Origin of the sequence: Streptomyces sp. NPDC088261 (assembly GCF_044740805.1) — a bacterium.
Taxonomy (GTDB): domain Bacteria; phylum Actinomycetota; class Actinomycetes; order Streptomycetales; family Streptomycetaceae; genus Streptomyces.
The window spans coordinates 113,130-228,472 of the sequence record NZ_JBIURL010000002.1; the positions used below are offsets into that span (position 1 = coordinate 113,130).

Sequence of the window (115,343 nt, forward strand, 5' to 3'; positions counted from 1 at the left end):
GTGGCCGTGCATCTCCAGCCACTTGGCGCGGGACGCCGCCCGTACAAAGCCCTCCACGTTGCCGCGCAGGTGCAGGCCCTGGCCACCCCAGTTGCCGCAGCTCAGGACCGGGACGTCGATGGCGTCCCAGTCGGCCGACCGCTCCCGGTGGTACGCGTCGTAGAAGGGGTGCGCGGCGATGTCCGCGCCGAGGTCGGTGCGGTTCGCGGCCAGTTCGGCCGGGGTGAGCGCTTCGTCGCCGCAGATGAGCTGGCCGGTGTTCGGGTTGCGGCCGCCGGTCTCGCCGACGCCGTACTGGACGGTCTTCACCTGCATGTCGTACCAGTGCTCCCAGAAGGTGGAGCGGATGCCTCCCTGGTACGAGCCGTCGCGGTAGAAGTCCGACGCGCCTTCCCACGGGCAGATCGCCGCCAGGTGCGGGGGCCGCCGCGACGCGACCTGCCACTGGTTGATCGCGTAGTAGGAGATGCCGTTGAGGCCGACGCGCCCGCTGCTCCAGTCGCGGGTGCCCGCCCACTCGACGCAGTCGTGGAAGTCCTGGGTCTCGCGCGGCGAGAAGGGATCGACGCGGCCGGGGGAGCGGCCGGTGCCGCGCGAGTCGACGCGCACGCAGGCGTAGCCGTGCGGCACCCACTTCTCCGGGTCGACCACTTCCCAGTTCTGATACGTGTTGGAGGTCCCGGCCACGGTGTCGGGGTGGTCCCGCGCCATCGCCTCCCACGCGCTGGGATAGCCGCGCTCGAAGGGCAGCCCCTTCGCGTACGGCCCGTACGTCATGATCACCGGCACCGGTGCGTCGGTCACCGGACGGAAGACGTCGGCGCGCAGCACGACCCCGTCGTCCATCGTGATGGGGACGTCCCACTCGACACGCATGCCTGCGGTGATCTCGGTCCGGAACGGCTGGGTGCCGCCGTCGTCGGGCATGTCTTGCTCCTTGGTTCTGTACGGGGGCGGGGCGGGGCGGGCGGGTGACGGACGGTGGAGCGGTCAGCGGTTGACGTGCAGATGCCAGGGCGCGAGGCGGCGCAGCGCCGCCTCGGTCCCGGTGCGGGCGGCGATCCCGAGCAGCGCGAGCACGAGCACCGCGACGAACGCGGCGTCCTGGTCGAACGAGCGGGCGTGGGTGAGGATGAAGGTCCCGAGCCCCGGGAGGCTGGCCAGGAACTCCACCGCCACCGCGCCGACCAGGGCCCGCCCCACCGCGACCTGGACGCCCGCGACGACAAACGGCAGGGTCGCGGGCAGCAGGACGTCGATCACCACGCGCGGACGGGACAGCCGCAGCATCTGGGCGAGTTCGGACAGCTGGAGCGGTACGTTGCGGGCGCCGTCGCCGGTGCTGACCACACACGGCAGGAACGCCGAGAGGGCGATGACGGCCAGCCGGGTCTCGCCGGAGTAGCCGAGCCAGATCGTCGCCATCGGGACGATCGCGAGCATGGGCATGGCGTACAGGCCGCTGACGTACGGGGAGATCAGATACCGCAGCCACGGCACCCGGCCGACCCCGAGGCCGAGCGCGGTGCCCGCGACGCAGCCGAGGAGCAGGCCGAGGACCACCCCGCCGAGGGTCTCGCCCAGCGCCGTATGGAACTCCGCCGAGCTGAGGGTCGGCCAGGCCGATCCGGCGACGCCGGTGGGGGTGGGCAGGTAGTCGGGCAGCCACAGCCGTACGGAACCCTCCCACACGATCAGGACCAGGGCGGCGACGCCCAGCTTCCCGAGCACGTCGGCGCGTCGGCCGACCGGCCGGCCCGCACGCGGGGGCCGGTGGCCCTTCCCGGTGGAGCCGGACGGCGCGGCCGCGTCCGGGCCCGTCGTGATGCCGGTGGCGGTCATGGGCGTACCTCCCGCCACCGGGCGAAGTAGCCCTCGACGGCCCGGCCGCAGCCCATCAGGGCGACGGCGAGCACCGACACGAGGAGCGTCAGCCCGAGCACGGTGGCCGAGTCGAAGCGGGTGCTCGCGGCGAGCAGCAGCCCGCCCACCCCGCTGGCGTTGAGGAAGAACTCCGCCGCGAGGGTGCCGACGAAGGCCATGGCGATGCCCTGGCGCACACCGGTCATCGCGTACGGCACGGTGTGCGGCAGCAGGACGTCCTTCCAGATCCGCCACTCGCTGCTGCGGAACGTGCGGGCGACTTCGAGCAGTGTGGTGGGCACCCGGTGGGCTCCTTCCGCGGTGTTGACGAGAATGGGGAACACGGCCGTCAGAAAGACGACCAGGGTCTTCGCCGGCAGGCCGAACCCGAAGGCCGAGAGGATCAGCGGGGCCAGCGCGACGATCGGGACGGACTGGAGCGCGAACAGCAGCCAGTCGGTACTGCTGCGCAGCAGCCGGGCCCGGGAGAGCAGGAGCCCGACTCCGACACCGGCGACGATCGCCAGCGCGAGGCCGACGACGAGCAGCCGGCCCGACGAGAGCAGCGCGCTCGGCAGCGAGCCGTCCTCGGTCAGGGTGGCCAGCGCCGAGAGCGAGCGGCCGGGGGTGGCGAACAGGACCGGGTCGCGGACGCCGGCCCACTGCCAGAGCCCGAGGCCGGCGACGAGGCCGGCGGCGGAGACGGCGAGGGGGATCAGACGGCGGGCGGCGCGGGCCCGGGGCCGTACCCCCGAAGTCTTCGTGCCGGTGCCCGTTCCGGTGTCCTCCGGCGGGGGAGTGGCCATCATCCGGTCACTTGCCCGTCGCGTCGGCGAACACCGACGGGTCCGCCAGCTCGTCGTAGGTGGGCGCCTTCTGCTGGGGTACGTTGCCCGCGGCGACCGCGCCCTCGATCGTGTGCTCGATGGCTTTACGGTCCAGGCCGTCGCCCGACTTCGGCCAGACGCCGAGCGAGAGGAACGTCGGCAGCGCCGCTTCCGTGACGCTCTCGGGGGCCTTGGTGACCCCGGAGGCCACCGCGGCGACCTGCTTGATGTGGGCCGGGTCGTTCATGTAGGCGATGGACTCCCGTACGGCGGCGACCACGTTGACCCACTGCTCACGGGCCGGCCCGTCCAGTGCCTTCTTGGAGGTGACGAGCACCGTGTAGTGCTCCAGCGGGTCGACTCCGGCCAGGGTCATGATCTCGTCGACCTTGGTGCCGGGCTTGATCTTCTCCCGTACGGTGGCGAGTTCGTCCGGGTGCAGGACGGCGACCTTGACCTGGCCGGCCACCAGCGCGTCGACCGTGGGCGGCCCGCCCACATTGATCGTGCTGACGTCCTTCGGGCCGAGTCCGCAGCTGTCGAGCATGCTGGCCAGGGCGAGGGCCTTCGGCGCGCCGACCGCGTCCACCGCGACCGTCTTGCCCTTGACCGCCTCGCAGGTCGTGACCCCGGGGTCGGTGCTGGCCAGGAGGTAGGTCGGCTTGGGGAAGCCCATCACGGAGACGATCGAGCCGCCGGAGGCGCGCAGCGCGACCGCGCCGGGCGTCCCGATGATGCCGCCCTGGATCTCACCGCTCTGGACCGCGCGGCCGACGTCCGCACCGGTGGTCAGCGGGCGCAGGGTCACGTCGAGGCCCCGGTCCTTGAAGAAGCCCTGCTTCTCGCCCACGTACATCACGGTGTTGAGGAAGATGGGCGGGATGCCCGGCACACCGATGGTGATCCTGCCGCCGCCGCCTTTGCCGCCCGACGCGGAACCGGCGGCCGTGTCCGAGCCGTTGTCGCCACAACCGGAGAGGACACCGACGAGGGCGAGGACGGTGGCCGCCCCGACCAGGGCGGACCTGCGCCGCGGAATCTTCATGAGAACTGCTCCTTCTGCTTCCGCGCCCAGGTGCACGGCGGGCATGGCATGACTGAGGGTGGGTGTGACCGATGAAGTGGTGTGACCGATGAAGTGGTGTGCATGCTGAAGTGGTGTGACGGGGAGGCCGTGTGCTGTCAGCGGCCCGAGTCGGCGTTCATGATCAGGGACCAGACCCGCTCACGGATCGCCAGGAACTCCGGTGTGGCCAGTACGGACCGGTCCCGGTGCGCCGGGAGCCGTACGTCGATCAGCTCGGCGACGCCGCTGGGCCGGCCGTTGAGCACGGCGATCCGGTTCCCGAAGAGAACGGCCTCGTCGATCGAGTGGGTGACGAACAGCATCGTCACGGGGTGGTCCTGCCAGATGCGCAGGAGTTCGAACTGGAGCACTTCGCGCGTCTGGGCGTCCAGCGCGCCGAAGGGCTCGTCCATGAGGAGCAGCCGGGGCCGTACGGCGAGCGCCCGGGCCAGGCCGGTGCGCTGCTGCATGCCGCCGGACAGCTGATGCGGGTACGACTTCTCGAAGCCGGAGAGCCCGACGAGCGTGATCAGCTCCCTGGCCCGCTCCAGCGCCTCCTTCTTCCCGGTCCCGCGTACGCGCAGCGCGTACGCCACATTGGACTCGACCGTCTTCCAGGGGAAGAGGCCGAAGTGCTGGAAGACCATCGCCACACCGTCGGGGGTGCCGTCCACCGCCCGGCCGTCGATGCGGACCACACCGTCGGCAGGCCGGATCAGCCCGGCCACCGCGCGGAGGAGTGTGGTCTTTCCGCACCCCGACGGCCCGACGATGGACAGCACCTCGCCGGCGCCGATCGTCAGATTGATGTCCTTGGATACCGTGCGCTCACCGAAACGCATGGTCAGCCCGTCCAGCCGCACCGTGGCGCCGGCGTCACCGCCGACCGGTACGGCCTGTCCCGCCGACCCCCGCGCACTGTCCACGGGGCCGCCGCGCTTGTCGCCCTCGCTGTGGCGCACCGATTTGATCGTGGTCATACCGGGGATTCTGGGGCTACGATGCCTGACATGCAATAGCTATACTTAAGATTCCAGAGAATGCATCATCTTGGTATGAGGTGCCTATGACTTCGAGGGTGACCCCTCTCCTTCTCCTCCACACCTGGGGCGGCGACGCCGGCACCTGGGCGCCCGCGGTGCGCCATCTCGGCCCCTACGTGTCCCACTTGGATGCGGTCGACCTGCCCGGACACGGCGCCCGCGCCGCCGAGCCGTTCACCGTGGACGGGGCCGTGGAGACCGGGTCGGCGGCGCTGGACCGGGCGGCCGGACCGGCACACGTCGTCGGCTCGGGACTCGGGGCGCTGATCGCTCTGGCCCTCGCCCAGCGGCGTCCGGATCGCGTTCGGTCGCTGACCCTCGTCGGATTCCCCCCGGCCGACGGCCCGGAGGCCGCCCGCAGGCCCGCCGAGACCGAGGCCCTGCTGGCGCGCGACGGCACCGAACGCTTCGCGAAGGCGTATGTGGACAGCACCGTGCTGAGCGGCGATCCCGCCCACGCCGACCTGCTGTACCGCGCGATGGCGGCGACGCGTCCCACGGTCCTGCTCGACTCGCTGCGCGCGACGCTCGGTTGGGCCGGACACGTCGACCCGGGGCCGCTCGGCCTGCCGTGCCAGGTGGTACGGGGCGCGCGGGACCACCGGGTCGGCGCCGCCCCCGCCGCCGCCCTGGCCCGGCGCCTCGGAGGCTCCACGGCCGTGGTGCCGGGTGCGGGCCACGTCGCGTATCTGGACGCACCGGAGGCCTTCGCCGCCACCCTCACCGCGTTCCACCGCGCCGCCGCCCCGGAGCCCGACCGGTGAGGGCCGCCAACTGTGCGTCCCCGCCGGTCCGTTGATCCGCCGGACCGATGCGACACTCGTAGATCCCGACACCCTCCACCGGTCACCGTCCGGCGCTCACCACGCGCCGCGCGCCGAACGACAAGGACAACGACATGCCGCCGCAGTCCCGCCGCCTCAGGAGCACCGCCACCGACGGCGGCGTGCCGAAGCCCGCGAAGCCGGCCAAGACGGTCAAGGCGCCCACCAAGCGCGACCACATCGCCACCGAGCTGCGCCGGATGATCAGCGAGGGCGAGCTGCCCCGGGGCAGCCGTATCCAACAGGACGTCCTCGCCTCGATGTTCGACACCAGCATCACCCCGGTCCGCGAGGCGCTCCGGCTGCTGGAGGCCGAGGGCGTGCTCGTCGGGGAACCGCACAAGGGCGTCCGGGTCGCGGACGCCGAGTACGAACAGGTCAAGACCGTCTACCTCCTTCGCCGTCTGATCGAGCCGTACGCGATGCAGCGGGCCGCCCGGCGGCTCTCCCCGCTCGACATCGACCTCGCCGAACGGCTGGTGGCGGACATGGAGCAGGCGGCCGAGGAGGGGGACCGGGCGCGGCTGAACGCGGCCAACTACCAGTTCCACTTCCTCTTCTACGCCAAGTGCGGCAACGAAGGGCTGGCGGCGGAGATCGACCAGCTCTGGCAGAAGTTCCCCTGGGACGTGCTCCAGGTGCTGCACGACCGCGCCGACGAGACCTCCAACGAACACCGGTCCATGCTGGCCGCCGCCCGGCTCGGTGACGGCGCCGCGCTCGCGAAGGCGACGGAGTGGCACCTCTCGCGCAGCTTCCAGGCGCTGGGGCGGCACTTGACGGGCCGGGACGTCGCGGACCCGTTCGACGTCGACAACGACTGAACCGGAAGCGGGCCTTCTTCGACAGGGCCTCGCCCCGAAGCCGTCCGGCCGCCCTTCCTCGGTGAGGGGGACGACCGGACGTCCGCTCCGGAGGTCCGGGGATCTATTCGGCGACCGGCGCGGGAGCCGGCGCCTCGGCGAGCCCGAGTTCGCGCAGTACGTCCCCGGTGTGCTCGCCCAGCGCGGGCACCCGCCGCCCGCCCGGCGGCTCCGGCACCCGGTGCAGCGGCGAGGTGACCACCCGTACCGCCCGCCCGTCCGGCAGCGTGGCCTCCGACCAGCGTCCGGTCGCCTCCGCCTGCGGATGCGCCAGGACGTCGGCGATCTGGTTCAGCCGCGCGTACGGTACGTCCGCCGCCTCCAGCCGGGCCGTGACCTCCGCCGTGGACAGGGTGATGAGCCGCGCCTGTACGGCCCGTTCGGTGCGTTCCCGGTGCCGTACCCGCGCGCTGTTCGAGCCGAAGGCCGGGTCGTCGAGCAGCTCCGTGTGGTCGAGCACCGTACGGCAGAGCCGCTGCCACTGGCCCTCGTTCTGCACCGCGATCAGCACGTCCTGACCGTCGGCCGTCGTGTACGGGCCGTACGGCGCGATGCTGGCGTGCCGCATCCCGGCCGGCGGCGGCGCGGATCCCGAGTGCAGTTCGGCGAGCAGGAGCGGACTCATCCACTCCAGCAGTACGTCGAAGAGCGCGACGTCGATCCGCCGGCCCACGCCGGTCCTCTCGCGCGCGTACAGGGCCGCCGTGACGGCGCTCAGCGCGTACGTCCCGCCCGCCAGGTCGGCCAGCGAGACACCGGGTTTCGCCGGGGTCTCGGGGGTTCCGGTGGCGGAGATCGTACCGGCCTCGCCCTGCACCAGCGCGTCGTACGCCTTGCGGTCGGCGTACGGCCCGCTCGGCCCGTAACCCGACAGATAGCAGCGCACCAGGCGCGGGTTGAGCTCCGCGAGCGCCTCGTCGGTGATGATCCGGTTCAGCGCGCCGGGCGCCAGATTGCACACCAGTACGTCGGCCCCGGCGAGCAGGCGGCGCAGCGCGTCGCGCCCCGGCTCGGACTTCAGGTCGAGCACGACGCTGCGCTTGCCGCGGTTGAGCCACACGAAGTGGCTGGACTGGCCGTACACGCTCTCGTCGTAGCCGCGCGCGAAGTCCCCGCCGCCCGGCCGCTCGATCTTGATGACCTCGGCGCCCAGGTCCGCCAGATGGCGGGAGCACAGCGGTGCCGCGACGGCCTGCTCGACCGCGATCACCCGGATGCCCCGCAGGTCGCCGGTCATCAGCGGCCGAAGCGCAGCACGGTACCGACCGCGGGCTGCACGTAGTGGGCGGACCTGTCGGTGGACAGCCGGGTGTGGGTGCGCAGTCCGCTGCAATGCATCGGCATCACGGTGGCGACCTCCAGTTCGGCGAAGGCGGCGGCGGTCAGGTCGACGTTCTCCGCCGGGGTGGTGGGGAAGCCGAGATGGAAGCCGCCCATCACGGCGCGGACGGGCTTGGGGCCGCACACGGCGCGCGCCTGGTGGATCGTGTTGATGACACCCGCGTGCGCGCAGCCGGTGAGGACCACGAGCCCCGCGCCGCGCACGTCGATGACCAGGCCCATCTCGTCCATCACCTCGTCGCGGCGCAGCCTGCCGTCCGGCGCGACCTGGTAGAGGCCGGGGTCACCGGGCTTGAAGGCGGGCGCGGCGCCCGCCTCGAAGGCGACCTTCCGGGGGATCACCCCGGTGGTGTGCACGCCGCACCCGAGGTCGAGCGAGTCCTGGGTCAGGACCGGCACGCCGCCCGACCGCTCGACCTCGCCGAAGCGGAACGCGGCGTTGTAGACGGAGGAGGTGCGGCCGTCGCCCATCACGGCGTAGCGCGGGAGTTCGGCGTCGGCGTGGGTGGCGACGGGGATCCGGCGTCCCGCGAGGTCGAGGAAGCGGTGGATCCCGCCGAAGTGGTCGGGGTGTCCGTGGCTGATGACCACATGGTCGATGGAGGCGGGGTCGACGCCGAGCACGCCCATGTTGTGTTCCAGCACGGTGCCGGTCAGGCCGACGTCGAACAGGACGCGGGTGGTGTGGCGGCCCCGTACCGCCTCGACCAGGAAGCTGATGCCGTTCTCCGCCTGGGGCGGCAGGCGCTTCGGGTCGAAGTGCTCGATCAGTCCGTAGCGGGAGACGCAGTGGTCGTCCACGCCGTCGGTCCCGCTCTCGCCCGTGGGGCTGGCCTGGTCGGGCAGCAGCATGTCCACCTGGTTCTCGACCAGCACGGTAATCGTCACGCTGTCGGCTTCGAACACGCCGCGGTCCTCCCGTAGTTACGAGTCCGGCTCACGAGCCCGGAGGCCACGACCACTTTCGTACGTGGGGTCCAGGCCTGAAGTATGGTGAGTCGTAAGCTACATCATCGACATAGAAAATGCATCATCTGATTCATGATGTGCAAGGAGTGCCCATGCCTGGTCAGCCACCCCGCTCCCACCTGTACGTTCCCGCCGACCGGCCCCGTTTTCTGCGGGCCGCGAAGCGCTCCGGGGCCGACGCGCTCATCCTCGACCTGGAGGACGCGGTCGCGCCGTCGAAGAAGGACGAGGCGCGGGCTGCGGCCGTCGCGTTCGCCGGGGAACGGGGCGGAGACGAGGGCCCCGAGGTGTGGGTACGGATCAACGAAGGCGCCCGCGGGCTGGCCGACGCCCGCGCGCTGCTCGCCACGGGCCGGGTCGACGGGCTGTGGGTCCCGAAGGCGGCGCCGGGTGCGGACCTGGACACACTGGTCGCGCTGGTCGCCGCCGGAGGCGGTGTGCGATCCGGCGCCCCGGCCGTCGCCCTCGGACTGCTCGTCGAGAGTGCCGTCGGACTGCTCTCCCTCGGCGCGATCGCCGGCCGCCCCGGGGTACGTCACCTCCAACTCGGCGAGGTCGATCTGCGCGCGGACCTGCGCATGGCCCCCGACCCCCTCCCCGGGGACCGGCTGCTCGACTGGGCGCGCGGACTCACGGTCGCCCACACGGCGGCGCACGGCCTCGCCTCCGCCGTCGCGCCCGTCTCCGTCCACACGACGGACATCGAGGGGTTCCGCGCGTCGAGCACGCACCTGCGCGGGCTCGGCTTCCAGGGCCGCGCCTGCATCCACCCCGACCAGGTCGCGGTCGCCAACGAGGTCTTCGGCGTCGACCCCGCCGAACTCGCCGACGCCCACGCCCTCCTCGACCTCTTCGAGGACCGGGTGACGGCGGGCAGCGGCGCGTTCCGCGACCCGCACGGCGCGATGGTCGACGCGGCGACGGTCCGCCGCGCCCGCGAACTCACGGGCCGTCCCGACGCGAACTGACCGCCGGTAAACCCGGTGCGCCGGCTCGTACCCCTCTGCGATCATCCACGGATGGCGCACCCTCTCGCATCGCTGGTCATCCGGCACACCCACCGTCTTCCCGTTCCTGAGGGCCCCGCCGGGGAAGGGGCCGCCGCCGCGCGGCAGTTGGACGTGGCGCTGGCTTCCGTGGGGTTCAAGCTCTCGGGGGAGTTGCTGGGGCGGCTGTCGGGGTTGGCGGAGGACGTGGTCGTGGACACCGCCGAGCGGGTGCTGGCGACCGTGGCGGTGATGGTGGGTGACCACGTCCGGCACAACGCGTACTTCATCGACTTTCCGGCCAACGTGCCCGACACCGAGGACTTCTGGATGCGGTGTGTCGCCACGGCCCTCGCCGACGAGGAGTCGCGCGAGAACGTGCTGATACAGCTGGCCCACGGTGTGGTGGACCTGCTCGGGCTGCCCACGTACGGCCGGTACCAGCACACCTACGAGGAGATGCTCGCGGCGCAGGACGAACTGATCGCCTCGGCCGGCGACCGGGTCACCGTACTGCACCCCGGGCGGGACCTGGACGGTGAACTCACCGACCTGTACCTGGCTTTGGCGGGCAGTACGACTCCGCTCGGCGAGGAGCACCTGCGCGACCTCGCGACCCTCGCCGGGTGGGGCGCGCTCGGCCCCCAGCCGGAGTCGATCCCCGTACGGGAGAACCGGGCGGTCGTCAACGCCGCCCGTCTCGCCGTCGGTGCCGACCTCCTGCTGGACACCGTCACCGACGTGCTGCGGCTGGCCTGCGCGCTGTCGGGCGGCGACGTCACCCTGCGGGAGCCGACCCGGTTCCGCGCGCTGTCGCGGCCCGCTCGCCGCGCGCTGCTCGCGGGTCTCGACGCCCTGGTCGCCGCGAACCCCGCCAAGCTCGCCGACGTACACGCGCACCGTGAGCCGTTCAAGCGGCTCGGTGAACGCCTGCACCCACACGAGTACCCCCGCTGGCCGCACGCCGCCGACGTGTTCGCCGTGGCGCGGGGCGAGAAGGAGGCGCGGTCCTTCGACAGCCGCGCCGAGGAGCTGCTCGGCGACTCCGACGTCATGGGCGCCGTGCGGCTGCTGTCCTCCGCCCCCGGCAAGCTCTTCCGTACGCTCGACCTCCTCCTGCGGATCAGCGCCGGCCAGGACGAGCGGGACGCGGTGGTGGCCGCCGCGGTGCGCGTCGCTCCCGAGGTGTCCGGCCGCGTCGTGCTCTCCGTCCGCGAGCACTTCCAGAACCGGGGGCGGGAGACCGGCGCGCCCCGGATCTTCGTCAACAGCCGGGGCCGCGGCTGGGCCGCCCCCGACGTCCGGCCGCCCGTCCCCGCCGCGGACCGCGACCGGCTGATCGCCGCCCTCGACGCCGAGATACGCCGCAGGCTCCCGGCGCCGGGCCGGCTCCTGCTCGGCCCCGACGTCCTGGACGTGGCGCTCCCGCTCAGCGGCCGGGCGACCGCGGCGGGGCTCGGCGTCCTGCCCCGGGGGTCGGTCTCCGCCGTCGACGGCGAGCAGCTCCGCTTCTTCGTGTACTGGAAGGAGGCCGAGGAGAGCACCGACTACGACCTCTCGGCGCTGGTGCTCAACTCGGAGTACGGCACCGAGTCCTGGCTCTCGTACACCTCTCTCACCGCCGTCGGGGGCGAGCACTCCGGCGACCTCACGGAGGCACCCGACGGCGCCACCGAATTCATCAACCTGTCCCTGAACCGGGTGCGCGGCACCTTCGTCGTCCCGCAGGTCCACATCTACGCGGGCGAGGGCTTCGACGACGTGGAGGAGTCGTTCTTCGGGTTCATGCTGCGCGACGGTGAGCAGAAGGGCCGGCCCTTCGAGCCCCGTACGGTACGGATGAAGTCGGAGCTCCGCGGGGCCGGCCGGGTGGCGCTGCCGCTGGTGTTCCGCCGCGACGACGACGGCCGGTGGCACGCCATGTGGCTGCACCTGTACCTGACGGGCCTCTCGTCGGAGAACCGGGTCGAGGAGCACCAGGTGTCGGTGTCCAAGGTGGTGCGCGCCGTCGTGGAGCGCGAGCACCTGACGCTGCGATACCTGGTCGGCCTGATGTCCGACGACGCCACGGCGGTGGAGCTGTGGGACGGCGGGCCGGTCCCGGACGAGCCCGTGACGTACCTCGGCATCGAACGTCCCGAGGGGCTGCACCCGGACTCCCGGGTCATCACCCTCGAAAACCTGCGCGACGTGATCCCGGGCTGAGTGCTAGCGTTGCCGACGGCGAGGCCATGAAAGGGCTTCCTTCTCAATTCCTGCTAAGAAACAAGCTCTTTCGCTTTCCTCGCCCATAGTCTTGCTCCCGCTCGCGACCGGGAGGCGCCTACGCGGCGCCTTCCGGTACGACGCGGATGATCGTCCTCCCGGCGCCGCGCCGGCCGGACGGGCCCGGCGCGAACGCCGCAGGTGCTTCGGCGAGCGGCCGTACCTCCCCGACCGCCGGCGTGAGCCGTCCGTCCCTCACCCGCCGTACGAGGCCGGTGAGCGTGGCCCGGTCCGGTTCCACCACGAAGAAGACGGCCCGGCCGTCCTCCGGCCCGACCGTGGGCGGGGCGGCGATGGTGACGAGGGTGCCGCCGGGGCGTACCAGGGCGGCCGAGCGGTCCAGGATCTCGCCGCCGATGACGTCGAACACGACGTCGACCCCTCCGGTGTCCTCCAGCCGGTCCGCCCGGAGGTCCACAAAGGCGTCGGCGCCCAGGCCGAGAGCGGTGTCCCGGTCGGCGGACCGGCCGGTGGCGATCACCCGCGCGCCCACCTCGCGGGCCAGTTGGACCGCGATCGACCCGACACCGCCGGCGGCGCCGTGCACCAGGACCGTCTGCCCCGCCGTGAGCCGCCCGTGGTCGAACAGACCCTGCCACGCGGTCAGCCCCGAGACGGGCAGCGCGGCGGCCACGACGTGGTCGACGTCGGCGGGCAGCGGTGCCAGGTTACGGGCCTCCACGGCGGCGTACTCGGCCAGCGATCCGTTACGGGTCCAGTCGGCCAGGCCGAAGACCCGCTGGCCGACCGTGAGGCCGGTGGTGCCGTACCCCAGCTCGGCGACCACCCCCGACAGCTCGTGTCCGGGCACACTCGGCGTACGGTCGCGGCCGGCCCGGTCGGTCCACGTCGCCGGCCAGGACAGCTCGCCGCGCGTGAAGCCGGCGGCGTGCACGCGCACGATGACGTCGTTCTCGGCGGCGTGCGGGTAGGGGAGTTCCGTCAGGGCGAGTCCGCCCGTACCGGCGTCTCGGTCGTGGACGGTGACGGCCTGCATGAGAACTCCTCTTGACGGGTGACGGGTGACGGGTGACGGGTGACGTGGGGCCCGTTCGCTCGCGTACGGTCGCGCGTCAGCCGGTGCGCCGTGCGACGACGTGCTCCAACAGCTCGATGTGGTCGGGCAGCGTGGCCAGCCCCGCTTTTTGTTCGCCGAGGCGGACCGCGGTGTCGAATGCGGCGATGGCGTGAGCGCCGTAGGCGTCGACCAGCGCGACGTGCACCATATACGTCTTTCCCGCTGAGGAATTCAGCCCCGCGGGCAGATCGTCGCATTTCCATGATGTGAATGCCGTGACCGTGCACGGATCACCCGGAATGAAATACGTATCGTTCGACGGGTCTTGTACGACGGCCCACAGGGCGTGCGAACCGGGCAGCCCGTTGACCGTACCCGACAGCCTCAGGGCGCCCCCCAGCCGGAAACCGTCCGTCTGGTCGATGTCCACGGTGGGCTGCGGGCCCCCTCCGAAGGGGGGCGGGCCGGGCGGCGGACCCGGCGGCCTTCCGTCGTCGCGGCCCATGTCCCTGGCGCCGCTCCGGCCCGTGCCGTCCGTCATTTCGGAGACAAGAATCGTCCCCATGACCCCGATGATCGCGACAACGACGGCCACCACACCATTGGCGGCGATGGGATTCCGCTCCCACCAGGAAGGCCGCGCGGCCGGCCGCGTACCCCTGCCGCCCGCGCCCGCGCCGCCGCCCTCCTCTTCGCCGTGCATTTCCGTTCCCTCCGCCAAGCGGACCGTTCCTGGAATAAGAGAACGGAATCTGTTCGCGAAGAGACACGAACCGGCGCGAGAATCATCCATTCACGGGAGCGGGGAGGGGTGCGGGGCGATACCGGAGGAGTACGCCCGCGCGTGAAGTCCGGTGTCTCACCCCGGGGGTTCCGATGAAGGCGACGGTGTCACCCGAGGGGGCGGCCGCCACCCGTCGCGCCGCCCCACGCACCACGGTCGGGCCCGCGCCGGGAAACCGAGGCGCGGACCCGACCGCGAGTCGGACCGATGAGCAGACCGGAAACGATCAGCCGGTGATCTTGAACGTGGAGGGCGAGTCGTTCTGCTGGGCGACCTGGCCCGCGAACAGGTTCTTGATCGTGTTACCCGTGAACGTCCCGGTGCCGGTCACCCCCTTCGCCACCCAGATGCCCTGCTTGGCCGGGCGGTCGACGGTGTTGTTCGTCAGCGTCAGGTTGACGCGGGGGCCGGTGACGCTGAGTCCCGCGGTGAGCGACCCTCGGATGATGTTGTCGGTCATGGTGACGTTCGAGTAGGCGTTCGGGAACAGCGAGGTGCTTGACGTGGACCCCACGTTCGCGCCGTACCGAAGGCCGTTCCAGCCGCCGCCACCGTTCAGGACGTTCCCGGTGATCGTGGCGGACTCCAGAGGGCGCCCGGTGTCGCCGAACACGCTGACTTCCAGGGCGTTGTTCGAGGACACACTGTTCACGAGGTTGTTGCGCACCTCGACGTTCTTGCCGCCGGCGACCCGGATGCCGTTGGCCCACCAGGGCGCGATCGCGGTGTTGTTGAGGATCTTCGCGCCGGTCACCTGGCCGTTCGTACCGCTGGCACCCGCGTCGGAGTACGTCGCGAAGGAGTCGTCACCGGTGTTGCGGGCGAAGTTGTTCTTGACCGTGATGTTCTGGCCGAGCTTGTTCGCGTTCGGTGTGTTGCCGTTGTTGATGTTGAAACCGTCGCCGTAGCTGTCCGCGGTCCGGCTGTTCTGCACGACACCGTCGGTGCCCGACAGCCAGTTGGCGTCGATGTGCCGCGTCCAGATCCGGTCGACCAGCCAGCCGGTGCCCTGCGCGTTGACTCCGTAGTCCGAACCGCCGTCACCGCCGATGCCCCGCCAGACCGCGTTGGCGTCGATCTGGAGATCCGTCAGCGTCGTGCCCGTACCGATCGAGATCTGCGAGCGCCACGAGCCGGCCGGCAGCGGCACCTTGCGGTAGAGGGTGGTGTACCACATGCCGGCGCCCTGCACCTTGACGCCGGTGAAGTCCAGCGGCTTGGAGACCAGGCTGTTCGTCAGGTACTTGCCCGCCGGGATCCACACCGACTTCTTCTGCGTCCGGGCGGCGTCGACCGTGGTCTGGATGGCGGCCGTCGAGTCCTTCGAGAAGTTCGGGTCCGCGCCGTTGCTCACGACCGAGATCGAGTTGGCCGGCTGGCCCAGGGCCGCCCCGACATTCTCCAGATCCACGGAATCGACGTCATAGACGGCGGCCGTGTTTCCCGAGTCCTTCTGGAGTTTGATGGTGCTGCCCGCGGCGATGGGAGCACCCGTGACCCAGACCGGGAACTCGTTGTAAAAGCGGTAGGCCACTCCGCCCGCGCGGGGATCGTCCGGATTCGTCGTCGCGCCGCGGTAGTTCCACGCCTGCCGGGAACTCAGGGTGATCGCCTGACGGAACGTGCCGTTCACGTACAGGTTCAGCGACGCGTCGATGCCGCCGCCCGCCGCCGAGTCCGGAATGGAGGCGCGTACCACAAGCGTATTGGCGTTTTTGCCGGTGCTGTTCGGCAGGGTCACCGAATCGCCGTTGGCCTTCAATTCGACCAGCGAATAGCCGGAGGCCTCGCCTTCCAGGGTGGCCTTGGTCGGTGCCGCCGCGCCGGGGGCGATCGAACGGACGCGGGCGCCGCCGCCCAGCGTTCCGGTCTCGGCCTCGACCGTCACGAAGGGGGTGGTGGCGCCGGCCGCCGCGACGATCTGCGGCTCGGACAGGGCCTGAGCCGCGACAGCCTTCGTGGCGGACGCGGTGGCCACGGACTCGGTGCGAACGATGCCGCTTTGTACGGACAACGCGCCCGCGGCGAGCAGCGTGAGGCCGCATATGCCGGGCACTATTCTGCGGTACATGTTTACCCTCTGGTGGGATGGGCGACTGTGGGGGGATCGCCGGACCGCGAGCGGGTACTGCCCGAAGGGTCCTCGGGAGTCGGGACGGTGGGGATGTGCCGCCCGCTGTGCCGCTCTCCGTGCCGGCGGTTCGACCAGACGATTCGACTATACGTCCGTGATTGAACTGCTGATCTTCCGGCCCGTCAACTCTCCTCGCTCCGTGAGAATGTCCCTCACGCTGCGCGCAATACCGCGTACGAGGTGTAGCCCATTACCGGGCGGTATCGAAGCGAATATCGCCCCTGTGCGCACCGCTTCACGGAGGCGGCCGGGCCGTTGCCTTCTACGGGAGGTCCTGGGTCTCCAGGCTCATCAGCTCCGCCTGCGTCGGAGCCCCGAGTTCCGCCACCCGCTGCGCCTGGCGCTCCGTCATCTCCTGGAAGGTCTGGCGCGCGGTACGGCCGTTGCCGAAGCCCTCGTCGCGGGGGAGCCGCTCGAAGAGCCCCGTCAGGGCCTCCCTGGCCGCCGGGGTCAGCTCGTACCGGTGCTCCCTCGCCTGGTGTTCGAAGATCGAGACGAGTTCGGGCGCCGCGTAGTCCTCGAACACCAGCGTCCGGCCGAAGCGGGAGGACAGACCCGGATTGGAGTTGACGAAACGGGTCATCTCCTCGGGATAGCCCGCGGCGATCACCACGATGTCGTCGCGGTGGTCCTCCATCAGTTTGACCAGGGTGGTCACGGCCTCCAGGCCGAAGTCGTTGCCGCCGCCGGGCGGCGCCAGCGCGTACGCCTCGTCGATGAAGAGCACCCCGCCCAGCGCCCGGGTGAACGCGGCGGTCGTCTTGGGACCCGTGTGACCGACGTACTCGCCGACCAGGGCCGTACGGTCCACCTCGACCAGGTGCCCGCGCCGCAGCAGCCCCAGCGCCTTGAGGAGCCTGCCGTACAGCCGCGCGACCGTCGTCTTGCCGGTGCCCGCGTTGCCCGCGAAGACCAGATGGCGGCTGAGCGGCGGGGCCGGCAGGCCCGCCTCCTCGCGGCGGCGGACGGTCCGCATCAGCTGCACCAGCGAACCCACGTCGTGCTTGACCCGGTCCAGACCGACCAGCTCCTCCAACTCGGCCAGCAGGTCGTCGAGATGCTCCTCGTCGGCCTCGGGGTCCTCCGAGGAGGCGGCGGCGGGGGAGGAGGTCCCCGGCGAGGAGGGCGCGGGAAGGGCCGCCGGCGCGGTGTCCGTCCCGGGCCGTACGAGCGGCGCCCCGTCCGCCGTGCAGTCCTCCAGTACGGGCGTGGCCCCCGCGTCCTCGCCCAGCGCCTCGGCGCAGTCACGGATCCGGCACCGCTGGAAGACCGGCTCCGCCGACGCCCCGACGTGCAGGGCCGGGAAACCGGCGCCCGTCACGTCGAGCGAGGTGAAGGTGCCGCCGGCGCCCTCGGCGAGGAAGACGCCGTTCTTGGCGGGGCGGTGGATCCGTACCTCGGTGAACGACGGTTCCGCCCCCGTCCATACGACGATCCCGGACCCCGCGCAGTCCTCCACCGACCCGCCGCTCACCGTGACGTCCGCCCCGGCGTCGACCACCACCCCGGCCGCCCCCGCGCCGGTGATCCGGACGCCGGTGAGCGCGGCGGCGCCGCCCTCGGCGATCTGGACGCCGGTCCTGGCCGTGGCGCTCACCGTGGTGTGCTCCACGCGCGTCCCGGCGGCCGAACCCACCACGAGGCCGGAGGCCGCGCCGTCGATCCGGCAGCCCGTGACCGTCGCGGCGGCCCGGTCGAGGACCGCCACCCCGGTCATGCCGAGGCCGCCCAGGGCGCAGTCCGTCAGCTCCGCGCGGGCCGCGTCCGTGACATGGACGCCGTGTTCCGCCCCCTCGCGCACCAGGCAGTCGGTCAGCCGCCCGGTGGCCGTACCGGACAGGTGTACGGCGCTGAACGCGCTGCGGTCGATCCGGCAGTCGGTCAGCAGCGCCTCCGCCGCGTCGCCGACGAGCAGCCCGTTGGCCCCCGCGCCGGAGACCACGCACCCGTGCGCCGTCAGCGCCGCCCCGCCCGCCACCACCAGTCCGCTGGCCAGCGGCTGCCGGATCCGGACGTCGGTGAGTTCGGCCCGCGCCGCGCCCGTGAGGTGCGCGCCCGCCGAGCCCGGCGCGTCGATCCGTACCTCCTCCGCCGTCGCCTCGGAGCCGTCCTCCAGCAACAGCCCCGACCGCCCGGCCCGGTGCAGGACGGAATCGGTGAGGCGCAGCCGCGCCCGCCCCCGCAGCCGTACCCCGGACCCCGTGGTGCCGTCGAGCCGCAGCCGTACGGCGACCAGGCGCGCCGCGCCGGACAGGACGATGCCCGTCCCCTCGACCGCGCCGATCACGGTGTCGTCCAGCTGCGCCCGTACGGCCCCGGCCAGGCGCAGCCCGGCCAGCCTCGCGCCCTCCAGCCGGCAGCGCCGCAGCAGCAGCGCCGTGGCGCCCGCGTGGTCCTCCGCCGGCCCGGCGCCCTCCGTCAAGTCGCCGTCCGGTGCCGGGAGTTCGTCCTCCGCCCCCTGGGCCTGGACCCGGCCGTCCAGGACCACGCAGTCCTCCAGGACCAGGCCCCCGCCCGGTGTCACGCTCACCGCCGGGTCGCCCGCGTCGGCTCCCCGTACCGTCAGACCCCGTACGGCGCAGTCCCGGCCCGTCACGGTCAGCGCGGGCCCGTCCCCGGCCGGCGCGGCCAGGGTCACGGAGCCGGGCGCGCCGTCCGCCGCCAGAGTGACGGACCGGTCGAGCACCACCGCCTCCGGGTACGAGCCGGGCGCGACCACCACCAGGTCGCCGGGGCGCGCGGCCCGGACGGCGTCACCGATCCGGCGGAAGGCGCCCCGGCCGCCCTGGCCCTTGGGCGCCACCGTGTGACGGGTCATGTGCGGTTCCTCACGGATTCTGCGAAGCGGGCGGCGGCACCTGGTACCACGCCGGGTTGATGCTCGCCCGGTAGGGCGAGGTCAGATACAGCGACGAGATGCTCTTCTCGAAGATCTTGAAGGGCAGTTGGAGCCAGAAGTCCGCGAAGCCCTGCCGGTGGAAGAGGCGCCCGCCGGTGGTGAGGAGAGCGATGTTCTTCGCGAGGCCGGTGGAGACCGACGTGGTCAGGGAGGCGAGGGCGTTGATGCCGCCGTCGCCGACCGCGTCCCAGCCGGTGAGCTTCACGGTGTTGCCCTCGGCGTCGGTGATGCCCCACACCGCCGCGTTCATCGAGCCGTTGACCCAGCCGGCCAGCACGCTGGTGCCCACCCCGAACCCGAAGTCGTAGGTGCCGCCGCGCCAGCGGGTCGCCGTCTCGTTGCCGCCCCACTCGTTGGCCCACGTCTTGTCGTGGTTCATGGGCGCCCGCCCCCAGTGCTTGCCGCCGTCGACGTTGGCGAGGCCCGCGCGGCCCGAGCCGAGGTCGCGGAAGAGCGGCAGGCTGTTCTCGTGGATCATCGTGCCGACCCCGGTCTTGATGCCCGCCGAGACGGCCGCGTTGGCGAACGCCTTGAGCGCGTCCTTCCCGGTGAAGGGCTTGTTCTGGACGGCCGCCACGATCCCGTTCACCGCCAGGTTCGCGCCGAACTCCAGCACGAACTCCTGGCCGAACTCCAACGCCGCCTTGCCCGCGACCGTTTGCCAGTACGGCTGGTAGAGCGACTCGCCGATCTGGAGCGGTGTGCCGCTCCACGGCATGCGCTGTGCCTCACGGACCCGGCGGCCCCAGCCGCGCAGTTCGGTCAGCGGACCCCGGAAGTCGTACTCGTTCCCGGTGAGGTGGAGTTGACCCCCGCGCGACTCGAACACCAGCCCGCTGTCGGTGCGTTGGGCGAGGAGGCCGCCGTGGGCGTCGTAACGGCGCCACTGGCCGCGCCACGCGTCGGTCTCCAGGAACGTCCCGTCGCCGAGCGCCTTGCGCTCACGGACGACCGAGCCGTGGTCGAACTCCTTCCAGACGCCGTCCGCCGCCGCCACCTGGCCGTCCGCGCGGTACTCACGCACCCGCAGCGGGCCGTTGGTGTGCACCGGCACGGACCGCAGGGTGCTGTCCGCCCCGCCCTGCGGGCGCAGCACGTCCTGCCAGTGCCGGGCGCCGCGCGCCCAGTCGTCCTGCCAGGCGCCGCCGTGCCACCACTGGCGGACCTGCGTGCCCCCGCCGAAGTCCACGGCCTGCCCGTCGCGCCGGTACTTGGCGCTCAGCCACCGGTCGCCGTCCGCCCACGCGTCCACGTACCCGCCGCCGTCGAGCATGCGGCGCTCGCGCACCAGGTTCCCGGCCGCGTCGAAGTCGCGGAACGAGTCGTCCCACGCCAGCGCCGGGTCGGTGGAACCCCGGAAGAACTCCCGCCGCCCGGCGACCGGACCACCGGCCCCGGCCACGTCGTCACCCGCCGCGTCCACCAGCTTCCAGGTCCACGCCGACGCGTCCGGATCACCGGTGCCCCGTACGAACAGATCACCCTGGCCCGCCACTCGGGGCGCCCGCGAGGGATGCTGAATGCCGGCCAGGTTGCCGTGCGCGTCCCGCGTCACCCAGGAGCCCGCCTCCCGGGGCTGATGGGCGGCCGGGGGATCCGCGTACTCCCGGACCGTCCCGCCGGGCAGTCCCTCCCGCGCGACCGGCCACTGCCCCTGCGGCACACCGTCCACGGCGATCCGGTCCTCCCAGAGCGTCCGGCCGCCGGCCGGGCTCTCGAAGCGGTACCCGCCGCGCGGTGCCGCTCCGCCCTCGTGCCACGCCAGGGCTCCCGGCGTCGGGTCGTGCGCGGGCCGGGGCGCGTGGTCGCCGACCTTGAGCGTATTGCCGTGGTGCAGCTTGTTCGTGGAGCGTACGAAGTCCCCGCCCGCGCTGAGGTCGACGCTCCCGCCGTCCATCCCGACGTACCGCGCGCCGCCCACCACATCCACGCCCGGCGCCTCCTTGCTCCACAGGAACATCTGGAAGCGGCTGTCGCCGCCGAGATGGGCGTGGGTGCGCGGGGCGTGCCCGACGTCGGCCATGAAGTGGTCGCGGAACCACGCGGGCGGGCGCTGCTCGCCCAGCCGTTCGGTGCGCAGATAGGTGCCGGGTCCCATCCGCTCGTACTTCCCGCTCTCCTTGCCGTGCGGGGACTGGCGCTCCCAGAGGTCGGTGCGGTTCCAGACACCGTCCTGCGCGGCCAGCTGGTTCTCCTGGAAGTGCCGTGCGTCCTGCGGGAGATGACCGCTGCCCCACTGCCGCTGCACTACCGCGCCCGTGGCGTCGCGGTCCGTCCAGCCGCCGCCGAGGTCGTGGGTGCGGGGGCCTTCGGCCAGGTGGCCGCCCCCGCCGTCGTAGCGGTGCCAGGTCCAGGCGCCCGCGTCGTCCCGGACGGCCAGGACGTGGCCGGCGCCGTTGTCGTACGCCTGGAGGCCGTCGCGGTACTCCCGTACGGCGGTCAGACCGGTGCGGCGGTCGCCGAGGCTGGTGTGCGGGAGGTCCCGCCAGCCCGTACCGGCCGTGTCGTAGTGCCGGGTGCCCCAGTCGCGCAGGGCCCCGTCGTCGCCCCAACGCACCCAGACGGTGCGGCGGTTGAAGTGCCCGAAGCCGACGGTGTCCGTACGGCGGAAGGCGTCCAGCACGTCACCGCCGGGCAGGACGCGCCGCTGGAAGACCTCGACGCCCTTGCCGGTGGAGCTGTCCAGGCGCAGCCAACCGCCGTCCGGGCCGTACGACTTCACCGTGCCCTGGTGGAAGGTCCCGCTCACGGCGCGCTCGGCGCCGCCGTCGGCTCCCACGCGGGTACGGTGCCAGGTGGCGCGGCCGCCGCCCGCCGGGAAGTCCACGACGTACTGGAAGTCGGTCCTGCGGCCGTCCTGGACGACGTTCACGCCCTGCCGCAGCGGGCTGCCGTCGGCCCGCACCTCCATGAACTCGCCCTGGCGGACGCTGTGATGGCCCGCCCACTCGGTACGGGTGCCCGCGCCGCCCGGGAGCGGGGTGACCTCCCGGAGCAGCGCCCCGGAAGCCGGGTCGAACACCTGGTGGCCACCGCCGGGCAGCGCGACCTCGATCCGTCCGCCGGGTCCGCGATCGGCGGCGCGGCCCGCCGTGGGGGCGAACGGGTCGTCGATCCAGCGCAGGGTGCCGTCGGTCCGTAGGTCCAGATGGCCGGCGCCGAGGCCGTCCCGGCCGGTGAGGGGCATGCCGCGCCCGGTGTGGGCGCCGTCGGGCCCGTACAGCTGGTGCCCGGGCCCCTGGCCGTCCGCGACGCGGAAGCCGCCGGTGTCGGGGTCGGCGGCGATCCGGCCGGGCAGGCGCCCGCCGTCGAGGTCGGTGAGCCGGTACCCGCCGTCGGCGTTCGCGACCGCGTGGACGGGAGTGCCGTCGGCGCGCGCGAGTGCGATGCCGCGCTCGACCTCGATGCCCTGGGGGGTGAAGCGGGCGGACGCGCCGGTCGCGGGGTCGGTGACGCGCAGGCCGCCTCCGTCGAGGGCGCGCACCTGTCGTCCGGGCAGTGCGGTGCCGTCGAGGTCGGTGACCGTACGTCCCCCGGCGCCCGCCGTGACGATCTCGTCGCCCGGGGCGAAGTGGCCGCCCGGGCCGCGCAGCCGGGTGCCGTCGCCCAGATGGGCGCCGCGCGCGTCGAACGCGGTGGTCGCGCCGGTCGCCGGGTCGCTGACCCGGAACCCGCCGCCGTCCAGGACGTCGAGTTGACGTCCGCCACCCTGGTGCAGGGCGTACGTGCCGCCGGGGCCCACGTCGACGGCCGCGCGGTGGAAGGGGCGTCCGTCCGGCCCGTACAACGGCAGCCGCTCCTGGAGCAGTTGACCGCCGGTCGCGTCGAAGTCCCGGAACCCGCCGTCCGGTCCGGCGACCCGGACGCGGCCGTCCCGCAGATCGACGGGCGCTCCGCCGGGGCCTTCGAGCCGGGGGCCGCCGCCCGCCGGGTCGACGTGGAGGACCTGACCGGTGGGCTGCCCGTCGAACCCTCGGAGGGGGACGGGCAGCGTGGGCGGGTGGTGCGGGCCGGGGCCGGGTCCGGCGAGCAGATTCGTGAGCGCGTTGGGCTGGGGTTGGGGTTGGGGCTGAGGGTGTGGTTGCGGGGTCTGGTCGAGATGGAGCATGCCGCCGTCGAGCCGGGGGCGGTCCGCCAGACTCCGGGTGTGGATCGCGTGCATGCCCCGGTCGATGGCGCCGAGGTCCATCCCGAGGTCGGTGAGCCGTTGCCGGGCGTCGGTGTAGTGCCGCCCGGCGGTGTCCAACCGCTCGCGCAGCGCCAGGTCGTGAACGCTCGGACCGGACGACGTGCTCGCCGGACCTTCGCGCAACAGGGCCTGGTTCCGGCCCAGATCGTGCCGTGCCTGGGCGAAGTCGCGCCAGGCGTCCCGCCGTACCTCCCGCAGCGGATCGTCCGCCACGCCGAACAGCGCGTCGACCCGGTCCGCGTCCCTCGCCCACAGCCGGGCGATCTGGTCTGGCGTGAGGCGCTGCGACGCGCCGGTCAGGGATACGGCTGTTCCGGGCTCGTGGGGGAGGCGCGATCCTACCGGCGCACCGGGCTCCACACCCGCCCCCGGCCCGGCGGCCGGGGCACCGGCGTGCGCCTTGCCCTTGCCCTTGCCGACGCCGGAGAGGCCCGCGGTGCCGGCGGGGTCGCCGAGGCCGGGACCGCCGTCCACGGGCATGTCGGCGGCGGGTCGCGGCCCCTGCAACCCGTGCGGGCCGGGCGCGCCGGCCGACCCGTGGTCGCCGCCCCCGGCAGGGGGCCGGACATCGGGACCCGGACCGCCCGGGTGAAGGCCGGAGCCGTGCGACCCGGCGCCCGACCCGACTCCGGGCGGAACCGCCCCCGCGGCGACGGGCCCCGCGCCCGGGCCGGCGGCGACCGTGTTCGTGGTGACGGGCCCTGCGGTGACCGGTCCGCCCGCGTCGAGGCCGGGCCGGATCGGAACGGCCCCGGCTCCGGAGCCGGGCGGAACCGCCCCTGCGGTGACCGGACCAGCCGTGTCGACGGATGCACGGTGCGGTACGACTCCGGGCACCGAACCGGGCGGGACCGCGCCGGTGGTGGCGGCTGTGGCGGACCCCACGCCCGGGCCGGTGGTGGCCTGGTTCGTGCCGGCTCGGCCGGCGGTGGCCGGACTGGCCGCGTCGAGTGCGGGGCCGTGCGGGACGGCTCCGGGTCCGGAGCCGGGCGGAACTGCCCCGGCCGTGGAGGAGTTCGGGCCCGGGGTCGTGGGGGCCGCCGCCGGGCCCGTCGTCGGGGAGTCGGTGAGCGTGCGGGACGCGTCTGTGGGCGGGAGTTGGACGAAATCGTCCAGGTGCAGCCGTACCTGATTGGCTGTCAGGGCGCTCGTCGTACGTTCCGCCAGGCCGCTCCCCGCCCCGCTCACCCCCGTCACCGTCAGGTCCGGACCGGCGCGGCCGCCCGCCACCAGGTCGAGCGCAGACACACTGCCCGACGCCGCCGGGCGGAAGTGCGGCCCGGTCCCGACGACCGGGTGTGCGCCGCCCGGTGCGCCTGTGTGCGGGGCCGCGCCCGGCGTCAGCAGATCACCGGCGACCACCGCCCCCGGCGGCGGCGCCTGGACGGCGCCCAGCGCGGTGTGGCCGAGGCCGGGCGTCGTACCGGGCACCACCGACGTCAGCGTGTGCGGTGTCACCGCGGCACCGGGCGGGGTGACACCGCCGGAGGCGAGCGCGGTGTGCACCGGCGCCGGAGTCGTCCCCGGCCGCGCCGACGACGTGAGCAGATCCACCGTCGCCGCGCCAGGCGCGGGCGCCTGCACCCCCGCGAGCCCCGTGTGCGCCGCGCCCGGCACCGGCGTGCCCGTGGCGAGCGCGCCGAGGCCCGTCGTACCCGGCACCCCGGCCGAGGCGGGCAGATACAGGCCCGACTGATGGACGACCTGCGGCGCGCCGATCGCGCTGACCCCCGGCCCCACGTCCACCCGCCCCGGCCCGACCGCCCAGTCCCCGGCCCGGATCGCCCCCAGCTGACCCGCCGGCAGATCCACCAGCGCGTCCAGCTGCCGCGACGCGTGGAAGCCGAGCCCGGTCCGCTCGCCCACGCCCGCGCCGAGGCTCCCCACCGGCCCGAGGCTCAGCTCCGGCGGGCGCAGACCGGTGTGGAGCGCCCCGTTCGTCATCTCGAACGGCCGCAGACCCGCCCCGGGCCCCGCCCACTCCCCGAGCGGTACGTTCGCCAGGTCGAAGCGCGGCAGATCGACCAGGCCGTCCACCAGACCGTGCGCCGGCGACGTCGGGATCGGCGCCGCGCTGATGCCCCGGCCGACCGCGCCCACCGCCGCCCCGTACCGCGCCTGCCCGAGCACCCCGCGCTCGAAGAACCCGATCCGCAGCGCCTTCGCCAGCCCGAACTGCCCGATCTCCCGCGCGTCCACGGGCAGCAGCAGCCGCAGCCACTTCCCGCCGCCCAGCTCCGCCCGGGCGAAGGACCAGGTCGCGCCGAGCCCGGCCCGCGCCCCCTGCCACGCGAACGCGCCGCCCCGGCCGAGCGCCGCCGGGATCCCCCGTACGAGCGCGGGCAAACCCTTCACGTTCTGGAAGACGATCAGCCCGCCCCGCTGCACGACGTTCGCGATCCGCGGCAGGTCGGTGATGCCCCGCATCACCCACAGCCCGCCGGTACGGACCCAACTCGTCGACAGCCGCACCAGATCACGCAGACCCGGAAAGATCGTGGCGAAGCGGAACCCGCCCCCGGTGAAGAGGTTGCGCAGCAGGACCAGCGTCGCCTTGCCGAAGTTCGCCAGCCCTTGCGTGAACGCCTTCGTGCCCGCCTTGATGATCTGGAAGATCGGCAGGCCCTTGGTGGTGGGCGCGATGAGCCCGAGCCCGGCCAGGAACAGGTCCAGGAACGTGGCGTCCCCGCGCGCGAAGTCCACCACCGTCTTGATGAACAGCGTCAGATTGACGCCCAGCGCCAGCAGCGCGATCGGGCCGCCGAAGATCAGCGCCGGGATGATCAGGATGATCGCCAGCCACTGGAACGCCTCCCAGAAGACCTTGCACGCGGAGATCGGCAGCGAGATGTGCGAGACGGCGGAGATCCGCCCCGCCACGTTCCTGCCCTGTTCCGCCTGCGCGTCCCCGGCCTCCCGCGCGGTGGTGGCCAGTTGCTCCCGTACGGGATCGTCCTCCGCGAGCCCGCGCCCGGCGGCCAGCGCCGAGTCGGCGGCCTGCTGCTGTTCGGTGACCGTCCCGGCCCACTCGCGCAGCGCGCCGGCCGAGGTCTCGAACGCCCAGGCCACGTCCTCGACATGGCCGCGCAGCCGGCCGTCCACCTTGTCCCGCAGCGCGTCGGCCGCCTCGCCCACGAACACGCTGTCGTTGGCGTTGCTCATGACGGCCTCGACGGCGATCCAGATGCGCCGGGCGGTACCGCCGAGTTCGGTGAACAGGTCGGCCAGCTCGGTGATCCGGTCGGGTTCGCCGGGCGTGGGGTCTCCCGACAGCCCGATCGCGTTCCAGTCCGTCGGACGTGGCATGGCGGCTTTTCCCTCCGTACCCGGAAGCACCCCGGATTCCCAACGGACCACGTGCGGGGGGCGATTCCGGTTCACGGCGACGGCCTGCGGTTCCGCGCCGTCAACCGTTGCCGTGAGCCGACCCCGCGAACCGACCGCGCGACCGGCCCCGTGAACCGCTCCCGCCCCCCGCACGTGGACCTGCCGAACGGGATCAGTCCCGGAGCGGCGACGGCGCCAGGGAGGCACACCTTGCCGGACAGGCTCAGGATCGACTACGACGTCCTCAACGACGCCAAGCGCGACATGGAACGACTGGCCGGGGACATCGGCCCCATCCTCGACAGCAGCCTCTTCACCGAACTCGCCACGGGCGACGACGCGGCGTCGATCCTCGGCAGCGTGGACGTCGCGGACGCGGTCTCCGGGCTGCGCGCCGAGGCCAAGAACACCCTGAGCAGGGCGTACGACGGTCTCAAGGAACTCGCCAACGCCTTCGGCTCGGTGGGCGAGGCGTTCCTCTCCTTCGACTCCGAGCTGGCCCAGGGCATGGGCATCACCGGCAGCAACCTCGGCCTCGGGAACTACTTCCGGCAGAAGGAGCAGTGGGACTACCGCCAGGCCCACCTCGACCAGTGTGTGCCGGGCCCCGACGGCTCGATGCCGGACTTCTGCTCGGCGACCGACCCGGGGCCCAACCCGCCGGTCGACCAGACGATCACCACGGAGCGCGGCAGCGTCCAGACCCATCTGACGCTCGACGCCGACAACCATGTGATCAAGGAGGAGTCGACCGTCACGTACGACGGCAAGACGTACACCTCCACCACGACCTACAGCGACAACGGCAACACCTACGTCACCGACACCGCCTACCCCGACGGCAGTACGGTCCGCTCCGAGACCCACCTGAACTCCGACGGCAGCGGCACGATGACGGTCACCAACAGCGACGGCGAACGCACCGACTACACCCGTGGCCCGCGCCCCGCCGAAGGTCAGAACCCACCGGCCTGGGACCAGGTGGGCGGAGACGACTCCGACTCCGACTGACCGCTGTCCCGCAGAATTCCCGTCGTTTTCCCGCAGATCCGTCCCGCCCCACCACCCAAGCGACCGAAACGAAGGACACCATGGCCTACAACGGGATCAATCTCCAGTACGACAAGATCGAGGACGTCGCCGGTCTGCTGCTGGCGGCCCACGAGCAGATCGTGCCGATGCTCGTCAACCTCCACAACCGGGTCAACCTCCTCGTCGACGACGGCATGGTCTTCCAGCAGTCCAGCGAGGTCATCCGCACGACATACAACAACTTCGACACCAGCCTCACGGCGGCCGTGAAGGGCATCAACGACTTCTCCGAGATGTTCAACGGCATCATGAAGAACGCCATCGACTTCGACGAGGGCATCAAGAACAGCCTCAACCAGGGCTGATCGCACGGGAGTCGGCCGCGAGGCCGACCGCGAGAGGGGCGGGACCGGTGGTACGACACCGGTCCCGCCCCTCTTCCGTACGATCGCCGCCCGCCGCCACGACGGCCCGCGCTACTCTGCCGGACGCAGCACCGTCAGCGGCACCTGCACCGCCATCGGCGTGCCGTCGGGCCCCGCCGTCCACGCGCGCCCCGGCCGGCCCGCCGACCGTACGACGCTGGTCGGCAGCCGCAGCCCCGCCAGATCGCCCTCGGCCATGTTCTTGGGCGCCAGCAACAAGCCCCGCCGCGCCCGCCGCGCCGCCGTCGTCCAGCCGCTCAGGCCCGACTGGAGACCGTCCGCCGACGCCGCGAACACCAGCCCGAGCCCCTGGTCCCGGCCCGACAGGGCGATCTCCCGCAGCACCTTGTCCGCCGCCGGTGTCATCAGCAGGTCGGCGTCGTCGATCACGACCACCCGGGGCCCCGGGAGCGCGTCGAGGGCGGCCCGTACGGTCTCCGCCGACGGGTCGGGCTCGCTGAGCACCCGCGCCCGCGCATGCCGGTCCAGCGCCCTCAGCGGCGATTCGCGCGGAGTCAGTACGACCACCGAGGTGTCACCGGCCAGCAGGGAAACGGCCAGCGAGGCCAGGGCGTTGCTGCGCCCCGAGCCGGCCGGGCCGAGGACCGCGAAGACCGACGAGGAACCCGCGAGGTCGACGCCCACCGTCCCGGCGTCGTCCCCGCCCAGCCCCAGCAGCCCCCACATCGGCCGCCGCGCGGACTCCGGCACCTTGCCGTACGCGTCGGCGAACTCCACCGACCCGGGCAGCGGCTCCACCCCGAACGGCCGCCGCTCCTGCGGGACTTGATTGTCCCGCCGGGACGCCTCGCGGCCGATCGCCCGCAGCGCCTCGACCTGCTCCGTGCCACCGCCGGGCGCGAGCAGCGCGATCTGGGTCTCGGTGCCGGTGAGGACGTGCCAGCCCCGCCCCGGGCCGATGACCGCGGGCACCCGGCCCAGCTTGAGCCCGGCCGCCTGGTAGTCGCTGCGGTCGCCCTGCCGGAGCAGCAGCTTGTGGTCGTTGTGCGCGGCCAGCCGGCCGCCCAGAAGGGCCCGCTCGGAGGTCGCGACCACATGGATGCCCGCCGCCGCGCCCTCCCGGATCAGCCGCGTCACGTCCTGCACCAGCTGACCGTGGTCGTGCTCGTCCAGCACCGCCGACAGGGCGTCCCAGCCGTCGATCAACAGCATGATGTGCGGGGGCCGTTGCGCCTTGGGAAGCACCCGGCGCAGCTCCGTGATGCCCGTCGCGCTGTGCTCCCCGGCGAGATCCTGACGCTGAGTCAGTTCACGGTTGAGGCGGCGCAGCAGGCGGCCGAGGCGTTCCACGTCGTGCCGGGAGACCACCGCGCCGCAGTGCGGCAGGGCGGTCAGCGCGGCCAGGCCGCCGCCGCCCGCGTCGATCCCGTAGAGGTGCACATCCGCGCAGCTCGCGGTTTTGGCGGCGGATCCGGCCAGGGTGCGCAGGAGTTGGGTACGGCCCGACCGGGGCGCGCCGATCACGTACAGATGACCGAAGGACGAGAGGTCCGCGACGGCGAGCCTGCGCTGCTGCAACTCCGGTACGTCTTCGAGGGCGTACGGGATGAGGAGCCGGCGGTTCGGGCCCTGCGCCGACGGCGGTTCCAGGTCGTCGAGCAGCACCCGTTCGCCGAGCGCGGGCAGCCACGGACTCGCCTGCGGTACGAAGTCGTCCAGCCCGGTGGCGGCTTCGCGGATCGTGGCGACCAGCGTCTGGAGGTCGGTGGGGGCGGGCCCGCGCGGCGCTTCGACGGTGACGACCGTCTCGGGGGGGAGCACCGCCCCGCGCCCGAGGGTCTCCCAGGCCAGCGGTACGGCGGCGACCGCGCCTCCCGGAGCGGCTTCCGCCGCCCGCTCCCGTACCTCCGCCAACTGCCTCTCGGACTGCGGGCGTTCGGCTCCCACCCACGCCGTCTGGAAGGGCTCGGCGGAGCGCGGGCCGCGCTTCACCACGGCCCGCCCCGGAGTACGCGGCGAGATGTCCACGGCCTCCTTGGTGTCCACGACGTCATGGCTCTCGGTCTGGTCCGTGACCCGCAGGGCGATCCGCAGATTGGTGTTGGCGCGGATGTCCCCTGTCACCACACCGGCCGGGCGCTGGGTGGCCAGGATCAGATGGATGCCGAGCGAACGCCCGCGCTGCGCCAGGCTGATGAGCCCGGGGACAAAGTCCGGCACCTCCCGTACCAGCGTCGCGAACTCGTCGATCACCAGCACCAGCCGGGGCAGGGGCGCGAGCGCCGGATCGGCCGCCCGCTTCGTGCGGTACTCGACGTGGTCCTTGGCGTCCGCCGCCGCGAGCACCCGCTCGCGGCGCCGCAGTTCGGCGCCGAGCGAGGCGAGGGCCCGCTCCACCTGATGGGCGTCCAGGTCGGTCACCATGCCCAGGGTGTGCGGGAGTTCGGCGCACTCCTTGAAGGCGCTGCCGCCCTTGTAGTCGATCAGCACGAACGTCAGCTCGTCCGGCCGGTTCACCGCCGCCAGCGAGATCACGAACGTCTGGAGCAGCTCGGACTTGCCCGACCCGGTCGTCCCCGCCACCAGCCCGTGCGGACCGTCCTGGACCAGGTCCAGCGACACCGGACCGTCGAATCCCGTACCGAGGACGAACGACGTGGACGCGGGGTGCTCCCGCCAGTTCTCCAACAGGGCCGCCGCGCTGGGCGGTTCCTGCCCGAGCAGGTCCACGAGCCGCACCCGCTGCGGGAGTCCGGCGTCGTGCTCGGGGCTCACGTCCCGTATGGGCGCCAGGGCGCGCGCCACCTGCTCGCACCAGTCCGGCCGCACCTCGTCGGCCCGGACGGCGGGAAGGTCCGGCATCCCGGGGCGCTTCACGGTGAGCAGGGGCCCGTCGGCCAGCACCACTCCCGTGCACTCCTCGGGCAGCAGCCGCTCGCTCTCGTCCAGGCACACACTGAAGATGCGGACCGCAGGACCGTCGGTGAGGATCTGGACCATCCCCGGCACGTCCCGCAGCCGCCGCGCTCCGTCGGCGATCACCAGCAGATCGGGCCCCGCGACCTCGGCCCGGCCGCCGTTGCCCCGCGCCCGGCGGCGCGACTGCACCTGGGACACCAGCTCGGAGATCCGGGCGGTGGTCGACGCCTCGTCGTTGCCGATGAGAACGGCCGCCGGTCCGGTGGGAACGGCCGACGCTTCGTACGACATCGGGCGCAGATGCGGCAGCCAGCGCACCCAGTCCCAGTCCGCCGCCCGGTCCGCCTCCGTCAGGAGGACGATCCGCAGGTCCCGCGGGCTGTGCAGGACGGCGGACTGGATCACCAGCCAGCGCGCGAGGGACCCCACGGCCGCGGCGGCGCCGGCCACCCCGACCACCCCGTGGGCGGGCAGGTCCACACCGACGGGCACGTCGGGGATGTTCCACCGGACCGTACGGTGGTTCTCCTCCCGCGCCGGATCCTCCAGTTCCTTCAGCGACGGCTGGTCGGCCGTGCCCAGGCGCAGGACGAGGTGGTCGGGATCGTGCCGCCGGCGCTCCCACAGCCGGGCCCCGGGACCGGTGGCGGTCAGCGCGGCGGCGGCCGGGTCGGGTCCTGTGACGTCCCTGATCCGGCGCTCCCGCGCGACCGCCGTCCTGATCTCCACCTCCAGGGCCGCGCGCCGCTGCGCGTAGCGCCGCTCGGCCTCCTCGTGCAGCTTGCGGCCGGAGCGGCGGCCCGTGACCCAGTTGGACACCAGCATCAGCGGGCTGAAGAGGATGAAGACCAGGAAGTAGTACGAGTGGAACACCCACACCATGACCAGGCCGAGAGCGATCGGCAGCATCATCATCAGCGCGGGGAACGGCCGTTTGGCGGACGGCGACGGCGGCTGCGGCATCCGTACGCGGTCACCGTCCAGGTGCGGCGCGATGCGCGGCGGACGGTTGTAGTCGAGGCCGAACCCGTCGGCGGACCCGGTGACGGCCGCGTCCGGCTCGACGAGGGAGGTCAGCCGCAGCAGAGCGGGGCCGACGGTCAGATCCTCGCCGAGGGGCCAGGCAGTGGGCCCGCCGGGCCGGGGAGCGGGCTCGCCGCCTGCCGCCGGCGCGCCCCGGCGGGGCCGTGGCGCGCGGGAGACGGCGGCGGTGACGGCGTCCTCGGCGGGGGGCTCCACGGTCCTGCCGCGCACGGTGTCGCGGGGAGCCGCGTCGGTGCGGTGCCAGTAGGCGGAGCCGTCCGCGCGGACGGTCAGCCAGAGGCCGTGCGTGGGGACTCCGGGCGCGTCGGCGGGGACGTCCGGGCCGTCGCCGAGCGGTCCGACCGCGCACAGCACGTCGGTGCCGATCTCGTGACTGCCCTGGCCCAGCCGCCAGGTTCGGCCCGCTCCCGGTCCCGACACCGCGTGCAGTTCGACCAGCGCGGGCCGCGTGTCGTCGGCCGGCAGCCGTACGAGATCGGGCCCGTCGGCCGGGCCGCCGATGCCCAGGAGCGTGCCGTCGCGCAGTCCGGCCCGGGCCGCCGCGAGGGCCGGGTCGAGCCGGTCGGCACCGGAGTAGAGCGGCCGGGGCGGCTCGGACACCGCCGCCGCGACCTCGCCGACAGTGGCGTGCGGGGACAGCCGCAGCAGATGGTCGCGGCGGACACCGTCCGCGCTGTCGACGGTGGTGAGAGTGAGATGCACGTCAGCTCTTTCCACGGGCCGCGGGCGCCGCGCCCGCGGCGGACGCCCCCGCGGCGGAGACGCCGGCGGTGCCGGACTCGGAGGGCTCGGCGAGATCGTCGTCACCGGGCCGGGGGAGGGGTGCGGGGGCGGACGGCTCGGTTCGCGGTACGGAGGGTGGGGTACGCGTGCCGGTGTGTTCCGGCTCCCGGGGCACGGCGCTGGCCCCGACGGTCGCCTCCGGCTCGACGAACTCGTCGGGCGTGACGGCGGCGGGCGCGGGGCGGGCTGCACCGGAACCGGCCTCGGGGTGCGGGGTGCCCGAACCGGCCCTGGAGCGTGCGGAGTTGACCGTTGCCGAACTGTCGCCCGCGCCCGTTCGCTCACCGTCGCGCTCCGGGCCGGGAGCGCCCGCGGCGAGCCCGGCCGCGTCGTCGTAAGGAGGGAGCGCCGGGAGAGCCCGTACCACGGCACGCGCCAGCGGCAGCGCGTCGACCCGCAGCGACGGAGCGGCTCCGTGCACCTCCAGCCCGTCGTGGAAGGCTTCGAGCAGCAGCGCGCGCCCCCGGCCCACCCCCAGACACAGCAGCCTGACCCCGTCGGGCACGGGCGTCCGCGGGGGTTCGGCGCACACCACGTACGTGCCGGCCGGCGCGGCCAGCACCTCAGCGCCCGTACGGCCCGCGTACCGCGGGTGCACCCCCGACGCGACCTCCACGGACCCGGCGGGAAGCCGCGCGTCGAGCTGCGCGGCGAGCGACTGCACCACCGCGCGGGCGGTGCGGGGAACGCCCAGGACCGCGACCGTGGCCGGGGAGGCGTGCAGGTCGAGCAGCACGGCGCGCCGACCGTCGGTCCCGACACAGCAGAGCAGCGGCGGGGAGGCGGGAGAAGCCGATGGCGCCGGATCCAACACGCCGTCCACGCGCACCGGTTCACCCACTGCCCCGGCGTCCGGGTCTTCCGCCGCCGCCACGTCCGACCGGGCGATCCACCACAGCCGGGGCTCCGCGTCGTCCGCGACCCAGGGCTCGGGCAGGGCGGGCACGCCGCCCGACCCCCCCGTACCGACCGCCGAGTTGTCCGTCCGGCCCGTCACCAGCACGCCGACCAGGTCGGGTCCGAGCAGCGCCCCGTACGGCGCGAAGCCCGGGTGGAGCCGGGCCGCCAGCAGGACCGCCCGCTCCGCGTCGGCCCATCCGGCCCGGTCGCGCAGGAGGCGGCCGAGCAGCCGCACCCGCCGCCGGTAGCGCAGCTGGGCGCGTACCGGCTCGCTGAACGCCCGCCCCGTGAGCCGTACTTCACGTGCCGCCCGACGCCACACCGCGCGCGGACCACCCGCACGCCGCACCAGCCACAGGGTGAAGGTGACGACCAGGACCAGGATCCCGGCGAGTCCGAGCCACTGGGCCGTCCCGCCCGACGCGCTCACGCGGCGTTCCCGCTCAGCTCCGCGCGCAGGGCCCGGATCCCATGGTGTGTACGGGACTTGACCGTTCCTCTCGGCACGCCGAGCAGCCGGGCGACGTCCTCGCCCGGCTGACCCAGGAGGTGGACGCGGGCAACCGCCTCCCGGCGCGGCGGGTCCAGCGTGCGCAGCGCCTCCACCAACAGGCAGCGCTCGCTGACCTGTTCGGCGTGGTCGGGGACCGACGCCGGGGCGGCGGCCCCGAAGTCGGCCGTGGAGAGACCGACCGGGACGGCCCGGTCCTTGCGCCTCGCGTCGATGACGAGATTGCGCGCCACCCGGAACAGCCACATCCTGATCGGCCTGTCCTGCCAGTCCAGCCGCCCGGCGAGCTGCCACGCCCGCAGGAGCGTCTCCTGGACGACGTCCTCGGCGCCCTGGCTGTCGCGGCCCATCAGCCCCGCGACGTAGTGGCGCAGGCTGTCGCGCTCGGCGAGCAGCAGGGGGAGTGTGCGGTCGCCCGGGGGCGGGGCGTGGGCCGCCGACGGCTCCTCGCCGGTGTGCTCGATGCCGGTGTGTCCGATGTCGATGCGTGGCATGGCCTCAGCCCCCTGGTTCCCTCGGGAGTGGCGTACGGAATGAGTGGCGGACGAGAGGAGGATAGGCGGTGGGCGGTTCGCCCCGAGTCGGCCTCGCACGCCTCTGAACTGGGCATCTGTGCGCCGATCATGACGAACCGGCGGGTTGGGCGGGCCGTGTTAACCAACCGTTTTCCCAATGTGCGTGGAGCGGTGTCGATGGGGACCGGGATCCTCGGAGTATCGCGTTCCGCTCAACTGTTTCCCTCCGCTTCCCTCCGCTTCCCTCCGCTTCCCTTTCCTTCGCCTCCATCCGATCCGTACGGAGCCCACGTGCCGTCCTTCCGCAACACGCCCTCCTCCGGACGACCCCAGGACCCGGCTTCGGACCGGGCGGGCGGTTTCGCCGAGACGTTCGCCCGCCGCCCGTCCCTGCCCCGCCGGGGTCTGCTGCCGGGATCGCGGGTCTGGGCGACGACGGCCGTCGCCGCCGCGCTCACCGGGGCGGGCATTCTCACCGTGCCGCTGCTCGCGTCGATCGACCTGACCCCCGGCTCGGGGGAATCCAGCACGGCCGTGGCCGAGGCGGCGGCCGAGCGGGAGCCGGGCACGGCCACCCCGTCCGCCTCCCCCTCGCCGTCCGCCACCTCGTCGGAGGAGCACACGGACCGGGCGCCCGCCCCGCGAGGGGGCAGCGGCGGCGGAGGCGCGTACATCCCGCCGAATCCCGGCGTGGGCGCGGGAGTTGTACCGCCCGCCGGTGGCGGGGCGGCGGACGGCGCGGACGGGCCGAAGGAGGAGCCGAAGAGCGGATCGAAGTCGACGCCTTCGGGGAAGGACGGTGACGCGAAGGGTACGGAGCAGGGCGGCGGGTCCGCGGGCGGCTCCGGCGCCGGGAGCGCCGGGAGCGGTACGGGCGGCAGTACGGGCGGTACTGGCTCGGGCGGCAAGACACCGGTGAAGCAGGCCCAGGGCGCGGCTCAGACCGCGCCGCAGGGCGTGCGGCTGGTGGGTGTGGCCTCGGGCCGCTGCATCGACGTCACCGACTCCCTCGACGGCAAGGGCAGATCGGGCACCCGGCTCCAGCTGTGGGACTGCAACCCCACCAAGCAGGCCAACCAGGCGTGGTCGTTCCGCTCGGACGGCACCATCCGCTCCATGGGCCTGTGCATGACCGTGGCGGGGAACTCCAAGAGCAGCGGGGCCGCCATCCAGCTGGCGACCTGCGACGGCGGCCCCGGCCAGCAGTTCTACCTCGCGGGACCGGGCGACCTCGTCAACAGCTCCGCCGACAAGTGCGTCGACGTCCTGGACAAGGGCACGGCGGCGGGCACCAAGTTGCAGCTGTGGACCTGCAAGGGCACGTCCAACCAGAAGTGGTACAAGGGCTGACCCCGCCTCCGCCGACCCCGCCTCCGCCGACCCGAGCGCCGCGGCCCGTACCCGTACCTGGACCGACCGGACATGGGCCCCGGGCGCGGGCAGCTCCGCGAGCTCCAGGACCACGGGCCACTCACCGGCGGGAGGCGAGGCTCAGCGGGTGTGCGCGTCCAGGGCGTCGATGATCTCGGGCCAGAGTTCGCGGGGGCGGTCGTGGCCCATGTCGGGGACCAGCAGGAGTTTCGCTCCGGGCACCAGGGCGGCGGTGCGGCGGCCGCCGCTGGGGTCGATCAGGGTGTCGTCCAGGCCGTGGATCACCAGGGTCGGTACGCGCAGTTCGCGGAGCGCGTCGGCGCGTGAGCCGGCGAGGATCATCGCCGCGAGCTGGCGTCCCGCTCCGGCCGGGTAGTGGGCGCGGTCGTAGCTCCGGGCGGCCAGCTCGCGAAGGGGCGCGGCGCTGCCGTACCGCTTCGAGGCCCACACCAGCTCCGCCTCGGCCGCCGCGACGTAGCCGGCGCGGTCGGCCGGCTTCGGGGCGGAGACCACGGCCTGGGCCTCGGCGCTCGGGCGCCCGTACTCGGGCTCGCCGGTCGAGGACATCATCGACGTCAGGGTCAGTACGCGCTCCGGCCGACTGATGGCCATCGTCTGCGCGATCATGCCGCCCATCGAGGACCCGACCACGTGAGCGCGTTCGATGCCGAGCGCGCTGAGCAGGTGCAGGCCGTCGTCGGCCATGTCGCGCAGCCTGTACGGCGCCATCGCGACGGCGGACGCGAGGTCGCCGGTGCTCACGGCACCGATGAAGCGGCCCAGGTCGACGGGGTGCGCGTCGAACTTGGTGGACAGCCCGCAGTCGCGGTTGTCGTACCGGATCACGTAGCGCCCGCGTGCGGCGAGGGCACGGCAGAAGTCCTCGTGCCAGGCGATCATCTGGGCGCTGAAGCCCATCACCAGCAGGACGGCCGGATCGGACGGATCGCCGAAGGTCTCGTGGGCGAGGGACACTCCTGGCGAGACTTCGATGATCGGCATGCGGGCAGTGTCGCAGGGGCGTAGGTGGGCGCGCACGCGGATATCGCCTTCCCGGTACGGCTCAGGCACGGCCCTCACGTAGGGCCCTCACGTACGCCTCTCACGTACCGAAGGTGGGCCCGGCCGCACCGGGCGTGGCAAGGGGTGCTCACGCCAGTCGCCCGGCATCGTGGCGAGGAACCGGCGGGCGAGCGTACGTATCTCGTCCCAGGCCGGGTCCGTGGCCAGTGCGCCGGCCCAGAGGCGGCACGGCCGGCGGCGTCGATCTGGGAGGGCGGCATTCTGGGTTTGACAACCCATTCCCCGCGCGAACACTATGGGCTCATCAACCCATAGTGGAGGCGCGCGATGGCTGGAACCGGCCGCATGCAGGGACGTAACGCACTGGTCACCGGAGCGACCGGGGGGATCGGGCGGGCCGTGGCCATGGCCCTGGCCCGGGAGGGCGCCACCGTGGTGGTCTCGGGCCGGGACACGGAGCGCGGGGAGGACATCGTGCGCCGTATCGGGGACGAGGGCGGCAAGGCCGTCTTCGTCCGCGCGGACCTCGGTGCCGGCGGGCAGGCGGTACGGGATCTGGCCCGCGACGCGACCGCCGCCGTGGGCGTGATCGACGTACTCGTCAACAACGCAGCCGTCCTCATACCGGCGCAGTCGATGCTGGACGCCACCGAGGAGCAGATCGACCAGGCCCTGGCGGTCAACGTCAAGGCCCCCTTCCTGCTGACCGCCTGTCTGGTGCCCTCGATGGTGGAGCGCGGCGGTGGCGCGGTCGTCAACATGGGGTCGATCAACGGGGAGACCGGCATGTCCGTCGCCGCCCTCTACGGGGCGAGCAAGGCGGGACTGCACTCCCTGACCAAGTCGTGGGCGGCCGAACTCGCGGCCAGGAACGTACGGGTCAACACCGTCGCTCCCGGCCCGACCGTCACGGAACACAACGCGGCGTACAAGGACATGCTGGAAAACCTCACGACCGCCCACCCGCGGCGGCGGCCGGGCACCGCCGAGGAGGTCGCCGCGGCCGTGGTCTTCCTGGCCGGTGACGACGCGACGCACATCCACGGTGTGACCCTGCCCGTCGACGGCGGATTCCTGGCGGTGTGACCCGGATCGATCGGAGCGGTGTGACCGGGATCGACCGGGATCGGGAGAGGTGATCCGGGCCGGGGAATCGGGCCGGTGAGCCGGCCGGCCGACCCGACTTCCCGGGTGTACAAACCCCCGCGCCGGACGGCGGCCCATCAACCCCACCCGGCGTGCCCGTCCCCCCGTACCCCCGTCCCGCCCGTCCCCCCGGCGTGCCCGTCCCCCCGTCCCCGCAGCAGCCCGAAGCCGCCGCCGTCAGCTGACCCGCAGTCTCGCGAAACAGGTGTCCAGGCCCGACCTGAGATAGTCCGACGACCCCGTCGCGAGCAGCATCACCACACCACCCTGGACGCTCGCCAGCAGAGCGCGCGCCGACTCCCGCGGATCCGCCCCCGCGTCCATCTCCCCGGCACGCTGCATCGCCAGGATCCCCCGCTCCAGGGCCGCGCCCCAGCTCTCGAACAACTCCAGCAGCACCTCGCGGACCCCCAGGTCACCGGGGTCCAGCTGGCTGAGCAGCGTGCTCAGACCGCAGTGCTCACGCTGCCGCTCGTGCCGCTCCACCAGACCGTCCGCCCACGCCCGCCACGCCCCCCACGACGTGAGGTGGTCCAGCAGCGGGCGCTGTTCCTGGAGGATCTGCTCCCCTTCATGGCGCGCGACGGCCAGCAGCAGCTCCGTCTTGCCGCCGGGGAAGTAGTGGGTCATCTGACCGCCACTGGTCCCGGTCGCCTCGCGGATGTCCTCCAGCCCCGTGGCCGCCACACCGCGCGTACGGACCACCTCCGCCGCGCCTTCCACGATGCGCTGCCTCGTCGCGAGGCCTTTGGCGGTGATTCCCCGAGGCATGGGACGAGTATATCGACCCGTACCGACACCGCCCGGGGCCGGACGGCCGCGCCGGGCGCTCTCCGTGACCGTGGAGTTAGCGTGGTGAGGGGGGACCGGTGCCCCAGAGGGAGTGTGTGCGATGACCACGCAGAACGAGATACTTTCCGATCTCGTCCTTTCCACCTCCACGGAAACGGCGACCATCAACGCGCCCATGGACGCCGTCGACATCGGCAATTGGCTCCTGAACCTGCCCGACAAGGAGTACCAGCGCTGCGCCCCGCCGGACCACAAGGCGGCCGGCTACACCACCACCGACGACGGCAGGCCGATGTCGATCAACGTCGAGATGATCGGCACCGGTCTGGTGATCCAGCACTACGTCGGGGAGACCCTGGAGAGGGACCACTGCCACATGGTCTCCACCTCGGACGTGCTCACCCCGCACGGCTGGACGACGATCCAGGTGATCTGGGACCTGTCCGTCACGGACAACGGCGACGGGACCCTCACGTACACCAACCAGGTGTCGAGCCACCCGACTTCGGAGTTCATGGCCTTCAACGAGGAGCACGGCATGAGCTTCGAGGAGGCCGCGGCGAGCCGGCAGGCCGCGTCCGGCGACCACAACCGCCGGGAGACGCCCCTGTTCGCCGCCAGCATCGAACGGCGCGCGCTCGCCCGGCGGGCCGACTGAACTGGCGGTCGGGTGGCCGGCTGAACGGGCGGCCAGGTGGCGGGCAGAACAGGCGGCCGGGCGCGCCCGCCGTGAAGGTGCGGCGCACCGCGAAAGGCGCGACCGTGGTAGATGACACCCACTAGTGGAGGCACCATGGGCACCGCGACCACCGTCTCTGTCGGCCACCGCGACCCCACCCTGCTCGGGCAGACCGTTGTGATCATCGGCGGGAGCGCCGGCATCGGGCTCGCCACCGCCAGGCACGCGCGGACCGAGGGCGCCGACGTGATCCTGACCGGCCGGGATCCGGAGCGGCTGCGGAGCGCGGCGGCGGACGTCGAAGCGCTCAGCAGCGTGGCCTTCGACGCGAACGATCCGGCGAAGCTGGCGCGGTTCTTCGAGGAGCTGCCGAAGAAGCGGGTCGACCATGTGCTGGTCACGGCCGGGCGGCCCTCCTACGGGCCTCTCCTCGACATGGACGCCGACCAGGCGCGCCGGGCGATGACCGACCACATGGTGCTGCCGCTGGAGGTCGCCCGCCACGCCGTGGACACGGTACGTCCCGGCGGCACGCTCCTGTTCATGGGAGGCACCGGTGGCCGGCGGGTCCAGCGCGACCTGGGGATCCTGCCGACGATCACCATCGCGATGCCGGTCCTCACGGCCAGTCTCGCGCTCGAACTCGCCCCGGTCCGCGTCAACTTGATCGCGGCCGGCTTCGTCGACACCCCGCTGTCCGCGCAACTCCTCGGCGACGGACTGGACGCCCGGCGCGAGGAGTTGCGCAGCACCCTGCCGATCGGGCGGGTGGTGGGGGCGGACGACGTCGCGGCGCTCGCCGTACACATCATGGCGAACTCGGCGCTGACCGGCGCGACGTACGACATCGACGGCGGCCAGCAACTCGTCGGCTGAGGAGGGCGGGCGGGAGCGCAGGGAAGGCGGGAGCCCAGGGAAGGGGCCGGGAGAGGCCGGGTGAGCGGCTTCGCGCGGCCGGCCCCTGCTCCCGCCCTCAGCGCCGGGGCCCCGCCGGGACGACCTGGATCGTGTCGCCCACCGCGCGCTCGCCGGTCGCGTCCGACGTGATGTTGACGACCTTGCCGCCGACCACCATCGCGCTCGAACCGCCCCCGTCCAGGTTGAGGGCCTGCACCGCCCCGAGGGAGCGCATGAACGCGGCCGCCTCCGCCAGGGTGAAGCCCTCGCTGACGCCCGGCTGGCGTCCGTCGACCGTGACCAGGAGCAGCCGCCCGTGCGCGTCGACACCGGCCAGGGTGCGGGGCTGCCGTACGTTCGACCACGCGAACCCGAAGGAGAGGTCCAGCGGGTCGAGCGTGCCCTCGGTGGCGGCGTCGATGGCGATCCGGCCGTTCTTCACCAGGGTCGGCGCGGCGCTGACAATGCTGTCGTGCGCGCCGAGTTCGACCCGCCGCCCGGACGTGTCGCGGATGTCCTCCTGTACGGAGATCCGCTGGCCCGCACGGCTGTGGGCGGTCAGCCACTCGGCCGCGCCCCCGATCCCCTGGAGTACGGAGCCGCCGGCCGGGACCGTACCGCCGCGCGGACCGGCCGAGACCACCCGGTCCCGGGCGTCGAGGACGACCTGCGTACCGGCGCCCTCGGGCAGGGCCGCGCGGAAGCGCGGGGTGAACTTCACCAGGTCGTCGGGGAGCGCACAGGTGGTGTCGTGCCGGGGGAGCGCGGTGGGAACGGCGCCGGGGCGGCCGCAGTTGCGCACCTTGCCGGGGAGCCGGTTGATGCCCTGCACGGCGTACGCGGACGACCCCGCCCGGGCGGTGACCGTCGTCGACAGGTCGGCGATACGGGGGTGGCGGCCGCCGTCCGCGAGGATCAGCGCGGCGCGGGAACCCACCGCCATCGACTCCAACTCGCCGTCGTAGGCGGCGATCCCGGCGACCGTGCCCTGCACGCCGTCCGCGTCGGCGGTGATGAAGAAGCCGCCGTTGACGGCGAGCAGGGAGCCGTTCCGTACGGCGACGGACGACGTCGTCTCGCGGTCCGCCACATCGCCGCCGTGCGTCCCCGCGACCGTGCCGCGGAACCGGTCCGGGTCGATGACCGCGACGTGGACGCTCTCCCGGTCGGCGCGCTGCCCGCCGTCGTAACCCGTCCACTCCACCGCCGTACGGAGGCCGGCCGCCGCGACCGCCTGGCTCGCGGTCTGGGCCGCGGCCTGGGTGGCGTACGAACCCACCCGTACCCGCCACCCCATGGTGCCGCGCGGGGTGTCGGCGTACCCGTCCCAGACGACCCTCTCCACGCGCGGCTCAAACCCGGCCGCGCTCAGCTGCTCCTGGGTGGCGCCGGCCCAGGCGCGGTCGCCCACCGGGGCCCAAGTGGCCGCGCCCGTCAGCCGGTTGACGGCCGGGGCCTGGAGCGTGACCGTCCAGACCGGCGTGACCCGGGTGTTCCGCAGGACGCCCGTACGCACCTGCACGCCGGGCCCCACGGTCTCGGTGGTCCACCGCGCCTGCGGGGACGCGGAAGCGGGAGCGGCCGTCCCCGTGAGCGTCACCGGGGTGTGGGCCCGCGCCACTCCCGGGACGGCCAGGGTGACGGCGGCCGCGAGCCCGAAGGCGACGGCCACGGTGAGGCGTCCGCGCAGGATGCGCCGGGGCGCGTGTGCTCCACGCGGGTCTTGTGCGCCGTATTCGTCCATGTGGTTCCCTCAGCAGATGGGTGCTCGACACGCCCCGGCACGCGGGCCGGGAGAGGCGCCGTCATTCCAGCCGCGTACGGAGTCCGGGGCGACAACAGCCGGGGGCCCGGTGCCGAAGCCGGGGTGAAGGCGCGCCACGCCGGGGTGTCCCGGAGCTTTGATGTCCCCACCGCCGCGTGGCTACGCTCGCCGAGCGTCACAGCACGGACCACAGCACGGACCACAGCAGGGACCCGATCCGATCCGTCCTGACCATCGCGCCCAGGGGAAGAGCCGCTGATGACCGAATCGCCCATATCCGTCTTCGACCGGCTGGTCAACGTGGGGCCTGCCACGCCCGCCCGTCCGACACTGGACACGGCCTGTGTGCTCGGCGGCAGCGTCGCGGGGCTGCTGGCGGCCCGGGTGCTCGCCGATCACGCGCGCCGGGTGGTCATCGTCGAACGCGACGAGACCGGCACGGAGGGCGGGTCACGTCCGGGTGTGCCCCAGGACCAGCAGGTGCACTCGCTGCTGCCCGCGGGACGGCTGTGGATCGAGCGGTGGCTCCCCGGATTCACCCAGGAGGCACAGGACTTGGGCGCGGTCCTCGCCTCCCCGGAACAGGCCCTCACCTGCTTCGACGGCCATCCGCAGGCGCCCGGCGGGGCGCACGCCCTGCTCGGCGCGAGCCGGCCCTTCCTCGAATCCCGTCTGCGCGCCAGGGTCCTGGCGCTGTCCAACGTCTCGACCGTACGGGGCCGGGCGACCGGCCTGCGGTACCGGGACGGTGCCGTCAGCGGCGTCCGCCACACCACGGGCCGGGGGGAGGAGATCCTGGAGACGGACTTCGTCGTGGACGCGATGGGCCGTTCCAGCAGGTTGTCGGAGTGGGTCCACGGCGACGGCTACGACAGGCCGCGCCTGGAGCGGCTGCGATCCGGCATCAACTACGCCTCCGCGCTTTTCGAGCGCTCCACCCCGGCCGAAGACCTGTTGGAGGCCTGCTCGTTGGTGGTGTACTCACCCCCGTATCCGGGCGGCGGCATCGGCGTGGCCGCGGTGAACGCCATCGAGGACGACAAGTGGCTGGCCCTGCTGGTCGGCTTCGGGGAGGACCGGCCGGGCGGTTCGGTGGAGGACTTCCGCGCGGCGTGCGAGGAACTGCCCCCGATCTACCGGGAGGCCGTGCGCGGAGCCGCGCCGCGTGAGGTGCTGACGTACCATCAGGCCGACAGCCGGCGGCGCGGTTTCACGGGCCTGGACCGCTTCCCGGCCCGGCTGGTGAGCGTGGGTGACGCTGTCGCGTCCTTCAACCCCGTCTACGGACAGGGCATGTCCTCCGCCGCGCTCCACGCCTCCTGCCTGTCCGAGTTCCTCCAGGGCGACCCTCGACTCGACGAGCAGGCAGCGGAGTTCTTCCGGTTGCAGGAAGTGGTCGTGGACGCGGCGTGGGCCGTGTCCGCCGGGGGTGACGCGGCACGGCTTGACGCGGAGAACGGCGTCGAGGTGCCGGAGGAGGTACGGCACCAGCGCTGGGCCCTCCAGCAGGTGATCCGCGCGACCGTGCTCGACGGCGGCATCGCCAAGGCGTTCAACAACGTCTCCTTCATGCTCCGCCACCCCTTCACCCTGGCCGACCCCCACCTGCTGGAACGCGCCGTGGCAGCCAACCGGACGGCACTCACCGGCGGCCGCTAAGGCACCGGGCGCGGCCCGCCGCCACCCGGAACACGCCCCCGGTGCGGGCCCCCCGGAAGGGAAGCGGCCCGCACCGGGAGGGTCGGCGTGACAGGGTCGTATCCCGATCTTGGCATGGACGCAACAAAGTTGCGATACTTCGACGCCGCCCCTTGACCCTCCCAAACCTCCGATGTTCACTCGTGGGGCCACGTACTCGTACCTCCACCGGCGCCCCAGGGCGCACCGAGAGAGGACTGAACTGTGCGCCTCCTGTCCCGCGTCGTGACCGTGTTCCTTCCGCTTGTCCTGCCGCTCGCCGTCCTACCCCAGGCCGCTCAGGCGTCCCAGGCGGCTCAGATGTCCCGTACCACCTCGGTCTCGACCGCCCTCCCCGCGCCGGTCCCGCGCAGCGCCCCCGTCCCTTCCGCCGCGCCCGCCGCCCCGCTGACCAGCGTCCTTGTCTTCTCCAAGACCGCCGGCTTCCGGCACTCGGCCATCGCGGCCGGCATCGCCGCCGTACGGCAACTCGGCGCGGCCAACGGCTTCTCCGTCACCGCCACCGAGGACGCCACCGCCTTCACCACCGCCAACCTGGCCCGCTACCAGGCCGTTGTCTGGCTGTCGACCACCGGGGACGTGCTCAACGCCGCCCAGCAGACGGCCTTTGAGTCGTACATCGCCTCCGGCGGCGGCTATGTCGGCGTGCACGCCGCCGCCGACACCGAGTACGACTGGCCCTGGTACGGCGGCCTGGTGGGCGCCTACTTCGCCTCCCACCCGGCGACCCAGCAGGCGGCGGTCAAGGTCGAGGACCGCGGCTCGCCCTCCACCGCGCACCTGCCGCAGCGCTGGACGCGGACCGACGAGTGGTACAACTACCGCGCCAATCCCCGCTCCGCCGTGAAGGTGCTCGCGAGCCTGGACGAGACCTCGTACACGGGCGGCAGCATGGGAGATCATCCGATCACTTGGTGCCAGAACTACCGGGGCGGCCGGTCCTGGTACACCGGTCTCGGCCACACCGAGGAGTCGTACGCCGACCCCGCCTTCACCACCATGCTGCTCGGCGGCATCCGGACCGCCGCCGGCGCCGTCCCCGCCGACTGCCGCCCGGAGAACGGGTACACGCGGCTCTTCGACGGGACGCAGAGCAGCCTGGACCGGTGGCGGCAGGCGGGCCCCGGCGGCTTCTCGCTCGCCGACGGCACCCTCACCTCCGTCGGCGGCATGGGGCTGCTCTGGTATCCGGTGACCCCCTTCAGCGACTACTCGGTCAAGGTCGACTGGATGATGCCGGGCGACGACAACGGCGGTGTGTTCATCGGCTTCCCCGACCCGCAGGGCGATCCGTGGCGGCCGGTCGACCTCGGCCACGAGATCCAGATCGACGCGACCGACGCCGACCCCTCCCGTACCACCGGCAGTGTCTACAGCCTCAAGGCCCCGGACACGGCGGCCCGTGCCGCCGCGCTCAACCCGCCCGGGACGTGGAACAGTTACGAGATCGCCGTGCACGACCGGCGGGTCGAGATCCACCTCAACGGCGTGAAGATCAACGACTACACCAGCGCCCGCGACATCGCGACCGGGTACATCGGCGTGCAGAACGACGGCGCCGGGATGGACATCAACTACCGCGACATCAGGATCAGGCAGGACGGCGCCCAGAGCACCGACCTGGCGCGTGGCCGGCCGGTCACGGTCACCAGCGTCGAGCCCGGCAGCGCGCACGTGGGGGCCAACGCCGTGGACGGCGACCCCGCCACCCGGTGGGGCAGCGCCTACACGGACCCCCAGTCGATCACGGTGGACCTCGGGTCCGTCCGTACCGTCGACCAGGTCCGGCTCACCTGGGAGACCGCCTACGCCAGGGCGTACACGGTCCAGGTCTCAGCGGACAACGCGACCTGGCGCACCGTTTCCACCACCACGGCGGGCGACGGCGGGCTCGACACCGTCCCGGTGGGCGCCACCGCCCGGTACGTACGGGTCCAGGGCACCGCCCGTGCGACCCAATGGGGCTACTCCCTCTGGGACTTCGCCGTCCTCGGACGGTAGGCCCCGGATCACCCGCGCCGCCCCGGAACCGCGCCGCCCCGGAACCGCACCGTCCCACCCGCGATCGGCCCATGGAGGTGCCGTGTTATCGCGCACTCGTTCCCTGCTCGCCGCGCTCCTGACCGTGTCCGCACTGCTCCTCGCGCCCCAGGCAACCGCCGTACCCCCACTGACCGCCGCACCCAAAGCGACCGCCGCATCCCAGACAACTGCCGCAGCCCAGTCGGCCGTCGACCCCAAGACCGCCGCCGCGCCCCCGCCCGCCAGCGGGTTCGAGAAGGTGAAGCTCGACGGCGGACTCCCGATGGGGGAGCCGATCGAGCTGGCCGTCCTGCCCGACGGCAAGGTCCTCTACATCAACCGCGGCACCACCGACGGCGGCGGCCAGGTCCGCGTCTACAACCCGGCCACCAAGGCGACCACGGTCGCGCTGACCGTCCCGCTCGACGCCCGGTTCGAGGACGGGCTGATCGGCATCACCCTGCACCCGAGATTCGCGACCACCGGCTGGGTCATGCTGTTCTACTCCCCGAAGGTCACCCCGCTGGTCAACCGTATCTCCCGGTTCACCTTCAACAGCGCCACCAACACGATCGCCCCGGCCAGCGAGGACATGATCATCGAGTGGCGGACCGAGCGCGAGCTGTGCTGCCACTCCGCCGGATCCATGTCCTGGGACACCGCGGGCAACCTGTACTTCGCGGTCGGTGACAACACCAACTCCGGCGGCGACGCGGCCGGCATGGCACCCATCGACGAACGCACCTCGCGCAACCCCCAGTACGACGCCCAGCGCACCTCGGGCAACGCCAACGACCTGCGCGGGAAGATCAACCGGATCCACCCCGAGGACAACGGGACGTACACCGTCCCCGACGGCAACCTCTTCGCGAAGGGAGCCGCCGGTACGCGACCCGAGGTCTACGTCATGGGCGTACGCAACCCGTACCGCGTCTGGGTCGACAAGAAGGCCAACAACACCCTGTACTGGGGCGAGGTCGGTCCCGACGCCGGGGCGACGATTCCCAACCGGGGCCCCGCCGCGTACGACGAGTTCAACCGCGCGACCGGCCCGGGCAACTACGGCTGGCCGTACTGCGGCGGCCCCAACGTCAGTTACAACGACTGGGACTTCGCCGCCAACGCCCCGCGTGGCTGGTTCCCCTGCGGCGGTTCCACCGGCCCCGTCAACAACTCCCCCCGCAACACCGGCATTCAGCAGCTCCCGCCGACCAAGCCCTCCCTCGTGTGGGAGCAGCACGGCGGTAGCAAGGAATGGCCCCAGCTGGACACCCCGGGAGGCTGCGGCTCGCCCAACCACACCGAGGTCTACCACTACGACCCGAACCTGAACTCCGACGTCAAGTGGCCCCAGTACTACGACAACAAGCTGCTGATCTCCGAGTACTGCCGGAACTGGATCAAGGAAGTGCAGTTCAACAACGGCAACCCCTCCACCGGCACCCCCACCGCCATCGAACCCGTCCTCGACGGCATGCGGTTCGTCCACCCCATCGACTCCGAGTTCGGCCCCGACGGCTCGCTCTACCTGCTCGAATACGGCAGCGGCTACTTCTCGGGCGCGGAGGACGCGGGACTCTACAAGATCAATTACGTGCAGGGCGGCCGGTCACCCCTGGCCAAGGCGTCCGTGAACCGGGACAACGGCCTCGCCCCGCTGGCCGTGACGTTCTCCAGCGCCGGCAGCAGCGATCCGGACGGCAATCCGCTCACCTACGCCTGGGACTTCACCAACAACGGCAGCACCGACTCGACGGCGGCCAACCCGTCGTTCACGTACACCGCCAACGGCAGTTTCCAGGCCCGGCTGACCGTCAGCGACGGCACCGGGCGCAGCGGCACCACCACGATCCCGGTCGTGGTCGGCAACAACCGTCCCACCCTCACCATCGGCGCCCCACCGGACGGTGCCACGTTCGAGTGGAACGAGAACGTCACCGTGACCGCCTCCGCGACGGACCCGCAGGACGGGACCGTCGACTGCTCGAAGGTGATCGTCCGGGTCGCGCTCGGCCACCAGGAACACGCCCACGAGGTCGCGGAGGGCACGGGCTGCTCGATGACCTTCAACACCGGCCCGATCCACTCCGGGCTCGACGCCACCCAGTTCTACGTGGTGCGCGCGACCTACACCGACCAGGGCGCCCCGGGCACGGTCGCGCTGACCGGGGAACGCCAGCAGACCCTCTGGCCCAAGCGCTGGCAGGCCGAGCACTTCGCCCAGCTGTCGGGACCGCAGATCATCACCGCCGCCGGGGCGGAGGGCGGCAAGCGCCTCGGAGACGTACAGAACAACGAGTGGGTCCGCTACCACCCGGTGAGCCTCAAGGGCATCACCGGAGTCAGGGCGCGCGTCTCCTCGGACAAGGCGGGCAACGTCGCCACCTTCCGGTACGACTCCGTCACCGGCCCGGTGCTCGCCCGCGTGACCGTGCCGAACACGGGCGGCTGGGAGACGTACACCGAGGTCAGCGCGGCGATCACTGGCGCGGTGGACGCCCCGAGGGACCTCTACGTGGTCTTCACCGGTGGCTCGGGAGCCATCCTGGACCTGGACAGCTACACGTTCACGGGCCCGGGGGTGAGCCGCCCGCCGACGGCACGCGCGGACTGACGATTCCGTACGGGCCGGGCCGCCTCCGCGAAGGGGGCGGCCCGGCAACGGGGGTTCACGACCGCCTGTCAGCGCGCCTTGCGCACCTGCGCGGCCCGTCGCGCCTCCGCGGTCTTCCGGGCATCGGCGGCCTTGCGGGATTCCTTCGGAGGACGGCCCGTACGGTTGCCCATGCCCCGGAAGGGGATACTGCCGGTCTTGCCCCTGTCGCCCACCGGAGGCCGCTTGGCCCCGGTGATGCTGGTCAACTGCTCCTCGCCGGACCGGACCTGAGTGATCGTCGGCCGGATCCCGGCCTCCGACATCATCTTGTTCACGTCGCGCCGCTGGCCTGGGGTGACCAGGGTGACCACCCGGCCCGACTCGCCCGCCCGCGCCGTGCGCCCGCCCCGGTGCAGGTAGTCCTTGGACTCGGCGGGCGGGTCGACGTTCACCACGAGGTCGAGGTGGTCGATGTGGATGCCGCGCGCGGCGACGTTGGTGGCCACCAGCACCGTGACCTCCCCGTCCTTGAACTGCGCGAGCGTGTGCGTCCGTTGGGGCTGCGACTTGCCGCTGTGCAGGGCGGCGGCCCGGATGCCGCTGTCCCGCAGGTGGCGGGTGAACTGGTCCACACCGACCTTGGTGTCCAGGAACATCAGCACCCGCCCGTCGCGGGCCGCGATCTCGGTGGCGGTGGCGTACTTGTCGGCCGGATGGACGTTCAGTACGTGGTGTTCCATCGTGGTGACCGAGGCCGCCGCGCGGTCGACCGAGGCGAACACCGGGTCGTGCAGGTACTGCCGTACCAAATGGTCGACATTACGGTCGAGCGTGGCCGAGAACAGCATCCGCTGCCCGTCGGGCCGCACCTGGTCCAGCACCTCCGAGACCTGCGGCAGGAAGCCCAGGTCGCACATCTGGTCCGCCTCGTCCAGAACGGTGATCCGTACCCGGTCCAGGTGGCAGTCCCGCCGTCCGACCAGGTCCGCGAGCCGTCCGGGCGTCGCGACCACGATCTCGGAGCCGGCCTTGACCTCCGCCGCCTGCCGCGAGATCGACAGCCCGCCGACGACGGTCGTCAGGCGGAGCCCGAGCACCTTCGCGTACGGTGCCAGCGCGTCGCTCACCTGCTGGGCCAGTTCCCGCGTCGGTACGAGGACCAGCCCGAGGGGGCGCTTCGCCTCGGCGCGCCGGCCCGCCGTACGGACGAGGAGCGCGAGCCCGAAGGCGAGCGTCTTGCCCGAGCCGGTCCGCGCCCGGCCGAGGACGTCACGGCCGGCCAGGGCGTCCGGCAGGGTGGCCGCCTGGATGGGGAACGGCTCCCGCACCTGGAGCCCGGCCATCGCCGCCAGCAGCTCGGCGGGCAGGTCCAGCTCGGCGAAGGACCGGGCGGGCGGCAGACCGGGAACCACCGTCTCCGGTACGGACAGCTCACCCTGCGGCGCGGCGGCCCGGTCGGTCCGGCCGGCACCGGAGCGCCCGGAGGCTGACGGCTTCGCGTTCATGGGGGAACCTTCCTCGGTCTGACGCCCGGAACGCCCCGGGGCCCGTACCGCGTGAGGTACGGGCCCCGGCGACGTCGAAGCGTGCCCCTATTTTACCAGCGCGCGACACCTCACCGGCCGGGCAGTGGGCGCCCCTCGCTCCCGGCCCCTACTCGCAGGCGACTCCGTCACCGTCGCGGTCCAGGTGGGACCCGTAGCCGGGGTCGCCCCGGCGGATGGGGGCGGCGCCGGCGGCGCGGACGGCGGTGCAGTTCGCGTAGTAGGTCGAGGAACTGTCGTCCCCACCGGAATCGTCGCCACCGGAATCGTCACCGCCGCCGCCTGCGGCCGGCGCCACCGTGACGCGCACCGTCTTCGTCCTGGTGACGGTCGGAGCCGGCTTCGCCTTCGCGGTCACCGTGGTGGTCACGGCGGGCTCGGGCGTGTCGGTGGGCGCCACCGATTCCGTCCGCGTGGCGGTCACGGTCGCGGTGGGCCCCGGTTCCGACACGGCCACGTCCTCGGTTTTCTCCGTACCGCCACCGGCCCCACCGATGCCGATGCCGAGGCAGAAGAGCAGGAACGCGGCCGGAAAGAGCACCCGCTGACGGCGCCGCCGTTCGGCGGGGGATGCCGAGGGGGCGGGGGAGGTGGCGGGCCGTTCGACAAAGGTGCGGCGATAGTATTACGATCGTAAGTAAATGACCGGGGTACGGGGTCCCGGGACCGGAGTGGCGGCCCGCGTGAGGCTCGCGCCCCCGGTGTGTTCCCGATGTGAAGATCAGGAAGAGAACCATGACCGACACCGCACTGCCCCCGGCCGCGCGCATGCATGAACTGCTCACCGGATTCCAGGTCTCCCAGGCCCTGTTCGCGGTCGCCGAACTCGGCGTGGCGACCGCGCTGCTGAACGGTCCGCGCGAGGTCGACGACCTCGCGGCGGAGGTCGGCGCGGACGCCGACGCGCTCGGCAGGATCATTCGCTTCCTGGCGCAGCACGGCGTGTTCCGCACCTTCGACGGCACGGTCGAGATCACCGATCTCGGGCACACCCTCGCCGAGGGCCCGGCCGACTCCCTCCGTGACGTCGCCCGGTACTTCCGCCGGACCCACTACGCTCCGTTCGGCGATCTGCTCGACACGGTACGGACCGGTGAGCCCGCCGCGACCCTGTTCCTCGGCAAACCCTTCTTCGACTGGATCGACGAGAACCCCGAACTGGCGGCACTCCAGAACGAGGCGATGGCCGGATTCACCCAGAATGCCCGCGGCGACCTGCTGACCGCCTACGACTTTCCCCGCGACGGGACCATCGCCGACATCGGTGGAGCAGACGGCACTCTGCTGACCGAGGTCCTGGCCGCCCATCCCGGCGCCCGGGGCATCGTCTTCGACCTGCCGAGCAGTGTGTTCGCCGCGCGGCCCGTGATCGAGGCGGCGGGACTCTCCGAGCGCGTGGACATCGTCGCGGGAGACTTCTTCCAGAGCGTGCCCGCCGCGGATTTCTACATTCTGTCGGCCGTCCTCCAGGACTGGGACAATCCCTCCGCCCTGCGCATTCTGCGCAACGTCTCGGAGGCCGCGCCGGCCGGCGCCCGGCTGGTTGTCATCGACATGGTCGTGCCCGAGGGCGACGCGCCGCACCCGACCAAGATGATCGACATCACGATGCTCGGCATGCTCGGCGGCCGCCAGCGCAGCGAGACCGAATGGCGCCAACTCCTCGCCGACGCGGGCTTCACGCTCCGGAGGACGGTCACCGGTTCCGGCTCCTACTCGGCGCTCGAAGCGGCTCTTGCCTGACTCCGGACTTGGCGCGGGCTCCACGGGACGCGCGCTCCGCACCGGCCTCACTCATCATTCGAACGGATTGGCGGTACAGCTGTGAAGATCGGAATCGGGCTTCCGAATCAGGTGCGCGATGTGGATCCCAGGGTGATCCCGGAATGGTCGGTACGTTCCGAGGAAGCGGGTTTCTCCACGCTGGCGACCGTGGGCCGGACCGCGTATCCAGGAGTCCTGGACACCGTGGCGCTGGCCGGTGCGGCGGCCGCCACCCGCACGATAGGGCTGAGCAGCAACATCATGCTGGCCACAGTCTGGCCCCCCGTTCTCCTGGCGAAGGAACTGGCGGGAATCGACGGCATGTCCGGGGGCCGCCTCACACTCGGGGTGGGGATCGGCGGAAACCGTCCCGACGACTTCGTGGTGGACGGCCTGCCGCCCCAGGGTCTCGGCAAGCGCATGGACCACGACCTGGACGTCTATCACCGCGTCTGGCGCGGCGAACCGGTGGGGGAGGGCGTCAACGCGGCCGTTCCCGCCGGAACGCGGGCCGTTCCCCTGCTGTTCGGCGGCCTGGCTCCGGTGGCGTTCCGGCGGATGGCCGCCTGGGGGCAGGGCTACATCGCGGGAAGCCTGCCCGCTCCCGCGGTGGTTCCGTTCTTCGACGCGGCCAGGCGCGCATGGGCGGAGGAGGGACGGGAAGGGGCGCCGAAACTGGTGGCCATCGCGTATTTCGCCTTCGGGGACATCCGCCGGGGCAAGGACAACATCCGGGACTACTACGCCGCCATCGGGGCCGAATACGCCGAATCGGTCGCGGAATCCATCAGCGTCGGGGGCGACGCGGTGAGGGCCGCCGCGGAAGCGTTCGCCGCGATCGGGGCGGACGAGCTGATCTTCCACCCCGCGCTGGCGGACCCGGACGAGATCGAGAAGCTCGCCGAGGCCGTCCTGTGAGCCGGTGGTGGGGAGGCCCGTGCACCTCCGCGTGACGCTGGTTCAGTTCGGCTGATCGGCGCTCCGTACCGCGAGGACGTTCCGCAGGCCCTGCTCCAGCACGGCGTCGGCGAGTTCCGGGTCGGACAGCGCGCGGGACAGCTGGAGCGTTCCGACCATCATGGCGAAGACACTGAGCGTCTTCACGCGTGCCGCCTCCGGATCGTCCGGCGCCGAGCGCGCGTTGAGGCCGTCGATGATGGCCAGGAGGCCCTCGGTGTACGCCTGCTTGGTCGCGTCGGTGGAGCGTCCGATCTCGTCGAGCAGGGCGGCGGAAGGGCAGCCCTCACCCGGGTTGTCGCGGTGCCGCACCGAGAGGTATTCGCGCACGACCTGCCCCGGCCCGCCGTCGGACGCCTGTGCGGCGAAGCTCTCGCGCTGCGCTCTCAACTGGTCGGCGACCGCGTGGGTGACCAGGTCGTCCTTGGAGGCGAAATGGGCGTAGAACGCGCCGTTCGTCAGTCCCGCGTCCGACATGAGCGCGGCGATTCCGGAGCCGTCGATGCCGTCGCGCTTGAACCGGCGGCCCGCTCTCTCGATGATGCGCTGCCGCGTCGCCTGCTTGTGCTCTTTCCCGTATCGCGCCATGCCTTCCCCCAATCCCGGGGAGGGCGCGCCCGCCCTCCCGTACCCTTGCGTAATATTACAAGTGTACGCTCATGGGAGGGCGGGCCTCGGCCTCGTCGGTGCCGGTGAGGGAGCCGGTGCCGGAGCGGGAGCCGTTTTCGCTCAGTCGGCCAGGAAGTTGGTCACCTCGGTGACGAACGCTTCCGCGTGCTGGAAAAGGAAGCCGTGTCCGGCGTCGCTGTAGAGCACGAGCACGGCCGAGTCGAGATGCTGGACGGCCACATAGGACGCCAGGGCGGGGATCATCACGTCCTGGACCCCGTTGGCGTAGAGAACGGGCTGCTCGATGCTCTCCAGGTGGGAGCGGGCCTCGTCGAACGGGACCGACTGGAGCTTCGCCACGGCGGTGAGCTGCCCCCTGGCCGCCTCGTCGGAAATGGCGGGGCCCCCGGCCCGGAGCCGCGTCGAGACGTTGGCGAGGTGCCGCTGCCCGGCGGCCCGCCCCGCGTCGGTCTCGGGGAAGAAGAGATAAAGCACGTCGTCCGGCGCGCCGCCGCCGGGCTTGTCCATGATGGCGCGGACTCTGTCGCTCATGGCCGGCGCGCCGGGCACGGGGGCGCCGGGGCTGCTGCCCGCCACGATCAGCCTGCGCACCAGCTGGGGGCTGCGCCGCACCACGTACTGGGCGACGATGCCCCCCAGGGACCAGCCGAGCAGATCGACCCGCGGCAGGCCCAGCGCCCGGATGAATTCGACGGCACCGTCGGCGAAGCCCTCGGCGGAGTCGCGCGGGTGGCCGGTGGTGTAGCCGATTCCGACGTTGTCGAACACGATCACGTCATGGTCGGCGGCCAGGCGGTCCAGGAAGTGCGGGTCCCACCAGTCGATGGTCCCCCGGAAGCGGGTCAGCAGGACGAGCGGGGTGCCGCCCCGCGGACCCATGCGCCGGTAGGTGAACCGGGCGGACGGGCCTTCCACGGTGAGGTTCTCGGCTGCGTCTGCCACGTACGTACTCATGCGGGTTCGCCTTCTGGTCGTGGTACGAGGGGCGCGCCCGGACCGGCGGCGTCCGCCGGAGGCCCGGGCGGGGGAGGAGCTGTCCCGTCACTCATTGTCTTACGATCATAATTCTAAAGCAAGACCGCAGCCCGCCCGCCCTCCGGGCCGAAGGCCGGCAGGGTTCTCCTCCCTCCGTACTTCGGTAGGCTCGACCGCCGTGCGTCACCCCCCTTCCGCCTCAGGAGGGGCCGCCCGGACGAAGGAAGAGCCATGGACGACGTCAACGGATTCCAGAGCATCCCGCCGACCACCCTCGCCGACGTGCTGGGGCGTGAGCAGGTCATGGACATCGGCGTCCGCCCGCTGTGGCCCTCGGCCCCGCGGGTGGCCGGTCCGGCGTTCACCGTGCGGTGTCCTCCGGGGGACAACCTCATGCTGCACGCGGCCATCTACCGCGCGGAGCCGGGCTCCGTCGTCGTCGTGCAGGCCGGTGACGTGGACTACGCCGTCGCCGGGGGGAACGTGTGTGCCATCGCCCAACGGCGGGGCATCGCGGGGTTCGTGGTGGACGGGGTCGTCCGAGACCTCGCCGAGGTGCGGGAGATGGGGTTTCCCGTCTTCGCCCGGGGCGTCATCCCCGTCCCCGGGGCCAAAGCGGCCATCGGATCGCTCGATCAGCCGGTGCGCTGCGGCGGGGTGGACGTACGGCCCGGTGACGTGGTCGTGGCCGACGAGGAGGGCATCGTCGTGGTTCCCCACGCCCGCCAGGAGCGCGTACTGCTCGACGCCCGCGCCGCGTTGGCCAAGGAGGCCGGCGAATCCCTCGACATGTGGGAGGCGGCGCACCGCGCCAGGATCGACCGGATCCTGGCGGACAACGGCTTCGAGGGCTGACCGGGAGACAACGGCTTCGAGGGCCGACCGGGGCGGTGTGCCGGTGGTGGTGATCCACTGGCCGGTGAACCAGCCGCCGGCCAGCACCGTCAGGACGAGGAAGACGTCCACCGGGACCTTCCCGACGGTCGGCGCCGGCAGGGCCTCCCCGACCGCGACGGACACGTGACCCTGCGCGCCCGCCGTCACCCAGCAGCCGGTCAGTCCCCGGAGCCGGCGAAGACGACCCCCGTCAGCTCCTCCGAGGCCGTCCACAGCCGCGCCGCCGTCCGTGCGTCCCGGGCCCGGGCGGGGATCGTCGCCCGGGCGGGCGGACCTGAGAGCTCCGCGAAACCCGCCGGCCCGTAGTAGGCGCCGCCCTCCGCCCGCCCGGCCGTCGCGGCGAAGAACGGGAGCAGGGACGCCCGCGCCACGTCGTTCCCCAGTCCCGGCAGCCGGTAGATCCGGGTGCTGAGCCGGGCCAGGAGACCCGCGCGGTGGCCATCGAGAGTCGGTCCCGTCACCTGGAGGCGGGTAACCACACCACCGGGGTGGGCGGCGTTGCTGCTGATGCCCCACCCCCGCAGCCGGCTGCGCCGGTCCAGTTCGAGGGCGAAGACCAGTTGGGCGAGCTTGGACGTGCCGTGGGCGGCGTACGGGTGGTACGTCCCGCCCTGGAGATCGTCGGGAGAGAGACGGGCGGTACGGGCCGTGAGGCTGGCCATGCTCACGACCCGGCCGCCCGTCTGCCGCAGCAGGGGCAGGAGCAGTCCCGTGAGGGCGAAGTGGCCCAGGTGGTTGGTGGCGAGCTGGAGCTCGAAGCCGTCGGGGGAGAGCGTCCGCCGCGGCGGGGCGAGGATCCCGGCGTTGTTGACCAGGTAGTGCAGCGGCCGGCCTTCGGCGTTCAACCGGTCGCACAGATCCCTGACCGAGGCGAGCGAGGCCAGATCGACCTCCTCCACGCGCACCGGGCCGCCGAGGCGCCGCGCGGCCTCCCGGCCCCTCGCCGTGTTCCGTACGGCCAGGACGACCTCGGCGCCCGCCCGGGCGAAGCGGCGGGCGACAGCGAAGCCGATGCCGCTGTTGGCCCCGGTGACCAGGGCCAGGCGGCCCCGCAGCTCGGGGGCGGGGCCGAGGGGGAGGGCCTTGCTCATCTGGGACTCCCGGTGGGGCGGGCGCGGACGGACGAGCCCTCAGAGTGCCCCGGACGGGCGGGTCCGGCGGCCCACCGACACGACGACGGCGTGGCGTCCGGTCCGCGCGTCATGGCTACGCTGCCCCTGCCCAGCCGGATGGTTGGGCGGGCGTGTGGACTCGTACGCGCCCGCGCCGCGTCACACGAGGACGGTCGAACGTGAAGGTCATCATCTTTGGGGCGTCCGGCATGGTCGGGCAGGGTGTCCTGCGCGCCTGTGTGCGGGACGAGCGGGTCGAGAGCGTGGTCCTGGTGGGCCGTACGAGGACCGGCGGGCACCCTCCCCAGGTCCGCGAGATCGTCCACGACGACTTCACCGACTTCACCGCGATCGAGGACGAGCTCTCCGGGCTCGACGCGTGCTTCTACTGCCTCGGCGTCTCCTCGTCCGGCCGGAGCGAGGACGAGTACCGCCGTATCACCCACGACTACACCCTCGCCGCCGCCCGGGCTCTGGCCCGCCGCAGCCCCGGTCTGACCTTCACGTACGTCTCCGGCGAGGGCACCGACAGCACCGAGCGCGGCCGGAGCGCGTGGGCGCGGGTCAAGGGCCGTACCGAGAACGAACTGCTGGCCATGGACTTCCCCGCCTACATGTTCCGGCCCGGGTACATCCGGCCCCTCCACGGGGCGAGGTCCAGGACGGCCGTCTACCGGCTGATGTACGGCCTGACCTCCTGGCTCTACCCGCTGCTGCGCCGCCTGCTGCCCGCGCACGTGACCACGACGGAACACCTGGGCCGGGCGATGCTCGCGGTGGTCGCCCTGCGGGGTGCCGGGCCGCGTGTGCTGTACAGCCCGGAGATCAACCGGCTGGGCGCCTGACTCCCGGGGGGATACGGAGAGGCGCGCTGCCGGGAGTACGGAGAAACGTTCCCGGGGGGTACGGAGACACGTTCCCGGAGGTACGGGGACACGCTGCCGGACGGCCGGGAGCGTCGCGGCCGCCGGCATCGTCTACAGTGCAGTAGACGTACAGACAGGCGGACCCGCGGGCGATCGGCGCCCGTGGTCTCCGCCGACGTACCCCTCGAACCCTCCGGAAAGAGATCCGATGAGCGTGATCAGCGTCGGCCAGGCCGTCATCCTCGGCGCCGTCGAAGGGGTGACCGAGTTCCTCCCGGTCTCCTCCACCGGCCACCTGAAGATCGTCGAGGGCCTGATGGGCATCCCGGTCGACCACCACGCCGTCATCGGCTTCTCCGCCGTCATCCAGGTCGGCGCCATCGCCGCCGTGCTCGTCTACTTCTACAAGGACATCGTCAGGATCCTCACCGCCTGGGTCACCGGCCTGCGGGAGCCCGAGGAGCGCTACCACCACGACTACAAGTTCGCCTGGTGGGTCATCTACGCCACGATCCCGATCGTCCTGGTCGGACTGGCCGCCAAACCACTCATCCAGGGCCCGCTCGCCTCGCTGTGGGTGGTGGCGGCCTCCCTGATCGTCGGCAGCGGTGTGATGTGGGTGGCCGACCAGATGAGCCGCCACAAGCGCGGCGAGGACGACACGTCGTTCAAGGACGCGATGCTGGTGGGCAGTTCACAGATCCTCGCCCTCCTCTTCCCCGGCTTCTCGCGGTCCGGCGCCACGATGTCCACCGCGCTCCTCCTCGACCTCGACCGCGTCGCCGCCACCCGCCTGTCGTTCTTCCTCGGCATCCCCGCCCTCACCGGCGCCGGCCTCTACGAGCTGAAGGACGCGCTGGGCGCGGGGGTCGGCGCCGCCCCCCTGGTCGCCGGGACCCTCGTCTCCTTCGTCGTCGCGTACGCCTCCATCTCCTGGCTGCTCAAGTTCGTCGCCAAGCACTCCTTCAACGCCTTCGTGATCTACCGAATCATCATCGGAGTGCTGCTCCTCGGCCTGCTGGGCACCGGCGTCCTCAGCTGAGGCCGCCGCAGGCCCGGCACCGGCGGCCCCTCCGCCGTGCCTCCCGGGGCCGGCGAAACGGCAACACACGTGACGTGACGGGTACGTCCCGCCTACCGTGGGCAGTCGCGGGACGTTCTACCGTCACGGGGGCGCACGGCGGGCCGCGGAGGGGGGATCCGTCATGGAGTCCGGGAGCGGTCTGGGCCTGCGCGGCCGCAGCGGCATCGTGTCGCTCGTCGACGAATGCCTGAAACAGCCGCCCACCGCCGACCGCCCGGTCACGATGCTGCTCGGCCCGCGCGGCAGCGGCGCCAGCGAGGCCCACAGCGCCCTGATGGAGCACTTCGGCCCCGACCACCCCTTCGCCTACGTCAACTTCGGCGGTACGCAGTCGCTGCTGCCGCGCTACGCCCTCGCCCTGCTCGCCCGCCAGCTGGAGCGCAAGCTGCCCCGGTACGGCCGCTCCCGCTTCCCGCTCCTCAGCCTCGGACTGCTCGCCTCGGACGAGGAGCTGAACATCCGCGGCATGGCCCAGGGCCACAGCATGGCGCAGGGCCGCCGGGCGGTGCAGCGCCAGCTCGACCACTTCCAGCAGGCCAACGAAGCCCGGCACGGCGACTACCTCGCGGCGTTCTTCGAGGTCGGCATGGGCGCCATCGGCGTCCCGGAAGGCGCCTCGTCCGTCGCTCTCGCGGTGTTCCAGGACGCCCTGCGGCGCGGCCGGCGGCTGCCCGTCCGCGGCCTCGTCGGCCGGCTCACCGCCGGCGCGCACTGGTTCGGCGCGCACCCCCTGATCCGCAGCGGCGACCGGTGGGAGGCGCTCGTCGAGCTCAACCTGTGGCGCCACGACGGCGACGAACAGCAGCAGGAGCGGCTGGACCGGGTGCTGTTCTCCGCGTTCCTCGAAGACCTGCGCCGCAACACCGCGCGCAACTTCATGCCCCGCTCGCACCTCCTCCTGCTGGACAACACCCACGCCCCGTACGGCAGGCGCTTCCTCGACCTGCTCGTCCGGGCCCGTCACGACGACACGGTCGTGACGGGCGGCGACTGCGACCCGCTCACGGTCGTCGCCAGCTCCAACCGCTGGCTGCCCCGCTGGGGGCCGGCCACCGGCGACGCCTGGCCGTGGCAGCTGCGCGGCCCCGACCGCGCCTCCCTCGCCGACTGGCACACCTACCGGCCCACCCGGGACGGCGAGGACACCTGGTGGTATCCGCTGCGGCTGCGCGACCTCAACCTCGACGAGGTGCGCATCCGCATCGAACTCCAGCTCGGCGGGCACCCGGAGCTGGCGCCGTACACCCGCCTCACCCCCTTCGTGCACCGGCTCACCGGCGGCCTGCCGCGCGCGGTGCAGCAGATCCTCGACGTGTTACGCCAGTCGGGCGCCCCGTCCGAGTCCGGACCCGACCAGGACCGCTGGCTGCGCAAGCTCCCCGACCGCCAACTCCGTACCGGCGAGGTCAGTTCGACCCTCGCCGAGACCGCGCTCGGCCATCTGCTGCGCGGCCTCGACCCGGTCGAGCGCGCCATGCTCGCCGAGTGCGCCGCCGCTCGCGACCTGTCGGTGGGGACACAAGTCCTCGGCCACGGCGAGGAGTTGTTCGGCGAGATGCGCTCGCGCTGGCTGCTGGCGGGGCCGGGCACCTTCGTCCCCACCCTCCACCCCTGGCTGCGGCGCCTGCTGCTGTGGGAGCTCGCCCGCCGCCCCGACGACTGGGACATGGCGCACGAACTGCTCGCCGAGCACTACCGGTCGGAGGGCCGGCCCGTCCAGGAGATGTACCACCAGCTCGCCCTGCACCGCGTGGACGACGTGGCGGACCAGCTGCTGCGGCGCTTCACCGCGGTGCCCGCGGCGCAGTGGATCAGCGAGTTCGACACGGTCACCTCGGCCCCCAACCGCCTGCCGGACGAGGGCGGTCCGCTGGAGCTGCTCGCCGCGCTGGGCTCCGGGCGCGCGCCCGCCCGGGCCGTGGACGCGGCCTCCCTGATCCAGGGTCTGGTCGTCGCCCGGTGGGTGTGGAGCGATCCGCTCGCCGACCCCGGGATGCGGCTGGCCCATCTGATCGCCGAGGGGTTCACCCAGCTGTCCCAACTCCGGAGGAACGACATCGTGCCCCTCTTCAACGAGGCGGAACGGTACCGGCATTGGCGTCATCCGCAGACGACGGGGGAGGTCTGATCCGATGGTCAGAATCGAATGGCCGCTGCACATCGTGCGCCGGGTCGTGCTCGCGGCCGTCGCCGCCGCGGTCCTCGCGGTGGGCGGCTGGTTCGCGGTGTCCTGGCTGGAGGACAGCAGGGCGCGGTGCGGCGACGGCGTGGTGAAACGGGGGGAGGACAAGGAGTGTGTGGGGGTGACGGACGGCGCGTACGTCTTCCGGGGCCACCTCACCCAGGTCGAGAAGGCCATCGAGAAGGAGAACGACCGGATCGAGAACAGCGGTGAACCGTACGTCAGCGTCGCCTACATGACGTCCCTGACCCTCGACGGTACGGACAGCAACTCGGACGAATCGGTACGGCACGAACTCCAGGGCGCCTACCTCGCGCAGTACCGCCACAACCGGGGCGACCTGGCCGCGTCCCCGAAGATCCGGCTCCTCATCGCCAACACCGGTGGCGGCTCCGACCATTGGCGCTACACCGTCGGCGAGCTGGTCAAGCGCAAGAGCACCGACGACAGGCTGGTCGCGGTCACCGGCCTCGGCCCCAGCACCGACGAGAACCGCGCGGCCGTCGACCTGCTGTCGACGCGGGGCATCGCCATGGTCGCGTCCACGATGACGGCGACGAGCATCAAGGACATACACAACTTCGTCCGGGTGTCGCCCACCAACGCCGACGAGGCGTACGCCGCCGCCGCGTACCTCAAGCGGAAGAAGTTCCGTACGGCCGTCGTCGTGCAGGACGCGGCGAAGGGCAATCTCTACGCGACCACCCTGGGCTCGGAGTTCACCCGCGCCTTCCCGGACCTCGCCACCGGTCACCGGCTGGTCGCGGAGAAGATGACGTACGACTCGTCGGTGGCCAACGCCTGGGAGAGCGAGATGAACTTCATGTCCTCGCAGCTCTGCGACGAGGAGCCCGAGGTCATCTACTTCGCCGGGCGCGGCACCCACCTCATGCGGTTCCTCGGCGCGCTGTCCAACCGCGCCTGCCAGGACGTCGAGTTCACCGTGATCGCCGGGGACGACACCACGAACCTGACCCGGGAGCAGCTCGCCGCCGCCGCGAAGACCCAGGTCGAGGTGCTCTACACCGGCCTGGCCCACCCGGACATGTACCGCACGGACCCGAAGGCGGTCTCGGCGCCGTCCGCGCGGTACTTCGCCGAGGGCGGCTTCCTCGACACCACCTTCCCCAACAACTCACGGGAGGACGGCCAGGCGATCATGGCCCACGACGCCGTCCTGACGGCGGCGAGAGGGATCCAGATGGCCGCGGGACAGGGGAAGGTCACCGTCACCGGAGACGCGGTGGCGCGGATGTTCCACCAGATGAACGGAGGCCAGCAGGTGGCCGGGGCCAGCGGCTTCCTCTCCTTCCAGAACAACGGGAACCCACGCGACAAGGCCGTCCCCATTCTCCGGCTGACCGCCACGGGACGGGCGGAGTTCGTGGAGGTCTCGGCCGCGCGCGGAAGGCCCCGGGAAGGCGGTGAAGGCCGCTGACCCCGGGACCCGACACGGGCGGCCCGGGCGGCCGCCGGGCCGGGCGGAGCCGCTCAGTCCGCCAGGAAGTCGAGCAGCGCCGGATTGACGATCTCCGGGTGCGTCCAGGCCACGTTGTGCGGCCCGCCGTCGACCGTGACGAACGTCAGGTCCTCGATGAGCGGCGGCAGCCGTTTCGCCGTGTTGTCGTACGGCAGGATCCGGTCCGCGGTGCCGTGCACCAGCAGCGTCGGCACGTCGAACTTCGGCAGATCCGCGCGGAAGTCCGTCAGCCACGTGTCCACACACGCGTACGCGGAGTGGGCCGAGGCCGCCACCGCCATGTTGAAGCTGTTGTTCCACGCCTGGTCGCTGATCCGGGTCCCGCCGAACTGGTCGACGTTGTAGAAATTGTCCAGGAACGTCTTGAAGTACGCGGGCCGGTCCGCGACCACCGCCTTCTTGATGTCCTCGAAGACCGACCGGTCCACCCCCTCGGGGTTGTCGTCGGTCTTGAGGAGGAACGGCGGGATGGCGCCCATCAGCACCGCCTTGTCGACCCGGCCGGAGCCGTACGTGCCGAGATACCGGGTCACCTCGCCCGTCCCCATCGAGAAGCCGACCAGGCTCACCTCGGGGAACGCGAGATGGTCGAGGAGGGCGTTGAGGTCGGCGGCGAACGTGTCGTAGTCATGGCCGGTCACGGGCTGGCTGGAGTTGCCGAAACCCCGCCGGTCGTACGTGATCACGCGGTACCCGGCCTCCAACAGGACGCGCTCCTGCTTCTCCCAGGAGTGCCCGTTCAACGGATAGCCGTGGATCAGGACGACCGGCCGGCCGCTGCCGTGGTCCTCGTAGTACAGGTCGATGGGGCCGCTGTTCTCCTGGCCGACGTTCACGAACGGCATAAGGTGCCTGCTCTCTGCTCTCGCCGCCGGACGGCTGCCCCGTGGCACCGTGCAGGCCGCGGAGCACGCATGCCCTGCTGCTGGACGTCATGAGCTTCTGGTACGGCGGAGCCGCTTCCCCATGCCGACGGGCCCGGCCCCGGACTTTCAGTGAACGCCCCTCGGTGGGGCCCCGCCACCGGAGCCCCTACACACCCGGGTGGCGCATCGACGCCCGTACGATCTTCCCGGCGTCGCCCAGGGGCACCACGCTCACCTCGGCCAGCCGGTTGACCAGCGGCCAGCCGTACCCCCCGGGAAGCCACTGCCCCCGGTGCTCCTTGGTGACCGGCGGCACCGGGCTCGCGTCCTGCACCACGATCTCCACCACACCGGGCCGGGCGGCGATCCGGAACGCCGTCACCCCGCCGGCGTGCCGCACGGCGTTCGTCACCAGCTCCGACACGACCAGCAGCACATCGGCGCGTACGGGCTCGGGCGCCGCGTGCCCGTCCAGGAAGGAGCGCGCCAGCGCGCGGGCCTCCGCCGCGTCCGCCGGGCGCGCGTCGAACCACAGCGGTGCTCCCGTGACGGCGTTGTCCGCTCCGTCGTCGACCGTGGTCATCCCCGCACCCCCGTACGCGGCCGTCGTGCGAGCCGATGAGTACCTGTGTCTTCTCTGTGTCTTCCGTGTGCCCCACGAGTCACCACGTGACCCCCCGTCCGCGTCACCGGGTGACCCTCGTCACCGGACCGCCGACACGAGGTCCGCCGAAGAGCATCGCATGTTTCACGTCATTCTCGCCGTCGGATTCCTCACAGTGCCACAGCCCCCACCGGGCGCCGCCACCCCCTCCACCGCGTGTCGCCGCCCCCCTCACCACGTGCGCCCACCCCCTCCCCGATCCCGTACCGTCCCCCGGAAGTGGTGTGCTCCCGACACGCCCGGAATGATGCTCCGGTTGTCGCATATGCTTCCGCCCGGAAACGACGCCGTGAACCCGCGTCGTACGCATGAGGGGGTGGAGTGTGGTCGAGTTGCCCGTTGACCTGTCGTCGCGTCCCGTGCAGGTGCGCCGGACACGGGGAACGGTCCCCGCGCAGGACAACACCGCGCTCGACGGCGATGCGCCGCACGCCGTCGGTACGGAGATCCTGCTCGTCGAGGACGACTCCGGTGACGCGCTGCTGGTCGAGGAGATGCTCGCCGACAGCGACCTGGACTCGTCGCTGACGTGGTGCAAGTCGCTCGCCGAGGCGCAGCGGTTCCTCGACGGCTCCACCACCCCCGTGTGCGTCCTGCTCGACCTCCACCTGCCCGACGTCCACGGCCTCGACGCCGTCACCCGTATCGTCCGCACCGCCCCCGACGCGGCCATCGTGGTGCTCACCGGCACGGCCGAGGGCGAGGCCGGCCTCACGGCCGTGGCGACCGGCGCCCAGGACTACCTCGTCAAGGGCCGCCTCGACCCGGAGACCCTGAGCCGCGCCGTCCGCTACGCCCTCCAGCGCAAGCAGGTCGAACGGACCACCGCGGCCCTCCGCGTCAACGCGCTGATGGCGCAGGAGAACGCCCGGCTGGAGCGCGGGCTGCTGCCCGTACCGCTGCTCCGGGACGACAACTTCCAGGCGATCGCCCGGTACGAGCCGGGCCGCGCCCACGGCCTGCTGAGCGGCGACTTCTACGACGTCGTGCAGACCGCCGACGGCACCGTGCACGCGGTCATAGGCGACGTGTCCGGGCACGGGGCCGCGGAGGCCGCCCTCGGCGTCTGCCTGCGGGTCGCCTGGCGCACGGCCGTGCTGTGCGGCACCGAACAGCTGGAGCAGGTGCGCCTGCTGGAGGAGATCCTCGTCGCGGAGCGCGCCGACCCGCACGTGTTCGCCACGGTCACCTCGCTCGACTTCGATCCCGGCGGCCGGGCCGTACGCGTCGTCCGGGCCGGGCACCCGGGTCTGCTCGTACGCCACCACTCCGCGGTGGACTGGGAGGAACCCGAGGTGGGCATGGCCCTGGGGCTGCTGCCCGGTCTCGGCCGCTGGAGCAGGACGGAGCTGGAGCTGCCGTCCGGCGGGCAGGTCGTGGTCTTCACCGACGGGCTCTTCGAAGGCCGTACGGGACCGTCGTCCCGCCTCGGCGAGGACGGGCTGCTCGCCCTGGCCAGGAAGCACGGCACCCTGCCGGCCCACGCCTTCGTGGACGCGCTGGTGGACGAGGCGGCGGAGGGAGCGGCGCCGTACGGCGGACTCGCGGACGACGTGGCCGTACTTCATCTCGGTTGGGGCACACGGTGAGATGTGCCGGCGTGTGGGACCGCGTCAGAGCGGTCCCATGACCACCGGAACCCGTACGGGGACCGGCGCCGGCACGAGCACGCGGACCGGGACGAGCACGGAGGATGTGACGCATACGCACAAGGAACGGATTCCCGGGCAGGGTGGTACGCCCCCGGGCCCACCCCCGCCCCCGGGCCAGCCCCCGCCCCCCTCGGCCTGGCGCGCCGCGCTCACCCGCCTCTCCGTGCAGGGCTGGGTCCGGCTGATCCTCGCCGCCGTGGTGCTGGTGGTCTGCGCCTGCGCGGTCGTCGGCGGGGTGCTGCTGTCCACGACGAACGCCCGCACCGACGAACTCGTCGACCGCATCCAGCCCGCCCGGGCCGGTGCCTTCCTGCTCCAGAAGTCGCTGCTCGACCAGGAGACCGGCGTACGGGGCTTCGCCCTGACCGCGGAGCCCTCCTTCCTCGCCCCGTACGACCAGGGCCGCCAGGACGAGCGCCGGTACACCCGGTCCCTCGGCGCACAGGTCGCCTCCGACCCCCAGTTCACCGAGGACCTCGACCGGATCACCCGCGCCGCCGAGCAGTGGCGGACCGGGCAGGCCGAGCCGCTGATCGCGTCCGTACGGGCGCGGGGCGCCGAAGCCGCCTCCGCGGAGCGGCTCACCGGGAGCAAGACCGCCTTCGACGAGCTGCGCCGCCTCTTCGCCGTCCAGCAGGACCACCTGGACACCGCCCGCGACCGGGCGCGGGACGAGCTGAACCACGCCCGTACGCTGCGCGACGCCGCGTTCTTCACCCTCCTCGTCGTCTTCCTCGTCTCGGTCGGCGTCTTCGCGCTCGTGCTCCACCGCATGGTGGGCCGGCCGCTCAACGTGCTGCGCGCCGCGTCGGACGATGTGCGCGCCGGCGCGTTCGACCAGCGCATCGAGGTCGGCGGACCCTCCGACCTGCGGGCCGTCGGCGCCGCCGTCGAGGACATGCGCCGCCGCCTCGCCGACGAACTCGCCTCGACCCGCCTCCGCGAGGACCGCCTCGCCGAACAGTCCGAGGAACTGCGGCGCTCCAACTCCGAACTGGAACAGTTCGCGTACGTGGCCTCCCACGACCTCCAGGAGCCGCTGCGCAAGGTCGCCTCGTTCTGCCAGCTGCTGGAGAAGCGGTACGGAGACGAACTGGACGCCCGCGGCAAGCAGTACATCGACTTCGCGGTCGACGGCGCCAAACGCATGCAGATCCTCATCAACGACCTGCTCACCTTCTCCCGGGTGGGCCGGGTCCACGACGCGTGGAAGACCGTCGACCTGGACCGCGCGCTGGACCGCGCGCTCGCCAATCTCGCGCTGGTCGTCCAGGAGTCGGGCACCACCGTCGTACGGCGGGACCCGCTGCCCGAGATGAACGGTGACCCGACCACGCTCGCCATGCTCTGGCAGAACCTCATCGGCAACGCCGTCAAGTTCCGCAGGGCGGGCGAACCGTCCCGGATCGAGATCGGCTGCGTCCGCGAGGGCGACGAGTGGCACCTCACCGTCGCGGACAACGGCATCGGGATCGCGCCCGAGTTCGCCGAGAAGGTCTTCGTCATCTTCCAGCGCCTGCACGCCCGCGACACGTACGAAGGCACCGGTATCGGCCTCGCCCTCTGCCGCAAGATCGTGGAGTTCCACGGAGGCAGGATCTGGCTGGAGCCCGTGGAGACCGGAGGCACCCGGGTCCACTTCACCGTGCCCGCGCTCGACGTATCCTTCCCGGAAGGCGCGCCCGCGGGGGAACCGCCCCACGACGCCCTCCTGACCACCCCGCCTGGAGCCGCCCAGTGAACTCACCCGTCATGCCGGTTCAGCCCATCGCCGTCCTCCTCGTGGAGGACGACCCGGGCGACGAGCTGATGACCCGCGAGGCCTTCGAGGACAACAAGATCCGCAACGACCTCTACGTCGTGCGGGACGGCGAGGAGGCGCTCGACTTCCTCTACCGGCGCGGCCCGTACACGGACGCGCCCCGGCCCGACCTGGTCCTCCTCGACCTCAACCTGCCCAAGTACGACGGCCGCCAGGTGCTGGAGCAGATCAAGACCGACCCCGAGCTGGCCCTCATCCCCGTGGTCGTCCTGACCACGTCGTCGGCGGAGGAGGACATCCTCCGCAGCTACAAACTGCACGCCAACGCCTATGTCACCAAGCCGGTGGACATCGATCAGTTCATCGCCGCCGTACGGCAGATCGACGAGTTCTTCGTCTCCGTGGTCCGGCTGCCCGGACGAAGGTGACACCCCTCACAAAAATCGCCGGGCATACCTCGCGCATCGGGGGGCATAAGCCGTCCCGAGATAGGGGGTGCCCGACGCCCTCGGGCAGCGTGGGCAGGAGCTCGGTGAACGATCAGATGACGAGTGGGATGAGTGATTCGGCTTTCGCGTCCGGCGCGGGAGCGTACGTACAGCCGCTGGTCCAGGCCGGCCAGTTCACCGGCGAACCCGGCTGCATCGCCGAGGCCAGGCTGCTGGCGGACCGGTTCCTCCAGCAGCTGGAGGCCGAGTGGCTGGCCGACGTGGGGGAGCGCCGGCGCGGTGACCTGCTGCTGGTCGTCAGCGAGCTGGTCACCAACGCCGAGCGGCACAGCCACGGGCCGTACCTGCTGGAGCTGGAGGGCACCGACCGGCAGGTGACCGTGACGGTGTACGACAGCAGCGTGACGCTGCCGCGCCGCTTCGAGCGCGACCCCAGCAGGCTCGGCGGGCACGGCCTGGAGATCGTCCACGCCCTGTGCGACCGCCTCACCTCGGAGCTGGTCCCCGTCGGCAAGCGGGTGAGGGCGGTCTTCGACCTCTGAGGCGCCCTGTGCGGTGTGTGGGCCCGTGTCAGCCGATGTCAGGGGGTGTCAGTCGTGTTGCCGCCCGAACCAGTCCAGGCAGAGGACCAGCGCGTCGTCGGTCGACTCGGCGTCGCGGTGCGTGGCCAGCTCCTGGAGTACGGCGCGCGGCACCGTCGCCGCCGGCAGCAGGCTCGTCGCGTTGATCGCCCGGGCCAGCGCCCGCTCCCCGTAGATCTCGCCCTGCGGCGACACCGCCGCGTACACCCCGTCGCTGACGAAGAAGAACCGGTCACCGGGGAGCGCCTGGAACCGCTGCACCCGGTAGTCCGACTCCTCGAACATGCCCAGCGGCAGCTGCGCGTCGAACGGGATCCGCTCCACCGTCCTGTCCCGCCGGCGCCAGAGCTGCGGCGACCCCGCGTCCACCGCCTCGACCGCGCCGGTCGCCAGCTCGAAGCGGAGCAGCAGCGTCGACACGTAGGACGCGCCCCGGTGCTGCTCGTACAGCGCCTGGTCCGCGAGCGCCGCCTGGTCGGCGATCCCGATCCCGGCCCGGCGGGCGTTGCGCAGCGCGTTGACCGCCAGGTTGGTCAGCAGGGACGCCTGGATGCCCTCGCCCATCCCGTTGGTCACCGCGAGGGTGAGCTGGTCGCCGTCCGAGGACCAGTCGAAGTTGTCGCCGTGGATGGCGTACGCGGGCTCCAGCTGGGCGCCGATCGCGTACTCCCGCGCGGTGCAGGCCCGCGCCGGAAGCAGCTCCCACTGCATCTCCGCGGCCAGGGTGAGCCGGTTCACCCGGCGCGCCCGCCGGTACAGGTCGGTGTCGCGCTCCGCCACCAGGATCTCGTGCCCCAGCAGCTCGGCGACCTGCGTCAGCTCCTCGACGGTCCCGGGGGTGGAACGGTCGCCCGGCAGCCGTACGGTCAGGACCCCGAGGCGCTCGCCCCGTACGGTGACCGGCAGGTGGTGGTCCACCGCGTCCTTGTGCCTGACCTCCTCGCCGTGCGCCTCCTGGCTGCCGAACGCCCGGCCCTCCGGCGTGTTGTGCAGCGACAGGGCCTCGTCGGGGTGCGGGGCGCCCGAGACGCCCGTGACGGGCTGGAGCACCGTGAGCCCGTAGTCGGCGAGGTACAGCAGTACGGAGGTCGCGCCGTGCGGGGCCAGCGCGCCCCTGAGCGAGTCCACCAGAGCATGCGGCGCCGCTGTGCGAACCGCTCTTTCGACGTCCGCGAGTAGAGTCACTGTTGTTCAGGCCTTCTTCTGCCAGGGTCGGGTCCGTCTGGGCTGACAAAGGCCCGTGCCGGATGAAAGAGTGAATCGATGTCCCGCTTCACCGGTCAGCCGCACCAGCCCGAGCAGGTTGCCGAGGCCGCGTCCGACGCCTCGGAACTGCTCGAGGTGCTGTGGGGGCGAGGCCAGGAGGCCGCGCCTTCGGGGCCGGTCTCGCCTTCCCAACTACGTGCCCTTCTCGTCATGGAGAAGTACGAGGGCGCGAACCTGCGGACACTCGGTGAGGCCCTCGGCTCCCGCCCGTCCTCCGTGAGCAGGCTCTGCGACCGGATGGAGGCCATGGGTCTGGTGTCCCGCTCGCCGAGCCCGACGAGCCGCCGCGAGGTGGAGCTGCGGCTGAGCCTGCGCGGTCACCAGGTGCTGGACGAGTACCGCGCCTTCCGGACGCGCGAGGTCGCCATGGTGCTGGAGCAGATGGATCCGTCGGACATCCTGATGCTGGCGAAGGGCCTCACCGCGTTCCGTGCCGCGGCCGCCGAGCGCCTCGGCGCCGGGAACGGCGCGGCCCCAGGGCCGGCGCGGGACCACGTGGCGGACAGCGCGTAGCTTCATTCAGCCCTACTTCCTGGGATGGGCACGTTACCCTCCGCGCGACATCTCTTCGCGCACGACATCGCCGCTCCGGAGGCGCGCGGGGCGGCTCCGGAGCAGTGAACAGATTGTTGCTCACCAGAGAATGTTGTCAAATGGCAACTATCACTTCTATCGTGGGTGCCACCGTGTTGTGAACGCCCCTTCCGCCGCCCCGAAGGAACTACCGTGCTACCTCCTCACAACGCAGGCCGGACCGTGGGAGTGACGGCGCGACAGGACGGCGAATCCGCCGTCCTCACAGTTTCCGGTGAGCTCGACCTCGACAGCGTCGCGCCCCTCGCCGCGGCGCTGAGCCGTTCGGCGGAGTCCGTCACGGGTCCCGTCGTCGTGGACCTGTCCGCCGTCGGCTTCGCCGACTCCACGACGGTGAACGTGCTCCTCCAGGCCCGCTCCCTCCTCGGGCCCCGGCTGCGGCTCGCCCGGCCCTCCGCGTTCGTGCGGCGCCTGTTCACCGTGATCGGCCTGGAGACGGCACTGCCTCTGTACGAGACGGTCGAGGCGGCCCTGACCGCGGACGCGGGCGAGCGGGAGGTCCGGTGATTCCGGGGAAATCGTCCCGCCGGCCGGATCGTCGCGCCTGACGGTCTTCGCTCGCGGTTGCGGGGGTAGACGTCGGGACGACCGACGCCGCAAGACGTGACCGATCTTCGGGGTGAGCCGCATGTACCACCCGCACCATCCCTCTCATTCGAACCACCCGACCCACGCGCAGCGCCCACAGCCGCACGGCAGCCCGTTCCCTCCTCCCGCGGAGTGCGATTCCCGGCCACAGGTGGCCGCCGACGCCCGGGACGCCGCGTACGGCTTCCTCGCGGGCCTCAGTCCGGCGCCCTCGCCGCGCAGGACCCAGGACGTCATCCTGGTGGTGTCCGAGCTGGTGGCCAACGCGCTGCGGCACGCCGGGGACGTCACGTCCCTGCGGCTGCGCGCGGACTGCCGGAGCCTCCAGGTGGCCGTGGACGACCCCAGTCCCGCGCAGCCGCAGGACCGTACCCCCGACCTCACCGGCAGGACGGGCGGGTTCGGCTGGCCGATGGTCCAGCGCCTCGCCGAGAAGGTGATCGTGCTGCCACGGCCGGACGGCGGGAAGACCATCCGGGCGGTGCTCGCCCGCTGAGGCGGGGAGCCGGCGCCCCCGACCGGCGCCCCGGGCCGGTGTCCCGAGTCGGCGTCCTGGGACCGCCCGGCCCGGCGAATCCACGCCACGCGCGTTTTCCCGCCGCCACGGGCGCGCATCCTTCCGGGAGACGGAAGGAGCCCCATGGAAGAGCCGCGCGACCCGCGAGAGCCCGGAGAGCCGCCCCAGCACCGCACGCGCGAGGCGGCGGCCGGGTTCGCCGGACTGCCCGGAGCGGTCGCGGTCTCGCACCTGGCCGTGTACGACTGGGAGGCCGCCGACGGACTCCGGGGCGGCACCCCGCACCTGCACCTCACCTGCTCGGAGGGATACGTGGTGACGGCGGGCCGCGGGGCCGTCCAGACCCTGACGGAGGCGGGCGGTTTCGCCACCACGCCCCTGGAGCCGGGCGGCCTGGTGTGGTTCACCCCCGGGACCGTCCATCGCCTCGTCAACGACGACGGGCTGCGCCTCGTCGTCCTGATGCAGAACAACGGACTGCCCGAGGCGGGGGACGCCGTGCTGACGCTGCCGCCGCCGTACCTCACCGACCCGGAGACGTACGCGCGAGCCGTCCGTATACCCGAGGGCCCCGAGGCCGAGCAGGCCGCCGCCGCCCGCCGTCGGCGCGATCTGGCCGTCGAGGGCTTCGCGGCGCTGCGCACGGCGGGGGAGCACGGCGACCCGGGGCCCCTGCGGGCGTTCCACCGGGCCGCCGCCGCGCTGGTACGGCCCCGCCTGGCGGACTGGCGGGCCCGCTGGGAGGCGGGGGCGGCCGACGCGGCCCGGCGGACCGGCGAGCAGCTCGACCGGCTCGGGGCGGGCGACTCCGCGTACCTCGCCGAGGCACGCCTGCGCGCCCGGCTCCCGGACGTCCGGGGCCGCTTCGGCATGTGCGGGCGGCTGGACACGTACCACCTCGAGGACGCGTGACGCCGGAGCGTGCACAGCAGTGCGGGCCCGACCTCTTCGGACGGGCCCGCACGCGTGTTCCGGGCGGAGGATCACCGGCTGATCAGCTGGTGTAGGCCTCCAGCTCGGAGAGCTGCCCGGCCGGCCACCCGGTGTTGCCGGTGATGTTCACCCGCAGGTAGCGGGTGGACGTCCCGTCCAGGGTGATCGTCACGGAGTTGCCGTTGACCGACGGGTTGAAGGTGTAGCCCGCCGATGCCTTGAGGGTGCTGAACGAGGAGTTGTTGGTGCTCCCCAGCACGCTCAGGGTCTGGGTACGGGTCGCCCACGCCGTCGCCGGGGGCAGCTTCAGGACGACGCGCTTGATCGCCTTCGCCGCTCCGAGGTCGACGGTGACGGACTGGGGGAAGGCGTTGTTCGTGCTCTCCCAGTACGTGTTGGCGTTGCCGTCCACCGCGTTGCCCGCGCCGTACACGTCGGCGTGGCCGGTCTCGGCGATCGGGCGGCCCTGGGCCTGGTTGCCCGTGTCCGCCGGCGGGGTCGTCGGGGGAGTGGTGGGCGGGGTGGTGGGCGGCGTGGTCGGGGGTGTGGTCGGCGGGTCGGTGGGCGGGTTCGTACCGCCCTGCGGGACACCGCCGTTGGTCCACACCGGGGCCGGCCACTGGCCCGTGCAGGCCGGCGGGTTCGCGTACCAGCCGGAGTTGCCCGTGCCCTGGGTGATCTGGAAGCCGGTCCCGACGCAGTTGTGGATCGGGTTGGACTGGGCGATGTGCGTGGCCCTGACGTTGGTGAACGTGGCCTTGCCCGGCGACTGGATCTGGAGCGCGTACGTCCCCGCGCCGTCGATCCGGACGTTGTTGAAGTTCAGCGCGTTCGTCGCGCCCTCGATCAGGTGGATCGCGGCGTACGAACTGTCCAGGATCTCGCTGTCGGTGATGTTGATGGTGCCGTTGACCGGTTCGTTGAGACCGCTGAACCAGACGGCGCCGACCCCGAACTGCCAGTTGTAGTCGTTGTTCCCGGTCCGGATCAGGGTGTTGCGCGCGGCGGTCGTGGTGCCCGAAACGGCCGTGCCCTGACCGGAGTTGACTCCGGGATAGCGGTTGGCGATGTGCAGCCCGCCGCCGTTGGTGATGGTGTCCGACATGACGTTGTCGGAGATGGTGATGTCCTTGCCGCCGTACGTGACGATGTTGTTCGCCAGGATCGGCAGGATCACCGTGTTGAACGTGAACTTGTTGTTCACGTTCGGTACGTTCTCGGCCCACATCGCCAGACCGTCGTCACCCGAGTTGCGTACGAAGGTGTTGGTGACGGTCGAGTTGGTGACGCCCATGTGGAAGTTGACGCCGTCCGCGGTCTGGTCGAGGATGCGGCTGTTCTTGATGGTGAAGTTGTTCATCGGGCCGTCCATCCAGGCGCCGCACTTGGTGTGCTGCATCCAGATGTTGTCGACCGTGGAGTCGGACATGGCCCCGCCGATGGCGTTGACCTGGTCGTTGTCCTCGCGCTCGCGGATGTCCCCGATGATGGCGAAGTTCTTCAGGGTGACGTTGCGGCTGCCGCCCTGGTTGGCGTACTTGCCGTACACACCGACGGCCTTGGAGCGGTTCGACGGATCGCGTCCGGTCAGCACGCTGTACCAGGGGCCCGCGCCCGCGAGGGTCACCTGGTCGACGATGATGTGGTCGCGGACCTGGAACGTGCCCTCGGGGAGGTAGACCTGCTTGCCCTGGGTCCGGCCCGCGTCGACCGCGGCCTGGATCTTGGCGGTGGAGTCGGTGGCCCCGGACGGGTCGGCGCCGAAGTCGGTCACCACGTCCAGCGCTCCGGCGGGCTTGCCGATCGGCGCGGCCACCTGCTCGAAGTCGGCCAGGTCGATGGTGAAGGTCGGCGACGCGGCCGTGGAGGCGACCTGGAGCCGGATCTTCGTACCGGTGGGCAGGGTCGACCCGAACATCGTGCGGGTCTCGTCGTAGAAGTGGTGCGGGTTGGTGTCGCCGGGGTTGTTGTTGAAGGGGTAACCCCCGTAGTACCAGCTGTACTTGGAGGTCACCGGCACGCTCTTGAGGGAGGTGCCGTTGACGCGCAGGTCGACCGCGGCGTCCCGGCCGGTGCCCGCGGAGTTGTCGGGCAGTGAGTAGCGGAACGTCATCGCGTTCGCCGGTGCGGTGAGGGTGAACTCGACGTACTCACCGACCGCGTCCAGCGTCACGGCCTGACGGCCCGACGCTTCCGACGGCAGCGACCCGTAGAGGCGGTTGGGGCCGATCAGGGTCCCGTTGGTGGCGGCGTACTCGGCCTCCTGCTCCTTGAACGGCACTGTCGCGCCGCGGCCGGGAACGTTGAGGGGGGAGGGGGCGGGGACCGCCGCGGCTTGCGCGGCGGGTGCGGTCGACAGCACCACAGCGGTGGCCGTCCCGGCCACGGCGAGGGCCAGCGAGACCGATGCGGATATGCCGCGCCGAAGCAGACGGCGTCTCGGAGGGAGTGTCACAGACATACGTCCTTGCGGCTCGTGGGGACTCTGCGGACGCGAAAAGGCTAGGAGTGGGACCGCAGGAAGTCTATGAATCTGCGCAAATTTTGAAGCCTGACGTAAAAATCATCGACCCGGGCGAGCATGTGGAAGGGTGCATACCGGTCGTACGTGCCCAACTTCCCCAGAGACGTGCGGGCTTGGGGTGGGAGAGAGCGGGATATCCCTTGGGGCGACCGGCCCGACGGCGGGTGCAAAAAACATGCCAAACGAGGCAAGCGGACGGGATCACGCCGACCGCCCGTGGCGCGCACCCTTTGCGTCTCCGCGCAAAGGCTGTCGGACGGCGACAGAAGGTGGTTATGGTCGCTGCACCGTCCGCGGGAGCGGGGGCGGGTGCGGGGGCCCGAACGGGGACGGCAACGGGGGAACCGTCGGCCGCCGTCACCGTGTCGTACGCCGCGGCTCAGGTCCGGAGGACGCCGAACGGCGCCTTCCGGGCACGCGGCACCACGACTCGGTGACAGCGGCCGACGATCCGCGGTGCTTCCAGCGGCGGGGACGGACCCGCGGCCGCCGGTCAGTCGCGTCGCAGCAGATACGTGTCCATGATCCAGCCCTTGCGCGCCCGCGCCTCGGCCCGCAGCTCCTCGATGCGCCCGGCGACCTCCGAGAGCCGCCCCGAGACCAGGATCTCGTCCTCGGTCCCCACGTAGGCACCCCAGTGGATGACCGGGTCGTCCGCCAGGTGGTGGCGGAACGACTGGTGCGCGTCCAGCATCACCACGACGTCGTCCGCGTCCTGCGGCCATCCCTCGGCCAGCCGCCGGCCCGTGGTGATCTGGATGGGCCTGCCGACCCGGTTCAGCCCGATCCGGTGCTTCGCGGCCAGCGCGGAGACACTGCTGATGCCCGGGATCACCTCGTACGCGAAGTGGACCGTGCCCCGCTCCAGGATCTCCTCCAGGATGGCGAGCGTGGAGTCGTAGAGGGAGGGGTCGCCCCAGACGAGGAAGGCCCCGACGCTCCCCCTGCCGGCAGCGTCCCCGGCGGTGCCGTCGTCCAGCTCGTCCGTGATCATGCGCGCGTAGATCTCGGCGCGCCTGCCGCGCCAGTCGTCGACGGCGCCCGCGTACGCGACTCCGTCGGCCGTGCGGTCCCGGTCCCTGTCCGGGTCCCGGGCCTCGACCAGCCGGTGGGCGCGGCCGGTCGCGTGCCGCTCCAGGATCTCGTGCCGGAGGGCGATGAGGTCCGACTTCTCCGTACCCTTGTCGAGCAGGAAGAAGACGTCGACCTCGTTGAGCGCTTTGACCGCCTGAAGCGTCAGATGGTCCGGGTCGCCCGCCCCGATGCCGATGACATAGATCTTTCTCACCGCACCGAGTCTGCCCCATGCCGCCGGGTCACCCGACCGGGGTGCGGACCCCGCACAAGCGGACCCGACCACCCCTCGGATGTCTGACGACCCATCAGTCGCCGCAAACACTTTCGTATGCCCCCACGCGCGGCATATGCTCCGCCCATGCGCGCCGCCCTCTTCGTGACCTGCGTCAATGACGCCGTCTACCCGTCCACCGGGATCGCGACCGTACGGCTCCTGGAACGCCTGGGTGTGGAGGTCGACTTTCCCGAGGCGCAGAGCTGCTGCGGACAACCCCAGTTCAACACCGGCTACCGCCGCGAGACGGAACCGCTGGTCCGCCGTACGACGCGGGCCTTCGAGGGGTACGAGTACGTCGTGACGCCCTCCGGCTCCTGCGCCGCGATGGTCCGCCGGCACTACCCGGAGATCGGCGACGCGGCCGCCGCGTCCCTCGCCTCCCGTACCTACGAACTGACCGAGTTCCTGGTCGACGTGGTGGGTGTGACGGACGTCGGGGCGTACTTCCCGCACGTCGTCACCTACCACCCCTCCTGCCACGGCCTGCGGATGCTCGGCCTGGGGGAGCGGCCGCGCAAGCTGCTGGAGGCGGTTCGGGGCCTGGAGCTGAGGGAGCTGCCGGGCGCCGAGGAGTGCTGCGGCTTCGGCGGCACCTTCGCGGTCAAGAACTCCGATGTTTCCGCCGCGATGGGCCAGGACAAGGTCCGCAGCGCCGTCTCCACCGGAGCCGGCGTGCTCTGCGGCGCCGACAATTCCTGTCTGATGCACCTCGGCGGCATCCTGAGCCGCGAGGACGCCCCGATGCGGGCACTGCACCTGGCGGAGATCCTTGCGTCCACCGAAGAGGAGCCCTGGTCATGAGCGGTACGTATCTGGGGATGCCGGCCTTCCCGGTGGCGGCGAGGACCGCGCTCGGCGACGAGACCCTGCGCGGGAACCTGCGGCACGCCACGCACACCATCCGCGACAAGCGGGAGAAGGCGGTGGCGGAGCTGGACGACTGGGCCCTGCTGCGGGAGGCGGGCAAGCAGATCAAGGACCACACGCTGCGCCACCTGGACCGGTACCTGGTCCAGCTGGAGGAGTCGGTGACGGCGGCCGGCGGCGTCGTGCACTGGGCGAGGGACGCGGCCGAGGCCAACCGGATCGTGGCCGAACTGGTCAAGGCGACGGGCGAGTCGGAGGTCGTCAAGGTCAAGTCGATGGCCACGCAGGAGATCGGCCTCAACGAGGCCCTCGAGGCCGAGGGCATCAGCGCGTACGAGACGGACCTCGCCGAACTCATCGTGCAGCTCGGCGACGACCTGCCCTCCCACATCCTGGTCCCGGCGATCCACCGCAACCGCGGCGAGATCCGCGACATCTTCCGCGAGCAGATGGGCGCGTGGGGCCGGGCGGCCCCCGAAGGACTCTCCGACACTCCGGCGGACCTGGCGGAGGCGGCCCGGCTGCATCTGCGCGAGAAGTTCCTGCGCGCGAAGGTCGGTGTCTCGGGCGCGAACTTCATGGTCGCCGAGACGGGCACGCTGGTCGTGGTCGAGTCCGAGGGCAACGGCCGGATGTGCCTGACCCTCCCGGAGACCCTCATCTCCGTCGTCGGCATCGAGAAGATCGTGCCGAGCTGGCAGGACCTGGAGGTGTTCCTCCAGACGTTGCCGCGCTCCTCGACGGCGGAGCGGATGAACCCGTACACCAGCATGTGGACCGGCACCACGGACGGCGACGGGCCGCGCGCCTTCCACCTCGTCCTGCTCGACAACGGCCGCACCGCCACGCTCGCCGACGAGGTGGGGCGGCAGGCCCTGCGCTGCATCCGCTGCTCCGCCTGCCTGAACGTGTGCCCCGTGTACGAGCGGGCGGGCGGGCACGCGTACGGCTCGGTCTACCCCGGCCCGATCGGCGCGATCCTCAGCCCGCAGCTCCGGGGCATCGGCAGCGAGGTCGACGCCTCCCTGCCGTACGCCTCGTCGCTGTGCGGCGCGTGCTACGACGTCTGCCCGGTGGCCATCGACATCCCCGAGGTGCTGGTCCACCTGCGGGAGCGGATCGCCGACCGGGGCGGGAAGGGACACCGCCTGGAGAAGGCGGCGATCAAGGCGTCCGGGTGGGTCTTCGACCATCCCAAGGTGCTCGCGGCGGGGGAGCGGGTGGCGTCGAGGACGCGGAAGCTGCATCCGTCGCGGGTGCCGGGCGCGGGTGCCTGGACGGACAGCCGGGACCTGCCGGAACTGCCGCCCGCGCCGTTCCGGGACTGGTGGAAGAAGAACAGAGCCGAGAAGACCGGGCCCGAGAAGAACAGCTCATCGAAGAATGGCTCGCCGGAGAACAGCTCGGCGGAGAACGGCTCGGCGAAGACCCGCGGCGAAGGGAGCACCACATGAGCGCCACGGACAGAAGCGCCACGGGCGTGAGCGCCGGCGGCATGACCGCCGGAGGCACGACCGCCAGGGAAGAGATCCTCGCGCGGGTACGCGCCGCGGTGGCGGACGCCCCCGACGCGCCGCCGGTCACCCGGGACTACCGCACCACGCACACCGCGCCGGAGCGTGTCGTCGAGCTGCTGGCGGAGAACCTCGCCGACTACCGCGCGGTGGTCCACCGTACGGACGAGGAGGGGCTGCCCGCCCTCGTCGCGACCCTCCTGGCCACCAGGGGATCGACCACCGTCCTCGCCCCACCGGGCGTCCCGGCCGCCTGGCTGGCCGCACTGGACCCCGGGATCACCCGCGTCGAGGACAGCCCCGGCTCCACCGCCCGCGAACTCGACGGCGTGGACAGCGTGATCACCGGCTGCGCGCTGGCGGTCGCGGAGACCGGCACCCTCGTGCTCGACGGCTCCGCGGACCAGGGCCGTCGCCGGGTGACGCTCGTACCCGACCACCACATCTGTGTCGTACGGGTCGCGGACCAGGTCGTCGGCTCCGTACCGCAGGCGATGCCACGGCTCGACCCGACCCGCCCCCTGACCTGGATCTCGGGCCCGTCGGCGACGAGCGACATCGAACTGGACCGCGTGGAGGGCGTACACGGCCCGCGCACGCTGGAAGTGGTGCTGGTGCAGGACTGACCGGCCCCCTCACCCCAGCAGCCGGGGAGCTTCACGGCCGGCGTCGACGGACCGGTCCGTACGACCCCCTCCCGCTTTGACCCGGGCGGCCAACTCCCGCGCCCAGCGCACGAGTCCGCCGATGTCGAGGCCGTGCGGGCCGTCGCGGTACGGCGCGATGCCCCCGGCGCCGCGCAGCAACAGGCGCGCCCCGCCGGCCGTATTGCCCCGGGCGGCGTGGGTCAGCCCCACCGCCAGCTGCGCCATCCCCCGCCACAGGGCCCGCTCCTCGTCGGGACCGGACTTCCACGCGTCCTCGAACACCTCGTGGGCGTGGAACGGCTTCCCGGCGTCGAGCAACAGCTGCGCCTCCCGTACGGTCTCCGCGGGCGAGCGCACCACCCCCTCCGGCTGGCGCTCCACGCCCACCGCTCCGTAGGGCAGCGGCCGCCCCAACCCGTCCCGCGGCCGCGCGTTGCGCGCCCGCCCCTCACCGTCGCGGTCCCGCGGGTTCTCCGTCATCCCCCCATTGTCCGCCGGTCCCGCCCCCCCACCCGCACAACCCACGTCTCGACGCCCCACGAAGTGCGGTAATGTTCTCCTACGTGGTCACGCGGGGTTCTCCCCACGTGACGCGGGATCCATCGGGACGTGGCGCAGCTTGGTAGCGCACTTGACTGGGGGTCAAGGGGTCGCAGGTTCAAATCCTGTCGTCCCGACCAGCGTTTACGCGGGTCGCAGGCGGTATCGGAGAATTCCGGTACCGCCTTTCCGTCGTTCTTGGGGACCAGTTGGCCTAGCGCCAGGGTCCGGGGGCGGGTTGGACGGTGAGGGTGAGGGGGTGGTCTGGCGGCGTACGGTCCAGATCCAGGTGCGGGTGTCGATGTCGCTGACGCGTACGCCGGAGACTTCGCCGATGCGGGCTGCGGTGGCGGCGGCGAAGACGACGACCTCGCCCCATCCCGCGTAGTGGCCATGGGAGCGGTCGACGAGGGCCTGCGCGAGGCGGGTAGTGCGAGGGCGCGGGGGTTGTCGAGTTCGTCTTCTGCCTGTTTGTACTCGCGCTGCCAGCCGGTGACCCGGGCTGTGTTGACGTCGTGGACGGTGCGGTCGACGGCGGCGTTGGTGATCATTCGGACGGGGAAGTGTCCGAGGGCAGGTATGACGCGCCGGCGCCAGCCTGCGAGGTAGGGATCGAGGGTTTTGAGTTCCAGGCCGCGCAGGGCGAGGTCCATGTTGGTGGTGCCGTATTCGGCGAGGGACATCGTGGCGACGTTCGGGGCGATTCCCGCCTGGGCCGCCTTGAGGATGCCGTTGACCCACTCCTCGGCCTGGTCGTACGTGTCCTTTCCTGCGGAGAGGGATTTGCGCCGTTTGGTCACAGGGTCGAACCAGCGGACGCGTGCGCGGTAGGGGGTGGGACGGTTGGGGCGGTGCTCGATGTCGCTGGACACGCGTACACCGAGGGGGACGGACTCGGTGTGGGGCATCAGGCCGCCGGCTCAGGGACCGTACGGTGCCGGGCGATCCAGTGTTCGACGTCGTTAGCGCTGTAGAGGACGACGCGTTTGCCCACGCGGAGGTACGGGGGGCCTTGGCGGGGGTGGGCGGTGCGCCAGCGCCGGAGGGATCGACGTGGAGGACGCCGGCGAGTTCCTTGGTCGAATACCAGGTACCGGAGAGCGGGGCGGGTGACTGGGCGGTGCTTGTTGTTTCGGGTGTGGTGGAGGGGCGGTCATGGAGTCCTGGGAGAGGTCGGGACGGGGGCGGTGGTGTGGTGTGAGGCGAAGGGGGCGCGTGGGAGGAATTCACGCTTCAAGTCTCCGAAGATTTCACGGTTACCGAAACCGGCGATCGCCTGCTATAAAACCGCCGTCGTAGACAAATCCAGTACAGCCGTTTCGGCGAATACGGTGCCGGAAACACCACGGAGGAAACCCTTTTCCCTTTGACTTCCGCAGTTTGGTGAGCGCAAGACCCTCGGACCGGCCGGGGGGACCGCTCTGCCTGAGGCGTGGTTCGAGGGGCTCTCTGGAACACCTCCGCACTGGCGGGGAAGACATTGCGCAGGGCGGCGCGGGTCAGTTCGGCGCCGAGTACCCCCGTGTTGGCGGGGACGAGCTGCTCTCGGTCCTACGGCCGGAAGGCCGCTCGGAACACCCCCGCGCGCTGACGGGGAGGACACGGCGCCCACCTGGTCCGAGGTGAACGGGTCCGGAACACCCCCGCAGGCGCGGGGAGCAGTGTGGCCGGGAGTGCAAGCTGACCCGGGCTGAGGGAACATCCCCGCGGGCGCGGGGAGCAACTGCATGGTCACCTATATGGAGATGCGGCATCGGGCCCCCAGTCGAGGGAGGGGCAGTCGGGCGACCTTCCGCTCAATGCACTAGCAGTGATTGAAACTGGGGCTCTGCACGTGCAGAGCCCCCGCAAGTGCAGCTACAGGCTTGTCTTACTCGCCGCCCAATTGAGCAAGCGCCACAGCGCCTGCCCGGCCAACGTAGCCAACGCCCGAAGGCCCAACTCTTTGGACAGCTCTGCCCGTTGCTTCGACACTTTTCCCCTAGGGGGTTATGGGAGATTCTCCCAATTCCCGCCCTCACGTCCTTCTTGACGTGAGGGACAGAGCCACATCGGTGTCGAATAGGTCGGGGTCATCCCCATATGCATGAGGAGCACTCTGTGCCGCGAGGGCAAGCTTATCCGCCCAGTTCATGCCTGGCGGTAGGTTGGCAAACGACCTAGTCAAAGCCCAGCAAAGGACCATCCCCGCAGGCGCGGGGAGCAGCCGTCACCGAACGGGCCGAGGTCGATGGTGATGGGAACATCCTCGCAGGCGCGGGGAGCAGTACTCGATGCGTTCCATGGTCAGTTCTCCTTCGGGAACATCCCCGCAGGCGCGGGGAGCAGAGCAGGCCGCCCGAGACCTTGGAGCCCCAGTTGGGAACATCCCCGCAGGCGCGGGGAGCAGTTGACCGGACCGAACGCGCCCTTCGAGTTGCGGGGAACATCCCCGCAGGCGCGGGGAGCAGTTGTCGATATCCGCGACAGGCGGAGTGGACGCGGGAACATCCCCGCAGGCGCGGGGAGCAGAGCGCAGCGCGGCTCGTTCGGCGTACTGCTCGGGGAACATCCCCGCAGGCGCGGGGAGCAGTCGCCGGCGGCGACGGCGCTTTCGGAGTAGAGGGGAACATCCCCGCAGGCGCGGGGAGCAGCTGCTTGCAGAGTTGGCCGCCGAGGAGGCGGAGGGAACATCCCGCAGGCGCGGGGAGCAGACTGCGTGACCTGCGGTGTTACCGCCGGGTGTGGCTGTTCTCGTGCAACTTCACCAGATTTGACAAAAGGTACATTAATCCTTTTTGCTTCGAGTGGTTGTGGAGGCCGTTTGATCGTTTCCGTCTGCTCGCCCGATCGTACGACTCGGTCGGCGTGTCCTTGTGCCCCTACGTGAATCTGACGGAAAGCGGGGCGGTTCTCCCAAAGTGGCCCTTGAGCCGGTGACTTGCCTGTACGTATCTGGTCATGACGAGTAGCGGGGAGGCCCGTCGGGGTCTTGGGGGAAGGCTTTCGGGGCCGGTGCGGACCGTGTGGGCCAAGCATGACCGGGGCAGTGACGGCTGGCTGCCGCTGTGGCGGCATATGGAGGACAGCGCCGCTGTCGCGGGTCTGCTGTGGGACCGGTGGCTGCCCGTCAGTGTCCGGGATCTGGTGGCGGAGGCGCTGCCCGGTGGGGACGAGGACGCGCGGCGACTCGTGACGTGGTTGGCGGGTGTGCATGACATCGGGAAGGCGACACCGGCTTTCGCGTGCCAGGTCGATTCGCTTGCCGACGTCATGCGTACGGCGGGGTTGGAGATGCGTACCCGGCGGCAGTTCGGTCCTGATCGCAAGGTCGCGCCGCACGGGATGGCCGGGCAGGTGCTGCTGGGGGAGTGGCTGGAGGAGCGGTACGGGTGGACGGTGAAGCAGTCGGCGCAGTTCGCTGTGGTCGCCGGTGGTCATCATGGTGTGCCGCCGGATCATGGGCAGTTGAAGGAGTTGCTGGACCGGCCTCATCTTCTGCGTACTCCCGGCGTGAGCCAGGCGGTGTGGGCGCGTGTGCAGGGGGAGTTGCTTGACGCGTGTGCGGAGGAGTTCGGCGTAGGTGAGCGGCTGGGCGTGTGGCGGGCGGTGAGGTTGCCACAGCCGGTTCAGGTGTTGCTGACCGCGGTGGTGATCGTGTCCGACTGGATCGCCAGCAACCCGGAGTTGTTTCCGTACTTTCCGCAGGAGATCCACCGCACCGGTGAGGAGCGGGTGGCCGCGGCCTGGGCGGGGTTGAGGCTGCCGGCGCCGTGGCGGGCTCGGGAGCCTGCCGGGGACGTGCAGGAGTTGTTCTCGTCCCGGTTCGATCTGCCCGCCGGGGCGACGGTCCGTCCGGTTCAGGAGGCTGCCGTGCGGCTGGCGCGGGAGATGTCCCGGCCGGGGCTGATGGTGATCGAGGCGCCGATGGGGGAGGGGAAGACCGAGGCGGCCTTGGCGGTTGCCGAGGTTTTCGCGGCTCGTAGGGGGGCGGGGGGCGTGTTCTTCGCGCTGCCGACCATGGCGACGGGGAACGCGATGTTTCCGCGTCTGCTGGACTGGCTGGGGCGCCTGCCGGCCCAGGAGGGTGCGCGGCTTTCGGTGCTGCTGGCCCATTCGAAGGCCGCCCTGAACGAGGATTTCGCCGGGCTGATGCGTACGAGCCGGCAGAGCGTCGCGGCCGTCGACGTCGACGCGGACACCGATGCCCGAGTGTGGCGGCCGTCGGACAGGGACCGGACCGCCCCGGCCGAGCTGGTGGCGCATGAATGGTTGCGCGGGCGGAAGAAGGCGATGCTGTCGTCGTTCGTCGCCGGGACCATCGACCAGTTGCTGTTCGCGGGCCTGAAGAGCCGGCATCTGGCGTTGCGGCACCTCGCGGTCGCCGGGAAGGTCGTCGTGATCGACGAGGCGCACGCGTACGACACGTACATGAGCGTGTATCTGGACCGGGTGCTGTCGTGGCTGGGGGCCTACCGGGTGCCGGTCGTGGTGCTGTCGGCGACTTTGCCGGCGGCCCGGCGCCAGGAGCTCGTCGAGGCGTACGCCGGCACCGACACCGGAGGTGACGGGTTCGAAGCCGTGGGGAAGGCTGATGGCTATCCGCTGGTGACGTCGGTGCGGCCCGGGGAGGGGCCGGTGATCGTGATGCCGGAGGCTTCCGGCCGCGGCGGTGAGGTCCACCTGGAGCAGCTCGACGACGACCTGGTGATTCTCGCCGACCGGTTGGCTGTCGAACTGGAGGACGGTGGAAGTGCGCTGGTGGTGCGCAATACCGTTCGGCGGGTGCTGGACACGGCGCGGGTGCTGCGCGAGCGGTTCGGTGACGCGCAGGTGACCGTCGCGCACTCGTGTTTCGTCGATGTGGACAGGGCGGCGAAGGACGCCGACCTGCTGGCGCGCTTCGGGCCCCCGGAGAAGGCCGACGGGCGGCGTCCGGCCGGGCGGCACATCGTTGTCGCGAGCCAGGTCGCCGAGCAGTCGCTGGACGTCGATTTCGATCTGCTGGTGAGCGACCTGTGCCCTGTCGACCTGCTGCTCCAGCGGACGGGGAGGCTGCACCGGCACCAGCGCGGGGAGGGGCAGAGCGAGCGGCCCCGGCGGCTGCGTACGGCTCGGTGCCTGGTCACGGGCGTCGACTGGTCGGCCACGGTGCCAGCTCCGGTGCGCGGGTCGGTCGCGGTGTACGGGGCGTACGCGCTGCTGCGTTCGGCGGAGGCGCTGCTGCCGCATCTGGCGGGCGGGCGGCGTCCGGTGCGGCTGCCGCAGGACATCAGCCCGCTCGTCCAGGCCGCCTACGCGGACCGCTCCGACGGGCCGGCAGGCCCGGAGGGGTGGGAGGAGGCGATGGTGAAGGCGTTGGAGCGGCATGAGAAGCATCGTGCGGACCAGGCCGAGCGTGCGGATGTGTTCCGTCTCGGCGAGGTCGGCCGGGCGGGGCGTTCGCTGCTGGGCTGGATCGCGGGCGGTGCGGGTGACGCGGATGACACCCGTACGGGTCGGGCGCAGGTTCGTGACAGCAAGGAGAGCGTGGAGGTCATCGTCGTCCAGCGGCGCGACGACGGCTCGCTGGCCACGCTGCCCTGGCTGGACAGGGGCCGGGGCGGGTTGGAGCTGCCTCTGGACAGGGTTCCCTCGCCGGGCGCGGCACGGGCGGCCGCCGGGTGTGGGCTGCGGTTGCCGATCCAGTTCTCGAACCCGGAAGTGATGGACCGGGCGATCGCCGAACTGGAGGAACTGTACGTACCGGCCTGGCAGTCGAAGCAGAGTTCGTGGCTGGCCGGGCAGCTGATTCTCGCGCTCGACGGCGATTGTCAGACCCATCTGGCAGGCTTCGCCCTCCGATACAACCAGTCCGACGGCCTTGAGGTAACGCGTGCCTGAAACAACCGAATTGAGCGAGGCGGAAGCCGGGTTATCGTTCGACCTGACCGACCGCCCCTGGGTCCCGGTCCAGTGGCTGGACAGGACGGAAGACGAACTGTCCCTGTCCGAGGTGTTCACCCAGGCGGCCCGGTTACGGCGCCTGGCGGGTGACCTTCCGACGCAGGAGTTCGCACTGCTGCGGCTGCTGCTCGCCGTCGCCCATGACGCCTTCGACGGGCCGCGGACCATCGACGACTGGGCGGACCTCTGGGCAGACCCCGACTGCTTCGCAACCGTCCCCGCCTATCTGGCCCGGCACCGGCAGCGATTCGACCTGCTGCACCCCACGGCCCCGTTCTTCCAAGTGGTCGGCCTGCACACGGCCAAGGGCGAGGTTTTCTCGCTCAACCGCATCGTCGCGGACGTCCCGAACGGCGAGCCGTTCTTCACCAGCCGGATGCCCGACGTCGCCCGTCTCGGCTTCGCCGAGGCCACCCGCTGGGTCGTTCACGCCCACGCCTACGACACCTCCGGGATCAAGACCGGCGTCGAGGGCGACGACCGGGTCAAGGGCGGCAAGGTCTACCCCCAGGGCGTCGGATGGGCCGGCACGCTCGGCGGGGTCTTCGCCGAAGGCAACGACCTGCGCGAAACGCTGCTGCTCAACCTGATCGCCGCCGACACCTCCGGCATCCGCTTCGGCCAAGGTGACATGCCGGCCTGGCGCCGCGAACCGTGCGGCCCCGGCGCCACGGGACGCCTGCGCCCCTCGGGCGTGCGGGACCTGTACACCTGGCAGACCCGCCGACTGCGCCTCCACTTCAAGGCGGACGGCGTGCACGGTGTCGTCCTCGGATACGGGGACCCCCTCACCCCGCACAACATGCACTCCTACGAGCCGATGACCGGCTGGCGGCGCAGCCCCGCGCAGGAGAAGAAGCGCGGCGAGCCCGTCGTCTACCTGCCGCAGGAACACGACCCGGCCCGCTCCGCCTGGCGCGGGCTGGCCGCCCTGATCTCCAACCCGATCACGGGAGCCCAGAGCGCGGAGGCGGCAGCCCGGCTTCGCCCCGGTGTCTTCGAGTGGATCGCCCGGCTCGTCACGGAAGGGGAACTGGACAAGGGGTTTCTCATCCGGGCCCGCGTGGTCGGTCCGGTATACGGCACCCAGCAGTCCGTCATCGACGAGGTGGTCAACGATCACCTGTCGATGGGCGTCGTCCTCCTGCACCAGCGGGACCGTGAGTACGCCCAGCAAGCCATCGACGCGGTCGCGGACGCCGAAGCGGCAGTCAGAACTCTTGGCGATCTCGCTAGCGACCTGGCCCGAGCCGTTGGAGCCGATCCCGATCCCGCGAAAGACATTGCCCGGGATCTCGGTTTCGGTGCTCTGGATGGCCTTTACCCCATCTGGTTGAGGGAGTTGACGGATGAGGCGGATCCGTACGAGTACCGCACGGTGTGGCAGCGGCGGGTGTACCGGTGCGTCATCGGCCTGGGCGAGCGGCTGCTGACCCACGCCGGTGACGCGGCGTGGGAGGGCCGCACGGTGGAATCGAAGACCGGCACCGAGTGGCTCAACTCCGCGCTGGCCGACGGGTGGTTCCGCTCCCGCCTCAGCAAGGCCCTCGGCGACCCCTTCCCCACAGCCCCGCCCACCGATGAGCCCGCCGGCCCGCCATCCGGCACGCACCCGGCCGGTCCTGACTTCTCCCCGAAGGTGCCCGCATGACCACCACCACGCTCACCGCCCGGCAACGGGTCGGGGCAGTCACCGGCGCGATCATCGCTCCGCTCCAGTGGGGCTACCTCAACGACCGGCCCGAGGCGGTGGCCGCTCTGGCCCGGCTGCGCCGAGGCGCCGGCAAGCAGTTCTCCGAGATGCCCGACCTGTGGGGCCTGGCCGACACCAGGCCGCTGCACGCACCGCCGGCAGACGGCGGCCGTGTGCTGCGCGAGGACGAGCTGATCCGCGCCGAGGACGCCGTACATGTTGCCCTCACCCTGTGGGCCTTGCATCAGCAGTCCCAGAGCCAGGGCATGCACCAGGCTCACCGGCCGACAGCTCCCCGCGGCCTTGGCGCGGCCGTACGGCGCCTGATGCCCCCGAACGAGATCGCGGAGCCGCTTCGTAAGCGTCTCGTCCGCGCCGGGAACGCCGCAGATCTGCCCGCCGTGGCGCAGCGGCTGCGCGACCTGGTGGTGCTGCTCCGCGCCGGGGACGTGCAGCTGGACTACGCGCTTCTGGCGGAGCAGCTCTACCACTGGCAGGAACCGGGCGGCCGGGATGCTGTGCGCCGTGAGTGGGGGCGCTCGTTCCAGGCGGTTCGTGCCTCCGACGACACCTCGGGCAAGGCCCCGGGCTCGTCTGCTCCTGCCGGCACCACATCCCCGTCGTCCGGCGACTCCACCGTGGCGAATCCCGGCGACAACACCGGCTTCACCGACTCCATCGACAAGGACGCCTCGTGAACAACCGCATCTTCCTCGACGTGCACGTGTTGCAGACCGTTCCGCCCAGCAACCTTAACCGGGATGACACGGGTGCTCCCAAGTCGGCCGTGTACGGGGGTGTGCCGCGGGCCCGGGTCTCCAGCCAGGCGTGGAAGCGCGCGACGCGCGCGTACTTCAGCGACGAGCACCTTCTTGACCCGAGCGAGCTGGGTGTCCGTACGAAGAAGGTCGCCGAGCTCCTCGCGGCCCGGATCACCGGACTCGATCCGGCGATCGAGGGGCCTGCTGCGCTTCTTCTCGGTGCCGAGGTCGTCCAGGCGGCGACCGGGTCCAAGATCGAGGTGCCCAAGCGGAAGGCCGACGCGGCGAAGGACGGCGAGCCCGTACCGGCGCCGGAGTCGAAGTACCTGATGTTCCTCAGCGCCCGTCAGCTCGACGGCCTGGCCGCGCTGGCCGTCGAGGGCAAGGCGGACATCAAGGCGTTCCTCAAGGACAAGGAGGTCAAGGCCCGGGCCAAGAAGATCGCCGACACCCTGCACTCCGTCGACATCGCGTTGTTCGGGCGGATGGTCGCGGACTCCGCGGACATCAACGTCGACGCGGCCGTGCAGGTGGCGCACGCCATCAGCGTGCACCGCGTGGACAACGAGTCCGACTACTACACCGCGGTCGACGACCGGAACACCGACGCGGAGCCCGGCGCCGGAATGATCGGCACGGTCGACTTCAACTCCGCGACGCTCTACCGGTACGCCGCCCTCGGGGTGCACCAGCTCGCGCGGAATCTCGGTGAGGGCCTGCGCGACGACGAGCCGCGTACGGTCCCGGTGCGCCGGGCCGTAGAAGCTTTCGTCCACGGCTTCGTCTCCTCCCTGCCCACCGGAAAGATCAACACCTTCGGACACCACACCCTGCCCGACGTGGTCATCGTGAAGCTCCGCGCCACACGGCCCATCAGCTTCGTCGGGGCCTTCGAGGAACCGGTCGCGGCCCTCCAGGGAAGCGGGCACCTGCGTGAGGCGTCCGACCGCCTGGCGGAGTACATCCCCGACGTCGAGCGGGCGTACGGGGATGAGGAGTCCACGCTCACCTGGGTGCTGCGGGTCGGCGCGAACACCGAGAAGCTCGCCGGCCTTGGCACCCAGTCCGTCAACCTGACCAAGCTCGTGGAGTCGGTGGGGCAGGCGGTCACCGAACGCCTGGAGAAGCTCGCATGAGCGTGCTCACCCTGAGGCTGGCCGGCCCCCTGCAGTCCTGGGGGGCCTCGGCCCGCTTCGTACGACGGACCACCGAGGCCGCCCCGACCAAGAGCGGCGTGATCGGTGTCCTCGCCGCAGCGCAGGGCCTGGAGCGGGGCGACGACACCGGGCTGGCCCGGTTGGCCGCACTGCGGTTCGGTGTCCGTATCGACCAGCCGGGCACACGCGTACGGGACTTCCAGACCGCTCACCATGCAGTCACCGGCAAGTCCATGCCGCTGTCGGAGCGCTTCTACCTCGCCGACGCCGTCTTCGTCGCCGCGGTGGAAGGCGACAGCGCACTGGTCGAAGAACTTCACGCCTGCCTGCGAGCACCGGTCTTCCTGCCCTACCTCGGCCGCCGCTCCTGCCCACCGGTCCTCCCCCTGGAGCTGAACGTCCGTCACGACGTCGACATCGAGGGAGCGCTGCGGGAGGAGCCGTGGCAGGCGGCGAGGTGGTACCAGAACCTACGGCGTCGCGACGAAAGGGTCCCGCTGGCCGTCCTGCGGGAAACAGTTGCTACTGATCCCGGTGCCGATGTCCTGCGCGACCAGCCGTTGAGCTTCGCCACCGAGCACCGCCGTCACGGGCTGCGCACCGTCGTCAGTTCGGGGGTCGAGGTGCCAAACCCGATGGCCGCCCGGGCCCGCAGAGCCGGCTCCCGTACGGTCCCGTCGCACGAACCCCTTGTTCCTCTTGAGGAAGACGCTCTTTGATGTATCTGACTCGATTCCGTGTGAACACCGCACGCCCGGGGGCGCGCCGGCTTCTCTCCTCGCCACAGTCGTTGCACGCGGCCGTCATGACGTCGTTTCCCGGTCTCCTGCCGACCGCGGCCGACTCCCCGAGGGTGCTGTGGCGCCTGGACCACAATGCCCGGGCCGAGGTGTTCCTCTACGTCGTCAGCCCGGCCCGGCCCGACCTGACCCACATGGTCGAACAGGCCGGCTGGCCAGCGGCCGCCCTCGATCCGGAGACCCCGGGGTGGCAGAGCCGCCCCTACGGCCCGTTCCTCGACCGCCTCACCACCGGGGATACCTGGGCCTTCCGGCTCACCGCCAATCCGGTCCACAGCATCCGCCGCAAGGACGGCGAACCGACCAAACGCACCGCCCACCGCACCCCCGTCCACCAGCAGGGCTGGCTCCTCGAACGACAGGAGCGTTCCGGGTTCCGCATCGTGGAGAAACCGGCGGACAGGCGCCTGCTGCCCGCAGGCACGACACACAAGGGGCACCCTCACCCAGGGGACGCCTACGAATTGTCCGTACGCGATCCCCGCGGCCTCTCCTTCGCCAAGTCCCATGAGGGGACCGCCGGACGGGAGCGGGTGACGGTGGTGACCGTGACCTTCGACGGACGCCTCGAAGTCACCGATCCCGAAGCCCTGCGCCGCACCCTCGTCCAAGGGCTCGGGAAGGCGAAGGCGTACGGGTGCGGCCTGATGACGCTTGCCCCGCTCCCCGCCCCGGCCGGGTAGAGGCGATGGCGACAGTCGGAAAGCGGACGGCGCTCACTCCCCGGCACCTCACCCGTGTCGGGGAGCGGCTCTCCTTCGTCTACCTGGAGCGCTGCGTCGTCCACCGCGACGCCAACGCGATCACCGCCGAGGACGCGGACGGCACCACCCACATTCCCTCCGCCACCATCGGCACGCTCCTGCTGGGGCCCGGCACCCGCATCACTCACCAGGCGATGAGCGTCCTCGGCGAAACCGGGGCCGGCGTCGCCTGGGTGGGGGAGCACGGGGTGCGCTACTACGCCGGCGGCCGGGCACTCACCCGCTCCTCCGCCCTCGTCGAGGCCCAGGCCATCCAGTGGGCCAACCAACGCTCCCGGCTGGCCGTGGCACGGGCGATGTATCGGCTGCGTTTCCCCGACGAGGACCCGTCCGGACTTACCCGCCACGAACTCCTCGGGCGGGAAGGCACCAGGGTCAAGGACTGCTACCGCGCCCAAGCCGCCCGTACCGGCGTTCCGTGGCGCGGCCGGAACTACACCCCCGGGGACTTCACCAGCGGCGATCCAGTCAACCAGGCCATCACCGCGGCCGCCCAGTGCATGTACGGCATCGCCCACGCGGTCGTCTCATCCCTCGGCTGCAGCCCCGGACTCGGCTTCGTCCACTCCGGCCACGAACTGTCCTTCGTCCTGGACATCGCCGACCTCTATAAAACCGAGATCGGCATCCCCCTCTCCTTCGACGTTGCTGCCGAAGGAGAGGACGACGTCGGCCCGCGCACGCGGCGCGCTCTGCGCGACCGGATCAATGAACAAGGGCTGCTCAACCGCTGCGTCGACGACATCAAACACCTCCTCCAGCCGAACAGCCCCCGATCGACTCCTGCTGAGGAACAGGACCGGGTCGCGCTCCAGACGGACGGCGGAAGGCAAGTCGAAGCCGGCCGCAACTACGGAGACGCCGACGAGGCGGTCATCTGGTGACCGTCATCGTCCTCACCAACTGCCCGCCCGGACTCCGTGGCTTCCTCACCCGCTGGCTGCTGGAAATCTCCGCAGGCGTCTTCATCGGCAACCCGTCAGCAAGGATCAGAGACGCCCTGTGGGACGAGGTACAGCAGTACGCAGGCCAAGGCCGCGCGCTTCTGGCTCACACGACAAACAACGAACAGGGCTTCACCTTCCGCACCCACGACCACGCCTGGCACCCGATCGACCACGAAGGTCTGACCTTGATCCGACGACCGGCCGAGAACAACCGACCGGCACCGATCGGTCCCAAACCAGGCTGGAGCAAAGCATCTAAGCGCCGCCGATTCGGCGGGAGAGGCTAACGAGTATGTGCATTTTAGGAATTTTGCCGGAATCGACGAAGTTGCTCGAACTCCGGACCTGCTGCCGCTAAAGCCGCAGGTCACCGAGTCTGCTCCCCGCGCCTGCGGGGATGTTCCCGACGAACCCTCCTACTTCACCTGCTACCTCACCTGCTCCCCGCGCCTGCGGGGATGTTCCCGCCCAGCGGGTGCTACCGGTCTGTGTACGGTCCTGCTCCCCGCGCCTGCGGGGATGTTCCCCCTCGGTTGGACTTGGACGGTGGCGGGACGGTCTGCTCCCCGCGCCTGCGGGGATGTTCCCCCGTCTGGGGTTGGGCCCCTTTGGTGTGAGCACTGCTCCCCGCGCCTGCGGGGATGTTCCCGGCTCCTGCCTAGGAGCCGACAGAACATGGGACTGCTCCCCGCGCCTGCGGGGATGTTCCCGGTAACCGTGGGCCCAGAGGCCGAGGACGGCGCTGCTCCCCGCGCCTGCGGGGATGTTCCCCACCACATCGACCTCGAAGTCCACCACGAAAGCTGCTCCCCGCGCCTGCGGGGATGTTCCCATCAACCCCGGTGATGTCGTCACCGCCGGCGGCTGCTCCCCGCGCCTGCGGGGATGTTCCCCTGGCAAGACTCGCACCGCCGCACGGAAGTCGCTGCTCCCCGCGCCTGCGGGGATGTTCCCGCGGAGTGGTCGCAGCTCGTGTCCGAGAAGTTCTGCTCCCCGCGCCTGCGGGGATGTTCCCCAGTCCGTGAAGTCGACACTCAGCTCGCCCGACTGCTCCCCGCGCCTGCGGGGATGTTCCCAACACCGTCGCCATGTCGCACCCGAACACTTTCTGCTCCCCGCGCCTGCGGGGATGTTCCCGAATGCGTGCTGCGCATTCCGGGGGACGATCCCTGCTCCCCGCGCCTGCGGGGATGTTCCCGGGTGCGGGTACCGCAGCCACAGCATCTCCTCCTGCTCCCCGCGCTCGCGGGGATGTTCCCCACCGGATCCTCCACGTCGGCGGCTACCGGGGCTGCTCGGGGTCGGTGCGGCCGAAGTCGCGTAGGGACAGCAGTGCGGCGATGTTGGTGATGGCCCTGGGACTGCCCACGACGGAGCATTTGGAGAAGGTTTTGTCGGGTTCGTTGCGTTCTTTTTATGGGTGGTGCAGTCGGCGGGGTCGATTTATGCGGTCTCGACTTTGGGGTTGATCTGCTTGAGCCGGACGAGGAACAGGTCACTCCAGCGGCCGGCGAGCTCCGCGAGCACGCTGAGCATCCGGAACATGGCGCGGCCTTCCATGGTGGAGGTGTCGATGCCCTGCTCGATGACGTGCAGGCCGATCCCGCGCTCGCGCGGCTCGGCGCCGAGGGGCACCAGGTGTAGGAGGGAGCGGGAGAGCCGGTCGAGTCGGGTGACCTTCAGCGTGTCGCCCTGGCGCCTCAACTGCATGACGAGATCGAGCTTCGGGCGGGAGGCTTTCGCGCCGCTGGCGGCTTCGACGTGGATGTTGTCGCGGTCGACGCAGTTGCGGAGAAGCACGTCGATCTGGTGGTCGGGGTTCTGGTCGGCCGTCGAAGTGCGGCAGTAGCCAAGAAGAATTGTCGGAAACCACCCCAACGACCGTTCACCAACGTTGATTTTCCGACGCGGGTTGTCGACAGTGCCCACCTGCGGGTTCGTGATCACGGGGCCGAGTTTCGACAGACGGTCGTTTGCAGACGCTTCCGGTCCGGGCCTCGGCTGGACATGTCCCCCAGAGGGCCAGGTGTCCGAGTGTCGTCTACTCATCCGACGAGTCGTTCCCGGGCGTACTCGTGTAGCTCGACCATCGGCTGCTCGACCCGGTTCGCCGAGTTCGGCGAATCGCTGAGTGCTGGCGTTGTGGCGCGTATTCTGCGGTGGTGATTGGATTCGAGCGTCTGGCTGTCTTCCTGACCGTGGTGACCGTACTGATCGCAGTGCCGGGGCCGAGTGTTCTTTTCGTGGTGAGCCGGGGGGTGTCGTTGGGGCGGCGGGCCGCTGTGTCGACGGCGGTGGGGAACGAGGCGGGGCTGTTTGTTCAGGTGGTGCTGGTGGCGTTCGGGCTGGGAGAGGTGCTTGCCCGCTCCTATCTGGTGTTCTCGGTTCTCAAGTTCGCCGGTGCTCTCTATCTCGTCTATCTCGGTGTCCAGGCATGGCGGCACCGCAAGCTGCTGATGGTGCCGGAGAATCAGGGCGGGGCGGACACAGGGCGGCCGGGGCGGGTGTTCCGGGAAGGGTTCATCGTCGGAGTGAGCAATCCCAAAGGGCTGCTCATCTTCGGTGCGGTGCTGCCGCAGTTCGTCGACCCCTCGGCGGCGAACGCGCACGTGCAGTTGTTGCTGCTAGGGATGATCTGCGTCCTGATCGCGCTGATTTCCGACGCCACCTGGGGCATCCTCGCCGGCACCGCCCGCAACTGGCTTGCCCGATCCCCTCGTCGGCTGTCGTGGATCGGCGGGGCGTCGGGCGTCGTGATGGTCGGCTTGGGCGTCCAGCTGGCGTTCAGTGGGCGTGACTGAGCGATGACGATCGGGGTGTGTCAGGCGCCCAGGATTCCGCCGGTCAAGTAGTCGACGGCGTTGCGGTCGATGATCCGGCTGCCGGGGCTGCGGGCAGCGGCCAACCAGGTTCGTCCAGGACGCCAGCAGCCGGGCCCGAGCGGGAGAGCCGGGGGAAGTTCGGTGCCCACCCGAACGCACCGGACCACGGGGCCGAGACCGTGGGTAGAAGGTCGGGATCAGGTTGCTGTTGAGGGGCAGGGTCGTTGGAGGGGGGTGGGCGGCGTTCTCAACCCGACCACTGGGCCCGGGTGATGCCCAGCTCGTACGCGACCGCGACCGCGCTGGCCCGGTTGCGCAGACCGAGCTTGATCAGCAGGTTCTGTACGTGCGTCTTGACCGTACTTTCGCTGACCACCAGTTCACTGGCGATCTCGGCGTTCTTCATGCCGCGAGCCAGGAGCGTGAGGACCTGCCGTTCACGGAGCGTGAGCAGGTCGAGCGTGATGTGGTGGGCGGACTGTCTGCGGGGTGCCGCCCGGTCGGGCTCGCCCAGGTCGGGTACCCCGATCCGGTAGCCGCCGGAGACGAGTCTGATGGCGGACACCAGGAAGTCCGGCTCCTCCCAGGCGAGCACCGTACCCCCGGCCCCCAGTTTGTCCGCCTCCACCTGGAGGGGGCTGTTGGCGTTGTTGGTCAGCAGCAGCATGCGTGAGACGCCGGCACCGGAGTAGTGGACGGCCCGGTGCATCAGTTGCCCGACGTCGATGGACCGGCAGGCGGTATTGATGACGAGCACGTCCAGGGACGCGTCGAGCGTGGCCTCGAGCGCCGCCGAGCTGTCCCGGGCACTGCCGACGAGGACGAGGTCCGGATAGCCGCGCAGTACGTGTGCCAGCCCGGCGTGCACCAGGCTGGAGTCGTCGATGAGGAAGATGCGGATCGGTTCCGGCGTCCCACCGCCGATCATGTCGCCCGATGTTGGATTCTGGTCGGATCGAGCCTCTGACACAAGCCCCCCTGCGCCGTGAGCACGGCAAATGGTCAGAATCGAACAGCTCCTCATCTTGCCTCACGACCCCGGGTCGGCGAGGCTCTGTTTTTCGCCATATTTACTTGTCAAGTGCATAAGGCAGGAGCTGGTCCTTTAGGCCTAGCTCGTTCGGTGCGCGGGGCCGCCGCGATCCAGCCGAACTGCCGAAGAAACCGCCCGCCGACCCCGCTTAGGGTCACGAGTCATGACACAGAGCGTGGTGATCCTGGGTGGCGGCACGGCTGGGTGGATGACGGCCTCCTACCTGCGGGCGGCCTTCGCAGACAGCGTCGACGTCACCGTGGTGGAGTCCGGGCGGATCGGCACCATCGGGGTGGGGGAGGCCACCTTCAGCACGGTCCGTCATTTCTTCGACTATCTGGGCCTCAGCGAGGCCGACTGGATGCCCGAGTGCAACGGCACGTACAAACTGGCGGTACGTCTGGAGAACTGGCGGGCACCAGGCACGTACTTCTACCACCCGTTCGAACGGATGCGGGTCGTCGACGGGATACCGCTCACCGACTGGTGGCAGAAGGTGGGTGAGACGAGCCGTTTCGACCGAGACTGCTTCCTCATCCCCTGGCTCTGCGACGCCAAGGCGTCCCCGCGGTACCTCGACCATCGACTGTTCGAGCAAAACTTCGACGAGGACCCCGACCGTCCGCTCTACCGGACCACGCTCGCCGAGCAGAACACCCAGTTCCCCTACGCCTACCACTTCGACGCCTCCCTCCTCGCCGACTTCCTCAGCCGTTACGCCGTTCGGCGCGGCGTCCACCGGATCATCGACGACGTCGTCGACGTACGCCTCGACGAGCAGGGCTGGATCGAGGGCCTCGTCACCCGCGAGCACGGCGAGCTGACCGCCGACCTCTACGTCGACTGCTCCGGCTTCCGCAGCCGGCTGCTCGGCGACGCCCTGGACGAGCCGTTCGTCTCCTTCCAGGACGCCCTCCCCAACGACCGCGCGGTCGCCCTGCGGGTCCCCGTCGACACCGTGGCCCAGGGCATCCGGCCCTGCACCACGGCCACCGCCCAGGACGCCGGATGGATCTGGACGATCCCGCTGTACGACCGGGTCGGCACCGGATACGTCTACGCGAGCGACTACTGCGAACCGGAGGAGGCCGAGCGCGTCCTGCGCGACTTCGTCGGGCCCGCCGCGACCGACCTGGAGGCCAACCACATCCGGATGCGGATCGGCCGCTCGCAGCGGGCCTGGGTCAACAACTGTGTGGGCATCGGACTCGCCGCCGGGTTCGTCGAACCCTTGCAGTCGACCGGGATCTTCCTCATCCAGCACGCCATCGAACAACTCGTCAGGTACTTCCCCGGCACCAACCGCGACCCGGTGCTGCGCGATACCTACAACCTCAGCACGGCCCGCGCTATCGAGGGCGTCCGCGAGTTCCTGATCCTGCACTACCGGGGCGCCGCCCGTGCCGACAACGAGTACTGGCGCGACGCCAAGAAGCGCGCGATCCCCGACGACATGGCCTCACGCCTCGAACAGTGGCAGAGCAAACTCCCCGACAACGACACCACCTACCCCTACTACCATGCCTTCGAGCCCTACAGCTACGTCTGCATGGCCCTCGGCCTCGGCGGCATCCCGCTGCACCACCCGCCCGCGCTGGACCTGGTCGACGCCCGTGCCGCACGGGCAGAGCTGACCCGGGTCAGGGAACAGGCGCGGAAGCTGGTCGACACCCTGCCCAGTCAGGTGGAGTACCTCGCGAGGCTGCGCCGATGACGCTCGCCCTGCACACCCTGGCGGTGCTGGCCGTGGTGCTCCTGGTGGCCCGGCCGGCCCGCCGTGCGGCGGTCCTGGCAGGCCAGCCGCCCGTCATCGGGGAGATCACCCTCGGCCTGGTCGTCGTCCCTCTGCTGACCATGGGGGCCGGGTCCGACGTCGTCGACACTCTGCTGCCGGCCGACGTCACCGACCATCTGCACACCCTCGGCCTGGCCGGTCTCGCGCTGTACCTGACGGGTGTCGGGCACAGCGCACGGCCGCCCCGCGACGAAGTGTCGCCCCGCTCGTACGGCTGGCTGCTGGCGGGCTCCCTGCTGCCGGGGCTGCTGGCCGGGGTGCTGCTGGCGGTCTGGGTCCACTGGCGTGACGTCCCCGGGGAGCGCGGTACGGCGCCCACCGCGGCGCTGCTCCTGCTGCTCGCCGCCGCGTTCGCCGTCACCGCTGTGCCGGTGCTGGCGCGGATCCTCACCGACCGGGGGCTCGTGAACACGACCCCGGGCCGGCTCTCCCTCCTCGTCGCCGTCGGCATCGACGCCCTGACCTGGCTGGTCCTGACCGCCGCGCTGGCCACCGCGGCGGGGGGCGGCGGGCAGCTCGTCCGGGCGGTCGCGGTGATCGTGGGCGGGGTGGTGGCGGCCGTCCTGCTGCGGCGCCTGCTCGTCCGGGCGGGCGTCGGCAGATTCTGCGGCCGCCGGCCGGTCGCCGCCGTGCTCCTGCTGGGCGCGCTCGCGGTCGGCGCTGCCCTGGCCACCGAGCGGGCGGGGCTCACCGCGATCTTCGGCGCGGTCCTGGTCGGGCTCGCCGTCCCCCGGGACGGTGCACAGGGGCCGCGCACCAAGGCCGTCGGGACCGTGGAGAGGTACGGGCTGCTGCTCGTCCCGGTATTCTTCGTGACGACCGGCCTCCAGATGTCCACCCACGGTCCTGACGGTTTCTCCTGGCTGACCCTCGCCCTGGTCCTGCTGCTCGCCACGGCGGCCAAACTGGGCGGCGGCTACGCAGGTGCGCGTGCCGCAGGGCTGACGACCGGGACGGCGCTGCGTTTCGGGGTGCTGATGAACACCCGCGGCCTGACGGAGATCGCCGTCCTTCAGGCCGGGCTGTCGGCCGGCATCCTCTCCTCCGGGCTCTTCCTCTCGCTGGTGCTGATGGCGCTGGTGACCACGGCCGCCACCGGCCCGCTGCTTTCGTACGCGGACCACCGTCACCCCCACCCCGGCATCCCGCCCCGACCCGCGTTCGAGGAGCTGTCCCATGACGACGCCTGACACGGCCGCTCCCCGGGAAACAGCCACCCCTCGGGAAACCGTCGGGTTTGAGGAGACGAGCGCGGGTGAAGGCGACTTCAGGGCGCTGATGTCCCTGTTCCCGACCGGCGTCGCGGTGATCGGAGCTCTGGATGACGCCGGCCGGCCCTGGGGGATGACCTGCTCATCCCTGTGCAGTGTCTCCCTCGACCCGCCCACGCTCCTGGTGTGCGTGCGCAGCGGCAGCCCCACCCTGGGCGCACTGGAGCGCGCCGGGACGTTCAGCGTCAACCTGCTGCACCACTCCGCCCGGGACGTCGCGGAACTCTTCGCCTCCGGCGACCCGGACCGCTTCCACCGGACCGCCTGGCATCTGCCCGACGCGACGGCCGCCGGCCCGCACCTGCGCGACGCCGCGCACGCCGTGGGCGACTGCCGGGTCGAAGGCGTGCGACGGGTCGGCGACCACACCGTCGTGTTCGGCCGGGTGGAGCGAGTCAGCGTCGGCGCCGGGCCCCAACGCGCCCCGCTGTTGTACGGGTTGCGCCGGTATGCGATATGGCCGTCGGGCGATAGCGTGGCGGACCCCGGTCGGCCCTGGCCGGCGCCACTCGACGAGGAGTAAAATGTCGCAGCCCGAGAAGTCCACCGGTGTCCAGTCGCCAGAGGAGGTGCTCCGCACCTCGGGGGTTCCGTTCACGGTCCTCGACCACGTTCCGATCGTGGGACAGACGGACGCCGAGACCAAACTCGGCCTCGCCACCGAGCAGTTACTGAAGACCATGGTCTTCAGGACGGCCGACGGCGGTTTCGTCCTCGCCGCCCTGCCCGTCACCGGCCGCGTCCACTACGGCCGGCTGGCCCGCGCGGCGGGCGTCTCCCGCTCCAAACTCCGCCAGGCTGAACCCGACGAGCTGAGCCTCCTGGGCATGGAACCGGGTGGCGCGAGCCCGGTGTGTGCCCGGACCGGCGTCGTGACCGTCTTCGACGAGTCGGTGACCCGCATGGGCACCGTGTACTGCGGCAGCGGACGAGCGGATCGGACGGTGCGGATTGAGGCGGCGCAACTGATCGAACTGGTGGAGCCGAAGATCGAGGAACTGTCCTCGTGAACCGTTGAAGGCGGTGCGGACCGGCTGTCCGGCCCGCACCGCCTTCCGCACATCCTCAGCCGTCGAACCGCCCCGGCGCGAACGGCTCCGCCCCCGCCGGACAGCGCCCCGACACCAGATGCTCCGTCAGCAGCCGGGCCGTGCCGGGCGCCAGGGGCATGCCGTCGATGCCGAAGCCGGTGAGCAGCCACAGCCCCGGTGCGCCGAGCGCCGGGCCGACGATGGGCAGGCCGTCCGGGGACATCGGGCGCACCCCCGACCACGCCGCCCGCACCGGTGTCTTGGCCAGCACCGGGGCGTGCCGGGCGGCTGCCGCCGCGATCAGTTGCACCGCCTCCGCGCCGTCCCGTACGTCGTCGGGCTGGAGCGCCGGGCCGCTGCTGGAGCCGAGCACCACCTCCCCGCTGGGCAGCGGCTGGAGGGAGAAGACCACCTGGGTGGCCGTGGTCGCGGGGCCGGCGACATCGGTCAGCAACGGCGGGCCGCTCCGCTTCAGGCCGACCGGGCCGTGCCAGGTGGACTGCATGAGCGTGTGACGGAACACGGTGTCCGTGACCGGCGCGGTGCGCACCAGCCAGCCGCGCGCGCCGAAGACCGGTACGTCGCTCCCGGCCTGCTGGGCCAGGCTCCGCGCCCACGGCCCCGCCGCGAGCACCACCGCCCCCGCGGCCAGTGGACCAGTGTCCGTGACCACGCCGGTGATCCGGTCGCCGTCCGTTGTCAGGCCCCGGACCGGTGTGTGCGTGCGGATCTCGGCGCCCGCGCGGGCGGCCCGCCCGGCCATGGCCACGGCGGCCAGCACCGGGTGCAGGGCGTGCGCCCCCTCGACCGCCACCGCGCCCGCGAGGTCGGGTGCGAGGCCGGGTTCCAGGTCGCGCAGCTCGTCCGGACCGATCTCGTGCGTCGGGAAGCCCGCGTCGGACAGTCCCTGACCGTGGCCGCGGGCCCGGACCAGGTCCTCCTCGTCGCTCGCGACCAGCAGATAGCCGTGTGGACGGAACCGGAAGGACACCTCGCTCTCGCGCGCGGTCTCCTCGTAGAAGGCGATGGCCTCGGCGAACAGCGCGCCGCAGGCCGGCACCGGGCTCGGCAGCAGACCGCCCTGGTTGCGGCCGGTTGCCCCGCCCGCCAGGGCGCCGCGCTCCAGGAGCAGCACGCTCAGCCCCTGCCCGGCCAGCCGCTCGGCGGCGGCACAGCCCGCGATACCGCCGCCGACCACGATCACGTCATGTGCCATGGGAACCGCTTCCTTCCAACGGGCGGGTGGAGGTGGGGGAGGATCGCCACACGGAGTCGCGGGCGATCCTCCCCAGGAGCCGGCGGACGGTGTGCTCGATCTCCTCGACCCGCTCCGCGCGCAGCGCGTCCGGCTTCTCGGTCCGGCTGGAGGCGTACGCCGGGTACAGGCCGTTGGCCGCCAGGTCGTCGCACACCGCCCTTACCCGGCGCAGGAGTTGGGCCGCGACCTCGGTAGGCGAGCAGGGCGCGCGCAGGGTCAGGAAATAGGTGTCGAACAGAGTCGCTCGGACGTCGCGCGGCAGAGGCCTGCTCTGGCTCGCCGACGACTGGAGCAGCGAGGGCGCGTCGGGCACCAGCTTGAGGGCGATGCCCTCGTGCACGGCCTCGTTGAGCGCGCACTCCTCTATCAGGGTGTCGGCCCGACCCTCCCAGGCGGCGGGCAGCCGGCCCCGCAACACGGTCCGTACGGGGCCGTAGTCGCGGGCCCAGGCACCGCTGAACGCGGGGTGGTGCAGGGCCATGCTCGGGCGGATGACCCGGTGGTACACGTCCCGGGTGCAGGACGCCGTGTACAGCAGCATCGCCGAGTAGCCGCGCACCAGCCGGGCTGCCGAGTCCACCTCGTCCGGCGGCGCCGGGGCGGTCCCCGCGGCCCGCCGTCCCAGCTCCTGCCACAGCATGAAGGTGAGCTGGTGGCCGGTGATCCACCGGAACCAGAACAACTGCTCGGCGGAGTCCGCCGGCCCTGGGCCGGCCGAGGACCTCGCCCCCGTGTCCGGACCCGGACCGAGCAACTCCGCGTACCGCCGGATCAGTTGACCGTCACCGCTGCTGTGCACCGGGTCGGTCGGCAGCACCAGGGGTTCGAGCCCGTAGGCGCGGCCGCCGAACTCGGTGACGCCTGCCTCCAGCAGCCCGGCGGTAGAGGTGCCGTCCAGCGCGCTCACCGTCCCTCGGCCTCCGCCGGTATGTGGGTGAACTCGTACTCGAGCCCATTGACGTCGTAGGCGTAGAAGCTGCTCACCCCGTCGGAGTCCACGACGATCTCCGTCGGGGGCTCCGGGCAGGCGAACACATAGCGTCCGGAGGCGTACAGCCGTTGCCAGTGGTCCCGCCATCGCCGTAGTTCCTCCGCCGTCGCGGCGGTCAGGCACACGTGCTGGAACTGGAATGTGTCCGGATGCGGGCGGGTGTAGGAGGCGGAGCGGGTGAACACATGGAAGCGGGTGCCGGCGGCGACCACCTCGGTGAGCCGGGTGATGCCGGGCAGCCGGTCGCGAGTCAGGTCAGAGAAGGTGTCGATGGACCAGGCGGCGGTGCCGCCGAAGAACTCGGTGTACCACGCGACACAGTTGTCGAGGTCGGCCGTTTCGACCGCCAGGTGGTGCAGTCCGGCCTGTAGGGCGGTGCCGGGCGGTGACGTGACGTCTACGGGGAGGGACACGGGTTCGGGAATCCTTTCGAGTGGTTCATCGCGCGATGGCGTACGCCTGTCCGCCACGCGGTGACGCGGCGGCGCGCAGCAGTCCGTCGCCCGGCTCGACACCCACGGCGCACACTTTGCCCAGCGACCAGTCCGGGACGGACACCAGGTCATGCCCGCGCCGGGCGAGGCCGGCCGCGGCCTCGTCGGAGCGGCGGCTCTCGATCCGTACGGCGAGGGGCCGGTGGGTGCGGGGCGTGAACGAGGACGGGACGTGCTCGGAATGGAAGGCGAGGGTCTCGACGGCCTGTTGGAGGTCGAGCCCGAAGTCGGTGTGGGCCAGGAAGAAGCCCAGCGTCCACTGGTCCTGCTGGTCCCCGCCCGGTGTACCGAACGCCAGCCGCGCCCGGCCCTCCCGTACGACGAGAGTCGGACTCAGCGTCGTACGGGGCCGTTTGCCCGGTGCCAGGGAGTTGGGGTGACCCTCCTCCAGCCACGCCATCTGGCCCCGGGTGCCCAGGGGGAAGCCGAGCCCCGGCACTACCGGGGAACTCTTCAGCCAGCCGCCGCTGGGCGTCGCGGCGACCATGTTGCCGTGCCGATCGGTGACCGTCAGACAACAGGTGTCGCCGCGTGCCTCGGTTGCCGCCACGACCGGGGCGACGACGGTGGGCAGCCCGTCGTACAACTGCCCCTGCCAGTACGGCCCTCCGGGTGGGTCCGCCCGGTCCAGGGGCGGGATCCACGGTGTCCTGCCGTCCGGGGCACCGGGCCGCAGGCGGTCGGAGGCGTGGTCGCCGAGCAGGCGTCGGCGGTCGTCGGCGTAGGCGTCGGAGAGCAGGGTGGGCAGCGGTACGTCGGTGAAGTCCGGGTCGCCGTACCAGGCTTCGCGGTCCGCGTAGGCGAGTTTGGCGCACTCGATGACGGTGTGCAGGTGCTGGGCGCCGTCCAGGTCCATGGCCGTGAGGTCGAAGCCCTCCAGCAGGGCGAGTTGTTGGAGGAAGACCGGGCCCTGCGACCAGGGGCCCGGCTTGTGCACCTCCAGGCCCCGGTAGGCGCGGCTGACGGTATCCTCCGTGCGCGGCTCCCAACGGGCGAGGTCGTCGCCGGTGAGGAGTCCCCGGTGGCGGCGGCCGGTGGCGTCCAGGACGTCGGTGCGCAGGTGCGCGTCGACGGCCTCGGCGACGAAACCGCCGTAGAACGCCTGGTGGGCGGCGCGTAGCTGCTGTTCGCGGCCGGGTCCTGCGGCCTCGGCCTCCTTGAGGATCCGCCGGTAGGTTTCGGCCAGCGCCGGGTTGCGCAGCCGGGAGCCGGGGCGGGGCGGGGCGCCGTCGACCAGGTAGGTACGGCCGGACTCCGGCCACTGGTCGCGGAACAACTCGGCCAGGACGCCGATGGCCTCGGCGGCCTTGGGCAGGACCGGGTAACCGTCCGCCGCGTAGCCGACGGCGTACCGGAGGACCTGCGCGAGGCGCAGGGTGCCGTGTTGCTCCAGCAGCTTCAGCCAGGCCCCGAACGCGCCGGGGACGGTGGCCGGGAGCAGCCCGGAGCCGGGGATCCGGGGTAGGCCCAGGGCTCGGAACGCCTCCGCTGTCGCCGCCAGGGGCATCGGGCCCTGCCCGCAGATCACCTGGGCGCGCCCCGAAGCCGCGTCGAAGAAGAGGATCGGGACGTCACCGGCGGGCCCGTTCAGATGGGGTTCGACCACCTGGAGGACGAAGCCGGTCGCGGCGGCGGCGTCGAAGGCGTTGCCGCCCGCCTCCAGGGTCGCCATGCCCGCCGCCGATGCCAGCCAGTGCGTCGAGGAGACCGCGCCGAAGGTGCCCCGCAGCTCGGGACGCGTCGTCACGACCGCGCCTCAGGCCGAGGCGGCGGGCGTCGGCAGGTCGCTCAGGCTCGCCGCGATCTGCTCGTCCGTGACCGTCGGGTTCTTCAACGTCCCGGCGAGGAAGGAGTCGAAGGCGGCCAGGTCGAAGTTGCCGTGCCCGGAGATGTTGAACAGCACGACCCGCTCCTCGCCCGCCTCCCGCGCGGCCAGCGCCTCGATGAGCGCCGCCTTGAGCCCGTGGGAGGACTCGGGGGCGATGACGAAGCCCTCGCTGCGCGCGAACTGGATCGCCGCGTCGAAGATTTCGGTCTGTGCGAAGGCCCGAGCCTCCACCAGCCCGTGCTCCTTCAGCAGGCACAGACTGGGCGCGTCGCCGTGGTAGCGCAGGCCACCGGCATGGATCGAGCCGGGGATGAACTCGTGGCCCAGGGTGTGCATGTACAGCGGCGGGGTCAGGCCGGCGGTGTCCGGGTAGTCGTAGGCCAGCTTGCCCCGGGTGAGGGTGGGGCATGCCTCCGGTTCGGCGGCGACGAACCGGGTCCGGGGGCGCTCGCCGCTGAGCCGGTCCTGGAGGAACGGGTAGGCGAGACCGGCGTAGTTGGAGCCGCCGCCGACGCAGCCGATCACGACGTCGGGGTACTCGCCCATGATCTCCATCTGCTTCTTGGCCTCCAGACCGATCACGGTCTGGTGCAGCAGCACGTTGTTCATGATGGAGCCCAGCGCGAACTTGGTGTCGTCCCGGCTCAACGCGTCTGCCACGGCCTCGCTGATGGCGATGCCGATGCTGCCGGGTGACTCCGGGTCCTTGTCGAGGATCTGGCGCCCGGCCTCGGTGCGCTGCGTGGGCGAGGCGAAGACCTGGGCGCCCCAGCTCTGCATCAGCGACTTGCGGTACGGCTTCTGCTCGAAGGACGCGCGGACCATGTAGACGTTGACTTCCAGCCCGAACAGCGCGCCGGCGAACGACAGCGCCGATCCCCACTGCCCCGCCCCGGTCTCCGTCGTCAGCCTCCGCACACCTTCCTCGGCGGCGAAGTACGCCTGGACGACGGCTGTGTTCGGCTTGTGGGAGCCCGAGGGGGACACACCCTCGAACTTGAAGTAGATGTGCGCCGGGGTGTCGAGCGCGCGCTCCAGCCGCTCGGCGCGGACCAGCGGGGAGGGCCGCCAGATCTTGTAGACGTCCCGCACCCGCTCCGGGATCTCCACCCAGCGGTCCTGGGTGAACTCGTGCTCGATGACCTTCTGCGGGAGCAGGTCGGCCAGATCGCCGGGTTGCAGGGGGGCCATCGTCACCGGGTTGAGCGGGCCGGGCAGCGGTGCGGGCAGATCGGGGAGGATGTTGTACCAGCGGTCGGGCAGATCGGTCTCGGAAAGCAGGACTCGCTTCAACACCGGTGGTTCCCTTCGAGAGCCGGGCCATTCCTTATGCAGAATCGTAGAAGGGGAGAAAGTCGGCCAGCCTCGCCTTTTCTGCTTGTTCGACGGAAACGGGCTCCGCAGATCGGACTAGGCCGAAAGAGGCACGACTCCCACGGGGCGGACATGCAGACTGGCGCGGGAAGGTCGCCGGACGCGAGGTGGAGGCAAGGCATGGCCGCAGCTGACGAGGAGGCCGTACGTGAACTGGAGAATCGCCGTTTCCGCGCGATCGTGGACGGTGACCTCGCCGAGTTCAGGGATCTTGCTCATCCCGATCTCGTCTACACACATTCGAGCGGAACCCTGGACACGCTCGATTCGTTCGTCGAGAAATGCGAAAGCGCTTATTTCGTTTACCACCGCATCGATCACGTCACGGACAGCGTCACCGTGGTCGGCGACACAGCCGTGGTAATCGGCGATATGAGCGTGGACATGACGGCAGGGGGAATACGGAGGGAATTGGCCAACCGCTCGCTGGGGGTGTGGGTCCGGGTCGAGGAGAAGTGGAAGGTGCTGGCCCATCAGGCCACGGCGAAGCGGTAGGGGCGAGGCGGGACGGGAGGCGGTGGGGTGCCGCGCCCCGGGCGAGGGTCGCGGGGACCACCGAGCCGCCGGACCTTGCCCGGATCGACGTGAACCTCGCGGCCAGGCCCGTCTGCCGGTTCCTGGCCGGCGTCGGCCTGCGCGCTGGCCTGCGCCGACGCAGAGGCGCCGTACCGCACGAGGGTGTAGCGCAGGCCGGTCGGCTGACGGCGGGGCCACGGCCCGCTGGTGGGAGCGGAGGTAAATCTGATGGGCATCTGTGCGGAATGAGCCGTTTCTGTCACTCTGGAAGCCAGGGCGAGCAGGTGCTCGACAACCCGACAGACCGGGGAATCGACGGGGGACGACGGATGCCAGGCTTTTTGGGGGACTTACCGACTTTCTGGGCCTTCGCGCTGGTCTGGGTGGGCGGCTTCACGCTGTTCATGGCGTACTCGCTGCTCCGCCTCCGCCACGTGCTGCGGCGCGACCGTCGGCACGTCGGACGCTTCTTCGAGACGGGCGCCGCCAAGCCCGTTCTCGCCATGTATCACCTTGAGGGAGAACGGGCCGCCACGCAGGCCGGGATGCTGCTGCTCTCCCCAGTGCCCCGCCCCGCCCGCGGCCGGCGCCGGTCGGTCAGGAAGACCCAGCCGGAGACGCATCCTCTGCTGGAGTCTCTGCGGGCGGCCGTTGACGACGCCGGGGAGAACGGCACTCTGGAGGAGGTGACAGCCTCGCCCCGCTTCCCGGCTTTCCGCTCCGAGTTGCGGCTCACGGCACGGCGTACCCTCCCCACTCGCCGGTGGGGCGACGTGCCCGGCGCGAGGGAAGGGTGGGCCGCGGTGTGCGGTCTGGCCGCCGTCCTTGTCCTGGGCATCGGCTTCTACACCAGCGAGCCGGACGCGGACGGGTTCTGGTTCATGATCGCTCTGGCCGTGCATGTGCCGGTGGCGGCCTGGCTCGCGAAGGCGGACGGGCTTCAAGGACCGGAGCGGTGGCCCGAGTTCGACGTGCTGTGCGCACGCTGCATTGCCGACGCCGGGGTGCGCGTCCCGGAGGCGCCGCGGGTCGCCGGTACGGGTTCCGCCCGCGCCTCCGGCTGGGCCACCGACGGCGGTGTCGGCGCGTCCAGTTCGTGCGGCGGCGGCTGCGGTGGTGGCTGCGGCGGTGGTGTGTGAGCCGGTCACGGCGTACCTTCCGCGCTACGCTCCGCGCTCGCCGGTGGGTGTCGCGTGTGCCGGCCGAAGCGCATGACCTGGGCGCCGGCCGTACACGGTCGCCCAGGCTGTACGACCCATGACGGCACCCTGTGCGGGACCTCGATCGTCACGGCGCCCCGCGCGAGGGTGCTCGCGTGAGCGACGACCAACGCGGAGCGGGCCGCGGCCGCCGCAGAGCTCGGATGCCCCACCCGGGAACCGGGCCGCTGCGACGGATGCGGACGGGGTGTCCAGGGCCGCCACACCCAGCAGCGTGGCCGGCCAGCAGCGTGGCCGGCGGGGCCGTGGTGAATCCCAGCTCCGCGGCCGCCCGGGAAATTTTCTCCAGCAGCGAAGGCATTTTGTCGGGGGTCCAGTCGACGACGTAGAAGGTCAGTTTCGCCACGTCGTGGAAGGAACCGCCGGCCTCGGCCAGGGCGGTGCCGATGTTGCCAACCAAGGCGTTTCGGTCTCTTGTGGTTACCCGGGAACTGTAAGAGAGCGGCCGCTGACGTGGAAGAACGCACTTTTCAGTGACCGGGCAACCCCATGCTCACCCAAGACCTGCGCATGCTTGAGCGCAACGGCCTGGTCGAGAGAAACGTGCACCCCACCGTCCCCCCGTAGGGAATGTGCGACTGGACGCACCGCCACTTCGGGCACATCGAGACCGCCCGCCACCGCTTCGACGGCTGACGGCTGATCACGATTTACCGCTGTAGTTCTACCTGCCCCCGCCCCTGCTGGAGGCCGGAGCGGCTGGTCGAGTCGCACGGCGTTCGGGGTGCTGGAGTGACCGGCTCGGCGCAGCATGGACGTATGAGCGCCGCCAATCCGGACCCCGATCCCGACTCCACCCCCGGTCTCGAACCCGGCGGAGGTGTGCCGCCCGGCGAGACTCCTCCGGCGGAGGGCAGCACGTCCGAGGCGGGGCCCAGGCACGCTCCGCCGAAAGGCTGGGCCGCGGGCCCCCTGATCGCGATCGGGATCGTCGTCGTTCTCATAGCCGGATTCTTCGTGGCGTACGCCGTGCTCCTGGACGTATAAACGTATAGGGGACACGTGACGACGAGGACCGCAAGCTGATCGCGAAGCGGCGCGGTGAGCACATGGGCACGAGCCCGTCGCAGCACAGCCGGGTGCACCGAGATCCGAGCGCGGCCCGACTCTCGAAGCCTCCGACAGGAGGCCACCTCTCTCCCCTCACAGCCTCGTTGACGGATCGAACGCGCCAAGCTGCCTTCTTGGGACCACTCGGGGGCCGGTCGGCCGGCCCTTCGCGGTGGCCGTGATCAGTGTGAGCGGGGGGCCCGGTCATTGGCGTACACCTTTCGCCCCGCGACGACTCTTCGACGTGGCGCCGGCGGGTAGACGCCGGAGATCACGAGGCCAGTGCCGCGAAGTTCCACGGATGGCCTAGTGTTCGGGAGGCTGTAGGTCTTCATATCGAGCAAGGATGTGCGTTGTGGCTGGTGAAAACGTTACGGGGCGTCTGGTGGCCCTGCTGTCCGGTGGTGGCGACGATTTCGCCGCGAACTGGGTGGTGGAGGTATCCGGCTCCCTGGGTGGGCGTGTCAGCCGCAGCGAGGTCGAACAGGAACTGCGTGAGCTGTACACCGCTCTGCTGGACGCCCTGGGCCACGGGACCCTGGACGCGCACGGCGAAGCGTTCGGCGAGGTGCGCGCGCTCCTCACCGAGCTGTCCCGCAACCGGGCCCGCCAGGGCTTCACCCCGTCGGAGACGGCGATCAGCATCCTCGCGCTGAAGACCGTCCTGGAGCCGGCGCTCGCCGACGGCGACAGCGAGGATCTGCGTGCCTACCTCCAGTTGTCCCGTCTTCTGGACAGCCTGGGGCTGTTCACGATCGAGACCTACACACAGGCGCGCGAGGAACTGATCAGCGCCCAGGCCGAGCAGCTGCTGGAGCTGTCCACCCCCGTGGTCAAGCTCTGGGACGGCGTGATCGGCGTTCCGCTGGTGGGCACCCTGGACTCGGCGCGCACGATGGTCGTGATGGAGAAGATGCTCCAGGCCCTCATCGACACGGGCTCCGAGCAGGCCATCATCGACATCACAGGTGTCCCGGCGGTGGACACCGAGGTCGCCCAGCACCTGCTGAAGACGGTCGTCGCCGCCCGGCTGATGGGCGCGGAGTGCACCATCTCCGGTATCCGGCCCCAGATCGCGCAGACCATCGTCGCCCTGGGCATCGACTTCGGCGACATCACCACCAAGGCCACGCTCGCGGACGCCCTGCGGCACGCGCTGCGCCGCTCGGGCACCACCCTGTCCGCCGGCGGGAAGAACGGGCTGGGCCGATGAGCGAGCGGGTGCCGGTCCTGCGCATCGGCCAGGTTCTGCTGGTGTCGATCCAGACCGACCTGGACGACCACGCCGTCATGCTGTTGCAGGACGATCTGGCCGCGAAGGTCGTGGAGACCGGGGCGCACGGTGTGGTGATCGACATCACCGCGGTGGAGATCGTCGACTCCTTCGTCGGCCGGATGCTGTCCACCATCGCCTCCATCTCGCGCATGCTGGACGCGGAGACCGTCGTGGTGGGCATGAGACCGGCCGTGGCGATCACGCTGGTCGAGCTGGGTCTGTCGCTGGGGGGTGTGACCACCGCGCTGACCCTGGAGAAGGGGCTGCGCGCGCTGGAACGTTCCCGGGCTCTTCTGGACTCCGGGCCCGACACCGGCTTTGACGGCGCCGCGGTGGCCGACGACGGGACGTCAGATCCCGGCCAGGCCCCGCGGTGACCGAGCAGCAGCTGTCCATCACCGCCAACGACGGGGTCGTACTGGCTCGCCAGCTCGTCCGTACGCTGGCGCAGGAGTGCCGGCTCTCGCTGGTCGAGCAGACGAAGCTGGTGACGGCCGCGAGCGAACTGGCCCGTAACACCCTGATCTACGGAGGGGGCGGCACCATGACAGCCGCTCTGGTCTCCGAGCGGGGCCGGCGCGGAGTACGCGTCGCCTTCGTGGATCACGGACCCGGCATCGAGGACATCGATCTGGCCCTGACCGACGGCTGGACCTCCGGCAACGGCATGGGCCTCGGGCTGTCGGGCTCCCGACGGCTGGTCGACGACTTCCTCCTGGACAGCACCCCCGGGCAGGGGACCACCGTCACGATCACCAAGTGGGCCAGGTGAGAACCGGCCCCCTCCTCGTGGACTGCGAGGACGTCGCGTGGTTCCGCGACCAGGCCGACGGCGCACGGGGCGCCGCGGCGGCGCTGGGCCGGCGCACCGGACTCGGTGAGCGGCGCACCGCCGAACTGGGCCTCGCCGTCGCGGAGTTGGTCACCAACCTGGCCAAGCACTCCGTCGACGGGTCGCTCCTGCTGCGCGCGGTGCGCACGGCCGACACCGCGGGCGTCGAGGTGGTCGTGGTCGACAGCGGGCCCGGGATGGTGGACGTGCCCGCGGCCCGGCTCGACGGCGTGTCCACCGTCGGCACCCTGGGGATCGGGCTCGGAGCGATCGGGCGGCTCGCGGACGTCTTCGACGTCCACTCCCGGCCCGGCCACGGGACGGTTCAGCTGGCCCGGTTCTGGCCCCACCCCGTGCCCCGCGAACTGAGTGGCCGGGAGCCGGCCGTGGGCGGCCTCACCCGCCCCATCAGCGGCGAACGGGTCTGCGGGGACGCCTGGGCCACCCGTATCGACCCCCACCGCCCGGAGGGCGACACCGGAGAGACCCGGGACCCCGCCCGTACCCCGACCGCACCCGGCGCCGCCCACGCGACCCCCTCCGCCACCAGCTGGGCGGCCCTCACCGGCCTCGCGTCACCGGCGCCCGCCCCCGGCCTCTCCCGCTCCCCGGTCCGACCGCGGGAATCGTCTCGTACGGTGCCCGTGCGCGCCGCGGCCGCGGGCCCCGGCCAGGGCGTCATGGTCATGCTCTGCGACGGGCTGGGTCACGGTCCGATGGCCGCCCTCGCCGGCCAGGCGGCGGTCCAGGCCTTCCGTACGAGTGACAGCCGCCTGCCCGAGCAGGCGATGCGGGACATCCACCGGGCCCTGCGCGGGACACGCGGAGCCGCGGTGGCGGTGGCCCGCATCGAACCGGACAACGGGCGCCTGCTGTTCTGCGGGATCGGCAACATCACCGCGGCCCTGATCACGTCGACCACCCGGAACAATCTGCTGTCCCATCCGGGCATCGTGGGACACCAGACCCACGTGCCCCGCACCTACGAGCACCCGCTGCCCGCCCACGGCGCCCTGGTCATGCACTCCGACGGGCTCACCGAACGCTGGACCCCCGCCGACCTGTCCGGTCTGCTCACCCACCGGGCCACCGTGCTGGCGACCGGACTCATGCGCCAGGCCGGCACGCGCCGCGACGACGCCAGCGTGGTGGTCGCCAAGGAGCTCTGGTGACGTGCCCACCGCCTTGATGACCGTCTCACTCGTGTCCGAACAGGACGTCTTCGCCCTGCGCCGCCAGGCCAAGACCGCCGCGGTCGCCGCCGGCCTGGAACCGCGTGACCAGGTGCGGCTGGCCGCCGCGTTGAGCGAACTGGGCCGCGACCTGTTGCGCCCCGAAACGGCGATGACGGCGTGCTTCCTGCTGGACGAGGCGTCTCTGCGGCTGCGGGTCGATCTCATCTGGGCCGACGACCGGGTCCCCAGTACGGAGTCCCTCGACGCGGTCGGGCGGCTACTGCCCCAGACCCGCTACCACTCCGAGTCGCCGGGCCGCCGCATCGAGGTGAGCTGCGCCCTGCCGGCCTTCGCCGGCCCGAGAGCGTCGGCGAAGGCCGTCCGGGCGGCCCTGCGGGCCGAGGCGCCCGCCGCCGGCCCCCTGGACGACCTGCGGGCGCAGACCGCGGACCTCATGGCCGCCCTGGAGGAGTCCCGGGCCCAGCGCGACGAACTCGCCGGCCTGAACGCGGAACTGGTGGAGACCAACCAGGGCGTGATGGCCCTGTACGCGGAACTGAGCGCCGAACTGGAAGAGACCAACCGGGGAGTGGTCGCCCTCTACGGGGAGGAACACCAACTCGCCCTGACCCTCCAGCGCACCTTCCTGCCGGAACACCTGCCCGATGTCCCCGGCGCGCAGCTGGCGGTACGTTACCTGCCCGCCGCCGCCGAGAAGGAGATCGGCGGCGACTTCTACGAAGCCGTCACCACCCCCGCGGGCCTCCTCCTGGCGGTCGGCGACGTCGTCGGCCACTCCCTCCAGGCCGCGATCGTCATGGGCGAACTACGCCACGCCCTGCGCGCCTACGCCGCCGAGGCCCACCCTCCGCATGTCCTGCTGGAACGCCTGGACCACCTCCTGGGACTCCATCACCGGGGATGGACGGCCACGGTGTGCGTCGTCCTCGTGGAACCCGGCCACGCGCGCATCCACGTCGCCAACGCCGGCCACCTGCCACCGCTGCTGATCTCGCCGGACGGCGAGGCCGCCTTCCTCTCCGACCACGGACCGCTGCTCGGGATCGGCCTCCCGCAGCCCCCCGCCACCGCGCACGACACGGCGTCCGGCAGCCGGCTCCTGATGATCAGCGACGGGCTCATCGAAACCCGCGACACCGACCTGTCCGAGCGGTTGAACGCCCTGCGCCTCGCGGCGCTCGCCGGCCCGACCGACCCCGAAGACCTCTGCGACAGCCTGCTGGCGGCGTTCGGAGCCGAGCAGGAGGACGACACCATCGTCTTCGCGGCCTGCTTGAACACGGCCTGACCTTGAACACGGCCTGACCGCGGGACCGGTCGTGGAGGCTCCTCCCGCAGGCTCGTCCGATTGTGTTCGAGCGGTGAGTGACCGTACACGCGGTGTTGACGGTGTGGAGGGCGGGTGCACATCCTTGGCACGCACCGCCGCTGGTTGTCGAAGTCCGGCCGACCCCCGGGAGGGGATGCCCCATGCGCACGTTACCGACCATGGCTCTCGCAGGCGCGCTGCTCGCTCTCAGCTGCTCGCTCGTCGGGGCCGGCACCGCCGGGGCCGCCGCGAGCGGGCAGCCGGGCACGAGTACGACCCGGGCGGCGGCCAACCGCGTGCTCTGCTACCAGGCGCACATCGCGGGCGTCGGCTGGGAGAGTGCGTACTCCTGCGGCGGAGTGATGGCGGGAACCACGGGTCTGGGCAAGGCCGTTGAAGCGCTGCGCTTCATCACCGTCGGCATGGACGGTCTGTGCGCGCGTGCGCACGTCTCCACGATCGGCTGGCAGACCTGGGTCTGCGTCAGGGACAACGAGACCCTGGAGATCGGCACCACCGGCCAGTCCCTGCCGATCGAGGCCGTCGAGTTCCAGACCCAGGGCGGAAGCGTGGCGGCCAACGCGCACCTGAGCGGGTACGGCTGGCAGGGCTGGGTGGCGGGCGGCCGCATCACGGTCGGCACGACGGGTGCGAACCGGTCGATCGAGGCGATCATGGTCACCCCCTGACCCGGGCGGGCGCCGGGGGAGCAGGCCGGGCAGCCGGGCAGCGGGGTGGGGGTCACGGCGTCAGGGTCTGTCCCCGCATTTGTCCCATGACCGCCTCGACGTAGGCGTGGGCGACGTCTCTCGCCGGGGTGCCTCCCCCAGGGTCCCGACCGAGCTTTTCGAGCGTCTCCGACACCCATCCTGGGCTGACGACGTTCACCCTCACCCCGCGGGGCATCTCGACGGCCGCGGCCCGGACGAACGCCTCCAGTCCGGCGTTGACCAGGGCGCCGAACGAGCCGCCGGGCGTGGGCTCGTGAAAGGTCCCGCTGGTGAGGGTGATGGATCCCCCGTCCCTGACGTGGTCCACCGCCCGGCGGAGCAACGCCACCTGTCCCAGCAGCTTGCCTTTCAGGCCGAGAGTGAACTCGTCGTCCGAAGGCGATACGAGCGGGGTCAGCCGCCCACTGGCCGCGCAGCAGATCACCGCGTCCACCGTGCCGACGGTGGCGAAGAGGCCGTCGATGGAGGCCGGTATCTCCAGGTCGACCCGTGTACTGCCGTCGCGTGAGGCCCGTACCACCTCGTGCTCGGCCGTGAGCGCGTCGGCGACCGCGCGGCCGATGGTGCCGGTCGCCCCGATCAGAATGATCTTCATGCCGGTTCCTTCCGTCCCCGAGCGAGGCGGGCCGGAAGGGGGGCCAACGGGTAGTTGGCCCAGACGTAGGTGTCCATCTGGTGCTGGTCACCGCTGAGATTGTCCACGCGATCGACCCGGCCGTCGGCGTCGAAGTGCCACACCAGCGCCCACATCGTGTCGACCCGGCCCACGCCCCGGGTCGTCCAGCCCCGGTGGATGTCGACGACGTACTCGCCGTCGCCGCCGAGAAACACAGGTTCGGCCCGGAAGCCCGCCTTGCCGAGCTGGTCGAAGAAGCTGACCACTTCGCCGAGTCCGGACTTGGTGCCCGACAGCGGGTGGTGGCCCGGGACGGTCCACTCGATGCCGGGAGCCAGGACCGAGCTCATCGCAGTCACGTCGCCGGCGGCGTAGGCGGAGAAGAACCGGTCGACGGCCTCGACCTTCGGGTCGGGCACGGCTTCACTCGTCATCAGGATGTCCTCCGGCGTGTTCGGTACCGGGCCGTCCCGGTCACGTGATCAACGTTCCCTCCGGCCCGCCGTGGCCGTCCAATACCCGCTTCCATAACCTGGCGGCATGGATGTCGACACCCGCTTGTTGCGGTACTTCGCCACGGTGGTCGAGGAAGGCAACCTCACGCGGGCCGCTCAGCGCCTCTACGTCTCGCAGCCCGCGCTGACGAAACAGATACGGCAGCTGGAAGCCCAGGTGGGAGTGGACCTGTTCGTCCGTTCCCGCGCCGGGATGGCCCCCACCGAGGCCGGTGAGGCTCTGGCCGCCCACGCCGGCACCGTACTGACCGCCTGGGAGAACGCGCTGCGCGCCACCCGGGCCGCCACCACCCGGGCCGCGCGCACGCTCAGGGTCGGCTTCGTGGCCAGCGCCGCCAACGAGCGCACCCCGCTGATCATCGCCGACTTCGCCCGGCGGCGCCCCGGCTGGCGGGTCCGGATGCGGCAGACCGAATGGACCGACCCCACCGCCGGACTGGCCACCGGTGACGTCGACGTGGCGCTGCTGCGCCTGCCGGTGCCCGGGCAGGGCGACTTCGACGTAGAGGTGCTGCTGACCGAGCCGCGCTGGATCGCGCTGCCCGCGGGGCACCGCCTCGCGGGGGAGGACCACATCCGGTTCCGGGACCTGTACGACGAACCGTTCGTGGCGGCTCCCGCCGAGTCCGGGGAGTGGCGCGACCACTGGCTCGCGGCCGACGAGCGCGAGGGGCACCCTGTGCGCGTCGGCGCCGTCGCACACCATCCCGACGAATGGCTCAACGCGATCGCGCACGGCCAGGGCGTCAGCCTCACCCCCGAGGCGACCGCCCGCTTCTACCAGCGCCCGGACATCGTCTACCGGCCCGTCACGGGCGTCAGCCACAGCCGGATCGGTGTCGCCCGACCCCG

The 115,343-nt window shown here is 71.7% G+C and carries 93 protein-coding genes, 1 tRNA gene, 2 pseudogenes and 2 CRISPR repeat arrays (2 of these 98 cut by a window edge); of the genes and pseudogenes, 57 read left to right on the forward strand and 39 right to left on the reverse strand.

The features are described from left to right. From ACIODU_RS04485 to ACIODU_RS04505, 5 genes are all read right to left on the reverse strand, one after another. Window positions 1–927, reverse strand: the 5' portion of a protein-coding gene (locus ACIODU_RS04485; RefSeq protein ID WP_401763791.1) for a CocE/NonD family hydrolase. The gene continues 834 nt to the left of window position 1, outside the view; the window shows 927 of its 1,761 coding nt (coding positions 1–927); the start codon lies at window positions 925–927; its stop codon lies beyond the left edge, outside the window. Between the two features lie 63 nt (window positions 928–990). Beyond that, window positions 991–1,842, reverse strand: coding sequence for an ABC transporter permease (locus ACIODU_RS04490; RefSeq protein WP_401763794.1), 852 nt, complete (start codon window positions 1,840–1,842; stop codon window positions 991–993). After that, window positions 1,839–2,672 (reverse strand): ABC transporter permease, encoded by an 834-nt coding sequence (locus ACIODU_RS04495; RefSeq protein WP_401763796.1) that lies wholly within the window; start codon window positions 2,670–2,672, stop codon window positions 1,839–1,841. Before ACIODU_RS04495 ends, ACIODU_RS04490 begins: the two co-directional genes overlap by 4 nt. 4 nt (window positions 2,673–2,676) lie before the next feature. Further along, window positions 2,677–3,735, reverse strand: a complete 1,059-nt coding sequence (locus ACIODU_RS04500; RefSeq protein WP_356419405.1) for an ABC transporter substrate-binding protein — start codon at window positions 3,733–3,735, stop codon at window positions 2,677–2,679. 137 nt (window positions 3,736–3,872) lie between these two features. After that, complete coding sequence (locus tag ACIODU_RS04505; protein ID WP_356419403.1) at window positions 3,873–4,736, reverse strand: ABC transporter ATP-binding protein; 864 nt, start codon at window positions 4,734–4,736, stop codon at window positions 3,873–3,875. Between the two features lie 98 nt (window positions 4,737–4,834). Between ACIODU_RS04505 and ACIODU_RS04510 the strand changes: the two genes are divergently transcribed. Both ACIODU_RS04510 and ACIODU_RS04515 read left to right on the forward strand, forming a co-directional pair. Continuing rightward, a complete protein-coding gene (locus tag ACIODU_RS04510) occupies window positions 4,835–5,563 on the forward strand; it encodes an alpha/beta fold hydrolase (protein ID WP_401763800.1) in 729 nt (242 codons plus the stop codon). Between the two features lie 134 nt (window positions 5,564–5,697). Beyond that, entirely contained in the window at window positions 5,698–6,447 is a 750-nt protein-coding gene (locus ACIODU_RS04515; protein ID WP_401763803.1) for a GntR family transcriptional regulator, read from the forward strand. A 103-nt stretch (window positions 6,448–6,550) separates the two neighbouring features. Here the strand turns inward: ACIODU_RS04515 and ACIODU_RS04520 are convergent, their stop codons facing one another. Together ACIODU_RS04520 and ACIODU_RS04525 are read right to left on the reverse strand one after the other, a co-directional pair. Beyond that, on the reverse strand, window positions 6,551–7,723 hold the full coding sequence (locus tag ACIODU_RS04520) for a CaiB/BaiF CoA-transferase family protein (protein WP_356419396.1): 1,173 nt from the start codon (window positions 7,721–7,723) through the stop codon (window positions 6,551–6,553). Next, the gene (locus ACIODU_RS04525; RefSeq protein ID WP_401763806.1) at window positions 7,723–8,733 is read right to left on the reverse strand and encodes an MBL fold metallo-hydrolase; all 1,011 of its coding nucleotides are present in this window, start codon (window positions 8,731–8,733) and stop codon (window positions 7,723–7,725) included. Before ACIODU_RS04525 ends, ACIODU_RS04520 begins: the two co-directional genes overlap by 1 nt. A gap of 155 nt (window positions 8,734–8,888) precedes the next feature. Here ACIODU_RS04525 and ACIODU_RS04530 point away from each other — a divergent pair, with 155 nt between their 5' ends. Together ACIODU_RS04530 and ACIODU_RS04535 are read left to right on the forward strand one after the other, a co-directional pair. Continuing rightward, window positions 8,889–9,764 carry an HpcH/HpaI aldolase/citrate lyase family protein gene (locus tag ACIODU_RS04530; RefSeq protein ID WP_401763808.1) on the forward strand — a complete coding sequence of 292 codons (876 nt, stop codon included), beginning with the start codon at window positions 8,889–8,891 and terminating at the stop codon, window positions 9,762–9,764. A gap of 51 nt (window positions 9,765–9,815) precedes the next feature. Then, window positions 9,816–11,987, forward strand: a complete 2,172-nt coding sequence (locus tag ACIODU_RS04535; RefSeq protein ID WP_401763811.1) for a hypothetical protein — start codon at window positions 9,816–9,818, stop codon at window positions 11,985–11,987. A 118-nt stretch (window positions 11,988–12,105) separates the two neighbouring features. On the opposite strand, the gene ACIODU_RS04540 is transcribed toward ACIODU_RS04535, so the two are convergent. The 5 genes from ACIODU_RS04540 to ACIODU_RS04560 all read right to left on the reverse strand — a co-directional run bounded on the left by ACIODU_RS04540 (window position 12,106) and on the right by ACIODU_RS04560 (window position 26,377). Beyond that, entirely contained in the window at window positions 12,106–13,044 is a 939-nt protein-coding gene (locus ACIODU_RS04540; protein WP_401763815.1) for an NADP-dependent oxidoreductase, read from the reverse strand. A gap of 76 nt (window positions 13,045–13,120) precedes the next feature. Then, the gene (locus ACIODU_RS04545) at window positions 13,121–13,768 is read right to left on the reverse strand and encodes a hypothetical protein (protein ID WP_401763818.1); all 648 of its coding nucleotides are present in this window, start codon (window positions 13,766–13,768) and stop codon (window positions 13,121–13,123) included. A gap of 307 nt (window positions 13,769–14,075) precedes the next feature. Further along, the gene (locus tag ACIODU_RS04550; RefSeq protein ID WP_401763820.1) at window positions 14,076–15,920 is read right to left on the reverse strand and encodes a right-handed parallel beta-helix repeat-containing protein; all 1,845 of its coding nucleotides are present in this window, start codon (window positions 15,918–15,920) and stop codon (window positions 14,076–14,078) included. 325 nt (window positions 15,921–16,245) lie between these two features. Beyond that, window positions 16,246–18,801: a right-handed parallel beta-helix repeat-containing protein gene (locus ACIODU_RS04555; protein WP_401763822.1), complete on the reverse strand. Its 2,556-nt coding sequence runs from the start codon at window positions 18,799–18,801 to the stop codon at window positions 16,246–16,248. A 10-nt stretch (window positions 18,802–18,811) separates the two neighbouring features. After that, window positions 18,812–26,377 (reverse strand): hypothetical protein, encoded by a 7,566-nt coding sequence (locus tag ACIODU_RS04560; protein ID WP_401763825.1) that lies wholly within the window; start codon window positions 26,375–26,377, stop codon window positions 18,812–18,814. A gap of 231 nt (window positions 26,378–26,608) precedes the next feature. On the opposite strand from ACIODU_RS04560, the gene ACIODU_RS04565 reads away from it, so the two are divergent. Beyond that, a complete protein-coding gene (locus ACIODU_RS04565) occupies window positions 26,609–27,409 on the forward strand; it encodes a hypothetical protein (protein ID WP_401763828.1) in 801 nt (266 codons plus the stop codon). An 80-nt stretch (window positions 27,410–27,489) separates the two neighbouring features. Further along, window positions 27,490–27,795 carry a hypothetical protein gene (locus tag ACIODU_RS04570; protein WP_319678970.1) on the forward strand — a complete coding sequence of 102 codons (306 nt, stop codon included), beginning with the start codon at window positions 27,490–27,492 and terminating at the stop codon, window positions 27,793–27,795. Window positions 27,796–27,906: 111 nt separating this feature from the next. Here ACIODU_RS04570 and ACIODU_RS04575 read toward each other — a convergent pair whose 3' ends face one another. From ACIODU_RS04575 to ACIODU_RS04585, 3 genes are read right to left on the reverse strand one after another with little or no spacing between them, the layout of a single operon-like run. Continuing rightward, window positions 27,907–32,481, reverse strand: a complete 4,575-nt coding sequence (locus ACIODU_RS04575; protein ID WP_401763831.1) for an FtsK/SpoIIIE domain-containing protein — start codon at window positions 32,479–32,481, stop codon at window positions 27,907–27,909. Between the two features lies 1 nt (window position 32,482). Further along, window positions 32,483–33,892, reverse strand: a complete 1,410-nt coding sequence (locus ACIODU_RS04580) for a hypothetical protein (RefSeq protein WP_401763834.1) — start codon at window positions 33,890–33,892, stop codon at window positions 32,483–32,485. After that, on the reverse strand, window positions 33,889–34,467 hold the full coding sequence (locus ACIODU_RS04585) for a sigma-70 family RNA polymerase sigma factor (RefSeq protein ID WP_356419362.1): 579 nt from the start codon (window positions 34,465–34,467) through the stop codon (window positions 33,889–33,891). The genes ACIODU_RS04580 and ACIODU_RS04585 overlap by 4 nt, the downstream gene beginning before the upstream one ends. A gap of 312 nt (window positions 34,468–34,779) precedes the next feature. Here ACIODU_RS04585 and ACIODU_RS04590 point away from each other — a divergent pair, with 312 nt between their 5' ends. Continuing rightward, window positions 34,780–35,838: a ricin-type beta-trefoil lectin domain protein gene (locus tag ACIODU_RS04590; protein WP_401763838.1), complete on the forward strand. Its 1,059-nt coding sequence runs from the start codon at window positions 34,780–34,782 to the stop codon at window positions 35,836–35,838. A gap of 141 nt (window positions 35,839–35,979) precedes the next feature. Here ACIODU_RS04590 and ACIODU_RS04595 read toward each other — a convergent pair whose 3' ends face one another. Continuing rightward, complete coding sequence (locus ACIODU_RS04595; RefSeq protein ID WP_356419357.1) at window positions 35,980–36,861, reverse strand: alpha/beta fold hydrolase; 882 nt, start codon at window positions 36,859–36,861, stop codon at window positions 35,980–35,982. 366 nt (window positions 36,862–37,227) lie between these two features. On the opposite strand from ACIODU_RS04595, the gene ACIODU_RS04600 reads away from it, so the two are divergent. Beyond that, window positions 37,228–37,968, forward strand: coding sequence for an SDR family NAD(P)-dependent oxidoreductase (locus ACIODU_RS04600; protein ID WP_401763842.1), 741 nt, complete (start codon window positions 37,228–37,230; stop codon window positions 37,966–37,968). A gap of 237 nt (window positions 37,969–38,205) precedes the next feature. On the opposite strand, the gene ACIODU_RS04605 is transcribed toward ACIODU_RS04600, so the two are convergent. Then, a complete protein-coding gene (locus tag ACIODU_RS04605; RefSeq protein ID WP_401763845.1) occupies window positions 38,206–38,799 on the reverse strand; it encodes a TetR/AcrR family transcriptional regulator in 594 nt (197 codons plus the stop codon). A 121-nt stretch (window positions 38,800–38,920) separates the two neighbouring features. Between ACIODU_RS04605 and ACIODU_RS04610 the strand changes: the two genes are divergently transcribed. Continuing rightward, window positions 38,921–39,478 carry a hypothetical protein gene (locus ACIODU_RS04610; RefSeq protein ID WP_356419348.1) on the forward strand — a complete coding sequence of 186 codons (558 nt, stop codon included), beginning with the start codon at window positions 38,921–38,923 and terminating at the stop codon, window positions 39,476–39,478. Window positions 39,479–39,613: 135 nt separating this feature from the next. Further along, window positions 39,614–40,375 (forward strand): SDR family oxidoreductase, encoded by a 762-nt coding sequence (locus tag ACIODU_RS04615; RefSeq protein WP_356419345.1) that lies wholly within the window; start codon window positions 39,614–39,616, stop codon window positions 40,373–40,375. 97 nt (window positions 40,376–40,472) lie between these two features. On the opposite strand, the gene ACIODU_RS04620 is transcribed toward ACIODU_RS04615, so the two are convergent. Then, window positions 40,473–42,140 (reverse strand): phosphodiester glycosidase family protein, encoded by a 1,668-nt coding sequence (locus ACIODU_RS04620; protein WP_401763849.1) that lies wholly within the window; start codon window positions 42,138–42,140, stop codon window positions 40,473–40,475. 279 nt (window positions 42,141–42,419) lie between these two features. Here ACIODU_RS04620 and ACIODU_RS04625 point away from each other — a divergent pair, with 279 nt between their 5' ends. The 3 genes from ACIODU_RS04625 (at window position 42,420) to ACIODU_RS04635 (ending at window position 48,495) form a co-directional block, all read left to right on the forward strand. After that, a complete protein-coding gene (locus ACIODU_RS04625) occupies window positions 42,420–43,820 on the forward strand; it encodes an FAD-dependent oxidoreductase (protein ID WP_401763852.1) in 1,401 nt (466 codons plus the stop codon). A 339-nt stretch (window positions 43,821–44,159) separates the two neighbouring features. Then, window positions 44,160–45,860: a ThuA domain-containing protein gene (locus ACIODU_RS04630; RefSeq protein WP_401763855.1), complete on the forward strand. Its 1,701-nt coding sequence runs from the start codon at window positions 44,160–44,162 to the stop codon at window positions 45,858–45,860. An 82-nt stretch (window positions 45,861–45,942) separates the two neighbouring features. Next, a complete protein-coding gene (locus ACIODU_RS04635) occupies window positions 45,943–48,495 on the forward strand; it encodes a PQQ-dependent sugar dehydrogenase (RefSeq protein WP_401763858.1) in 2,553 nt (850 codons plus the stop codon). A gap of 68 nt (window positions 48,496–48,563) precedes the next feature. Here ACIODU_RS04635 and ACIODU_RS04640 read toward each other — a convergent pair whose 3' ends face one another. After that, window positions 48,564–49,982 (reverse strand): DEAD/DEAH box helicase, encoded by a 1,419-nt coding sequence (locus ACIODU_RS04640; protein ID WP_401763861.1) that lies wholly within the window; start codon window positions 49,980–49,982, stop codon window positions 48,564–48,566. Between the two features lie 148 nt (window positions 49,983–50,130). Further along, window positions 50,131–50,562, reverse strand: a complete 432-nt coding sequence (locus ACIODU_RS04645) for an excalibur calcium-binding domain-containing protein (protein WP_401763864.1) — start codon at window positions 50,560–50,562, stop codon at window positions 50,131–50,133. A gap of 194 nt (window positions 50,563–50,756) precedes the next feature. Between ACIODU_RS04645 and ACIODU_RS04650 the strand changes: the two genes are divergently transcribed. Together ACIODU_RS04650 and ACIODU_RS04655 are read left to right on the forward strand one after the other, a co-directional pair. Beyond that, window positions 50,757–51,764, forward strand: coding sequence for a methyltransferase (locus ACIODU_RS04650; RefSeq protein ID WP_401763865.1), 1,008 nt, complete (start codon window positions 50,757–50,759; stop codon window positions 51,762–51,764). A gap of 120 nt (window positions 51,765–51,884) precedes the next feature. Continuing rightward, window positions 51,885–52,703, forward strand: a complete 819-nt coding sequence (locus tag ACIODU_RS04655; RefSeq protein ID WP_401763867.1) for an LLM class flavin-dependent oxidoreductase — start codon at window positions 51,885–51,887, stop codon at window positions 52,701–52,703. A 42-nt stretch (window positions 52,704–52,745) separates the two neighbouring features. Here the strand turns inward: ACIODU_RS04655 and ACIODU_RS04660 are convergent, their stop codons facing one another. Together ACIODU_RS04660 and ACIODU_RS04665 are read right to left on the reverse strand one after the other, a co-directional pair. Beyond that, window positions 52,746–53,330: a TetR/AcrR family transcriptional regulator gene (locus tag ACIODU_RS04660; RefSeq protein WP_401763870.1), complete on the reverse strand. Its 585-nt coding sequence runs from the start codon at window positions 53,328–53,330 to the stop codon at window positions 52,746–52,748. Window positions 53,331–53,471: 141 nt separating this feature from the next. Next, window positions 53,472–54,314 carry an alpha/beta fold hydrolase gene (locus ACIODU_RS04665; protein ID WP_401763873.1) on the reverse strand — a complete coding sequence of 281 codons (843 nt, stop codon included), beginning with the start codon at window positions 54,312–54,314 and terminating at the stop codon, window positions 53,472–53,474. A 264-nt stretch (window positions 54,315–54,578) separates the two neighbouring features. Here ACIODU_RS04665 and ACIODU_RS04670 point away from each other — a divergent pair, with 264 nt between their 5' ends. Beyond that, window positions 54,579–55,202, forward strand: coding sequence for an RraA family protein (locus ACIODU_RS04670; protein ID WP_401763876.1), 624 nt, complete (start codon window positions 54,579–54,581; stop codon window positions 55,200–55,202). Between the two features lie 200 nt (window positions 55,203–55,402). Here the strand turns inward: ACIODU_RS04670 and ACIODU_RS04675 are convergent, their stop codons facing one another. After that, window positions 55,403–56,335 carry an SDR family oxidoreductase gene (locus tag ACIODU_RS04675; RefSeq protein WP_401763879.1) on the reverse strand — a complete coding sequence of 311 codons (933 nt, stop codon included), beginning with the start codon at window positions 56,333–56,335 and terminating at the stop codon, window positions 55,403–55,405. 200 nt (window positions 56,336–56,535) lie between these two features. On the opposite strand from ACIODU_RS04675, the gene ACIODU_RS04680 reads away from it, so the two are divergent. The 4 genes from ACIODU_RS04680 (at window position 56,536) to ACIODU_RS04695 (ending at window position 61,926) form a co-directional block, all read left to right on the forward strand. Next, the gene (locus tag ACIODU_RS04680; protein WP_356419312.1) at window positions 56,536–57,201 is read left to right on the forward strand and encodes an NAD-dependent epimerase/dehydratase family protein; all 666 of its coding nucleotides are present in this window, start codon (window positions 56,536–56,538) and stop codon (window positions 57,199–57,201) included. Window positions 57,202–57,430: 229 nt separating this feature from the next. Beyond that, window positions 57,431–58,264 carry an undecaprenyl-diphosphate phosphatase gene (locus ACIODU_RS04685; RefSeq protein ID WP_356419309.1) on the forward strand — a complete coding sequence of 278 codons (834 nt, stop codon included), beginning with the start codon at window positions 57,431–57,433 and terminating at the stop codon, window positions 58,262–58,264. Window positions 58,265–58,427: 163 nt separating this feature from the next. Continuing rightward, entirely contained in the window at window positions 58,428–60,434 is a 2,007-nt protein-coding gene (locus tag ACIODU_RS04690; RefSeq protein ID WP_401763882.1) for a hypothetical protein, read from the forward strand. A 4-nt stretch (window positions 60,435–60,438) separates the two neighbouring features. Continuing rightward, a complete protein-coding gene (locus tag ACIODU_RS04695; RefSeq protein ID WP_401763885.1) occupies window positions 60,439–61,926 on the forward strand; it encodes a branched-chain amino acid ABC transporter substrate-binding protein in 1,488 nt (495 codons plus the stop codon). Between the two features lie 53 nt (window positions 61,927–61,979). Here the strand turns inward: ACIODU_RS04695 and ACIODU_RS04700 are convergent, their stop codons facing one another. Together ACIODU_RS04700 and ACIODU_RS04705 are read right to left on the reverse strand one after the other, a co-directional pair. Next, window positions 61,980–62,813 (reverse strand): alpha/beta fold hydrolase, encoded by an 834-nt coding sequence (locus tag ACIODU_RS04700; protein WP_401763887.1) that lies wholly within the window; start codon window positions 62,811–62,813, stop codon window positions 61,980–61,982. A 187-nt stretch (window positions 62,814–63,000) separates the two neighbouring features. Then, entirely contained in the window at window positions 63,001–63,417 is a 417-nt protein-coding gene (locus ACIODU_RS04705) for an ATP-binding protein (protein WP_356419298.1), read from the reverse strand. Window positions 63,418–63,821: 404 nt separating this feature from the next. Between ACIODU_RS04705 and ACIODU_RS04710 the strand changes: the two genes are divergently transcribed. The 4 genes from ACIODU_RS04710 (at window position 63,822) to ACIODU_RS04725 (ending at window position 67,903) form a co-directional block, all read left to right on the forward strand. Continuing rightward, on the forward strand, window positions 63,822–65,087 hold the full coding sequence (locus ACIODU_RS04710) for a SpoIIE family protein phosphatase (RefSeq protein ID WP_356419295.1): 1,266 nt from the start codon (window positions 63,822–63,824) through the stop codon (window positions 65,085–65,087). A gap of 37 nt (window positions 65,088–65,124) precedes the next feature. After that, complete coding sequence (locus ACIODU_RS04715) at window positions 65,125–66,891, forward strand: CHASE3 domain-containing protein (RefSeq protein WP_401763891.1); 1,767 nt, start codon at window positions 65,125–65,127, stop codon at window positions 66,889–66,891. Window positions 66,892–66,902: 11 nt separating this feature from the next. Next, complete coding sequence (locus ACIODU_RS04720) at window positions 66,903–67,340, forward strand: response regulator (protein ID WP_401763894.1); 438 nt, start codon at window positions 66,903–66,905, stop codon at window positions 67,338–67,340. Window positions 67,341–67,468: 128 nt separating this feature from the next. After that, window positions 67,469–67,903 carry an ATP-binding protein gene (locus ACIODU_RS04725; RefSeq protein WP_356419287.1) on the forward strand — a complete coding sequence of 145 codons (435 nt, stop codon included), beginning with the start codon at window positions 67,469–67,471 and terminating at the stop codon, window positions 67,901–67,903. Window positions 67,904–67,951: 48 nt separating this feature from the next. On the opposite strand, the gene ACIODU_RS04730 is transcribed toward ACIODU_RS04725, so the two are convergent. Next, the gene (locus ACIODU_RS04730) at window positions 67,952–69,127 is read right to left on the reverse strand and encodes a PP2C family protein-serine/threonine phosphatase (RefSeq protein ID WP_401763898.1); all 1,176 of its coding nucleotides are present in this window, start codon (window positions 69,125–69,127) and stop codon (window positions 67,952–67,954) included. A gap of 78 nt (window positions 69,128–69,205) precedes the next feature. Here ACIODU_RS04730 and ACIODU_RS04735 point away from each other — a divergent pair, with 78 nt between their 5' ends. From ACIODU_RS04735 to ACIODU_RS04750, 4 genes are all read left to right on the forward strand, one after another. Further along, window positions 69,206–69,721, forward strand: a complete 516-nt coding sequence (locus ACIODU_RS04735) for a MarR family transcriptional regulator (RefSeq protein WP_356419281.1) — start codon at window positions 69,206–69,208, stop codon at window positions 69,719–69,721. A gap of 243 nt (window positions 69,722–69,964) precedes the next feature. Further along, a complete protein-coding gene (locus ACIODU_RS04740; RefSeq protein ID WP_401764904.1) occupies window positions 69,965–70,309 on the forward strand; it encodes an STAS domain-containing protein in 345 nt (114 codons plus the stop codon). Between the two features lie 232 nt (window positions 70,310–70,541). Next, window positions 70,542–70,886: an ATP-binding protein gene (locus ACIODU_RS04745; protein WP_356419275.1), complete on the forward strand. Its 345-nt coding sequence runs from the start codon at window positions 70,542–70,544 to the stop codon at window positions 70,884–70,886. A gap of 144 nt (window positions 70,887–71,030) precedes the next feature. Then, complete coding sequence (locus tag ACIODU_RS04750; RefSeq protein WP_401763901.1) at window positions 71,031–71,819, forward strand: cupin domain-containing protein; 789 nt, start codon at window positions 71,031–71,033, stop codon at window positions 71,817–71,819. 82 nt (window positions 71,820–71,901) lie between these two features. On the opposite strand, the gene ACIODU_RS04755 is transcribed toward ACIODU_RS04750, so the two are convergent. Together ACIODU_RS04755 and cobF are read right to left on the reverse strand one after the other, a co-directional pair. Further along, window positions 71,902–74,295 (reverse strand): discoidin domain-containing protein, encoded by a 2,394-nt coding sequence (locus ACIODU_RS04755; protein ID WP_356419269.1) that lies wholly within the window; start codon window positions 74,293–74,295, stop codon window positions 71,902–71,904. Window positions 74,296–74,857: 562 nt separating this feature from the next. Next, complete coding sequence (gene cobF / locus ACIODU_RS04760) at window positions 74,858–75,652, reverse strand: precorrin-6A synthase (deacetylating) (RefSeq protein ID WP_401763904.1); 795 nt, start codon at window positions 75,650–75,652, stop codon at window positions 74,858–74,860. 147 nt (window positions 75,653–75,799) lie between these two features. On the opposite strand from cobF, the gene ACIODU_RS04765 reads away from it, so the two are divergent. From ACIODU_RS04765 to ACIODU_RS04775, 3 genes are read left to right on the forward strand one after another with little or no spacing between them, the layout of a single operon-like run. After that, entirely contained in the window at window positions 75,800–76,519 is a 720-nt protein-coding gene (locus ACIODU_RS04765; protein WP_356419263.1) for a (Fe-S)-binding protein, read from the forward strand. Further along, a complete protein-coding gene (locus tag ACIODU_RS04770; RefSeq protein ID WP_401763907.1) occupies window positions 76,516–78,039 on the forward strand; it encodes a LutB/LldF family L-lactate oxidation iron-sulfur protein in 1,524 nt (507 codons plus the stop codon). The genes ACIODU_RS04765 and ACIODU_RS04770 overlap by 4 nt, the downstream gene beginning before the upstream one ends. 41 nt (window positions 78,040–78,080) lie before the next feature. Then, complete coding sequence (locus ACIODU_RS04775; protein WP_401764908.1) at window positions 78,081–78,725, forward strand: lactate utilization protein C; 645 nt, start codon at window positions 78,081–78,083, stop codon at window positions 78,723–78,725. 9 nt (window positions 78,726–78,734) lie between these two features. On the opposite strand, the gene ACIODU_RS04780 is transcribed toward ACIODU_RS04775, so the two are convergent. Continuing rightward, entirely contained in the window at window positions 78,735–79,226 is a 492-nt protein-coding gene (locus ACIODU_RS04780) for a DUF309 domain-containing protein (RefSeq protein WP_401763910.1), read from the reverse strand. A 123-nt stretch (window positions 79,227–79,349) separates the two neighbouring features. Between ACIODU_RS04780 and ACIODU_RS04785 the strand changes: the two genes are divergently transcribed. The 10 genes from ACIODU_RS04785 to cas2e all read left to right on the forward strand — a co-directional run bounded on the left by ACIODU_RS04785 (window position 79,350) and on the right by cas2e (window position 91,620). Further along, a tRNA-Pro gene (locus ACIODU_RS04785) sits at window positions 79,350–79,426 on the forward strand. Between the two features lie 98 nt (window positions 79,427–79,524). Then, entirely contained in the window at window positions 79,525–79,674 is a 150-nt protein-coding gene (locus ACIODU_RS04790; protein ID WP_401763913.1) for a hypothetical protein, read from the forward strand. 1,789 nt (window positions 79,675–81,463) lie between these two features. Then, window positions 81,464–81,979: a CRISPR direct-repeat array (repeat unit 29 nt; unit sequence GGGAACATCCCCGCAGGCGCGGGGAGCAG). A 247-nt stretch (window positions 81,980–82,226) separates the two neighbouring features. Then, window positions 82,227–85,148, forward strand: a complete 2,922-nt coding sequence (cas3, locus tag ACIODU_RS04795) for a CRISPR-associated helicase Cas3' (protein WP_401763915.1) — start codon at window positions 82,227–82,229, stop codon at window positions 85,146–85,148. After that, window positions 85,141–86,862: a type I-E CRISPR-associated protein Cse1/CasA gene (casA, locus tag ACIODU_RS04800; RefSeq protein ID WP_401763918.1), complete on the forward strand. Its 1,722-nt coding sequence runs from the start codon at window positions 85,141–85,143 to the stop codon at window positions 86,860–86,862. Before cas3 ends, casA begins: the two co-directional genes overlap by 8 nt. Next, the gene (gene casB / locus ACIODU_RS04805) at window positions 86,859–87,602 is read left to right on the forward strand and encodes a type I-E CRISPR-associated protein Cse2/CasB (RefSeq protein ID WP_401763921.1); all 744 of its coding nucleotides are present in this window, start codon (window positions 86,859–86,861) and stop codon (window positions 87,600–87,602) included. Before casA ends, casB begins: the two co-directional genes overlap by 4 nt. Continuing rightward, complete coding sequence (gene cas7e, locus ACIODU_RS04810) at window positions 87,599–88,801, forward strand: type I-E CRISPR-associated protein Cas7/Cse4/CasC (RefSeq protein ID WP_401763923.1); 1,203 nt, start codon at window positions 87,599–87,601, stop codon at window positions 88,799–88,801. Before casB ends, cas7e begins: the two co-directional genes overlap by 4 nt. Further along, window positions 88,798–89,541 (forward strand): type I-E CRISPR-associated protein Cas5/CasD, encoded by a 744-nt coding sequence (cas5e, locus tag ACIODU_RS04815; protein ID WP_401763926.1) that lies wholly within the window; start codon window positions 88,798–88,800, stop codon window positions 89,539–89,541. Before cas7e ends, cas5e begins: the two co-directional genes overlap by 4 nt. After that, window positions 89,541–90,305 (forward strand): type I-E CRISPR-associated protein Cas6/Cse3/CasE, encoded by a 765-nt coding sequence (cas6e, locus tag ACIODU_RS04820; RefSeq protein ID WP_401763928.1) that lies wholly within the window; start codon window positions 89,541–89,543, stop codon window positions 90,303–90,305. The genes cas5e and cas6e overlap by 1 nt, the downstream gene beginning before the upstream one ends. Before the next feature lie 5 nt (window positions 90,306–90,310). Further along, window positions 90,311–91,270 (forward strand): type I-E CRISPR-associated endonuclease Cas1e, encoded by a 960-nt coding sequence (cas1e, locus tag ACIODU_RS04825; protein ID WP_401763931.1) that lies wholly within the window; start codon window positions 90,311–90,313, stop codon window positions 91,268–91,270. Then, entirely contained in the window at window positions 91,267–91,620 is a 354-nt protein-coding gene (cas2e, locus tag ACIODU_RS04830) for a type I-E CRISPR-associated endoribonuclease Cas2e (RefSeq protein WP_401763933.1), read from the forward strand. The genes cas1e and cas2e overlap by 4 nt, the downstream gene beginning before the upstream one ends. A gap of 89 nt (window positions 91,621–91,709) precedes the next feature. Continuing rightward, a CRISPR array of direct repeats spans window positions 91,710–92,592; the repeat unit is 29 nt; unit sequence CTGCTCCCCGCGCCTGCGGGGATGTTCCC. Between the two features lie 184 nt (window positions 92,593–92,776). On the opposite strand, the gene ACIODU_RS04835 is transcribed toward cas2e, so the two are convergent. Continuing rightward, window positions 92,777–93,280 (reverse strand): recombinase family protein, encoded by a 504-nt coding sequence (locus ACIODU_RS04835; protein WP_401763936.1) that lies wholly within the window; start codon window positions 93,278–93,280, stop codon window positions 92,777–92,779. Between the two features lie 215 nt (window positions 93,281–93,495). Between ACIODU_RS04835 and ACIODU_RS04840 the strand changes: the two genes are divergently transcribed. After that, entirely contained in the window at window positions 93,496–94,134 is a 639-nt protein-coding gene (locus tag ACIODU_RS04840; RefSeq protein WP_401763939.1) for a LysE family translocator, read from the forward strand. A gap of 268 nt (window positions 94,135–94,402) precedes the next feature. Here ACIODU_RS04840 and ACIODU_RS04845 read toward each other — a convergent pair whose 3' ends face one another. Continuing rightward, on the reverse strand, window positions 94,403–95,083 hold the full coding sequence (locus ACIODU_RS04845; protein ID WP_356419240.1) for a response regulator transcription factor: 681 nt from the start codon (window positions 95,081–95,083) through the stop codon (window positions 94,403–94,405). A 268-nt stretch (window positions 95,084–95,351) separates the two neighbouring features. Between ACIODU_RS04845 and ACIODU_RS04850 the strand changes: the two genes are divergently transcribed. From ACIODU_RS04850 to ACIODU_RS04865, 4 genes are read left to right on the forward strand one after another with little or no spacing between them, the layout of a single operon-like run. Beyond that, complete coding sequence (locus ACIODU_RS04850; RefSeq protein ID WP_401763943.1) at window positions 95,352–96,902, forward strand: tryptophan halogenase family protein; 1,551 nt, start codon at window positions 95,352–95,354, stop codon at window positions 96,900–96,902. Beyond that, the gene (locus ACIODU_RS04855) at window positions 96,899–98,173 is read left to right on the forward strand and encodes a cation:proton antiporter (RefSeq protein WP_401763946.1); all 1,275 of its coding nucleotides are present in this window, start codon (window positions 96,899–96,901) and stop codon (window positions 98,171–98,173) included. Before ACIODU_RS04850 ends, ACIODU_RS04855 begins: the two co-directional genes overlap by 4 nt. Beyond that, window positions 98,160–98,777, forward strand: a complete 618-nt coding sequence (locus ACIODU_RS04860; protein WP_401763949.1) for a flavin reductase family protein — start codon at window positions 98,160–98,162, stop codon at window positions 98,775–98,777. Before ACIODU_RS04855 ends, ACIODU_RS04860 begins: the two co-directional genes overlap by 14 nt. Before the next feature lies 1 nt (window position 98,778). Then, window positions 98,779–99,264, forward strand: coding sequence for a YbaK/EbsC family protein (locus ACIODU_RS04865; RefSeq protein ID WP_356419229.1), 486 nt, complete (start codon window positions 98,779–98,781; stop codon window positions 99,262–99,264). Window positions 99,265–99,319: 55 nt separating this feature from the next. Here ACIODU_RS04865 and ACIODU_RS04870 read toward each other — a convergent pair whose 3' ends face one another. Genes ACIODU_RS04870 through ACIODU_RS04890 form a run of 5 tightly spaced genes read right to left on the reverse strand, consistent with a single transcriptional unit; the run spans window position 99,320 to window position 105,152 of the window. Beyond that, complete coding sequence (locus tag ACIODU_RS04870) at window positions 99,320–100,501, reverse strand: NAD(P)/FAD-dependent oxidoreductase (RefSeq protein ID WP_401763952.1); 1,182 nt, start codon at window positions 100,499–100,501, stop codon at window positions 99,320–99,322. After that, window positions 100,491–101,450: an L-tyrosine 3-hydroxylase gene (locus ACIODU_RS04875; RefSeq protein WP_401763955.1), complete on the reverse strand. Its 960-nt coding sequence runs from the start codon at window positions 101,448–101,450 to the stop codon at window positions 100,491–100,493. Before ACIODU_RS04875 ends, ACIODU_RS04870 begins: the two co-directional genes overlap by 11 nt. Next, on the reverse strand, window positions 101,447–101,947 hold the full coding sequence (locus tag ACIODU_RS04880; RefSeq protein WP_401763958.1) for a VOC family protein: 501 nt from the start codon (window positions 101,945–101,947) through the stop codon (window positions 101,447–101,449). Before ACIODU_RS04880 ends, ACIODU_RS04875 begins: the two co-directional genes overlap by 4 nt. A gap of 25 nt (window positions 101,948–101,972) precedes the next feature. Next, on the reverse strand, window positions 101,973–103,775 hold the full coding sequence (locus tag ACIODU_RS04885; RefSeq protein ID WP_401763966.1) for a gamma-glutamyltransferase family protein: 1,803 nt from the start codon (window positions 103,773–103,775) through the stop codon (window positions 101,973–101,975). Between the two features lie 9 nt (window positions 103,776–103,784). After that, the gene (locus ACIODU_RS04890) at window positions 103,785–105,152 is read right to left on the reverse strand and encodes a TrpB-like pyridoxal phosphate-dependent enzyme (protein WP_356419215.1); all 1,368 of its coding nucleotides are present in this window, start codon (window positions 105,150–105,152) and stop codon (window positions 103,785–103,787) included. 198 nt (window positions 105,153–105,350) lie between these two features. Here ACIODU_RS04890 and ACIODU_RS04895 point away from each other — a divergent pair, with 198 nt between their 5' ends. Both ACIODU_RS04895 and ACIODU_RS04900 read left to right on the forward strand, forming a co-directional pair. Next, on the forward strand, window positions 105,351–105,725 hold the full coding sequence (locus ACIODU_RS04895) for a nuclear transport factor 2 family protein (protein ID WP_401763969.1): 375 nt from the start codon (window positions 105,351–105,353) through the stop codon (window positions 105,723–105,725). A 350-nt stretch (window positions 105,726–106,075) separates the two neighbouring features. Beyond that, window positions 106,076–106,885, forward strand: a complete 810-nt coding sequence (locus ACIODU_RS04900; RefSeq protein ID WP_401763972.1) for a hypothetical protein — start codon at window positions 106,076–106,078, stop codon at window positions 106,883–106,885. A gap of 256 nt (window positions 106,886–107,141) precedes the next feature. Here the strand turns inward: ACIODU_RS04900 and ACIODU_RS04905 are convergent. Further along, window positions 107,142–107,357 (reverse strand): annotated as a pseudogene (locus ACIODU_RS04905) (RidA family protein); the annotation flags it as partial. Between the two features lie 98 nt (window positions 107,358–107,455). Here ACIODU_RS04905 and ACIODU_RS04910 point away from each other — a divergent pair. The 8 genes and pseudogenes from ACIODU_RS04910 to ACIODU_RS04945 form a co-directional block, all read left to right on the forward strand. Continuing rightward, window positions 107,456–107,602 (forward strand): annotated as a pseudogene (locus ACIODU_RS04910) (winged helix-turn-helix transcriptional regulator); the annotation flags it as partial. A gap of 123 nt (window positions 107,603–107,725) precedes the next feature. Further along, entirely contained in the window at window positions 107,726–107,953 is a 228-nt protein-coding gene (locus ACIODU_RS04915; RefSeq protein WP_356419204.1) for a DUF6480 family protein, read from the forward strand. A gap of 418 nt (window positions 107,954–108,371) precedes the next feature. Next, the gene (locus ACIODU_RS04920) at window positions 108,372–109,229 is read left to right on the forward strand and encodes an STAS domain-containing protein (RefSeq protein WP_401763976.1); all 858 of its coding nucleotides are present in this window, start codon (window positions 108,372–108,374) and stop codon (window positions 109,227–109,229) included. Continuing rightward, entirely contained in the window at window positions 109,226–109,669 is a 444-nt protein-coding gene (locus ACIODU_RS04925) for an STAS domain-containing protein (RefSeq protein ID WP_401763979.1), read from the forward strand. The genes ACIODU_RS04920 and ACIODU_RS04925 overlap by 4 nt, the downstream gene beginning before the upstream one ends. Then, a complete protein-coding gene (locus ACIODU_RS04930) occupies window positions 109,666–110,064 on the forward strand; it encodes an anti-sigma regulatory factor (RefSeq protein WP_356419196.1) in 399 nt (132 codons plus the stop codon). The genes ACIODU_RS04925 and ACIODU_RS04930 overlap by 4 nt, the downstream gene beginning before the upstream one ends. Next, window positions 110,052–111,296, forward strand: coding sequence for an ATP-binding protein (locus ACIODU_RS04935; protein WP_401763982.1), 1,245 nt, complete (start codon window positions 110,052–110,054; stop codon window positions 111,294–111,296). Before ACIODU_RS04930 ends, ACIODU_RS04935 begins: the two co-directional genes overlap by 13 nt. Window position 111,297: 1 nt before the next feature. Beyond that, window positions 111,298–112,608: a PP2C family protein-serine/threonine phosphatase gene (locus ACIODU_RS04940; protein ID WP_356419191.1), complete on the forward strand. Its 1,311-nt coding sequence runs from the start codon at window positions 111,298–111,300 to the stop codon at window positions 112,606–112,608. 200 nt (window positions 112,609–112,808) lie between these two features. Further along, complete coding sequence (locus ACIODU_RS04945) at window positions 112,809–113,318, forward strand: hypothetical protein (RefSeq protein WP_401763986.1); 510 nt, start codon at window positions 112,809–112,811, stop codon at window positions 113,316–113,318. Window positions 113,319–113,370: 52 nt separating this feature from the next. Here the strand turns inward: ACIODU_RS04945 and ACIODU_RS04950 are convergent, their stop codons facing one another. Next, window positions 113,371–113,955, reverse strand: a complete 585-nt coding sequence (locus ACIODU_RS04950) for a short chain dehydrogenase (protein ID WP_356419185.1) — start codon at window positions 113,953–113,955, stop codon at window positions 113,371–113,373. After that, on the reverse strand, window positions 113,952–114,410 hold the full coding sequence (locus tag ACIODU_RS04955; RefSeq protein WP_401763989.1) for a nuclear transport factor 2 family protein: 459 nt from the start codon (window positions 114,408–114,410) through the stop codon (window positions 113,952–113,954). The genes ACIODU_RS04950 and ACIODU_RS04955 overlap by 4 nt, the downstream gene beginning before the upstream one ends. A gap of 106 nt (window positions 114,411–114,516) precedes the next feature. Between ACIODU_RS04955 and ACIODU_RS04960 the strand changes: the two genes are divergently transcribed. Further along, on the forward strand, window positions 114,517–115,343 hold the 5' portion of the coding sequence (locus ACIODU_RS04960; RefSeq protein ID WP_401763992.1) for a LysR family transcriptional regulator. It continues 82 nt past the right edge of the window; 827 of the gene's 909 nt are visible here — the first part of the coding sequence; its start codon is at window positions 114,517–114,519; the stop codon falls past the right edge of the window.

Excerpts from the sequence above, each read along its gene's own strand:
- ACIODU_RS04490 (WP_401763794.1), bottom strand. The coding sequence starts at position 1,842 with ATGACCGCCACCGGCATCACGACGGGCCCGGACGCGGCCGCGCCGTCC.
- ACIODU_RS04495 (WP_401763796.1), bottom strand. The coding sequence starts at position 2,672 with ATGATGGCCACTCCCCCGCCGGAGGACACCGGAACGGGCACCGGCACG.
- ACIODU_RS04500 (WP_356419405.1), bottom strand. The coding sequence starts at position 3,735 with ATGAAGATTCCGCGGCGCAGGTCCGCCCTGGTCGGGGCGGCCACCGTC.
- ACIODU_RS04505 (WP_356419403.1), bottom strand. The coding sequence starts at position 4,736 with ATGACCACGATCAAATCGGTGCGCCACAGCGAGGGCGACAAGCGCGGC.
- ACIODU_RS04515 (WP_401763803.1), top strand. The coding sequence starts at position 5,698 with ATGCCGCCGCAGTCCCGCCGCCTCAGGAGCACCGCCACCGACGGCGGC.
- ACIODU_RS04520 (WP_356419396.1), bottom strand. The coding sequence starts at position 7,723 with ATGACCGGCGACCTGCGGGGCATCCGGGTGATCGCGGTCGAGCAGGCC.
- ACIODU_RS04530 (WP_401763808.1), top strand. The coding sequence starts at position 8,889 with ATGCCTGGTCAGCCACCCCGCTCCCACCTGTACGTTCCCGCCGACCGG.
- ACIODU_RS04535 (WP_401763811.1), top strand. The coding sequence starts at position 9,816 with ATGGCGCACCCTCTCGCATCGCTGGTCATCCGGCACACCCACCGTCTT.
- ACIODU_RS04540 (WP_401763815.1), bottom strand. The coding sequence starts at position 13,044 with ATGCAGGCCGTCACCGTCCACGACCGAGACGCCGGTACGGGCGGACTC.
- ACIODU_RS04545 (WP_401763818.1), bottom strand. The coding sequence starts at position 13,768 with ATGCACGGCGAAGAGGAGGGCGGCGGCGCGGGCGCGGGCGGCAGGGGT.
- ACIODU_RS04550 (WP_401763820.1), bottom strand. The coding sequence starts at position 15,920 with ATGTACCGCAGAATAGTGCCCGGCATATGCGGCCTCACGCTGCTCGCC.
- ACIODU_RS04555 (WP_401763822.1), bottom strand. The coding sequence starts at position 18,801 with ATGACCCGTCACACGGTGGCGCCCAAGGGCCAGGGCGGCCGGGGCGCC.
- ACIODU_RS04560 (WP_401763825.1), bottom strand. The coding sequence starts at position 26,377 with ATGCCACGTCCGACGGACTGGAACGCGATCGGGCTGTCGGGAGACCCC.
- ACIODU_RS04570 (WP_319678970.1), top strand. The coding sequence starts at position 27,490 with ATGGCCTACAACGGGATCAATCTCCAGTACGACAAGATCGAGGACGTC.
- ACIODU_RS04585 (WP_356419362.1), bottom strand. The coding sequence starts at position 34,467 with ATGCCACGCATCGACATCGGACACACCGGCATCGAGCACACCGGCGAG.
- ACIODU_RS04595 (WP_356419357.1), bottom strand. The coding sequence starts at position 36,861 with ATGCCGATCATCGAAGTCTCGCCAGGAGTGTCCCTCGCCCACGAGACC.
- ACIODU_RS04600 (WP_401763842.1), top strand. The coding sequence starts at position 37,228 with ATGCAGGGACGTAACGCACTGGTCACCGGAGCGACCGGGGGGATCGGG.
- ACIODU_RS04605 (WP_401763845.1), bottom strand. The coding sequence starts at position 38,799 with ATGCCTCGGGGAATCACCGCCAAAGGCCTCGCGACGAGGCAGCGCATC.
- ACIODU_RS04610 (WP_356419348.1), top strand. The coding sequence starts at position 38,921 with ATGACCACGCAGAACGAGATACTTTCCGATCTCGTCCTTTCCACCTCC.
- ACIODU_RS04615 (WP_356419345.1), top strand. The coding sequence starts at position 39,614 with ATGGGCACCGCGACCACCGTCTCTGTCGGCCACCGCGACCCCACCCTG.
- ACIODU_RS04620 (WP_401763849.1), bottom strand. The coding sequence starts at position 42,140 with ATGGACGAATACGGCGCACAAGACCCGCGTGGAGCACACGCGCCCCGG.
- ACIODU_RS04625 (WP_401763852.1), top strand. The coding sequence starts at position 42,420 with ATGACCGAATCGCCCATATCCGTCTTCGACCGGCTGGTCAACGTGGGG.
- ACIODU_RS04630 (WP_401763855.1), top strand. The coding sequence starts at position 44,160 with ATGTCCCGTACCACCTCGGTCTCGACCGCCCTCCCCGCGCCGGTCCCG.
- ACIODU_RS04640 (WP_401763861.1), bottom strand. The coding sequence starts at position 49,982 with ATGAACGCGAAGCCGTCAGCCTCCGGGCGCTCCGGTGCCGGCCGGACC.
- ACIODU_RS04650 (WP_401763865.1), top strand. The coding sequence starts at position 50,757 with ATGACCGACACCGCACTGCCCCCGGCCGCGCGCATGCATGAACTGCTC.
- ACIODU_RS04660 (WP_401763870.1), bottom strand. The coding sequence starts at position 53,330 with ATGGCGCGATACGGGAAAGAGCACAAGCAGGCGACGCGGCAGCGCATC.
- ACIODU_RS04670 (WP_401763876.1), top strand. The coding sequence starts at position 54,579 with ATGGACGACGTCAACGGATTCCAGAGCATCCCGCCGACCACCCTCGCC.
- ACIODU_RS04675 (WP_401763879.1), bottom strand. The coding sequence starts at position 56,335 with ATGAGCAAGGCCCTCCCCCTCGGCCCCGCCCCCGAGCTGCGGGGCCGC.
- ACIODU_RS04685 (WP_356419309.1), top strand. The coding sequence starts at position 57,431 with ATGAGCGTGATCAGCGTCGGCCAGGCCGTCATCCTCGGCGCCGTCGAA.
- ACIODU_RS04690 (WP_401763882.1), top strand. The coding sequence starts at position 58,428 with ATGGAGTCCGGGAGCGGTCTGGGCCTGCGCGGCCGCAGCGGCATCGTG.
- ACIODU_RS04695 (WP_401763885.1), top strand. The coding sequence starts at position 60,439 with ATGGTCAGAATCGAATGGCCGCTGCACATCGTGCGCCGGGTCGTGCTC.
- ACIODU_RS04700 (WP_401763887.1), bottom strand. The coding sequence starts at position 62,813 with ATGCCGTTCGTGAACGTCGGCCAGGAGAACAGCGGCCCCATCGACCTG.
- ACIODU_RS04705 (WP_356419298.1), bottom strand. The coding sequence starts at position 63,417 with ATGACCACGGTCGACGACGGAGCGGACAACGCCGTCACGGGAGCACCG.
- ACIODU_RS04715 (WP_401763891.1), top strand. The coding sequence starts at position 65,125 with ATGACCACCGGAACCCGTACGGGGACCGGCGCCGGCACGAGCACGCGG.
- ACIODU_RS04720 (WP_401763894.1), top strand. The coding sequence starts at position 66,903 with ATGCCGGTTCAGCCCATCGCCGTCCTCCTCGTGGAGGACGACCCGGGC.
- ACIODU_RS04725 (WP_356419287.1), top strand. The coding sequence starts at position 67,469 with ATGAGTGATTCGGCTTTCGCGTCCGGCGCGGGAGCGTACGTACAGCCG.
- ACIODU_RS04735 (WP_356419281.1), top strand. The coding sequence starts at position 69,206 with ATGTCCCGCTTCACCGGTCAGCCGCACCAGCCCGAGCAGGTTGCCGAG.
- ACIODU_RS04750 (WP_401763901.1), top strand. The coding sequence starts at position 71,031 with ATGGAAGAGCCGCGCGACCCGCGAGAGCCCGGAGAGCCGCCCCAGCAC.
- ACIODU_RS04765 (WP_356419263.1), top strand. The coding sequence starts at position 75,800 with ATGCGCGCCGCCCTCTTCGTGACCTGCGTCAATGACGCCGTCTACCCG.
- ACIODU_RS04770 (WP_401763907.1), top strand. The coding sequence starts at position 76,516 with ATGAGCGGTACGTATCTGGGGATGCCGGCCTTCCCGGTGGCGGCGAGG.
- ACIODU_RS04775 (WP_401764908.1), top strand. The coding sequence starts at position 78,081 with ATGACCGCCGGAGGCACGACCGCCAGGGAAGAGATCCTCGCGCGGGTA.
- ACIODU_RS04780 (WP_401763910.1), bottom strand. The coding sequence starts at position 79,226 with ATGACGGAGAACCCGCGGGACCGCGACGGTGAGGGGCGGGCGCGCAAC.
- cas3 (WP_401763915.1), top strand. The coding sequence starts at position 82,227 with ATGACGAGTAGCGGGGAGGCCCGTCGGGGTCTTGGGGGAAGGCTTTCG.
- casB (WP_401763921.1), top strand. The coding sequence starts at position 86,859 with ATGACCACCACCACGCTCACCGCCCGGCAACGGGTCGGGGCAGTCACC.
- cas5e (WP_401763926.1), top strand. The coding sequence starts at position 88,798 with ATGAGCGTGCTCACCCTGAGGCTGGCCGGCCCCCTGCAGTCCTGGGGG.
- cas6e (WP_401763928.1), top strand. The coding sequence starts at position 89,541 with ATGTATCTGACTCGATTCCGTGTGAACACCGCACGCCCGGGGGCGCGC.
- cas1e (WP_401763931.1), top strand. The coding sequence starts at position 90,311 with ATGGCGACAGTCGGAAAGCGGACGGCGCTCACTCCCCGGCACCTCACC.
- ACIODU_RS04845 (WP_356419240.1), bottom strand. The coding sequence starts at position 95,083 with ATGATCGGCGGTGGGACGCCGGAACCGATCCGCATCTTCCTCATCGAC.
- ACIODU_RS04850 (WP_401763943.1), top strand. The coding sequence starts at position 95,352 with ATGACACAGAGCGTGGTGATCCTGGGTGGCGGCACGGCTGGGTGGATG.
- ACIODU_RS04855 (WP_401763946.1), top strand. The coding sequence starts at position 96,899 with ATGACGCTCGCCCTGCACACCCTGGCGGTGCTGGCCGTGGTGCTCCTG.
- ACIODU_RS04860 (WP_401763949.1), top strand. The coding sequence starts at position 98,160 with ATGACGACGCCTGACACGGCCGCTCCCCGGGAAACAGCCACCCCTCGG.
- ACIODU_RS04865 (WP_356419229.1), top strand. The coding sequence starts at position 98,779 with ATGTCGCAGCCCGAGAAGTCCACCGGTGTCCAGTCGCCAGAGGAGGTG.
- ACIODU_RS04870 (WP_401763952.1), bottom strand. The coding sequence starts at position 100,501 with ATGGCACATGACGTGATCGTGGTCGGCGGCGGTATCGCGGGCTGTGCC.
- ACIODU_RS04895 (WP_401763969.1), top strand. The coding sequence starts at position 105,351 with ATGGCCGCAGCTGACGAGGAGGCCGTACGTGAACTGGAGAATCGCCGT.
- ACIODU_RS04900 (WP_401763972.1), top strand. The coding sequence starts at position 106,076 with ATGCCAGGCTTTTTGGGGGACTTACCGACTTTCTGGGCCTTCGCGCTG.
- ACIODU_RS04915 (WP_356419204.1), top strand. The coding sequence starts at position 107,726 with ATGAGCGCCGCCAATCCGGACCCCGATCCCGACTCCACCCCCGGTCTC.
- ACIODU_RS04925 (WP_401763979.1), top strand. The coding sequence starts at position 109,226 with ATGAGCGAGCGGGTGCCGGTCCTGCGCATCGGCCAGGTTCTGCTGGTG.
- ACIODU_RS04945 (WP_401763986.1), top strand. The coding sequence starts at position 112,809 with ATGGCTCTCGCAGGCGCGCTGCTCGCTCTCAGCTGCTCGCTCGTCGGG.
- ACIODU_RS04950 (WP_356419185.1), bottom strand. The coding sequence starts at position 113,955 with ATGAAGATCATTCTGATCGGGGCGACCGGCACCATCGGCCGCGCGGTC.
- ACIODU_RS04955 (WP_401763989.1), bottom strand. The coding sequence starts at position 114,410 with ATGACGAGTGAAGCCGTGCCCGACCCGAAGGTCGAGGCCGTCGACCGG.